Source organism: Methylobacterium sp. 275MFSha3.1 (assembly GCF_900108435.1).
Taxonomy (GTDB): domain Bacteria; phylum Pseudomonadota; class Alphaproteobacteria; order Rhizobiales; family Beijerinckiaceae; genus Methylobacterium.
Window position 1 is genome coordinate 1 of record NZ_FNWP01000008.1, and the last position, 112,941, is coordinate 112,941.

Annotated in this window: 99 protein-coding genes and 1 pseudogene (1 of these 100 only partly in view); 48 read left to right on the plus strand and 52 right to left on the minus strand. The window is 72.4% G+C overall.

The features are described 5' to 3' along the window. Position 1: 1 nt before the first annotated feature. Positions 2-676: a transglutaminase-like cysteine peptidase gene (locus BLW78_RS10820; protein ID WP_170855138.1), complete on the minus strand. Its 675-nt coding sequence runs from the start codon at positions 674-676 to the stop codon at positions 2-4. 250 nt (positions 677-926) lie between these two features. On the opposite strand from BLW78_RS10820, the gene BLW78_RS10825 reads away from it, so the two are divergent. The 5 genes from BLW78_RS10825 (at position 927) to BLW78_RS10845 (ending at position 6,716) form a co-directional block, all read left to right on the plus strand. Next, the gene (locus BLW78_RS10825; RefSeq protein WP_091679369.1) at positions 927-1,496 is read left to right on the plus strand and encodes a c-type cytochrome, methanol metabolism-related; all 570 of its coding nucleotides are present in this window, start codon (positions 927-929) and stop codon (positions 1,494-1,496) included. A 159-nt stretch (positions 1,497-1,655) separates the two neighbouring features. Beyond that, entirely contained in the window at positions 1,656-2,858 is a 1,203-nt protein-coding gene (locus tag BLW78_RS10830; protein WP_244526914.1) for an FIST signal transduction protein, read from the plus strand. Then, positions 2,855-4,201, plus strand: coding sequence for an ATP-binding response regulator (locus BLW78_RS10835; RefSeq protein WP_056526969.1), 1,347 nt, complete (start codon positions 2,855-2,857; stop codon positions 4,199-4,201). The genes BLW78_RS10830 and BLW78_RS10835 overlap by 4 nt, the downstream gene beginning before the upstream one ends. 221 nt (positions 4,202-4,422) lie before the next feature. Then, on the plus strand, positions 4,423-5,850 hold the full coding sequence (locus BLW78_RS10840; RefSeq protein WP_091679375.1) for an MFS transporter: 1,428 nt from the start codon (positions 4,423-4,425) through the stop codon (positions 5,848-5,850). Positions 5,851-5,918: 68 nt separating this feature from the next. Further along, complete coding sequence (locus BLW78_RS10845) at positions 5,919-6,716, plus strand: SDR family NAD(P)-dependent oxidoreductase (protein WP_091679378.1); 798 nt, start codon at positions 5,919-5,921, stop codon at positions 6,714-6,716. 342 nt (positions 6,717-7,058) lie between these two features. Here the strand turns inward: BLW78_RS10845 and BLW78_RS10850 are convergent, their stop codons facing one another. Continuing rightward, positions 7,059-7,418 carry an SWIB/MDM2 domain-containing protein gene (locus BLW78_RS10850; RefSeq protein WP_012320460.1) on the minus strand — a complete coding sequence of 120 codons (360 nt, stop codon included), beginning with the start codon at positions 7,416-7,418 and terminating at the stop codon, positions 7,059-7,061. A gap of 243 nt (positions 7,419-7,661) precedes the next feature. Between BLW78_RS10850 and BLW78_RS32020 the strand changes: the two genes are divergently transcribed. From BLW78_RS32020 to BLW78_RS10860, 3 genes and pseudogenes are all read left to right on the plus strand, one after another. Further along, the gene (locus tag BLW78_RS32020) at positions 7,662-7,784 is read left to right on the plus strand and encodes a hypothetical protein (RefSeq protein ID WP_020092516.1); all 123 of its coding nucleotides are present in this window, start codon (positions 7,662-7,664) and stop codon (positions 7,782-7,784) included. Positions 7,785-7,833: 49 nt separating this feature from the next. Then, complete coding sequence (locus BLW78_RS10855) at positions 7,834-8,319, plus strand: DUF2721 domain-containing protein (protein WP_042669689.1); 486 nt, start codon at positions 7,834-7,836, stop codon at positions 8,317-8,319. A 118-nt stretch (positions 8,320-8,437) separates the two neighbouring features. After that, a pseudogene (locus BLW78_RS10860) lies at positions 8,438-8,791 on the plus strand (PRC-barrel domain-containing protein); the annotation flags it as partial. Positions 8,792-8,897: 106 nt separating this feature from the next. On the opposite strand, the gene BLW78_RS10865 reads toward BLW78_RS10860, so the two are convergent. After that, positions 8,898-9,305 carry a hypothetical protein gene (locus tag BLW78_RS10865; RefSeq protein ID WP_026604823.1) on the minus strand — a complete coding sequence of 136 codons (408 nt, stop codon included), beginning with the start codon at positions 9,303-9,305 and terminating at the stop codon, positions 8,898-8,900. A 339-nt stretch (positions 9,306-9,644) separates the two neighbouring features. On the opposite strand from BLW78_RS10865, the gene BLW78_RS10870 reads away from it, so the two are divergent. From BLW78_RS10870 to BLW78_RS10900, 7 genes are all read left to right on the plus strand, one after another. After that, positions 9,645-10,448, plus strand: coding sequence for a PRC-barrel domain-containing protein (locus tag BLW78_RS10870; protein ID WP_091679380.1), 804 nt, complete (start codon positions 9,645-9,647; stop codon positions 10,446-10,448). Then, positions 10,445-11,821: an MFS transporter gene (locus BLW78_RS10875; protein WP_020092521.1), complete on the plus strand. Its 1,377-nt coding sequence runs from the start codon at positions 10,445-10,447 to the stop codon at positions 11,819-11,821. Before BLW78_RS10870 ends, BLW78_RS10875 begins: the two co-directional genes overlap by 4 nt. A 204-nt stretch (positions 11,822-12,025) precedes the next feature. Beyond that, complete coding sequence (locus tag BLW78_RS10880; protein WP_026604824.1) at positions 12,026-13,795, plus strand: ABC transporter ATP-binding protein; 1,770 nt, start codon at positions 12,026-12,028, stop codon at positions 13,793-13,795. Positions 13,796-14,103: 308 nt separating this feature from the next. Beyond that, positions 14,104-15,033: a glutaminase gene (locus BLW78_RS10885; protein ID WP_020092523.1), complete on the plus strand. Its 930-nt coding sequence runs from the start codon at positions 14,104-14,106 to the stop codon at positions 15,031-15,033. A gap of 101 nt (positions 15,034-15,134) precedes the next feature. After that, complete coding sequence (locus BLW78_RS10890) at positions 15,135-16,544, plus strand: MFS transporter (protein WP_091679383.1); 1,410 nt, start codon at positions 15,135-15,137, stop codon at positions 16,542-16,544. Positions 16,545-16,620: 76 nt separating this feature from the next. Next, positions 16,621-17,172 (plus strand): Uma2 family endonuclease, encoded by a 552-nt coding sequence (locus BLW78_RS10895; protein WP_244491937.1) that lies wholly within the window; start codon positions 16,621-16,623, stop codon positions 17,170-17,172. A gap of 52 nt (positions 17,173-17,224) precedes the next feature. Next, positions 17,225-18,238, plus strand: a complete 1,014-nt coding sequence (locus BLW78_RS10900) for an adenosine kinase (protein ID WP_020092526.1) — start codon at positions 17,225-17,227, stop codon at positions 18,236-18,238. 54 nt (positions 18,239-18,292) lie between these two features. On the opposite strand, the gene BLW78_RS10905 is transcribed toward BLW78_RS10900, so the two are convergent. The 9 genes from BLW78_RS10905 to BLW78_RS10945 all read right to left on the minus strand — a co-directional run bounded on the left by BLW78_RS10905 (position 18,293) and on the right by BLW78_RS10945 (position 30,692). Then, positions 18,293-19,975, minus strand: coding sequence for a methyl-accepting chemotaxis protein (locus BLW78_RS10905; protein ID WP_091679764.1), 1,683 nt, complete (start codon positions 19,973-19,975; stop codon positions 18,293-18,295). A gap of 189 nt (positions 19,976-20,164) precedes the next feature. Next, on the minus strand, positions 20,165-21,136 hold the full coding sequence (locus BLW78_RS10910; protein ID WP_091679386.1) for an NADPH:quinone oxidoreductase family protein: 972 nt from the start codon (positions 21,134-21,136) through the stop codon (positions 20,165-20,167). 55 nt (positions 21,137-21,191) lie between these two features. Beyond that, complete coding sequence (locus BLW78_RS10915; RefSeq protein WP_091679388.1) at positions 21,192-23,279, minus strand: hybrid sensor histidine kinase/response regulator; 2,088 nt, start codon at positions 23,277-23,279, stop codon at positions 21,192-21,194. A 220-nt stretch (positions 23,280-23,499) separates the two neighbouring features. Then, positions 23,500-26,658 carry a DNA polymerase I gene (polA, locus tag BLW78_RS10920; protein WP_091679391.1) on the minus strand — a complete coding sequence of 1,053 codons (3,159 nt, stop codon included), beginning with the start codon at positions 26,656-26,658 and terminating at the stop codon, positions 23,500-23,502. 22 nt (positions 26,659-26,680) lie between these two features. Continuing rightward, on the minus strand, positions 26,681-27,040 hold the full coding sequence (locus BLW78_RS10925; protein WP_091679393.1) for a HepT-like ribonuclease domain-containing protein: 360 nt from the start codon (positions 27,038-27,040) through the stop codon (positions 26,681-26,683). Continuing rightward, positions 27,021-27,317 carry a nucleotidyltransferase family protein gene (locus BLW78_RS10930; RefSeq protein WP_020092532.1) on the minus strand — a complete coding sequence of 99 codons (297 nt, stop codon included), beginning with the start codon at positions 27,315-27,317 and terminating at the stop codon, positions 27,021-27,023. The genes BLW78_RS10925 and BLW78_RS10930 overlap by 20 nt, the downstream gene beginning before the upstream one ends. Before the next feature lie 60 nt (positions 27,318-27,377). Beyond that, positions 27,378-28,859 carry a UdgX family uracil-DNA binding protein gene (locus BLW78_RS10935; RefSeq protein WP_244526916.1) on the minus strand — a complete coding sequence of 494 codons (1,482 nt, stop codon included), beginning with the start codon at positions 28,857-28,859 and terminating at the stop codon, positions 27,378-27,380. Next, entirely contained in the window at positions 28,859-30,070 is a 1,212-nt protein-coding gene (locus tag BLW78_RS10940) for a putative DNA modification/repair radical SAM protein (RefSeq protein WP_020092534.1), read from the minus strand. The genes BLW78_RS10935 and BLW78_RS10940 overlap by 1 nt, the downstream gene beginning before the upstream one ends. 76 nt (positions 30,071-30,146) lie before the next feature. Beyond that, entirely contained in the window at positions 30,147-30,692 is a 546-nt protein-coding gene (locus tag BLW78_RS10945) for a regulatory protein RecX (RefSeq protein ID WP_091679398.1), read from the minus strand. Positions 30,693-30,916: 224 nt separating this feature from the next. On the opposite strand from BLW78_RS10945, the gene BLW78_RS10950 reads away from it, so the two are divergent. The 3 genes from BLW78_RS10950 (at position 30,917) to grpE (ending at position 35,897) form a co-directional block, all read left to right on the plus strand. After that, positions 30,917-32,335: a TAXI family TRAP transporter solute-binding subunit gene (locus tag BLW78_RS10950; RefSeq protein ID WP_091679401.1), complete on the plus strand. Its 1,419-nt coding sequence runs from the start codon at positions 30,917-30,919 to the stop codon at positions 32,333-32,335. A 51-nt stretch (positions 32,336-32,386) separates the two neighbouring features. Next, positions 32,387-35,179, plus strand: coding sequence for a [protein-PII] uridylyltransferase (locus tag BLW78_RS10955; RefSeq protein WP_020092537.1), 2,793 nt, complete (start codon positions 32,387-32,389; stop codon positions 35,177-35,179). Between the two features lie 103 nt (positions 35,180-35,282). Continuing rightward, on the plus strand, positions 35,283-35,897 hold the full coding sequence (gene grpE, locus BLW78_RS10960; protein WP_026604829.1) for a nucleotide exchange factor GrpE: 615 nt from the start codon (positions 35,283-35,285) through the stop codon (positions 35,895-35,897). Between the two features lie 18 nt (positions 35,898-35,915). Here the strand turns inward: grpE and BLW78_RS10965 are convergent, their stop codons facing one another. From BLW78_RS10965 to BLW78_RS32025, 3 genes are all read right to left on the minus strand, one after another. Next, positions 35,916-36,287 (minus strand): phospholipase A2 family protein, encoded by a 372-nt coding sequence (locus BLW78_RS10965; RefSeq protein ID WP_056526870.1) that lies wholly within the window; start codon positions 36,285-36,287, stop codon positions 35,916-35,918. 185 nt (positions 36,288-36,472) lie between these two features. Beyond that, positions 36,473-37,210, minus strand: a complete 738-nt coding sequence (locus tag BLW78_RS10970) for an outer membrane protein (RefSeq protein WP_091679404.1) — start codon at positions 37,208-37,210, stop codon at positions 36,473-36,475. Positions 37,211-37,245: 35 nt separating this feature from the next. Continuing rightward, positions 37,246-37,374 (minus strand): hypothetical protein, encoded by a 129-nt coding sequence (locus tag BLW78_RS32025; RefSeq protein ID WP_020092541.1) that lies wholly within the window; start codon positions 37,372-37,374, stop codon positions 37,246-37,248. Positions 37,375-37,848: 474 nt separating this feature from the next. Here BLW78_RS32025 and BLW78_RS10980 point away from each other — a divergent pair, with 474 nt between their 5' ends. Both BLW78_RS10980 and BLW78_RS10985 read left to right on the plus strand, forming a co-directional pair. Beyond that, positions 37,849-38,694, plus strand: a complete 846-nt coding sequence (locus BLW78_RS10980) for a DUF6502 family protein (RefSeq protein ID WP_091679406.1) — start codon at positions 37,849-37,851, stop codon at positions 38,692-38,694. 11 nt (positions 38,695-38,705) lie between these two features. Beyond that, the gene (locus tag BLW78_RS10985; protein WP_091679409.1) at positions 38,706-40,025 is read left to right on the plus strand and encodes a DUF5666 domain-containing protein; all 1,320 of its coding nucleotides are present in this window, start codon (positions 38,706-38,708) and stop codon (positions 40,023-40,025) included. Positions 40,026-40,220: 195 nt separating this feature from the next. On the opposite strand, the gene ada is transcribed toward BLW78_RS10985, so the two are convergent. Further along, positions 40,221-41,285, minus strand: a complete 1,065-nt coding sequence (gene ada / locus BLW78_RS10990; RefSeq protein WP_091679410.1) for a bifunctional DNA-binding transcriptional regulator/O6-methylguanine-DNA methyltransferase Ada — start codon at positions 41,283-41,285, stop codon at positions 40,221-40,223. 178 nt (positions 41,286-41,463) lie between these two features. Between ada and BLW78_RS10995 the strand changes: the two genes are divergently transcribed. Then, a complete protein-coding gene (locus BLW78_RS10995; protein ID WP_091679413.1) occupies positions 41,464-42,450 on the plus strand; it encodes an alginate O-acetyltransferase AlgX-related protein in 987 nt (328 codons plus the stop codon). A gap of 147 nt (positions 42,451-42,597) precedes the next feature. Here BLW78_RS10995 and BLW78_RS11000 read toward each other — a convergent pair whose 3' ends face one another. Then, the gene (locus BLW78_RS11000; RefSeq protein WP_056526849.1) at positions 42,598-43,344 is read right to left on the minus strand and encodes a YebC/PmpR family DNA-binding transcriptional regulator; all 747 of its coding nucleotides are present in this window, start codon (positions 43,342-43,344) and stop codon (positions 42,598-42,600) included. Positions 43,345-43,573: 229 nt separating this feature from the next. On the opposite strand from BLW78_RS11000, the gene BLW78_RS11005 reads away from it, so the two are divergent. Beyond that, positions 43,574-44,614 carry an SDR family oxidoreductase gene (locus BLW78_RS11005; RefSeq protein WP_091679417.1) on the plus strand — a complete coding sequence of 347 codons (1,041 nt, stop codon included), beginning with the start codon at positions 43,574-43,576 and terminating at the stop codon, positions 44,612-44,614. 34 nt (positions 44,615-44,648) lie between these two features. Next, a complete protein-coding gene (locus BLW78_RS11010; protein ID WP_091679419.1) occupies positions 44,649-45,623 on the plus strand; it encodes an MBL fold metallo-hydrolase in 975 nt (324 codons plus the stop codon). On the opposite strand, the gene BLW78_RS11015 is transcribed toward BLW78_RS11010, so the two are convergent. Genes BLW78_RS11015 through BLW78_RS11030 form a run of 4 tightly spaced genes read right to left on the minus strand, consistent with a single transcriptional unit; the run spans position 45,584 to position 49,012 of the window. After that, a complete protein-coding gene (locus BLW78_RS11015) occupies positions 45,584-46,372 on the minus strand; it encodes an HAD-IA family hydrolase (RefSeq protein WP_091679422.1) in 789 nt (262 codons plus the stop codon). The two genes, BLW78_RS11010 and BLW78_RS11015, sit on opposite strands and share 40 nt — an antisense overlap. Next, on the minus strand, positions 46,366-47,052 hold the full coding sequence (gene rpe / locus BLW78_RS11020) for a ribulose-phosphate 3-epimerase (RefSeq protein WP_091679424.1): 687 nt from the start codon (positions 47,050-47,052) through the stop codon (positions 46,366-46,368). Before rpe ends, BLW78_RS11015 begins: the two co-directional genes overlap by 7 nt. Before the next feature lie 20 nt (positions 47,053-47,072). Further along, a complete protein-coding gene (locus tag BLW78_RS11025; protein WP_012320495.1) occupies positions 47,073-47,933 on the minus strand; it encodes a phosphoribulokinase in 861 nt (286 codons plus the stop codon). Between the two features lie 23 nt (positions 47,934-47,956). Next, a complete protein-coding gene (locus BLW78_RS11030; RefSeq protein ID WP_091679427.1) occupies positions 47,957-49,012 on the minus strand; it encodes a class 1 fructose-bisphosphatase in 1,056 nt (351 codons plus the stop codon). Between the two features lie 182 nt (positions 49,013-49,194). On the opposite strand from BLW78_RS11030, the gene BLW78_RS11035 reads away from it, so the two are divergent. After that, the gene (locus BLW78_RS11035; RefSeq protein WP_026604832.1) at positions 49,195-50,142 is read left to right on the plus strand and encodes a LysR family transcriptional regulator; all 948 of its coding nucleotides are present in this window, start codon (positions 49,195-49,197) and stop codon (positions 50,140-50,142) included. After that, entirely contained in the window at positions 50,139-51,383 is a 1,245-nt protein-coding gene (locus BLW78_RS11040; RefSeq protein WP_091679429.1) for an NAD(P)/FAD-dependent oxidoreductase, read from the plus strand. Before BLW78_RS11035 ends, BLW78_RS11040 begins: the two co-directional genes overlap by 4 nt. 336 nt (positions 51,384-51,719) lie before the next feature. On the opposite strand, the gene BLW78_RS11045 is transcribed toward BLW78_RS11040, so the two are convergent. The 3 genes from BLW78_RS11045 to BLW78_RS11055 form a co-directional block, all read right to left on the minus strand. Next, positions 51,720-52,961, minus strand: a complete 1,242-nt coding sequence (locus tag BLW78_RS11045) for an MFS transporter (RefSeq protein WP_170855139.1) — start codon at positions 52,959-52,961, stop codon at positions 51,720-51,722. 81 nt (positions 52,962-53,042) lie between these two features. After that, positions 53,043-53,957 carry an amino acid ABC transporter substrate-binding protein gene (locus tag BLW78_RS11050; protein WP_091679432.1) on the minus strand — a complete coding sequence of 305 codons (915 nt, stop codon included), beginning with the start codon at positions 53,955-53,957 and terminating at the stop codon, positions 53,043-53,045. A gap of 117 nt (positions 53,958-54,074) precedes the next feature. Next, a complete protein-coding gene (locus BLW78_RS11055; protein WP_091679435.1) occupies positions 54,075-54,710 on the minus strand; it encodes a glutathione S-transferase family protein in 636 nt (211 codons plus the stop codon). Positions 54,711-54,905: 195 nt separating this feature from the next. On the opposite strand from BLW78_RS11055, the gene BLW78_RS11060 reads away from it, so the two are divergent. The 4 genes from BLW78_RS11060 (at position 54,906) to BLW78_RS11075 (ending at position 59,416) form a co-directional block, all read left to right on the plus strand. Next, positions 54,906-55,286: a response regulator gene (locus BLW78_RS11060; RefSeq protein WP_020092557.1), complete on the plus strand. Its 381-nt coding sequence runs from the start codon at positions 54,906-54,908 to the stop codon at positions 55,284-55,286. 72 nt (positions 55,287-55,358) lie between these two features. After that, positions 55,359-57,332, plus strand: a complete 1,974-nt coding sequence (locus tag BLW78_RS11065) for an AI-2E family transporter (protein ID WP_091679767.1) — start codon at positions 55,359-55,361, stop codon at positions 57,330-57,332. A 132-nt stretch (positions 57,333-57,464) separates the two neighbouring features. After that, a complete protein-coding gene (locus BLW78_RS11070; protein WP_091679437.1) occupies positions 57,465-59,084 on the plus strand; it encodes a hybrid sensor histidine kinase/response regulator in 1,620 nt (539 codons plus the stop codon). A gap of 17 nt (positions 59,085-59,101) precedes the next feature. Further along, the gene (locus tag BLW78_RS11075) at positions 59,102-59,416 is read left to right on the plus strand and encodes a hypothetical protein (RefSeq protein ID WP_012320505.1); all 315 of its coding nucleotides are present in this window, start codon (positions 59,102-59,104) and stop codon (positions 59,414-59,416) included. A 51-nt stretch (positions 59,417-59,467) separates the two neighbouring features. Here the strand turns inward: BLW78_RS11075 and BLW78_RS11080 are convergent, their stop codons facing one another. Next, positions 59,468-60,358 (minus strand): ketopantoate reductase family protein, encoded by an 891-nt coding sequence (locus tag BLW78_RS11080; protein WP_091679440.1) that lies wholly within the window; start codon positions 60,356-60,358, stop codon positions 59,468-59,470. Between the two features lie 20 nt (positions 60,359-60,378). Next, positions 60,379-63,462, minus strand: coding sequence for a D-2-hydroxyglutarate dehydrogenase YdiJ (locus tag BLW78_RS11085; protein WP_091679443.1), 3,084 nt, complete (start codon positions 63,460-63,462; stop codon positions 60,379-60,381). 124 nt (positions 63,463-63,586) lie between these two features. Between BLW78_RS11085 and BLW78_RS11090 the strand changes: the two genes are divergently transcribed. From BLW78_RS11090 to rpmG, 6 genes are all read left to right on the plus strand, one after another. Continuing rightward, positions 63,587-63,925 carry a hypothetical protein gene (locus BLW78_RS11090; protein WP_091679446.1) on the plus strand — a complete coding sequence of 113 codons (339 nt, stop codon included), beginning with the start codon at positions 63,587-63,589 and terminating at the stop codon, positions 63,923-63,925. Positions 63,926-64,062: 137 nt separating this feature from the next. Beyond that, entirely contained in the window at positions 64,063-66,384 is a 2,322-nt protein-coding gene (gene rnr, locus BLW78_RS11095) for a ribonuclease R (RefSeq protein ID WP_091679449.1), read from the plus strand. A gap of 23 nt (positions 66,385-66,407) precedes the next feature. After that, the gene (locus tag BLW78_RS11100) at positions 66,408-66,872 is read left to right on the plus strand and encodes a DUF983 domain-containing protein (RefSeq protein WP_091679452.1); all 465 of its coding nucleotides are present in this window, start codon (positions 66,408-66,410) and stop codon (positions 66,870-66,872) included. After that, positions 66,829-67,572, plus strand: coding sequence for an NUDIX hydrolase (locus BLW78_RS11105; RefSeq protein WP_091679455.1), 744 nt, complete (start codon positions 66,829-66,831; stop codon positions 67,570-67,572). Before BLW78_RS11100 ends, BLW78_RS11105 begins: the two co-directional genes overlap by 44 nt. A gap of 50 nt (positions 67,573-67,622) precedes the next feature. Beyond that, positions 67,623-68,753: an MFS transporter gene (locus BLW78_RS11110; protein ID WP_170855140.1), complete on the plus strand. Its 1,131-nt coding sequence runs from the start codon at positions 67,623-67,625 to the stop codon at positions 68,751-68,753. Between the two features lie 106 nt (positions 68,754-68,859). After that, on the plus strand, positions 68,860-69,027 hold the full coding sequence (gene rpmG / locus BLW78_RS11115; RefSeq protein WP_020092568.1) for a 50S ribosomal protein L33: 168 nt from the start codon (positions 68,860-68,862) through the stop codon (positions 69,025-69,027). A 390-nt stretch (positions 69,028-69,417) separates the two neighbouring features. Here the strand turns inward: rpmG and BLW78_RS11120 are convergent, their stop codons facing one another. The 5 genes from BLW78_RS11120 to BLW78_RS11140 all read right to left on the minus strand — a co-directional run bounded on the left by BLW78_RS11120 (position 69,418) and on the right by BLW78_RS11140 (position 77,246). Further along, positions 69,418-70,335 carry a LysR family transcriptional regulator gene (locus tag BLW78_RS11120; protein ID WP_020092569.1) on the minus strand — a complete coding sequence of 306 codons (918 nt, stop codon included), beginning with the start codon at positions 70,333-70,335 and terminating at the stop codon, positions 69,418-69,420. A gap of 76 nt (positions 70,336-70,411) precedes the next feature. Beyond that, positions 70,412-72,073: an OFA family MFS transporter gene (locus tag BLW78_RS11125; RefSeq protein ID WP_091679457.1), complete on the minus strand. Its 1,662-nt coding sequence runs from the start codon at positions 72,071-72,073 to the stop codon at positions 70,412-70,414. A gap of 217 nt (positions 72,074-72,290) precedes the next feature. Then, a complete protein-coding gene (locus BLW78_RS11130) occupies positions 72,291-72,977 on the minus strand; it encodes a metal ABC transporter permease (protein ID WP_091679460.1) in 687 nt (228 codons plus the stop codon). Between the two features lie 311 nt (positions 72,978-73,288). Beyond that, positions 73,289-75,988 carry an aconitate hydratase AcnA gene (acnA, locus tag BLW78_RS11135; RefSeq protein ID WP_091679463.1) on the minus strand — a complete coding sequence of 900 codons (2,700 nt, stop codon included), beginning with the start codon at positions 75,986-75,988 and terminating at the stop codon, positions 73,289-73,291. A 436-nt stretch (positions 75,989-76,424) separates the two neighbouring features. Beyond that, the gene (locus BLW78_RS11140; RefSeq protein ID WP_091679773.1) at positions 76,425-77,246 is read right to left on the minus strand and encodes a tetratricopeptide repeat protein; all 822 of its coding nucleotides are present in this window, start codon (positions 77,244-77,246) and stop codon (positions 76,425-76,427) included. 126 nt (positions 77,247-77,372) lie between these two features. On the opposite strand from BLW78_RS11140, the gene BLW78_RS11145 reads away from it, so the two are divergent. Then, the gene (locus BLW78_RS11145) at positions 77,373-78,773 is read left to right on the plus strand and encodes a leucyl aminopeptidase family protein (protein WP_091679466.1); all 1,401 of its coding nucleotides are present in this window, start codon (positions 77,373-77,375) and stop codon (positions 78,771-78,773) included. Positions 78,774-78,890: 117 nt separating this feature from the next. On the opposite strand, the gene BLW78_RS11150 is transcribed toward BLW78_RS11145, so the two are convergent. The 3 genes from BLW78_RS11150 to BLW78_RS11160 form a co-directional block, all read right to left on the minus strand. Further along, a complete protein-coding gene (locus BLW78_RS11150; RefSeq protein WP_091679468.1) occupies positions 78,891-80,063 on the minus strand; it encodes a M20 aminoacylase family protein in 1,173 nt (390 codons plus the stop codon). Positions 80,064-80,162: 99 nt separating this feature from the next. Further along, positions 80,163-80,624: a Cu(I)-responsive transcriptional regulator gene (gene cueR / locus BLW78_RS11155; RefSeq protein WP_091679471.1), complete on the minus strand. Its 462-nt coding sequence runs from the start codon at positions 80,622-80,624 to the stop codon at positions 80,163-80,165. Further along, entirely contained in the window at positions 80,621-83,095 is a 2,475-nt protein-coding gene (locus BLW78_RS11160; protein ID WP_091679473.1) for a heavy metal translocating P-type ATPase, read from the minus strand. The genes cueR and BLW78_RS11160 overlap by 4 nt, the downstream gene beginning before the upstream one ends. Positions 83,096-83,269: 174 nt before the next feature. Between BLW78_RS11160 and BLW78_RS11165 the strand changes: the two genes are divergently transcribed. Then, a complete protein-coding gene (locus tag BLW78_RS11165) occupies positions 83,270-83,881 on the plus strand; it encodes a glutathione S-transferase family protein (RefSeq protein ID WP_091679476.1) in 612 nt (203 codons plus the stop codon). On the opposite strand, the gene BLW78_RS11170 is transcribed toward BLW78_RS11165, so the two are convergent. From BLW78_RS11170 to BLW78_RS11220, 11 genes are all read right to left on the minus strand, one after another. Continuing rightward, the gene (locus tag BLW78_RS11170; protein WP_170855141.1) at positions 83,863-85,134 is read right to left on the minus strand and encodes an ATP-binding protein; all 1,272 of its coding nucleotides are present in this window, start codon (positions 85,132-85,134) and stop codon (positions 83,863-83,865) included. The two genes, BLW78_RS11165 and BLW78_RS11170, sit on opposite strands and share 19 nt — an antisense overlap. A 19-nt stretch (positions 85,135-85,153) precedes the next feature. Further along, positions 85,154-86,242: a lysylphosphatidylglycerol synthase domain-containing protein gene (locus BLW78_RS11175; RefSeq protein WP_020092580.1), complete on the minus strand. Its 1,089-nt coding sequence runs from the start codon at positions 86,240-86,242 to the stop codon at positions 85,154-85,156. A 152-nt stretch (positions 86,243-86,394) separates the two neighbouring features. Then, entirely contained in the window at positions 86,395-87,024 is a 630-nt protein-coding gene (locus tag BLW78_RS11180) for a uracil-DNA glycosylase (RefSeq protein WP_020092581.1), read from the minus strand. Then, positions 87,014-87,772 carry a PIG-L deacetylase family protein gene (locus BLW78_RS11185; RefSeq protein WP_091679778.1) on the minus strand — a complete coding sequence of 253 codons (759 nt, stop codon included), beginning with the start codon at positions 87,770-87,772 and terminating at the stop codon, positions 87,014-87,016. The genes BLW78_RS11180 and BLW78_RS11185 overlap by 11 nt, the downstream gene beginning before the upstream one ends. A 42-nt stretch (positions 87,773-87,814) precedes the next feature. Further along, the gene (locus tag BLW78_RS11190) at positions 87,815-89,053 is read right to left on the minus strand and encodes a glycosyltransferase family 4 protein (protein WP_091679479.1); all 1,239 of its coding nucleotides are present in this window, start codon (positions 89,051-89,053) and stop codon (positions 87,815-87,817) included. A gap of 85 nt (positions 89,054-89,138) precedes the next feature. Next, positions 89,139-90,011 carry a sugar phosphate isomerase/epimerase family protein gene (locus BLW78_RS11195; protein WP_091679482.1) on the minus strand — a complete coding sequence of 291 codons (873 nt, stop codon included), beginning with the start codon at positions 90,009-90,011 and terminating at the stop codon, positions 89,139-89,141. After that, positions 90,008-91,609 carry a YcaO-like family protein gene (locus tag BLW78_RS11200; RefSeq protein WP_091679484.1) on the minus strand — a complete coding sequence of 534 codons (1,602 nt, stop codon included), beginning with the start codon at positions 91,607-91,609 and terminating at the stop codon, positions 90,008-90,010. Before BLW78_RS11200 ends, BLW78_RS11195 begins: the two co-directional genes overlap by 4 nt. A 226-nt stretch (positions 91,610-91,835) precedes the next feature. Continuing rightward, complete coding sequence (locus BLW78_RS11205) at positions 91,836-92,831, minus strand: Gfo/Idh/MocA family protein (protein ID WP_091679487.1); 996 nt, start codon at positions 92,829-92,831, stop codon at positions 91,836-91,838. Beyond that, the gene (locus BLW78_RS11210; protein WP_091679490.1) at positions 92,831-94,012 is read right to left on the minus strand and encodes a class I SAM-dependent methyltransferase; all 1,182 of its coding nucleotides are present in this window, start codon (positions 94,010-94,012) and stop codon (positions 92,831-92,833) included. Before BLW78_RS11210 ends, BLW78_RS11205 begins: the two co-directional genes overlap by 1 nt. Positions 94,013-94,056: 44 nt before the next feature. After that, entirely contained in the window at positions 94,057-94,986 is a 930-nt protein-coding gene (locus BLW78_RS11215) for an HD domain-containing protein (protein WP_091679493.1), read from the minus strand. Positions 94,987-95,026: 40 nt separating this feature from the next. Beyond that, positions 95,027-96,217 carry an inositol-3-phosphate synthase gene (locus BLW78_RS11220; RefSeq protein ID WP_056526026.1) on the minus strand — a complete coding sequence of 397 codons (1,191 nt, stop codon included), beginning with the start codon at positions 96,215-96,217 and terminating at the stop codon, positions 95,027-95,029. A 349-nt stretch (positions 96,218-96,566) separates the two neighbouring features. On the opposite strand from BLW78_RS11220, the gene BLW78_RS11225 reads away from it, so the two are divergent. From BLW78_RS11225 to BLW78_RS11255, 7 genes are all read left to right on the plus strand, one after another. Then, positions 96,567-97,805, plus strand: coding sequence for a transglycosylase SLT domain-containing protein (locus BLW78_RS11225; protein WP_091679780.1), 1,239 nt, complete (start codon positions 96,567-96,569; stop codon positions 97,803-97,805). A 320-nt stretch (positions 97,806-98,125) separates the two neighbouring features. Beyond that, the gene (locus BLW78_RS11230) at positions 98,126-98,362 is read left to right on the plus strand and encodes a DUF6894 family protein (RefSeq protein WP_020092591.1); all 237 of its coding nucleotides are present in this window, start codon (positions 98,126-98,128) and stop codon (positions 98,360-98,362) included. 141 nt (positions 98,363-98,503) lie between these two features. Further along, a complete protein-coding gene (locus BLW78_RS11235) occupies positions 98,504-99,565 on the plus strand; it encodes an MBL fold metallo-hydrolase (protein ID WP_091679496.1) in 1,062 nt (353 codons plus the stop codon). 153 nt (positions 99,566-99,718) lie between these two features. Next, on the plus strand, positions 99,719-101,338 hold the full coding sequence (locus tag BLW78_RS11240) for an ABC transporter substrate-binding protein (protein ID WP_091679500.1): 1,620 nt from the start codon (positions 99,719-99,721) through the stop codon (positions 101,336-101,338). A 97-nt stretch (positions 101,339-101,435) separates the two neighbouring features. Further along, positions 101,436-101,681, plus strand: coding sequence for a hypothetical protein (locus BLW78_RS11245; RefSeq protein ID WP_042675621.1), 246 nt, complete (start codon positions 101,436-101,438; stop codon positions 101,679-101,681). A gap of 194 nt (positions 101,682-101,875) precedes the next feature. Continuing rightward, entirely contained in the window at positions 101,876-102,289 is a 414-nt protein-coding gene (locus tag BLW78_RS11250; protein WP_042675620.1) for a CREC-EF hand family protein, read from the plus strand. A 325-nt stretch (positions 102,290-102,614) separates the two neighbouring features. Next, a complete protein-coding gene (locus BLW78_RS11255) occupies positions 102,615-102,929 on the plus strand; it encodes a hypothetical protein (RefSeq protein WP_091679503.1) in 315 nt (104 codons plus the stop codon). 57 nt (positions 102,930-102,986) lie between these two features. Here BLW78_RS11255 and pcaD read toward each other — a convergent pair whose 3' ends face one another. Further along, positions 102,987-103,784 (minus strand): 3-oxoadipate enol-lactonase, encoded by a 798-nt coding sequence (pcaD, locus tag BLW78_RS11260; protein WP_091679506.1) that lies wholly within the window; start codon positions 103,782-103,784, stop codon positions 102,987-102,989. 89 nt (positions 103,785-103,873) lie between these two features. After that, a complete protein-coding gene (locus tag BLW78_RS11265; protein ID WP_091679508.1) occupies positions 103,874-104,146 on the minus strand; it encodes a DUF2061 domain-containing protein in 273 nt (90 codons plus the stop codon). Positions 104,147-104,352: 206 nt separating this feature from the next. Between BLW78_RS11265 and BLW78_RS11270 the strand changes: the two genes are divergently transcribed. Next, on the plus strand, positions 104,353-104,622 hold the full coding sequence (locus BLW78_RS11270; RefSeq protein ID WP_091679511.1) for a hypothetical protein: 270 nt from the start codon (positions 104,353-104,355) through the stop codon (positions 104,620-104,622). Here BLW78_RS11270 and BLW78_RS11275 read toward each other — a convergent pair. Continuing rightward, positions 104,609-104,989 (minus strand): hypothetical protein, encoded by a 381-nt coding sequence (locus BLW78_RS11275; protein ID WP_091679513.1) that lies wholly within the window; start codon positions 104,987-104,989, stop codon positions 104,609-104,611. The two genes, BLW78_RS11270 and BLW78_RS11275, sit on opposite strands and share 14 nt — an antisense overlap. 114 nt (positions 104,990-105,103) lie before the next feature. On the opposite strand from BLW78_RS11275, the gene BLW78_RS11280 reads away from it, so the two are divergent. Continuing rightward, positions 105,104-105,532, plus strand: a complete 429-nt coding sequence (locus tag BLW78_RS11280; protein ID WP_091679516.1) for a DUF1810 domain-containing protein — start codon at positions 105,104-105,106, stop codon at positions 105,530-105,532. A 4-nt stretch (positions 105,533-105,536) separates the two neighbouring features. On the opposite strand, the gene BLW78_RS11285 is transcribed toward BLW78_RS11280, so the two are convergent. Both BLW78_RS11285 and BLW78_RS11290 read right to left on the minus strand, forming a co-directional pair. Beyond that, positions 105,537-107,996 carry a PBP1A family penicillin-binding protein gene (locus tag BLW78_RS11285; protein ID WP_091679519.1) on the minus strand — a complete coding sequence of 820 codons (2,460 nt, stop codon included), beginning with the start codon at positions 107,994-107,996 and terminating at the stop codon, positions 105,537-105,539. Positions 107,997-108,156: 160 nt separating this feature from the next. Next, positions 108,157-108,819 carry an HdeD family acid-resistance protein gene (locus tag BLW78_RS11290; protein ID WP_091679522.1) on the minus strand — a complete coding sequence of 221 codons (663 nt, stop codon included), beginning with the start codon at positions 108,817-108,819 and terminating at the stop codon, positions 108,157-108,159. A 195-nt stretch (positions 108,820-109,014) separates the two neighbouring features. Here BLW78_RS11290 and BLW78_RS11295 point away from each other — a divergent pair, with 195 nt between their 5' ends. Beyond that, positions 109,015-110,292 (plus strand): HlyD family secretion protein, encoded by a 1,278-nt coding sequence (locus BLW78_RS11295; protein WP_091679525.1) that lies wholly within the window; start codon positions 109,015-109,017, stop codon positions 110,290-110,292. 5 nt (positions 110,293-110,297) lie between these two features. Further along, positions 110,298-111,968 carry a DHA2 family efflux MFS transporter permease subunit gene (locus BLW78_RS11300; protein ID WP_091679783.1) on the plus strand — a complete coding sequence of 557 codons (1,671 nt, stop codon included), beginning with the start codon at positions 110,298-110,300 and terminating at the stop codon, positions 111,966-111,968. Between the two features lie 53 nt (positions 111,969-112,021). Here BLW78_RS11300 and rimM read toward each other — a convergent pair whose 3' ends face one another. Continuing rightward, complete coding sequence (rimM, locus tag BLW78_RS11305; protein ID WP_056525985.1) at positions 112,022-112,717, minus strand: ribosome maturation factor RimM; 696 nt, start codon at positions 112,715-112,717, stop codon at positions 112,022-112,024. A 12-nt stretch (positions 112,718-112,729) separates the two neighbouring features. Then, on the minus strand, positions 112,730-112,941 hold the 3' portion of the coding sequence (rpsP, locus tag BLW78_RS11310; protein ID WP_020092607.1) for a 30S ribosomal protein S16. Its footprint extends 151 nt past the window's final position; the window shows 212 of its 363 coding nt (coding positions 152-363); the start codon falls outside the window, past its right edge; the stop codon is at positions 112,730-112,732.

Consider the following 112,941-nt stretch of genomic DNA (forward strand, 5'->3'; position numbering starts at 1 on the left):
TTCACCGGTTTGCGGTGGTGACCGGGGAGGTGACGCCGCCGAGGGAGACCCAGGCGACGGCGTCCTGGCTCTCGCGCTTGATGAACACGTAGCCGGTCTTGTGCCAGGGCAGGATCGCGCTGGTCTTGTTGTCGAGCACCAGGTCGCCCCGGTCGGTGATCAGGGTCAGCACGGCGTGGCCCTCGCCCTTCTCGTCGATCACCACGGTCATGCGCATCGCCCGCCGCGGCAGGCCGGCCTCGGCCAGCATGTGGCGCTTGAGCAGCTGGAAGTCCTCGCAGTCGCCGATGCCGTCCTCGGCCAGGTCCCAGCGGTCGGCCACGTGCAGGTGGTCCTGGTCGGTCATCGGCTCGATCGCCTTGTTGACCCGCCGGTTCACCGACACGATCGTCGCCCAGGTCGCCGGCGTCAGGCTGATCCGGGCCGGCTCGCCCCGGTCCAGCGCGCACTCCGCCGCGTAGGTCTGGCAGAACGTCACCCACGCCGCGATCGGCTTGGCATCGCCCTGCACCCGGGCGCCGGCCTCGGTGGGCAGGCTCGCCAGCGTCTGCGCCTGGGCCGGGGCGGCGAGCCCCGCGACGGCGAGGGCAGCCAGGGCCGCCCGGCGGCTCCGGGAGAGCCGACGCGAGGCGGGTCCCTTGACCAGGCCCTGCATCATGGAAACCGCGAACCGCATCGCCGGGACCCAACCGTTAAGCTCTCGTTAACGAAAGCTCTCACGCCGGCGGGCCGGCGGCAATCCGCCGATTAACAAAAGGTTAATGCTGTGCGCAACGCGGATAAGCGCACTCTCGGCCGGTCATCGTGACGCTCACCGGCCGTGCGCGAAAACGTGAAGGCGCCTCAAGGTGTTCTCGGACGAGATCCGCCGTTATCCCGGCACCGCGCCACTAAGAAGAAGCCTGTGGGCGGCAGGAGGAAGACGTATGCGGTGCGTTGCAGACAGAGTGGCCGGCCTCGTCCTGGCCGGGCTCGCAGCGGGAACCCTGGGGATGCTGCCGGCCTCCGCCGCGGCTCCGACCGCCGCCCCGCCCGCGACCGACCTGAAGAGCGAGGGGCCGACGCAGCCGGCCAAGGTCCAAGACGGTCAGTACACCGACAAGAACGGTAACCCGACCTACCACGTCACGGACGGCGGCAAGATGGTCGACTGGTACACCATGTCCGGCTACGTCCGGTACAGCGCGAACTGCATGGCCTGCCACGGCCCCGACGGGCTGGGATCGACCTATGCGCCGTCGCTGGTCGACGCCCTCAAGGGCATGGACTACGCGCAGTTCGCCGGCATCGTCGTGGGCGGCAAGAGGGACGTGAACGCCTCGCAGGAGCTGGTGATGCCCGCCTTCGGCGAGAACAAGAACGTCACCTGCTACCTGCCGGACATTTACACCTATCTCCGCGCCCGCTCCGACGGGGCGCTCGGCCGCAATCGACCGTCCGAGCACGAACCCAAGCCCGCGGCCTTCGAGAAGGCCGAGGATGCCTGCATGAAGTGAGGCCGCCCCGGTCCGGCTTCCCGCGCGAACCGGACCGGGTCGACACGCCCCGTTGCACCGCTCGATTGCGCACGACATACTCCGCCCAAGACGCTGAAGAACGGGCGCCAAGCCTGCCGAGGGGGTCGCAGGGGGTGGAACGTGGCTCAAGGATCGGGAGTGCGCCGCCATCTGTGCGGCATCTGGACGGCCTGGACGGACGCGGCCGGGGCCGCCGACGCGGCCGCGGAGGTGGCGCTCGCGGTCGGTGACACCGCCCTGTCGCAGGTCGTCGCGTTCTTCTCCGCCGATTACGATGCCGAGATCCTGGCCCGTGCCCTGGAGACCCGGTTCCCCGGCGTGCCGGTGGCCGGCTGCTCGATGTCGGGCGGCATCGCCCCGGCCGGCGGCCTCGACCGCGGGCTCGTCGTCATCGCGTTCCCGGCCGAGCGGTTCCGGATCGTCTCGACCGTCCTCGACGCCATCGACCACCTCGACGTGGAGCGGACCGCCTCGGCGGTCCGGGCGCTGCGCCGGACCCTGGACCCGCTGGACCGGTGCCGCGATGTCGACGCGGCCGGCACGGGCCACCGCTTCGCCCTGTCGCTGATCGACGGGCTCGCCAACGCCGAGGAGACCGTGGTCTCGGCGATCGCCTGGGCGCTCGACGGCATCCCGATCGTCGGCGGCTCGGCCGGCGACGACCTGCGCTTCCGGGACGCCGTCATGCTCCACGGCGGGAAGATCCACCGCAAGGCGGCGGTCCTGGTGCTCGTCGAGACCGACTTCTCGGTGGAGATCTTCAAGAGCGACAATTTCGAGCCGACGCGGACCAAGTTCGTGGTCACCGCCTCGGACGGCGAGCGCCGCACCGTGCACGAGCTCAACGCCGAGCCGGCGGCCCGGGAATACGCGATGGCGATCGGCCTCGACCCCGAGGGCCTGTCGCCGATGAGCTTCGCCGCCTACCCGCTCGCCGTGAAGGTCGGCGGCGAGTATTTCTGCCGCTCGATCCGGCGGATGAACGAGGACGGCTCGCTCAGCTTCTTCTGCGCGGTGGACGAGGGCGTGGTGCTCACCCTCGCCGAGCCGCGCGACATCGTCGCCTCGACCCGGGCGGAGCTGGCGCGCCTCGACGCCGTGCTCGGCGGCGTCGACCTCATCATCGGCTTCGAGTGCGTGCTCCGCCGCCTCGACGCCGAGAGCCGGCAGGTCCGGCACGGGATCGCCGACCTCTACCGCCGCTACAACGTCGTCGGCTTCGAGACCTTCGGCGAGCAGTACCGGGCGATGCACCTGAACCAGACCTTCACGGGCATCGCCATCGGCAAGACCCTCGCCGCGGGCCCGCCGGCCGCGGCCCCCGCCCCGGCCGCGTCGTGACCCTGCACCCGAATGGCCTCGAGACCGACGCGTCGCTGCACCGGCGGATCGAGAAGCTCGAGCGGATCAACGCCGCGCTGATGTCCCATGTCGAGCGCTCCATGGACCAGCGAGGCAGCGCCTACTCGCTGTTCCAGACGGCGATCATGCTCGAGGGCCGGGTCCGCACCCGCACCGAGGAGCTGACCGGGCTGATGCATCGGCTGGAGCGCTCCAACGAGGCGCTGGCCGCGGCCAAGGAGGAGGCCGAGACCGCCAACCGCTCGAAGACGCGGTTCCTGGCGGCGGCGAGCCACGACCTGCTGCAGCCGGTCAACGCCGCCCGCCTCTCGATCTCGGCGCTCGCCGACCTCGACGTGCCGCCGGAGGCGCGCACCATCGCCGGACAGGTGGAGCGGGGCCTGCAGACCATCGAGGACCTGATCAAGACGCTGCTCGACATCTCGAAGCTCGATGCCGGGATCGTCCGGCCGCAGGTCCAGCCCGTCTTCCTGCCCGACCTGCTGGCTGGGATCGCGGAGAGCTTCGAACCCTTCGCGCAGCGCAAGGGCCTGCGCCTGTCGGTGCACTGCCCGGACCTGACCGTCACCAGCGACGTGGTGCTCCTGCAGCGGATCCTCCAGAACCTCGTCTCCAACGCCGTCCGCTACACCCGCACTGGCGGGATCGTCCTGGCGGCCCGGCGCCGGTCCGGCGGCGTCCGGATCGAAGTGACCGACACGGGCTGCGGCATCGCCGCCGAAGAATGCGAGCTCGTCTTCGACGAGTTCTTCCGGGGCGGCGACCGGCCGAGCAGCGGCGAGGAGCCGGGCCTCGGCCTCGGCCTGTCGATCGTCCGCCGCATGGCCCTCGCCCTCGATCATCCCCTGCGGCTGCGCTCCCGGGTCGGCCACGGCACCCGCGTGTCGCTGACGCTGCCCCTGAGCGCGGTCCCGGCCGCCGCCGCGCCGCCCGCCCCGGTGGCGACCCGGCTCTCGGGAGCCCACGTGCTCGTCGTGGAGAACGACGCCTCCACGGCCGACGCCCTCGCGCGCCTGCTCCAGAACTGGGATGCAAGGGTCTCGACCTTCCGCGACCTCGCGGGGGTGAAGGCCGCCGTCGCGGCGGGCGCCGGGGCGCCGGACATCCTGGTGCTTGACTACCATCTCGACGACGGCGCCTGCGGCCTCGACGTGGCCGCCTATCTCCGGGCGCTGCATACCGGGCCGCTCCCGGTCATCGTCACCACCGCCGACCATACCGGCGCGGTCGAGGAGCGCGTCACCGCCGCCGGCGCGGAGCTCGTGCACAAGCCGATCAAGCCGGCCCAGCTCCGCTCCCTGCTGACCTACATGCTGGCCTGAGCCCGATCGGGCGCCGCGACGCGCCGGCTCGCGCCGGATCCGAGCCGCGGGCGTCCGCGGCGAACACTCCCGTCCGCGCCGTGACATAGGACACACGGCCCCCCTCGACGGGCCTCCCCGCCTGCGCGACAGGGAGCAGCATCCGCGGCGCGTCCCGTGCCCGGATGTCCCCCCGCCATCGACGTCACGGACCCGCCGGGACGCCGCAGGAGCGCGCACCCATGGCGCAGGTCCCGCACGGTCCGACAGGCAGCCCGCCGGGTCATCCTCAGGGCACCGCGCAGGGGTCCGTCCAGGACGGCTTGCCGCCGCGCGAGCGCGTCCTCGCCATGGCGGCGATCGGGCTCGCCATGACCATGGCGGTCCTCGACGGGGCCATCGTCAATGTGGCGCTGCCCGTCATGGCCAAGGACCTCGCGGTCCGGCCGGCCGACGCGATCTTCGTGGTCAACGCCTACCAGGTCGCCGTCACGGCGAGCCTCCTGCCGTTCGCGGCCCTCGGCGACATCTTCGGCTTCCGGAAAGTCTACCTGCCGGGGCTCGCGCTGTTCGTCGCCGCGTCGCTCGCCTGCGCGGTCGCGCCGAACCTGCCGATGCTGATCGCGGCGCGCATCGTCCAGGGCCTCGGTGGCGCGGCGATCATGAGCGTGAATATCGGCTTCGTGCGCTTCATCTACCCGCACCGGATGATCGGCCAGGGGGTCGCCAACGTCGCGCTGGTGGTGGCGGTGGCCTCGGCCGCCGGCCCGACCGTGGCGGCGGCGATCCTGTCGGTGGCGACCTGGCCCTGGCTGTTCCTCGTGAACATCCCCGTGGGCCTGCTGGCCCTGGCGGTGGCGTCCCGGACCCTGCCGGTCACACCGGCGAGCGGCCGCCCCTTCGACCTCGCGAGCGCGGTGCTCAACGCGCTGACCTTCGGCCTGCTGATCATCGGGATCGACGGTCTCGGCGATCCGGAGGCGCGCGGGGTCGCCATCGTCGAGCTCGCCGCCGCCCTGGTCATCGCCGCGGTGTTCGTGCGGCGCCAGATCCGGCTGCCCGCCCCGCTCCTGCCGGTCGACCTGCTGCGGATCCCCGCCTTCGCCCTGTCGATGGCGACGTCCGTCGCCTCGTTCTGCGCCCAGATGGTCTCCTACGTGGCGCTGCCCTTCTACTTCCAGGACGTGCTGCACCTCTCCAGCACCCAGACCGGCTTCCTGCTCACCCCCTGGCCGATCGCGGTTGCCGCGATGGCGCCGATCTCCGGCCGCCTCGCGGACCGCTACCCGCCCGGCATCCTCGGCGGCGTCGGGCTGGCCCTGATGGCCGCCGGGCTCGTCAGCGTGACGCTCCTGCCCGCGGCCCCCGCCACCCTCGACATCGTCTGGAGGCTCACCCTGTGCGGCCTCGGCTTCGGCCTGTTCCAGTCGCCCAACAACAAGGTGATCGTCACCTCGGCGCCGCGCGAGCGGGCCGGCGGGGCGAGTGGGATGCAGTCGACGGCGCGGCTCACCGGGCAGTCGCTCGGCGCGGCCCTGGTGGCGGTGATCTTCGGCCTGACGCACGGGCTCGGGGCCGAGCGGGCCGTCACCATCTCGCTCTCCTGCGCTGTGGCGCTCTCGGTGATCGGCGGCTGCGCCAGCGTCCTGCGGCGGAGTCGGAGCGGCTAGACCGACCCCGTATGCCACCGCGGGCGCGGGACCGCGTTGACGCGACGAGTCACGTGCAGGAGCGTCCCATGGATCTCGATCTCACCGGCCGGAAGGCCCTGGTCACCGGCTCGACCGGCGGCATCGGCTACGCCATCGCCAAGGAACTCCTCGATCTCGGCGCCGAGGTCGGCATCAACGGCCGCACGCCCGAGCGCGTCGAGGCCGCGCTGGCGAGGCTGCGGGGCGAGGCGCGGGCCGGCCGCGCCTTCGCGGCGCCGGGGGATGTCGCGACCGCGGACGGCGTGTCCGCGCTCGTCCAGGGGCTGCCGGTCGTGGATATCCTGGTCAACAACACCGGGATCTTCGAGCCGAAGCCGTTCTTCGAGATCCCGGATGCCGACTGGCAGTGCTTCTTCGACGTCAACGTGATGAGCGGCGTGCGCCTGTCCCGGGCCTACACGCCCGGCATGGCGGAGCGCGGCTGGGGCCGGGTGATCTTCATCTCCAGCGAGTCCGGGATCAACACGCCGACCGAGATGGTCCATTACGGGATGACCAAGACCGCGCAGCTCGCGATCTCCCGCGGGCTCGCCCAGACGGTGGCCGGCAGCGGCGTGACGGTCAACAGCGTCCTGCCCGGCCCGACCCTGTCGGAGGGCGTCGCGGAGTTCATGACGCAGATGGCCGGCGGCGCGGCCGACGCCGACCTCGAGGCCATGGGCCGCCAGTTCGTCGCGGAGCACCGGCCTTCCTCGCTGATCCGGCGCCTCGCGCGGGTGGAGGAGGTGGCGAGCCTCGTCGCCTATCTCTGCAGCCCGGCCGCGAGCGCCACCACCGGCGCAGCTCTGCGGGTCGACGGCGGTGTCCTGCAGGGTCTCGCCTAGGATCTGGCGCGGCCCGGCCCCGGGATCAGGACCGGTCCGGGCATCACCCGCCGGTCTCGGAAGCGGTGGCCCGGTCGACCAACCCGCGGGCGCGGGACCGCGATGCCCGGCGAGAGCGCGCGAGGAAGCCCGGGATCCAGACCCGTGGGATCCGGACCTATGAACGCGCCCCGCTCCGCGGATCGCCCGAGCCCGCCGGGTTGACCGGCGGCTCTGGATTCCGGGCTTTCGCCCGCGGCGCGCCGCGCCATGTCGGCCGGTCGTCCGGCCCGACTGGAGCGTCGCGGAGGCACCTAGAGCCGTCGGCCCAGACGAGACGCCGGACTTGGCTCTAGGTCGTGATCAGGCCTTCAGGTGGGCGGCGAGATGCTTGTTCATCTCGAACATGGAGCACTTGTCCTTGCCGAAGACCTTCTTGAGCTTGTCGTCGGCAACGATCTCGCGCTTGTTCTGCGGGTTCTGAAGATTGTTCTTCTTGATGTAGTCCCAAACCTTGCTGACCACCTCGCCGCGGGGCAGCGGGCTGGTGCCGACGATGGCGCCGAGCTCGGCCGACGGCTTCAGCGGCTGCTGCAGAGCGTTGGGCTTGGTGCCGGCCGACTTGGCGGCAGCCGGCTTCGCAGCCTTCGCCGGGGCGGCCTTCTCCGCAGTCTTGGTGGTCTTGGCCGCCTTCGGCGCAGCCTTCTCGGTCTTTGTGGCCATAAACTTCCTCCGGTTCTCGGGCCGCAGGCCGGGGCATGATCGCCCCACGGCCGAGCCAGCATAGCAGCAACTAAGCGGTGCCGCCGCCGTTCCAAGGGGAAATTGCCTTTGCAGCCCCCTCATCCACAAGGCACGCACGAGAATCCCCTGTGGGATCGCCCGATCGACGCCGTGGTGAAGATTATTCGGTCCGATGCCGGGCGCGAAACCTGCTCTTAACAATCCTGCGCGCGAAGTACAGACATGTTCGCCCCGGCCCTCACGCTCGCGCTCCTGCTCGCCACCGGACTGGTCACCGGTCTCGGGTTGGTGATCCGCGCGGAGACGACGGCCTCCGGAACCGCGCCGGGGCGCGGACTGATCTGAGCGACCCGGGATTGCCGCGCCGGTCCGCCGGGTGCATCAGCCCGACCGCATGACCGACCCGATCACCCTCGCGAGCCTGGAAGGGACTGCCCACGTCGTCCAGGTGGCGCTCAGCCCCGTCTTCCTGCTGTCGGGCATCGCGACGCTCCTCAACGTCTTCGGGGCCCGCCTCGCGCGCGTGGCGGACCAGGCCGACCACGTCTCCGGATTGCTGGCGGGGGCCGGCGACGCCGAGCGCGTCCGCCTCGGTCAGCGCCTGGACCGCCTTCACCGGCGCTCCCTCGCGCTCGACGCCGCAGTGTTCCTGGCCGCGCTCGGCGGCGTGGCGACCTGCGGCTCGGTGCTGACGCTGTTCGTGGGCGCGCTGCGCGACAGCACGGTCGCGACCCTGCTGTTCGGCCTGTTCGGCGCGGCGATCCTGTGCACGCTGTGCGCCCTCGTGGCCTTCGGCTTCGAGATGCTGCTGGCGAACCGCTCGGTCCGCGACCGGATCAACCAGCGGCGGGCGAGCGCCGGCATGCCGCCCGACCGCTGAGCGCTCGGTGCGGGTCCGGACCCCGCGCCCCGCCGGCGGAACCGGTCCCGACCGGCGCGCTTAGTGAGCCGAGGGACCGCCGCGCGGGCACGACCCCGCGCGCGAACCGGGAGAGATCATGCCGACGGACCTGCCCAACGAGCGCACCCTGAGAAAGCCCGGCACGCTGGAGCTCGACCCCGCCGCCGGCGAAGGCGTCGCCATCGACGAGACGCCGCGTCTGATCGCGTCCAACAGGGTCGAGGGCACCGCCGTCTACGACCGCAGCGGCCGCCACCTCGGCGCTATCCACAATTTCATGGTGGACAAGATCTCCGGACAGGTCGCCTACGCGGTTCTGGCCTTCGGAGGCTTCCTTGGGCTCGGCGAGACCCACCACCCGCTGCCCTGGAAGGCGCTGAGCTACAGCACTGAACTCGGCGGCTACGTGGTCGATCTCGAGCCCGGCGTGCTCGCGGAGGCGCCGAGCCAGGCGGCCGGTTAGGCCTGGCTCGTCGACCCGGGCTGTCGGGCGCGGATCATCCCGCGTCGCGGCGCGCGGACGCTTCGCTGCGGAGCGGGCCCCGGGACGTGCCGGCTCAGAACTTCCCGCCGAGGCCGACGCTGCCACCCGGCGACAGCATCGGGCCCATCGAGCCGCTGCCGCCGCTGCCGCCGACGGCCGCGTTGCCGCCGTCGAGATCCTCGCGCCGGATGCGGCGCTCGCCGCTGTCGGCCGTCCGCGTGGCGCCGCCGGCGGTCTTGGGAATCGCGAGCTGCCTCGTCGGCGCCGTCTGGAGAGGCTGACCGTCGGCATCGACCGCGGCGTTGCGCGGCTCGCGGTTCGGCAGCGAACCGCGCAGCGACGGCGGCAGCCCGACCTCCGTCGCCGGCATCACGCCTCCGCCTCCGCCGAGCGCCTGACAGCCGGCCACGAGACCGGACAGGGCGGCACCGAGCGCGAGGCCGCGCGCTGCCGCGCATCGCGACGTGGTGAGGGTCGACATCGTGTAGTCCTCGACAGTGGCCACGGTGCCATCCGCGGCTCGCGTGGGTTTATGCGCGGTTGTCTACGCTGGGGATGCGGCGAAAACCAGACAGCGCCGCGGGACGCCGGGGGATGACGCCGCCCCCTCGGGCCGTGCGGGCGCCCCGCGCGGCCCGAGCCTTGCTGCGAGGCCGCCGCGGTCCATAACTTCGCCCAGGTCCTGCGGCACGACGCCATCCGCGGGCGGGATCCTGCCGGCGGCGGACCCGGAACCGGCCGAATGCGGTCGTGGACGCGCCGGCACGCCGGCGCGGCCCGGCCTTTCCTCAGAGGACGAAGCGTGTTCAGAACCAACCGGATGATCGCGGCCGTGACGCTCGCCCTCTGGGCGTCGGGGGCCGCGGCGCAGGCCCAGGTGAGCGGCAGCGAGGGTCCTGCCGGTCAGGCCGCGCCGCAGAGTCCGGCCGCGCCGCCATCCGCACCGCCGGCCCAGACGCCTGCCCAGACCCCGGGCCAGACGCCGGCCCCGGTACCGGCCCCGACGCCACCGCCCGCGGCGACCCCGGCCGCCCCGCCCGCCAGCCCGCCGGCTGCCGCGGGCGCGCCGCCCTCCGCGGCCCAGGCCCAGCAGCAGGGGACACCCGCCACCGTCCTCGACACGCAGGATTACGAGAGCCTGCTCGGCCGCAGCGTGCGTAGCGCCGGCGGCGACGAGCTCGGGCGCGTCATCGACATCATCATCGACAAGGAGGGTCATCCCCGCGCCGCCATCATCGATTTCGGCGGCTTCCTCGGTGTGGGAACCCGCAAGATCGCCGTGGACTGGCGCGCCCTGCGCTTCACGCCGGACGGCGGGAAGGAGCGCAAGCTGTCGGTCGCGCTGACCCGCAATCAGGTCCGCGTCTCCCCGGAATACAAGGCCGGCGAGCCGATCGTGGTCCTGGGCCCCGCCAGCCCGGCCGCGCCCGCGGCCGAGGGCGAGCAGGCGGCCGCGCCGACGGCGGGCTCCGCGACGCCGCCGCAGTCGGCCCCGGCCGCGCCGGCGCCCGGCAACGCGGCCTCGGGCGCCGCGGCGCCGGCCGCCGCGACCCCGCCGACCCCCGCCGCGCCTATGCCCGCGCCCGCGCCCGCCCCGCCCCCGGAGAAGGCACCGGATAAGTGACGGTGGCCCGGTTGAAGGTCAGAACCGCCGCCGCCCCCCGCGAGCGCGACGTGCCCCGGCAGGACATCCGCTCCCGTCCGACCCGCCTGAAGGATCAGGCGGCCGAGGCCGCACGCGCACCGGCAGGCTCGGCGGTCCACGGCGAACGCGCGATCTCGTCGGCGAGCCGCTACGGCCTCGACGCCTTCGCGTTCTTCGTCGCGAACCTGCAGACCGGGTTCGGCCCGTTCCTGGCGGTCTACTTCTCCCAGGCCAAGTGGACCCAGTCCGACATCGGCTTCGCCCTGACGGTGGGCAGCCTCGTGGCGCTCCTCGGCCAGGTGCCGGGTGGCGCCTTCGTCGACGTCGTGCGCTCGAAGCGCTTCGCCGCCGCCGTGGCGGTCATCGGGATCGCCGGCAGCGCCTTCGCGCTGGCGGTCTGGCCGAGCTTCCTGATCGTGCTCCTGGCGATGGCGCTCCACTCGGCCGCGAGCTGCGTGCTGACGCCGGCCATCGCGGCGATCAGCATCGGTCTGGTCGGGCGCGCCCGGGCCGGCGAGCGCCTCGGCCGGAACGCGAGCTTCGCCGCCCTGGGCAACGCCCTCGGCGCGGCCGGCATGGGCGCCATCGGCTACTACCTGTCGAACGGCGCCGTCTTCTACCTCACCGCCGCCCTCGGGATCCCGACGGTGATCGCGCTGGCGCGCATCCGCGCCCAGGACATCGATCCGGGCGTGTTCAAGGAGCCGGCCCCGGCCCAGGCGGTGCCGGCCTCGACGGCGCCCGCGTCCGGCCAGGACGGCATCCGCGCACTCCTGACCAACCGCGGCCTCCTGTGCTTCGCGGCCTGCATGGTGCTGTTCTTCCTCGCCAACGCCGCGATGCTGCCCCTCGTCGGCAGCGTCCTGACCCTGCGGGCGAGCGAGACCGCGACCGCGCTCGTGGCGGCCTGCATCATGGTCCCGCAGGCCGTCCTCGCGGTGAGCGCCCCGGCGGTCGGCCGGGCCGCCGAGCGTTTCGGCCGCTACCCGGTGCTGCTGTTCGGCTTCGGCGCCCTCCCGGTCCGCGGCCTGCTGCTCGCCTACACGACCAACCCCTACGGCCTCGTCGCCATCCAGGTGCTCGACGGGATCTCGGCCTCGGTGCTGGGCGTGATGGTGCCGCTGATCGTGTCGGACCTCACCCGCGGCACCGGCCGCTTCAACCTCGCCCTCGGTGCGGTCGGGACCGCCATGGGCATCGGCGCGGCCCTCTCGACCTCGCTCGCCGGCATCATGGCCGACCATCTCGGCAGCCACAGCGCCTTCCTGGGGCTCGCGGTCGTCGGCTTCGCGGCCTTCATGCTGGTGGCGCTGATCATGCCGGAGACGCGCCAGCCGGAGCGCGCGGCCTGACCCGGCGCGGCATCGGATTCGCTTGGGTGTTTCCGAGCCGCTCAAGCGGCGTTCAGGTTCTGCGGATAAAAGCGCGGCGAAGGTGCGAGCCGGTGAAACATATGGCAACGCTCTCGCGTTGCCGCTGCGGGTCAGACTGCGCCCGCGCTGCACTCCGCCTCAGCCCGTAAGCCAAAGCCGCGCGAATACGGAATGGTCACCGCGATGGAAGAGCTGCACCGATACGCCGACAGGCCCTTCGCCTTCGTCGGACGGTATCTCCGGCGCCGCTGGCTGCCGCACCTGGTCATCCTGATCTCGGTGCTCGGCGCCGTCGGCTTCTCGGTCTCCACCGATTACGCCCTGAAGGGCGTGGTCGACGCGCTGACGAAGGGTCCCGGCCCCGACAACACCGTGATCTGGGGCGCCCTGGCGGTCCTGATCGCCTTCATCGCCGCCGACAACATGCTCTGGCGCGTGGCCGCGCTGACCGGCGCCTTCACCTTCGTGGGCATCACGGGCGACATCCGGCGCGACCTGTTCCGGCACCTGACCGGCCACTCCCCGACCTTCTTCTCCGACCGCCAGCCGGGCACCCTGGCGTCGCGGATCACGGCGACCTCGAACGCGATCTTCACGGTCGAGAACATGTTCGTGTTCAACGTGATGCCGCCGACGGTCGCGGCCTTCGGGTCGATCGCCTACATCGCCACCGTCAACCTCACCATGGCGGGCATCCTGGCGGGCGTGTTCGCCGCCGTCGTCGTGCTGATGTTCAAGATGGCCGCGGCCGGCAAGCCGCTGCACCACGACTTCGCCGCCAAGGCCGCCTCCGTCGACGGCGAGATGGTCGACCTCGTCGGCAACATGTCGCTCGTGCGCGCCTTCTCGGCGTTCAAGCGCGAGGGCCAGCGCTTCGAGGGCACCGTCGCCACCGAGATGCGCGCCCGCCGCTCGTCCCTGCTCTATCTTGAGAAGCTGCGGATCGTGCACGCGGTGCTCACCGTGCTCGCCGTGTTCGGCCTGCTCTACTGGGCGATCCAGATGTGGGAGGCCGGCCAGGCGACGAACGGTCAGGTGGTCCTCGTCTGCACGCTCGGCATCCGCATCCTCGCCGCGACCCGCGACCTCGCGGTGGCGCTGGTCGACGCGACCCAGCACACCGCCCGCCTCTCCGAGGCGCTGCACACCCTGCTCCAGCCCCACGACCTCGTGGACCATCCGGAGGCGCAGCCGCTCAGCGGCCAGGGCGCCAAGATCGAGTTCGAGCACGTCGCGTTCAGCTATCCGGACGGGCGCCCCGTCTTCACCGACTTCGACCTCGTCATCGAGCCCGGCCAGCGCGTCGGCCTCGTGGGCAGGTCGGGCGGCGGCAAGTCGACCCTGTTCTCGCTGATCCAGCGCTTCTACGACGTGCAGAGCGGCGCGATCCGCATCAACGGGCAGAACATCGAGCGCGTCACGCAGGAATCCCTGCGCGAGGCCATCACGGTCGTGCCGCAGGACGTCTCGATGTTCCACCGCTCCCTGCGTGAGAACATCCGCTACGGCCGGCCCGAGGCGACCGACGAGGAGGTCTGGCAGGCGGCCGAGGCGGCGCACTGCACCGACTTCATCAAGGCCCTGCCGGAAGGCTTCGACACGATCGTGGGCGATCGCGGCGTGAAGCTCTCGGGCGGCCAGCGGCAGCGCATCGCCATCGCCCGGGCGATCCTGAAGAACTCGCCGATCCTGCTGCTCGACGAGGCGACCTCGGCACTCGACGCCGAATCCGAGCAGGCGATCCGTCACGCCCTCGCCAACCTGATGAAGGGCCGGACCGTCATCGCCATCGCGCACCGTCTCTCGACGCTGCAGGATTTCGACCGGATCGTCGTGCTCGACGGCGGCCGCATCGCGCAGGACGGCTCGCCCGACAAGCTGACCCATCTCGACGGCTTCTTCCGGGAGCTGATGAAGAAGGAATCCATGGCGATGGCGCTCGCCGCCGCGTGATGATCCTTCTCGCCGAGCGGACGCACCGCAGCCGTCTTTGCGAGCGCAGCGAAGCAATCCAGTGAGGCACGCGATGCCCGAGCGTGGCGCATCCCTGGGTCGCTTCGCTGCGCTCGCGATGACGGTGCGGATCGAGTGACGGCCCGGCGGCCGGCGCTCGCCGGCCGATCGTCACGCGGGCACGGCCGCTCCGGTTCCCACGCCCGCCCGGCACTGCTAGATCACCGCGCGGCCGGACCGGACCTTGCATCGCCTGAGACGTCGCGAACCGGCCCGGTTCCGACGCAACGCGACGCCCGAGCCCGACCGTGCCCGACCTTGCCCACGTCATCCGGGAGATCTCCGAGGAGATGGCCCAGCGCCCCGACCGGGGCGCGGTCGCGGACTACATCCCGGAGCTGGCCCGGGTCGATCCCGGCCAGTTCGGCCTGGCGGTGATCGACGCCGAGGGGCAGGTCTTCACCGGCGGCGACAGCGAGACGCCGTTCTCGATCCAGAGCGTGTCGAAGGTGTTCACGCTCACCCTCGCCCTCGGCATGGTCGGCGACCGCCTCTGGAAACGGGTCGGCCGCGAGCCCTCGGGCAATCCGTTCAATTCCATCGTGCAGCTGGAGCGGGAGCGCGGCGTGCCGCGCAATCCCTTCATCAACGCGGGCGCGATCGCGGTCACCGACGTGATCCTCTCGGGCCACGAGCCCCGCGAGGCGCTGGGCGAGATCCTGCGCTTCATGCAGTTCCTGGCCCAGGATTCCAGCATCACCATCGACGAGACGGTGGCGGCCTCGGAGAAGCGCACGGGCTTCCGCAACACCGCGCTGGCCAACTACATGAAGTCGTTCGGCGTCCTCGACAATCCGGTCGACTACACGCTCGGCGTCTACTTCCACCACTGCGCCATCGCGATGAACTGCCGCCAGCTCGCGCGGGCCGGACGGTTCCTGGCGCATAACGGCGTCAACCCGTCGACCGGCCACTCGGTGGTGTCGGCGGAGCGCGCGCGCCGCATCAACGCGATCATGCTGACCTGCGGCCACTACGACGGGTCGGGCGAGTTCGCCTACCGCGTGGGCCTGCCGGGCAAGAGCGGGGTCGGCGGCAGCATCCTGGCGATCGCGCCCGGCAAGGCGTCCATCGCCGTCTGGTCGCCCGGCCTCGACGCGGCGGGCAATTCCCATCTCGGCCGCATCGCCCTGGAGCGGCTGACGCAGCGCATGGGCTGGTCCGTCTTCGGCGCCTGACGGCTCCGCCGAGCGGCCCGCGTCGCGCCCCCTTGCGCGCTGCACGCTTCCGCGGCACTGCGCCGGCGGGGCGCCGCGGCGCCGAGACGAGGCTCACCGGCATGGCGACGCGTACGGCAGTCCGGGCTTCCGACGAGGGTCTCGATCCCGGCGCCATCCTGGCCCGCCTCGACCGGCTTCCGGCGACGCCGACGGTCTGGCGCCTCGTGGTGCTGCTCGGCCTCGGCTTCTTCTTCGAGCTCTACGACCTGCTGTTCACCGGCTACGTCGCGCCGGGCCTCGTCAAGGCCGGGATCCTCACGCCGACGACCCCGGGCCTGTTCGGCGCCAGCGGCGTCGCGAGCTTCGTGGCGGCCCTCTTCACTGGCCTGTTCATCGGCACCATCGCCTGCGGCTGGCTCGCCGACCGGTTCGGGCGGCGGGCGATCTTCACGTGGTCGCTGCTGTCCTACACCGCCGCCAACGTGGTGATGGCCTGCCAGAGCGACGCCTTCGGCCTCAATCTCTGGCGCCTGATCGCGGGGATCGGCCTCGGCCTGGAGATGGTGACGATCGGCAGCTACCTGTCCGAGCTGGTGCCGAAGGCGATCCGGGGCCGGGCCTTCGCCCTGTGCCAGGGCATCGGCTTCACCGCCGTGCCGGTCGTGGCGTTCCTGTCCTACCTGCTGATCCCGGCGGCGCCCCTCGGCATCGACGGGTGGCGCTGGGTGGTGCTGATCGGCGCCTCGGCGGCGATCGTGGTCTGGTGGATGCGGGCGGGCCTGCCGGAGAGCCCGCGCTGGCTCGTCGAGCACGGCCGTCTCGCGGAGGCCGAGGCGGTCCTGCGGCGGCTGGAGGCGCGGATCGCGGACGAGCATGGGCGCCCGCTTCCCGCACCGGCCGCGCCGGAGCCGGTGCAGCCGCGCGGCGCGTTCCGCGACATGTGGGTCCAGCCCTACCGGCGCCGCGCCCTGATGATGGCGGGGTTCAACGTCTTCCAGACGGTCGGCTTCTACGGCTTCGCCAACTGGGTGCCGACCCTCCTGGTGGCCCAGGGCATCACGGTGACGTCGAGCCTCGCCTACACGGCGCTGATCGCGCTCGCCGCCCCGGTCGGGCCCCTGATCGGCCTCGCCATCGCCGACCGGTTCGAGCGCAAGCACGTCATCGTGGCCGCCGCCCTCCTCTACATCGCCTGCGGCCTGGCCTTCGCGCAGACGCGGGACGTCACCGTCATCGTGGCGCTCGGCATCGGCCTGACGCTGGCCTCGAACGTGATGTCGTACAGCTTCCACGCCTATCAGGCCGAGCTGTTCCCCACGGGCATCCGGGCCCGGGCGGTCGGCTTCGTCTATTCCTGGAGCCGCTTCTCGGCGATCTTCACCGGCTTCGTCATCGCGTTCGTGCTGCGGGAGGCCGGGACGCCGGGCGTGTTCCTGTTCATCTCGGCGGCGATGTTGGCCGCGGGCCTGCTCGTCGGGCTGCTGGGTCCCCGGACGCGGGACGTCGCGCTGGAGAAGATCGCGGGGTGAGGCCCGTGAGGAGCACAGCTCCCGGCAAGCCGAATCCGTGCTAACCTCGGGCATGGTCGCTCAGCCGAGATCCCGGATGACGGTCGACGAGTTTCTCGCCTGGGCCGAGGGGCAGCCGGGGCGCTTCGAGCTGGTCGATGGCGAGGTGTTCGCGATGTCGCCGGAGCGCGTTCGGCATGCCGAGGTCAAGGCGGCCACCTATCTGGCGCTCCGGTCCGCACTGAAGCAAGCGGGGAGCGCCTGCTACGCGCTGCCGGATGGCATCAGCGTTCGCGTCGATCGGGATACGGTCTTCGAGCCCGACGCCCTCGTTTACTGCGGGATGCGCGCTGACCCCGATGCGACCGAGATCACCGATCCCGTCATCGTCGTCGAGGTTCAGTCGCCGGGCACACGCGCGGTGGACTCGGGCCTGAAATTGACCCGCTACTTCGGTCTGGAGAGCGTCATCCACTATCTGATCGTGGATCCGGTGAAGCGTCTCGTCATCCATCACCGCCGCGCGCAGGGCGGCCTGATCGAGACCCGCATCGCGACCCGGGAGACGCTGGACCTGACGCCCCCCGGCCTGCGCCTGCCCGTGCCGGAGCTGTTCGCCGACCTCGCGCCCGCCGACGACGGCGCTTGATCCGATCCGAGGCGGATGCCACAGCGGCGCGAACGCGAATCAGGACGCCCGGATGACTGCACCCCTCGATCTCCTCGTGCTCGGCAACGCGATCGTCGACGTGATCGCCCGCACGGACGACGCCTTCCTGTCGGCGCAGGGCGTCACCAAGGGCGCGATGCAGCTCATCGACGAGCCGCGGGCCGAGGCGCTGTTCCAGGCGATGGGACCGGCGACGATCGTGTCGGGCGGCTCGGGCGCCAACACCGCGGTCGGCGCGGCGCTCCTCGGGGCCAAGACCGGCTTCGTCGGCAAGGTCCGGAACGACGAGCTCGGCGGCCTGTTCAGCCACGACCTCAAGGCGACCGGCGTCGACTTCGCCGTCCCGGCCGCCGCCGAGGGGCCGGCCACCGCCCGGTGCTTCGTGCTCGTGACGCCGGACGGCGAGCGCACGATGAACACGTATCTCGGCGCCTGCCAGGGCCTGTCGCCCGACGACGTCGACAAGGCGCTCGTGAGCTCGGCCCGCGTCGTCTATCTCGAGGGCTACCTGTGGGATCCGCCGGCCGCCAAGGACGCGTTCCGCAAGGCCGCGCAGCTCGCCCATCAGGCGGGCAACGCCGTCGCGCTGACCCTCTCGGACGCGTTCTGCGTGGGCCGCTACCGCGACGAGTTCCTCGGCCTCGTGCGGGACGGCAGCATCGACATCCTGTTCGCCAACATGGCCGAGCTGCAGAGCCTCTACGAGACCGACGATCCCGAGGCCGCCGTGGCGGCCCTGCGCGACGAGCGCAACGCCCGCGGCCGGCACCTGCTCGGCCTCGTCACGCGCTCGGCCGACGGCGCCCTGGTGGTTCAGGGCGGCGAGGTCCGGGCCGTCGAGGCGAGCCCGGTCCAGACCGTGGTCGACACGACCGGCGCGGGCGACCTGTTCGCGGCCGGCTTCCTGGCCGGGCACGCCCGCGGGCTCGACAACGTCGCCAGCGCCCGCCTGGGCACGCTCGCGGCCGCCGAGGTCATCCAGCACATCGGCGCCCGCCCGCAGGCGGATCTGGTCGGCCTGGCCAAGGCGCGCGGGCTCCTCTGAGTCGGCGCGCCGGGCGCGCGGCCGAAGGTCCGCGTTTGCGCCGATCCCGCGCGCTCAGGCCGCGCGGACGGTCGCGAGGAAGCGCGTCACCTCGTCCCTGAGGTGGCCGGACCGGTTCGACAGCTCCGAGGCTGCCGTGAGAACCTGATCGGCCGCCGCTCCTGTCCCCTTCGCCGCGTCGGCGACGCCCGTGATGGTGCTGGTGACGTCCGCTGCCCCCTGGGCGGCCTGGGAGACGTTGCGGACGATCTCCTGCGTCGCGGCGCCCTGCTGCTCCACGGCGCTGGCGATCCGCGTCGCCACCGCGCTGAGTTCCTGGACCCGACCGCCGATGCGTCCGATCGCCGTGACGGCGTCGCCGGTGGAAGACTGGATCCGGGCGACGTGGCCGCCGATCTCGTCGGTTGCCCGCGCGGTCTGACCGGCCAGTTCCTTCACCTCCGCGGCCACGACGGCGAAACCGCGTCCCGCCGCGCCGGCCCGCGCCGCCTCGATCGTGGCGTTCAGCGCGAGGAGATTCGTCTGCTCGGCGATGGTCGAGATCAGGGTCACGACATGACCGATCTGGATCGCCGCCCCGTTCAGATCCTGAACCAAGTGAGCGGTCGCCTCCGCGTCCGCGACCGCCGACTGTGTCAGTTCCGTCGAACCCGCGACCTGGCGGCCGATCTCCTGGACAGAGGCGCCGAGTTCCTCGGCCGCCGCCGCCGCGACGCTGACGGTGCTGGCGGCGCGTTCGGCCGCGCTCGCCACCCGGATGGAGCGATCGGCGGTGTCGGCGGCCGCCTCGTTCATGGCCGAGGCCGTGTCCTGCAGCGCGGCGACGGCGGCCGAGACCGTGCCGATGATGCCGCCGACCGTGCCCTCGAAGGCGTCGGCGATCCGGTGCATGCCGCTCCGCCGCTCCGCCTCGGCCGTGGCGCGGGCCTGTGCGGCGTCGTGCTCGAGCGTGCGCGCCCGGATCAGGCCGTCCTTGAAGACCTGGACGGACGCCGCCATGACGCCGATCTCGTCCCCGCGCTCGGAACCGCCGACGGCCGCGTCGAGGTCGTCGGCCGCGAGCCGGCCCATGGTTCCGGCCAGGGACCGGATCGGGCGGGCGACCCGGTGCCAGACCCACCAGACCGCCGCGCCGGTCATGAGCAACCCGATGACCGCGAGCGCGACGGTGACGGACCACGCCGTCCGGAACGCGTCCTCGGAGCGCTGGACCGAGACGTTCGTGCCCTCGGCGGTGACCTGGGCGAGATCCGCCAGGGCATCGAAGGCGGCCACGAGCGGCGGGCGGGCGGGCGCGATGGCGTCGCGGGCCGCGTTCCGGTCGCCGCGCCTGAGCGGCACGAGGATCGCCTCCTGGGCGACGCGATAGACCTTCCACCGCCCCTCGAACGCGTCCCAGAGCGCGCGCTCCCGGGGCGTCGTCGCGCGCGCGCGGTAGCTCTGGAAGGCCTCGGGGATGGACCGATCCATCTCGACGAACTCGTCATCGAGGTCCCGGTTCTCACCGTCGTCGACGGCGACGACCTTGCGAATCGTCGTCGTGTGGTACCGCAGCATCAGGAATCGAATCGTATGGAGATCGTTGTCCTTGCGCACCCAGACGTCGCGGGTCTCCACGGCGGCGGCGTTGATGGCCTGTATCTGCATCAAACCGACGGCCGAGCTTGCCAGGAAAAGCAGAAAGCCGACAATCGAGGGCAGTATCAGCTTCGATACGATACTTCTTCGCAGTCTCATCTCGGGCACCACAGAGGACGACACCGTCGCGTCGGGATGCATGAAGATGAAAGACAGATTTTTCCGCAACCTCTACTGCGGCAGCGATCTGCGCCGCAGATCGGCGCGGAACGCATAGCGCGTCGCCCGCCGACGCCGCGCTGCGGGTCGCGCGCCGATCCGGGCTGAGGCGGGCGGCCGCGCCCCGGTTTAGGGCCGCAGGAGAACCTTGCCCACCGCCGCGCGGCGGGTCAGGAGGCCGAAGGCCTCCGGGTACTCCGCCAGCGGGTAGACGCCGTGGACCTGCGCGGTGAGCCTGCCCTCGGCGACCCAGTCGAGGAGCCGGCGCTGATCGGCCCGGTGCGCCTCCGGCTCCCGGTCCAGGAAGGCGCCCCAGTGGACGCCCTGCACGTCGAGTTCCTTGAGGAGCATCAGGTTCAGCGGCAGCCGCGGGATGGCGCCGGCGGCGAAGCCGATCACGAGGAAGCGCCCGCGCCAGCCGAGCGCCCGCAGGGCCGGCTCCGCGTAGGCGTCGCCAACCGCGTCGTAGACCACGTCGATCCCGCCGCCCGAGATCCGGCGCAGCTCGTCCTTGAGCGTCGCCGGGTCGTAGACGACGCCCGCCTCGGCGCCGTGGGCGCGGGCGACCGATAGCTTCTCCTCCGAGGAGGCGCAGGCGATCACCCGGGCGCCCATCAGCCGGCCGAGCTCGACGGCGGCGAGGCCGACGCCCCCGGAGGCGCCGAGGACCGCCAGCCACTCGCCGGGCCGCAGGCGCGCGCGGTTCGCCAGGGCGTGCAGCGAGGTGCCGTAGGTGATGGTCAGCCCGGCCGCCTGCTCGTCCGGCACGGCGTCCGGCACCGGCGTGAGCCGGGCGGCGTCGAGGGCGATCAGCTCCGCGCAGCAGCCGTGCCCGGCATGGACGATCACCCGGTCGCCCACGGACACGCCCGCGGCGCCCTCGCCCAGCGCCTCGACCACGCCGACCCCCTCGCCGCCCGGCGAGAACGGCAGGGTCGGCTTCACTTGGTAGCGCCCGGCGGTGATCAGCGTGTCGAAGAAGTTCAGGGCCGCCAGCCGTATCCGCACCAGCGCCTGCCCGGGGCCCGGCACCGGGTCGGGGCGCTCGACGATCTCCAGATGGTCCGGCCCGTCGAGCCTCGTGCACAGCAGCGCCCGCATGGCGTCCCTCCTCCCCGGCGTTTCCCGGCCGATCAGGCCCGAACCGACCGTGCGGTCAAGCCGTTCCGATCATCTCGCGGATGCGGGCGCCCAGCACCTCCACCACGAACGGCTTGGTGATGACCTGCATCCCGGCCTCGAGGGGCCCGTTGCCGAAGACCGCGCTCTCGGCGTAGCCGGTGACGAACAGGACCTTGAGGCCCGGCCGCGTGAGCCGCCCGGCCTCGGCCATCTGGCGCCCGTTCATGCCCCCCGGCAATCCGATGTCGGACACCAGCAGGTCGATGCGCACGTCGGATTGCAGCACTTTGAGGCCGGCCGCGCTGTCGGCGGCCTCGATCGCCGTGTAGCCGAGATCCTCCAGCACCTCGGTGACCAGCATGCGCACGGTCGGCTCGTCGTCGACCACCAGCACGGTCTCGCCCGGCGCGGCCCGCGGCGGCGCGCCGACGGCGGCGTGCGCGTCCTCCTCGGCGACCGCGCCGCGGTGGCGGGGCAGGTACAGGCAGACCGTCGTGCCCCTGCCGACCTCCGAGTGGATCCGCACCTGGCCGCCCGATTGCTGCGCGAAGCCGTAGATCATCGACAGGCCGAGGCCGGTGCCCTGCCCCAGGGGCTTCGTGGTGAAGAACGGCTCGAACACCTTGCCGACGATCTCCGGCGCCATGCCGCTGCCGGTGTCGGTGACGCACAGCGACAGGTACTGGCCCGGCGGCATGTCGTGGCGCCGGGCGGCGCGCTCGTCGAGCCACGCATTGGCGGTCTCGATCGCGATGCGGCCGCCCTCCGGCATCGCGTCCCGGGCGTTGATGCACAGGTTGAGGAGCGCGTTCTCGAGCTGCGGCGGGTCGACCAGGGCCGGCCAGAGGCCGGGCGGCGCCACGACCTCGACCACCACGGCGGGGCCCACGGTGCGGCGGATCAGCTCCTCCATGCCGACCACCAGCCGGTTCACGTCGGTGGGCTTCGGGTCGAGGGTCTGGCGACGCGAGAAGGCGAGCAGCCGGTGGGTCAGCGCCGCGGCCCGTTTCGAGGCCCCCTGCGCCGCGTTGATGTAGCGGTCGACGTCCATGACGCGGCCCTGGCCGAGCCGGGTCTGGATCAGCTCCAGCGAGCCGGAGATGCCGGCGAGCAGGTTGTTGAAGTCGTGGGCGATGCCGCCGGTCAGCTGGCCGACCGCCTCCATCTTCTGCGACTGGCGCAGGGCCTCCTCGGCGGCGGCCAGGGCGTCGGCGCGCTCGCGCTCCGCGGTGAAGTCGCGGCCGACGGCGTTGATGACGCCTTCCCCCGGCCGGGCCGCCCAACTGATCCAGCGATAGCCGCCGTCCCGGTGGCGGTAGCGGTTGTCGAAGCGCGCGAGGCTCGACCCCGCGGAGAGCTGGCGCGCGCCCTCGACGGTGCGGTCGAGATCGTCCGGGTGGACGAAGGCGATGAGCTTGGTTCCGATCAGCTCGTCCGGGCGCCAGCCCAGCACCTCGGTCCAGGCCGGGTTCACCGCGGTGATCGTCCCGTCGAACAGGCAGCGCAGCATCATGTCGGACGAGAGCGTCCACAGGGCGTTGCGGTCGGCCGTCCGCTCCTCGACCTGGTGCGCCAGGGTCGCGTTCAGGTCGCGCAGCTCCGCGAGCGCCGCCTCGAGCCGTCCCTGGCTCTCCTTGAGGGCGGCGTCCGCCAGGACCCGGCCGGTGGTCTCGTTGGTGAGGATGAACAGGCCGGCGACCAGGCCCTCGGCGTCGAGAACCCGCGAGTACGAGAAGGTCCACCACGTCTCGCGCGCGCCCCGATCGGTGTCGAGCTGCCACGGCAGGTCGACGAAACGCTCCGGGCGGCCCGCCATCGCGGCGTCGATGATCGGTTTGGCCTGATCCCAGGCATCGGCCCAGACCACGTCGAACCGCTCGCCCATCGCCCAGGGCAGCCGCGGACCGAGGAGCGGGAAGTAGGTGTCGTTGAAGAAGAAGTGGAGGTCGGGCCCCCAGGCCAGGATCATCGATTCCGGCGAGTTGAGGACGAGCGACAGGGCCGCGCGGAACTCCGCCGGCCACGTCTGCGGAAGCCCAAGGGGATGATCCGACCAGTCGCGCGCGCGGATCATCCGCGCGGCCTCGCCGCCGCCGGAGAGGAAGGGGAAGGGGTCGGTCACGGGCTCTGAGCGATGCAGGTCATGGGCGTACGGCGTATGACCGTCTTCGGCGGCATCTCCAAGCTGCCCGGTCGCGGTTCGACGACGTCGTCTCAGCGCGCCGCCGTCCTCGCGAGCGGAGCGAAGCGACCCAGGGCTACGGGACGTCGGCAAGCGCGGCGCCGACTGGATCGCCTCGCTCCGCTCGCGAAGACGGCCGGCTGAGCCTCGGTCCGACCCGTCAATGCGCCTCCTGCCAGTTGCCCGCCGCGTTGGCCTCGACCACCAGCGGCACCTTCAGGGTCAGGGCCGGCGCCGGCGCCTCCTCCATGACGCCGCGGATGATCGGGATCGTCCGCTCCACCTCGTCCTCGGCCGCCTCGAACACCAGCTCGTCGTGCACCTGCAGCAGCATGCGCGCCCTGAGCTTCTTCGCGGCGAGGGCCGCCTCCATCCGCGTCATGGCCCGCCGGATGATGTCGGCGGCCGAGCCCTGGATCGGCGCGTTGATCGCCTGCCGCTCGACGCTGGCGCGCTCGGAGGGGTTGTTGGAGCGGATCTGCGGGTAGTGGCACACGCGGCCGAACAGGGTCGTGACGTAGCCCTTGTCGCGGCAGCTCTTCTTGGTGGTCTCGATGTAGTCCCGGATGCCCGGGAACTGCTCGAAATACTGCTTGATGAACGCCGAGGCCTCCTCGCGGCCGATGCCGAGCCGGTCGGCGAGGCCGAAGGCCGAGATGCCGTAGATGATGCCGAAGTTGATGGTCTTCGCCCGGCGCCGCAGGTCGGGCGTCATCGTCTTGAGCGGCACGCCGAACATCGCCGAGGCCGTCGCCGCATGGATGTCGATCCCGTCCTCGAACGCCTTCCGGAGTTCCGGGATGTCGGCCATGTGGGCCAGCAGCCGCAGCTCGATCTGCGAGTAGTCGGCCGAGATCAGCCGGTTGCCGGGCGCCGCCACGAAGGCGCGGCGGATCCGGCGACCCTCCTCGGTGCGGATCGGGATATTCTGCAGGTTCGGCTCGGAGGAGGACAGCCGCCCCGTGGTGGTCGCCGCCAGCGAGAACGAGGTGTGGACCCGCGCCGTCTCGCGGTCGGCATGGGCCTGGAGCGCGTCCGTGTAGGTGGATTTCAGCTTCGAGAGCTGCCGCCATTCCAGGATCTTCTTGGGCAGCTCGTGGCCCGCCTGGGCCAGCTCCTCCAGCAGGGTCGCGGGCGTGGCCCACTGGCCCGACGGCGTCTTCTTGGCCCCCGGCAGACCCATCTTCCCGAACAGGATGTCGCCGATCTGCTTCGGCGAGCCGACCGAGAATTTCTCCCCGGCATCCTCCTGGATCTCCTCCTCCAGGCGGACGAGGATCTGCGAGAAATCCCCGGATAGGCGGCTCAGCATCTCCCGGTCGACGCGGATGCCGCGCTGCTCCATCCGGGCGATCACCGGCAGCAGGGGCCGCTCCAGGGTCTCGTAGACGGCGACCCGATGCTCGGCCACGAGGCGCGGCTTCATCATCCGCCACAGGCGCAGGGTCACGTCGGCGTCCTCGGCCGCGTAGGCGGTGGCCTTGTCGATGGCGACGCGGTCGAACGTCACCTTGTTGCGGCCGGTGCCGGCCACGTCCGAGAAGGTGATCGGCTGGTGGCCGAGGTGCCGGCGGGCCAGCTCGTCCATGCCGTGGCCGCCCTTGCCGGCGTCGAGCACGTACGAGATCAGCATCGTGTCGTCGAACGGCGCGACCTCGATGCCGTAGCGGGCGAGCACCACCCAGTCGTACTTGAGGTTCTGGCCGACCTTCAGGACGCCGGGGTGCTCGAGGAGCGGCTTCAGCCGGGCGACGGCCTCCTTCAGGGGGATCTGGCCCGGCACCGGCTCGACCACGTCGGAGGGCGCGGCGCCCTCGCCGAACAGGTCGGTGGCGTCCGCCTGCACCTTGGCGGCCTGGACGTGGGCCAGCGGGATGTAGCAGGCCCGGCCGGTGGCGACCGCCAGCGAGACGCCGACGAGGCCGGCCCTGTGGGCATCGAGCGAGTCGGTCTCGGTATCGACCGCGATCACGCCGGCCTCCTCGGCCTCGGCGATCCAGGCGTCGAGCTGCTCCAGGGACGAGACCGTCTCGTAGGCGGCGGTGTCGAACGGCGCCACGGATTCCGCGGCCCGGGCCGCCACCACGTTGCCGGGTGTCGCCTCGACGGGCGCCCGGGGCTTGGCGGGCGCGTCCGGCAGGTCGAGATCGGCGAAGGGATCGATCTCGCCGCCCTCCGGCGGGGCGGCGCCCGGCGGTCGCTCGGCCCCGGCGGCGGCGGTCTCGGGATCCGGCGGCACGGAATCGCCGAAGAACGGCACCGCGTCGCTGCCGCCGGCGGCGTTGCCGTAGCCGTGCGGCCGGGCGCCCGGCAGGAGGCGCGGATCGGGCTTCACCGCCTCGGGATCGACGTGCAGCATCTGGGCGATGCGGCGCGTCAGCGTGTTGAACTCCATCGCCTTCAGGAAGCCGACCAGCTTCTCGGGATTGGGCTGAGGCACGCCGAGGTCGTCCAGCGGCACCGGGACCGGTACGTCCTCCATCAGCGCCACGAGCCTGCGCGACAGCTTGGCCTGATCCACGTTGGCGAGCAGCGTCTCCCGCCGCTTGGGCTGCTTGATCTCGCCCGCCCGCTCCAGCAGGGCCTCGAGGCTGCCGAACTCCTTGATCAGCGCCGCGGCCGTCTTCAGGCCGATGCCGGGCACGCCCGGCACGTTGTCGGAGGTGTCGCCGATGAGCGCCAGCGCGTCGCCGATCTGGTTCGGTTGCAGGCCCTCCCACTTGGCGACGATCGCCTCGACGTCGAGGTTGCGCTCGGGCCGGTAGCCGGGCTTGCCCTTGGCACCCGACTCGAAATCGTAGAACCGCACCTGCGGCCCGACGAGCTGCATCAGGTCCTTGTCGGACGAGACGATGATGACGCCTGCGCCCCGCGCCTCGGCCTGGCGGGTGTAGGTGGCGATGAGATCATCGGCCTCGTAGCGCTCCAGCTCCACCGCGTGCAGGCCGAAGGCGCGCACCGCGTCGCGCATCAGCGGCATCTGGCGCTTCAGGTCGTCGGGCGCGTCCGGGCGGTGGCCCTTGTAGTCGGGGAACATCTCCTTGCGGAACGAGCCCTCCGACTTGTCGAAGACGATCCCGAGATGGCTCGGCATGGTGCCGGCGGCGCCGTCCTGCAGGAACTGCGCGATCTTGGTGCAGAACAGCCGCACGGCGCCGGTGGGCAGCCCGTCGGAGGGACGCGAATTGTACTTCTGGTCCTGGTTGATCGACTGGAAATAGGCCCGGAAGATGAAGGACGAGCCGTCGACCAGGATCACCTGATCGCCGGGTCCGACGGGCTTGGTCTCGGGGCTCGAGTCGGGCTTCGAGTCGGTCATGGGCTCAGGCGGCTCGGGGCGATCAGGAGTCGGGCGCGCGGGCGATTTCGGCGCGGCAGGCCGCGACGAGAACGGGCAATTCGTGGTGGACGGTGAGCCAGACGATGTCCAGCGTCACCCGATGATAGCTGTGGCGATAAAAGTTCCCCGCATCCGCGATCTGACGCCACGGCACGGCGGGATATCGGGCTCTCGTCTCGGCGCTCAATCGGCGGCTCGCCTCCGAGATGATCTCCAGGCAGCGCACGACCGCGAAGTGGGTGCGTTCGTCTGCCTCGAACGTCTCGAGCGTGAATCCCGCCAAGAAGCGGGCAACGCGCTCCGCGTTGGCGATCATGTCGGCGCAGGCGGCCCGCTCGCGTTCAGAAGGCGGAAATGGCATCGCGCTCCGCGTGCGTGCGAACCCGATCCTTCAGGGCCGCCCGATCCGCCACGTCGACCCGGATCGGAAAGAGATCATCGATGAAGTGGCACAGGCCGACATAGCCGAAGAGACCGCCCACGACGGACACATCGATCTCGATCATCACGTCGAGATCGCTGTCGGCCCGCGCCTCCCCCCGGGCGACCGAACCGAACAGAGCCGCGTGCAGCACGCCGCGGCGGCGCAGTTCCGCCTCGTTGGCGCGCAGGATGTCGAGGGCGGCGAGCTTGTCCATGGCGGCGGGACCGGAGGGAATCGGCAGCCGTCAGCATAGCAGAAGCGCGGCAGAGGAGGATCAGGCCGCCAGCTCGCGCCCGAGCGCCTCCACCCGGCGCAGGTCGTCCACGAAGGCCGCGTAGGCCTCCGCCTTCGCCTCGTCCGGCAGCCGGAGCAGGTAGGACGGGTGGACCGTGATGAAGCCCTGGAATCGGTTGTCGTGCCGGTCGAAGCGGAACGGGCCGCGCGCCCGGGTGATCGGGATCGCCTTGCCGGTCAGCGCCAGCACGGCGGTCGCGCCGAGCGCCACGACGAGCTTCGGACCGACGAATTCGAGCTCCCGGTCGAGCCACCACCGGTAGTGGCTGACCTCACCGGCTGTCGGCTTCTGGTGGATGCGGCGCTTGCCGCGCTCCTCGAACTTGAAGTGCTTGACCGCGTTCGTCAGGTAGCTCGCGCCCCGGTCGATCCCGGCCTCCGCCATGGCGCGGGAGAGCAGCTGGCCGGCGGGCCCGACGAAGGGCCGGCCCTGCCTGTCCTCCTGGTCGCCGGGCTGCTCGCCCACGAAGGCCACCGTCGCCCCGACCGACCCCTCGCCGAGCACGGCCTGGGTAGCCCCCGGAACCAGCGGCTCGGTCCGGCGGATGATCGCGTTCAGCTCGTCGAGGTTCTTGGGATCCTGGTCGGCCATGGCGGCGACGGCCCGGGCGGGTTCGCGGCGTGTGGGCAAGGTCGGCTCCCTCTCGATCATGGCTTCGGTGCGCCCGGCCGCCGCCCGGACCAGGGCCGGGATCGCGGCCGTCTCGGGCATGTTGTGCCAGTACTTCTTGGGCATCTCCGCCCGCATCGCCTTCAGGTTGGTGCGGGCCGGGTTGAACGTGCTCTCGTAATAGGTCTGCCAGCCGGCCTCGAAGCCGTCGCCCTCCGGAAGTTGGGCACGGTCGCCGGGCGGCCCGAAAGTCAGGGTCTCGGTGTCCCAATGGGCCGAGCCCTCGGGCGTCAGGATCGACCAGCGCATCCCGCGGAAGCGATCGACGAAGAACGGTGCCGCCGCCTCGAGGATGTGGTGGTCCGGCTCGAACCACGCGACGTAGCGCTCGCCGTCCGGTCCCTCCGCCCGGCGGAAGCGCAGGAAGGCGTGCATCTTGTGGAGGTCGCGCCCGATCGCCTTCGCCATCCGGTGCAGGCGGTGGACCAGCGGGTCGCTACCGACCTCCATCAGGTGCCGCTCGCCGCGGCAGACGCGCCAGATCAGCGCGTAGAGCAGGCCGTAGCGCTCCGGATCGCGGTGGGGAATGACTTGCGGGATCAGGCCGGCGACGGCCTTCGGCAGGACGAGCGGCGTGCCGCTCGCCGGCTCGGCGTCGCTGCCGAACAGGCCGGGCGCGTCCGACACAGACCACGTCACGGCCTCGGGGGCGACGCCCTGCGCGACAAGGCTTCGGGCGGCTTTGCGGAAACCGTCGAGATCGGCGCCGGGGCGCAGCGCGACGGAGCGCGGCGACCGCGCATCCCCCCTCTCCACGGAGGCAGACGGAAACGGCACGGGCCCCGCCCCCATCAGAACAGGCTCAGCTGCGCCGCGGGCTCGACCAGCCGCGTCCGCAGGTCGAGCCGGTCGGTCAACCCGACCGGCCGATGGTCGGCAGCCACCAGGAACGGCCGCGCCCGCTTCAATCCGGAGGTCAGCCGGGCGACGTCGTCGAGGCGCAGGGTCGCGTGGCGGCGCGCCCTGACGATCTTGTCGACCGCCCGCGCCCCGAGCCCCGGCACCCGCAGCAGCCATTCCCGGTCGGCGCGGTTCACGTCCACGGGGAACTTGTCCCGGTGCTTCAGCGCCCAGGCGAGCTTCGGGTCGATGTCGAGGGCGAGCATCCCGCCCTCGGAGGCGTCGGCCACCTCGTCGGGGGTGAATTCGTAGTACCGGAGCAGCCAGTCGGCCTGGTACAGGCGGTGCTCGCGCTGGAGCGGCGGCGGCTTCGGCGGCAGGATCGCCGACCCGTCCGGGATCGGACTGTAGGCGGAGTAGTAGACCCGCTTCAGGCCGACGCTGCCGTAGAGGAGCGCGCTCTTGCGGATCAGGGCCTCGTCGGTGGTGGTGTCCGCCCCGACGATCACCTGCGTCGAGTGGCCGGCCGGCGAGAAGCGGCGCTTCTCGGCCTTGGCCTGCACGATCCGCTCGCCGATCTGCGCCATCGCCCCCTGGATCGCGGCGCCGTCCTTCTCGGGCGCGAGCCGCTCCAGGCTCGCCTCGGTCGGCAGCTCGACGTTGATCGAGAGCCGGTCGGCGTAGAGGCCTGCCTCCTCGATCAGCCAGGGGCTCGCCTCCGGGATCGACTTGAGATGGATGTAGCCGGCAAAACCGTGGTCGCGCCGGAGCGACTTCGCCACGCGGGTCAGCAGCTCCATCGTGTGGTCGGGCGACTTGATGATGCCGGAGGAGAGGAACAGCCCCTCGATGTAGTTGCGCCGGTAGAAGTTCAGGGTGAGGTTCACGACCTCCTCCACGGTGAACTTCGCCCGCCGTACGTTCGAGGAGCGCCGGTTCACGCAGTACGCGCAGTCGAACAGGCACCAGTTCGTCAGCAGGATCTTGAGGAGCGAGACGCACCGCCCGTCGGGCGTGTAGGCGTGGCAGATCCCGGCCCCGGTGGTCGATCCGAGCCCGTCCTTGCCGGCCGCCCGCTTCGGCGCGGCCGAGGAGGCGCAGGAAGCGTCGTACTTGGCGGCGTCCGCGAGGATGCGCAGCTTCTTGGCCAGGGTCTCGTCCATCGAACAGACAATGAACAACGCGGCCGAAGGTGCAAGGCCGGCGCGGCGTTCACCCCGGGCCGCGATGCCGCACCCGTCACGCAGGCGCGTCGGGCTCGCCGAATTCGTCGGGCTCCCGGTCGACCACACGGCGGGCGAGGCCGTAGGCGAAGCCGGCCCGGGCCAGGGCGGCGAGGTCGCGGTCGCGGTGCGTCGCCCGCTGGTCCGGTCGGCGATACGGTCCCAGGCGTCGCCGCTTGGCGTAGGCCTGGGCAGCCTGCTCCTCGATCGCGTCCGCCTCCCCGTCTGGCAGGGCGTCGCGCTCCGCCAGCATGGCGGCCTCCACGACGTCGCGCGGGACTCCCTTGGCGGCGAGCTTGGCCGAGACGCCGCGGGTCGAGGTGCCGCGACGCCGCAGGGTGGCGAGGCGGGTATCGGCGAAGCGCGCGTCGTCCACGAGGCCGGCCGACACCGCCCGCGCGACGGTCGCCGTCACGAGGTCGGCGAAGCGTTCGGGATCCTCGCCCCGGGCCCGCGCGCGCTTCTGGACGCGGCGCGCGAGCGTCCGGCGCAGCATCTCGGTCGAGGCGCTGTAGCGCTCCAGATAGTGGAGCGCCGCACGCTCCAGCCAGGCCGGGCTCACGGGGCCGGGCGGCTTGATCTCGCGGTCGCGACCTTCTGGCGCGGATCCTGCAACGAATGGAGATTTCACCGGTTCTTCACGATCTCGACAGGTTTGCGTTCCATGACTCGGGTATGGAACGCGCGCAACGCGACAGGCTCGGCCATGGCCCGAACCACCGTTCTTCGCCCGGCACTCCGCAGGGCCGATGGCGCCTGCGGCTGCACGGCGCGGCGGCCGTACTGATGCGGCGCGAGTGGCTCCTGGTCCTCGTGGCCCTGGGGCTCGCCGCGGCCGCGGCCGCGATCGTCTACCTGTCGCGCCCGAACACCCTGACGGTGGCGGTCGGCCCCCAGGACGGGCCCGAGGCCGCGCTGATCGAGGCCTATGCCGGCGCCCTCGACCGGGCGCGGGAAGACGTCCGTCTCAAGGTGGTGCGCTACGGCGACGTGCGTGACAGCGCCCTGGCACTCCAGCGCAACAAGGCCGACCTCGCGGTGGTGCGGCCGGACGTGTTCCTGCCCGAGAACGGACTGACCCTGGCGATCCTGCACGACGAGGCGCTGGTCATCGCGGCGCCGGAGGCGGCCGATCTCGACGACGTGCCGGCCCTGGCGCGCAAGCGGCTCGGCATCGTGGTCCGCCACAGCGCCGACCTGTCGTTCCTCACGAACCTGCTCTCCTTCTACGACCTCGTGCCGGACATCGTGGGCGAGGACGCGCCGGAGGCCGGCCACGCCGCCGAGGCGGAGCCCGGCCACGTGGTCGTGGTGCCACTGAAGGTCGGCGACGTCACGGCCGCACTCACCGAGAAGCGGGTCGACGCGGTGGCGGTGATCGCGAGCCCGGCCTCCAAGCCGGCGGCCGCGGTCGTCCGCGCCGTCGAGCTGGGCGCGCCGGACCGCAAGATCGGCTTCGTCTCGATCCCGGACGGCGACGCGATCCTGCAGCGCTTCCCCGAGCTGCAGGCGGTGACGATCCCGGCCGGCACCTTCGGCGGCCGCCCGAAGCGGCCCGACGAGGAGGTCAAGACCGTCGGCGCTTCCTATCGCCTGATGGCCCGCGGCACGGTGAGCCGCGTCGCGGTCGCCTCTGCGACGCAGCACCTGTTCGAGTGGCGCTCGCGGCTCGCCTCGACCGCGCCGGTGGCCAAGCTGATGAAGGCGCCGGACTTCGACACGACGGTGGCGGCGACCTCGGCGCGCCTGCCGAACCACCCCGGCGCCGTCGACTATTTCGAGCGCGAGCAGCAGACCTTCCTCGACCGCTACGAGGACTACATCTACCTGTTCGCCTTCTTCGGCGGCACGATCGGCTCCGGCTTCGCGTGGCTCGGCCAGCGCCTCGCCCGCAAGCGCCGGGAGCGGGTCGACTTCGTCCTCGACCGGCTCCTCGACATCATGCGCGAGGTGCGCGCGGCGACCAGCGCCGCCGAACTCGACGCGATCGCGATCGAGACCGACGGGCTGGTGGCGGACGTGGTCTGCTACGCCCGCGAGCGCAGCATCGACGCGCGGACAGTCAGCGCGCTGATCCTGGCGGTCGACGGCGTCCACGCGGCCATCGCCGACGCGCGGCGGCAGACGAGCGAGACCGAGCCCCGGGCGGCGACCCGCAACCGCACGGCCCGGCTGCTCGCCCTCGATCTGCCGGCCGCGGAGTAGCGGCGGGCGCCGCATGGCTGGCGGCTTAGGGATATCATGCTAACGGGAACCATGTTCGATCCCGTCGCCGCCCTCGATACGGTTCTCGAGAACCTCGACCGCGAGGCCCGCGAGCCCACGAAGCTCCGGGCCGCGCTGGTGCCGCAGCTGCGCCGGGTGATCGAGGAGGGCCACCGGGCCGCCGAGGCGCAGCTCCTCGAGGACCGGAACGGGCTGCTGTGCGCGCAGACCCTGTCGAATCTCACCGACGCGGTGGTCCGGGCGATCCACGACGCCGTGGTCTGGCGGCTCTATCCCAACGACAACCCGTCGACCGGCGAGCAGCTCGCGGTGGTCGCCACCGGCGGCTACGGCCGGGGCACGATGGCGCCGGGATCGGACATCGATCTGCTGTTCCTGCTGCCCTACAAGCAGACCGCGTGGTCCGAGAGCGTCGTCGAGGGGATGCTCTACGTCCTGTGGGACCTGAAGCTGAAGGTCGGCCACGCCACCCGCTCGGTCGAGGAGTGCCTGCGCGAGGCGCGGGCCGACATGACGATCCGGACGGCCCTCCTGGAGGCGCGGTACCTGTTCGGCACCCGGGTGCTCTACGAGGAGCTCGTGACGCGCTTCGACGCCGAGCTGGTGGTCGGGTCCGCCGCCGAGTTCGTCGAGGCGAAGCTGCGCGAGCGCGACCTGCGCGTCTCCAAGGCCGGCACCTCGCGCTACCTCGTCGAGCCCAACGTCAAGGACGGCAAGGGCGGCCTGCGCGACCTCAACACGCTGTTCTGGATCGCCAAGTACACCTACCGGGTCCGCGACCAGATCGAACTCGTCAGCGCCGGCCTGTTCACCCCGGAGGAGTACGCGCTGTTCGAGCGCTGCGAGGAGTTCCTGTGGCGGGTGCGCTGCCACATGCACTTCGCCACGAAGCGCGCCGAGGAGCGCCTGTCCTTCGGTCTGCAGCCGCGGATCGCCGAGCGCTTCGGCTACGAGGCCCGGGGCGGCCTCTCCGGCGTCGAGCGCTTCATGAAGGCCTATTTCCGCATCGCCAAGGATGTGGGCGATCTCACCGCCATCGTCTGCGCCGAGCTGGAGGCGCGCCACGCCAAGCGCACGCCGGTTCTCGACCGCTGGATCGGCCGGTTCCGCGACCGGTTCCGGGCGACCGCCATGGAGGCGGAGGATTTCTGGATCGACCACGGCCGGGTGAACCTGCGCGCGGAGGACGCCTTCGAGCGCGACCCGGTCAACCTCATCCGGCTGTTCTGGCTCGCCGACCGGCACAACCTCGCGATCCATCCGGACGCCAAGCGGCTGGCCAACCGGTCCCTGCGCCTCGTCAACCCGTCGCTGCGCGTGGACCCCGAGGCGAACCGGCTGTTCGTCGAGATCCTGACCTCGCGGAACGCGCCGGAGGAGGCGCTGCGCGAGATGAACGAGGCGGGCGTGCTCGGCCGCTTCATCCCGGATTTCGGCCGCATCGTCGCGATGATGCAGTTCAACATGTACCACCACTTCACGGTGGACGAGCACCTGCTGCGCACGGTCGGCGTGCTGGCGGACATCGAATCGGGCCGGGCCCAGGAGACCTACCCGCTGGTCTCGCGCCTCGTGCACTCGATCCACAACCGCACCGCGCTCTACGTCGCGATCCTGCTGCACGACATCGCCAAGGGCCGCCCGGAGGACCACTCGATCGCCGGCGCCGCCATCGCCGAGAAGCTCTGCCCGCGCTTCGGCCTGAACCAGGCCGAGACCGAGACGGTGCGCTGGCTCGTGGAGCACCACCTGCTGATGTCGATGACCGCGCAGAGCCGCGACCTCTCGGATGCCAAGACGATCGAGCGCTTCGCCGCGAGCGTGCAGAGCCTGGAGCGGCTGAAGCTCCTGACCATCCTGACGGTGGCCGACATCACCGCCGTCGGCCCCGGCGTCTGGACCGCCTGGAAGGGCACCCTGGTCCGCACCCTGTACGACGAGACCGAGGTCTACCTCTCGGGCGGCCATTCCGAGATCGCCCGCACCGACCGGGTGCGCCTCGTGCAGATGGGCCTGCGGGAACAGCTGCCCGGCTGGGGCTCGGAGGAGTTCGACGCCTACGCGGCCCGCCACAGCCAGGCCTACTGGCTCAAGGTCGACGGCACGCGCCAGCTCAAGAACGCGATCTTCCTGCGCGACGTCGTGCGCGACGGGCGGACCAGCGCGACCGACGTCGCCCTCGATCCCGTCCGGGGCGTGACCGAGATCACGGTCTACTCGCCGGACCATCCCCGCCTGCTCGCCATCGTCACCGGCGCCTGCGCGGCGGCCGGCAGCAACATCGTCGACGCGCAGATCTTCACCACCACGGACGGGTTCGCCCTCGACACGATCTTCATCTCGCGCGCCTTCGAGCGGGACGACGACGAGCTGCGTCGGACCAAGCGCATCACCGCGGCGATCGAGCGGGCGCTGAAGGGCGAGATCAAGATCGCCGACCTCGTGGCCGACAAGCACCCGCCGACCAGCACCCGCGCCAAGACCTTCCCGGTGCCGCCGGACGTCATCATCGACAACGCCTTGTCGAGCCGGGAGACCGTGGTGGAGATCACCGGCCTCGACCGGCCGGGCCTGCTCTACGAGCTCACCACGGCCTTCAGCCGGCTGTCGCTCAACATCACGTCGGCGCATGTGGCGACGTTCGGCGAGCGCGCCGTGGACGTCTTCTACGTCACCGACCTCACCGGCACGCGGGTGACGCAGCCTGACCGGCAGGCCGCGATCCGGGCCGCCGTGATGGACGTGTTCGCCCACGACGTCGCGACGCTGAAGGCCGAGGGTCTGGAGGCGCTGGTGGCGGCGCCGCCGCCGCGCGAGGCGTGAGCGTGCGGGTTGATTTCGCGGCCCCGTGGCCAGATATCAGCGCCGATTCCACCATCCCTAACCGATTCCCGCCCACGACTGAAACGTGATGACGAGCAACGACATGCCCCAGGATGACCAGCGCCAGACCACGGTCGAAGCCGGTGCCGGCGCGGCCCAGGATCCCGCGCCCGCGGGTCAGGGCAGCGAGTCGGCCACCGTCGATCCGGTCGCGGAGGCCCTGGCCCTGCTGACCGCCGAGCGCGACGAGCTCAAGGACCGGACGCTGCGCACCCTCGCCGAGATGGAGAACCTGCGCCGCCGGACGGAGCGCGAGGTCGCCGACGCGCGCGCCTACGCGGTGACCAACTTCGCCCGGGACGTGCTCAACGTCGCCGACAACATCCGCCGCGCCCTCGACAGCGTTCCGGCCGACGCGAAGGCCACGGCCGACGGCGCCCTGAAGGGGCTGATCGACGGGATCGAGCTCACCGAGCGCGACCTCGGCAAGACCCTCGAGCGCCACGGCGTGAAGATCGTCGAGCCGCAGGGCCAGAAGTTCGACCCGAACCGCCATCAGGCGATGTTCGAGGTGCCGAACGCGGAGGTTCCGGCCGGCACCGTCGTGCAGGTCGTGCAGGCGGGCTACGTCATCGGCGAGCGCGTGCTGCGCCCGGCCCTGGTGGGCGTCGCCAAGGGCGGCCCGAAGGCAGCCGCCAACCCGGCCGACGCCGCCTGAGCGGTCCCGCGGTGCGCCCTACTGGCAGGGCAGCGCCGCGGCGAAATCCGAGATGAACTGCGCGGTCTGGCGGGTCTGGGCCGGCGCGGCCGGATCGCGGGCGACGAGCCCCGCCTCGACGCGGAGGCGGCCGTTGCAGGCGCAGGTCGGCAGCGTTCCCGCGGCCGGCTCGGGCGAGCACGCGTCGTGGTGCGCGCAGGCGAGATCCAGCGCGTCGATCGGCGGGTAGCCGGGCCCGCGGCTGCCGGGGCCGCAGAAATTCCCGTAGATCAGGATGGCGCCGCGCCCGTCGGGCCCGGGTGGCACGATCTCCTGCGCCCGCGCCGGGACGGTGCAGGCCGCGAGCGCGACGGCGAGCAGCATTGTCGTGAGGGAGGTCGAGCTGGGCATGCTCACGGCCGATCCTGTCGGAGAGAATCCGCGGTCCCGCGGGGCTGCACCCGCGCGGTATCCGGCCTCACCGACATCCCTCGGCCATGGACAGGCTCGCGCGGCCGACAGATTCGCGAAGCCGAATGCAGGGCATTGCGACCCAGCTTGACCGCTCCGTCAAGCTATCGCCCAACGAATATTGCTCAGAATCGGTAATTCACACCGGCCCGAACCACCGCAAACCCGGAGTCCTGTTTGCCGGCACCATAAAACGCCGGGACACTGGCGTTGTAGTACGTGGCGGCGTTCGTTCCGCGGCCGAGATGGAGGTAGAGCGCCTCCACCTTGGCGGAGAGCTTGTCGGTGAAGGCGTACTCGATGCCCCCGCCGCCCGCGTATCCGGTCCGGTCGGTCGACGGCAGGGTGTAGGGGTAGGCGCCCGCGTCGGTCGCGCGCGCCCCGCCGCCGTAAGCGAAACCGCCGGTCCCGTAGACGAGGACCCGGTCGAACGCGTAGCCGAGCCGGGCGCGGACCGTGCCGAAATAGTCGAGGCTCGGTCGGACACTGTAATACGGCGTGGTGCCGAGATAGGCGGCGTCCGCCTTGGCGAAGGCCGCGCCCTGGATGTCGGCCTCGACGCCGACGACGACGCCGGAGCCCGGCGTGAATTGGTAATTGTAGCCGATCTGGCCGCCGCCGGCGAAGCCGCCTGACCGCCCGCCGCCCGTGACGGTGCCGTAGGTCGGGTCGGTGAAGCCGCCGCTCCCGGTCGGGAACGCGTATCCCGCATTCACGCCGGCATAGAAGCCCGTCCAGGTGAAGACCGGAAGCGACGGCAGTGGCGGCGGCGGCGCGCGGCGGGGCAGGTCGGCCGCCTGGGCGGCGAGGGCCAGGCAGCCGCATGCGGCGCCCGCGAGGGCTGCGGAGGTTCGTGCGTTCATGGAAATCTCGTTCGGCGCGCGGCGGAGCCGCGGGATCAGAGGGCCAGGAGGAGCAGCCCGACGACGGTCACGGACAGGATCAGGCAAAGAGCGAGATCGAGAATGGCCGCTCCACCGCAGGTCGGCGCGGTTCGTGCGCGGTCGATACCGGAGAGGGCGATCAAGAGCGGACCTCGCGGTTCTCTTCCGTGCGTGCCGCGACCCTCACGGTTCTCGCGGCGCGTCGGGGCCCGACGGCGCCCGAGGGTGCCGCCGCCCCGCCTGAGGGGGTGGCGGGAGCGGCGGCCTGCGGCGCCCTCGGTGAACCGGCGCGGTGGACCGTTTCCGCGACGGCGACCCCGAGGACGGGCAGTGTGAGCGCGGCGACGACGCAGACGAGGCGTCGGAGCCGCGGAAGGGGATCACCCAGGCTTGCCCGTCGCGCCTGGGCGGTGGGAAGCGTGAGCGGCGGCAGGGGCATCGCCACGAGCGTTCGCGTCTCAATCGTCATCGGCCGGCCCCGTATCTCGTGGGAAATTTGACCACGAGACGGTTCTACGTGTGCAAAAATCCCACGTCAACGCGAAATCGAGGAACCAGCGTGCGCCTTCGCACGCGGTGGGATTGTGTCCCACAGCATGAGCCGTCACGATGCGGCCATGTCTGATACTGCCGATACACCGCGGGAGGGCGCCAGCCTGCACGCGCCGCTGGCGCGGCTGCTGCGCCCCCTCGTGCGCCTGCTCGTCGCCCGCGGCATCACCTTCCCGGCGCTCACCGACCTGCTGCGCGAGCTCTACGTGAACGTCGCCGAGTACGACTTCGCCCTCGCCGGAAAGGAGCAGACCGACAGCCGCGTCTCCCTGCTCACCGGCATCCACCGCAAGGAGGTCCGGCGCCTGCGGGGCGCCGGTGCTCCGGTCAGCGCCGTCCCGGCGGTCGTCTCCCGCACCAGCCGGATCATCGCCCGCTGGATCGCCGACCCGGCCTTCACCGACGCGCAGGGCCAGCCCCTGAAACTTCCGCGCACGGCCGAGGGCGGCGCACCCTCGTTCGAGTCGCTGGTCGCGGGCGTGACGCGGGACCTGCGGCCGCGCGCCGTCCTCGACGAGTGGCTCGATCGCGGGCTGGCCTTCACGGATCCGCAGGACCGGATCGTGCTGGCCGAGGCCGCCTACGTACCGAGGGGCGACGGCGCCGAGGGGCCCCAGCTCTACTATTTCGGCCGCAACCTGCACGACCATATCGCCGCCGCCGTCGCCAACATCTTCGGAGACGCGCCGCGCTTCCTCGAGCGGGCGGTCCACTACGACGGGCTGTCCGAGGACCTCGCGACCCGGCTCGAGGCGCGCGCCCGCGAGATCGCCATGGAGGCGCTGCAGCAGGCCAACCGGGAAGCGCACGCCGCCTGCCAGACCGATCCCGGCGGCACACATCGCTGGAACTTCGGCCTGTACGTCTACACCGAAGCGGCGCCGCCGGCGCGGCGAGCGGACGAGCGGTGAGAGGCCGGCCGGTGCGCGCCACGCTCGACCGCCGCTTCGTCCTGCGCCTGCTCGCGGGCGCCGCGACCGTGCTGCCCGGCGCCGTCCGGTCGCAGGAATCCCCGCGCGATCAGGGCATCGGCGGGACCGGCATGATGCGGACCGACGCGCCGAAGAGCGGGCCCCTCGGCGAGGGCGACCGCGGCATCGGCGGCACCGGCGTGATCGGCACGATCCGACGCTTCGGCTCGATCGTCGTCAACGACCTGCGCATTGCCTATCCGCCCGAGGTGGAGGTGCATATCGACGGCACGGCCGCGAAGGCCGCCGACCTGAAGATCGGTCAGGTCGTCCACGTGGTGGCGCGGCCCGAGGGCGGCGGACTCGCCACGGGGCGGATCGACGTCACGAGCGAAGTGGTCGGGACGGTGGAATCGATTGCGCCTGGGCGGCTCGTAGTGCTCGGCCAGCGGGTCTCGACCACGGGTCTCGGCGGCGCGTGGCAGCCGGGCGCGCGGGTCGCGGTGAGCGGGCTGCGCCGGCCCGACGGCGTGATCGTGGCGAGCCTGATCGAGCCGCGGGACACCGGGCCCGACCGCGTCGCCGGCCCGGTGCGGCGGGTCGCGGGCGGCCTCGGGATCGGCGGCCTCCGCCTCGCGGGCGCCGACGCCCTGCCGCCGGGCCGGCGCGCCCTGGTGACGGGCCGTGCGGCGAACGGCGTGCTCACCGTGACCAACGCCGCGCAGGTCGGTCTGCCCTTCCCGCCGGGTCTGAAACAGGTCTCGATCGAGGCCTATATCGGCCGGGATAGCGGCAGGCTCGACGTCGGCGCGGGCTACGCCGTCGCGGGTCGTCCGGGCGCGCAGGTTCCGCGCACCGGAAGCGTGCGGGCGGTGCTGACCGCGGCGATCGCGCGGGACGGGGACCTGACGGTGGAGCGGCTGCGGATCGAGGACCGCATCGCGCCCGAGCCGCAGCGGCCGGACACCCCGCGGTTCGAGCGGGAGCGCGACCGGCTCGACCTCCGCAACCTCCCCGACGAGGCGCCCGGCCGCTTCGGCGCCGAGCCCCGAGGCCGTCAGGGCGGCATCGGCGAACCGCGCGGCCCCGCGATCGACACCCGGCCGGGGGGCGCGGTCGTCCCCGGATCGGAGGGTACCGGCGGATTCGGAGCGCCGCGCGGCGGCTTCGGCGGCACGCCGCCGGCAGGCCCCGGGGCGTTCCCGGGCGGCCCCGGGGGCTTCGGCGGCTCGCCCGGGGGCCCGGGCCCGGGCGGGGGCGGCTTCGGCGGCGGTGGTTTCGGCGGCGGTGGTTTCGGCGGGCCTGGCGGTCCGGGCGGCGGCCGGCGCTAGAGCCGCGCCCGGTCGGGACGACAATGTAGCCGGGCCCGTGCCGAGCGAGGCGTGGGTCCTCTCTCCCCTGCGGGAGAGGGGTGTGGGGCGGCTGTCTCGACCGGATCGGCCTTCGTCCCGCACCGTCGCAACGCAATCGGAGGCGGCTCTAGAACAGACCGCGCGGAGCGCGGACGCGCGCGGGACGGAGGGACTTCAGGCCTCCGCCTCCCGGTCGAGCAGCGCGCGCTTGCGCGCGACGCCCCAGCGATAGCCCGACAGGGCACCGTCCGAGCGCACGACGCGGTGGCAGGGGATGGCCACCGCGACCGGGTTCGCCCCGCAGGCCTGCGCGACCGCGCGCGTCGCCGTCGGCAGGCCGATCGCCCGGGCGATCTCCGCGTAGGTCGCGGTGGATCCCACCGGGATCTTGCGCAGCGCCGTCCAGACCCGCTGCTGGAACGCCGTGCCGCGGATATCGAGGGGCAGGTCGAGGCCGCTGCCCGGCGCCTCCACGAGCCCGATGACCCGCGCCATCCAGCCCTCGAAGGCCGGGTCGCCGCCCTCGATCTCCGCGGCGGGGAAGCGGTCCTGGAGATCGTGCAGGAGCGGCTCGGGCGCGTCCCCGAGGAGGATCGCGCAGACGCCCGCCTCGGTGGCGGCGACGAGGATCGCGCCGAGGCTGCAGGCGCCGATACCGAACCGGATGCGCAGGCCCGCGCCGCCCGTCCGGTAGGCGGCGGGCGCCATGCCGAGGCGCGGCGCGCCCGCCGCGTAGAACCGGCTCGCGGCAGCGTAGCCGGCCTCATACAGCGCCTCCGTCACCGAGGCGGCCCCAGGCAACCGCCGCGCCACGGCGGCGGCACGGTGGGCGGCCGCGTAGGCTCTGGGGGTCACGCCGGTGGCGTCCTTGAACACCCGGTGGAAGTGGTAGGCGCTCAGGCCGGCGGCGCGGGCGAGCGCGGCGAGGGACGGAACCGTCTCCGCCGTCTCGATCAGGCGGCAGGCGCGGGCGACCGCCTCGGCCCGGCGCTCGGCGAGGGCGGGCTCGTCCGGGCGGCAGCGGCGGCACGGCCGGAAGCCGGCAGCCTCGGCCTCGGCGCAGGTCCGGTGGAAGCTGACATTCTCGGGCCGCGCCGCGCGCGCGGCGCAGCTCGGGCGGCAGTACACGCCCGTGGTGCGGACCGCGTACACGAAGGTGCCGTCGGCCCGCGGGTCGCGGGCGGCGAGGGCGGCCCAGCGCTCGGCATCGCCGGGGTCTGTCGCGGGAACGGGGCTCATGGCAGCCGCACTATGCGGCTTGGCGCGGGCGTTGAGGAGGGGCATGACGGGGCCTGCCGGGTGGTGGATGACGCGTGCGGCACTCTGCCGGTCCGCCGCCGCACCGGCATCCCGCGCCTTGCGGCCGAATTCGACATCGGCGGCCGCCGGAACGGGCGACCCGCCTCACGAGTGCGCCATGGCTTCGAGCACGCCCGATCACATCCATGTCGGCCAGGACGGCTGGCTGTTCCTGAAGACGGGCACGAACGACGTGCTCGGCCAGTACGAGCGGCCGGAGGAGACGACCGAGCTGATCTGGCAGTGGCGCAGCCTCGTGACGACGCGGGAGCGGCGCCTGCGCGCCCAGGGGATCCTGTACCGCCACGTCGTCGCCCCGGAGAAGCTGATGATCTACGATCACCGGCTCGACGGGCTCACCATCCGGCCGAGCGCGTCGCCGGCCTACCGCCTCCTCCACAGCGAGCCCCCGGCGGGCCGCTTCCCGGGTCCGATCGGGCTGTACGCGGCCTGGCGCCGGCGGAAGCGCTGGCGGCAGACCTGCATCGATCTGGTGACGCCGATGCGGGCGCAGCGCGACGCGGCCGACCTCTACTGCCGGACCGACACCCACTGGTCCGCCGACGGCTGCTATCTCGCCTACGCGGAGATCTGCCGGGCGCTGGGCGCCGAGCCGCGGCAGGACCTGCGAGAGCGGCCGTCCTTCGAGACCGACCACGACGGCGATCTGGGGAGCGCCTTCGATCCACCCCGGCGAGCGCGCTCGCGCACCGTCCTGATGCAGCAGGACGCGGTCCGGACCTACGGCAGCCCGATCGTCGAGGCCCGGGAGAAGGCCGGCCTGCTGCACACGCTGCATGTCGGTGCGCACGTGATCTACGGGAACGCCAAGGCCACCGACCCGCGCCGGCTGGTCTTGTTCGGCGATTCCTTCTCGCACGTCATGCCGTACATGCTGACGATCATGCTGGCCGAGACGTTCCGCGAGGTGCACTTCGTCTGGAGCACCTCGCTGGACTGGCCGTATATCGAGCGCGTCCGGCCCGACATCGTGCTGACCGAGGTGGCCGAGCGCTTCATGGTGCAGCTGCCCGACGACACCTTCTCGGTGGAGCGCTACGCGCAGGACCGCTTCGGGGCCGAACTCGCGGCCGCGGGCGCCTGACGGGCGAGTCCGGAACTCCGGAGGGCGAACACACCGCCCCCCCCGACTTCGCCAGTCCGGGATTGCCGAGCGGGATCCGGAGCGCGAGCGGGCGCCCGGCATGGCTGCGACCGGAACTGTCCGTTCCCGGCTCGCCGGCCGTGCCCCTCACGCCTGCAGCTTGGCCACCAGCGCGTCCGACAGGGCGAAGTTCACGTAGACGTTCTGGACGTCGTCCTGATCCTCGATCACCTCGACGAGGCGGATGAGCTTCTCGCCGGTCTCGTCGTCGACATTGATGGTGTTCTGCGCCTTCCAGATCAGGCCCGTGCGCGCGGGCTCGCCGAAGCGCGCCTCGAGGGCCTTGGTGACCTCGCCGTAGGAATCCTGGGCGCAGATGACCTCGTGTCCGTCCTCGCCGGAGCTGACGTCGTCGGCGCCGGCCTCGATCGCCGCCTCCAGCATCGTGTCGGCGTCGGCCACGGAGGCCGGGTAGGCGATCACGCCGACGCGGTCGAACATGAAGGCGACGGCCCCGGTCTCGGCGAGGCTGCCGCCGGACTTGGTGAAGGCCGAGCGCACGTCCGAGGCGGTGCGGTTGCGGTTGTCGGTCTGTGCCTCGACGATCAGCGCGGCGCCGCCGGGCCCGTAGCCCTCGTAGCGGATGTCCTCGTAGTTCTCGCCGTCGGCGCCGGCGGCCTTCTTGATGGCGCGCTCGATATTGTCCTTGGGCATGTTCTCGGCGCGGGCCGCCAGGATCGCGGCGCGCAGGCGCGGGTTCATCGCCGGGTCGGGCGTGCCGAGCTTGGCCGCCACCGTGATCTCGCGGGCGAGCTTGCCGAACACCTTCGAGCGGACCGCGTCCACCCGGCCCTTCCGGTGCATGATGTTCTTGAACTGCGAATGGCCTGCCATGACGGTTCGGACTTTTGTTCGTTGGCGCGGGCGGGCGTGCGGGACCCCGCCGTCGCGGCTGTGAGGTCGCGCCGTATATAGGCCGCCGCCTTCGGACGAAGCAACGCGGCCGCTGCCGGTCGGCGCGACACGGGTCGACACGGCCCCGCGGGCTTCGCAATCCCGTGACCGCGGAAAAAGTCGCCGTCTCGGGCGTTGGCGCTGGACTTCACGCGCAGCTGGGAACCCGATGTCGAGCCGGAACGGACGCAGCACGGTCATGGTCACGGGCGCGAGCGCCGGCGTCGGCCGGGCTGTCGCCCACGAATTCGCCCGGCACGGCTGGAACGTGGGGCTGATCGCGCGCGGCCCGGCGGGGCTGAGGGGCACGATCCGCGATGTCGAGCGGGCCGGCGGCCGGGCCCTGGCCTTTGCGGCCGACGTCGCCGACGCGGAGGCCGTCGCCCAGGCCGCCGACGCGCTGGCCGAGGCGTTCGGCGGCATCGACGTCTGGGTCAACAACGCGATGGTGACGGTCTACGCGCCCGTTCAGGAGACGAGCCCGGACGAGTTCCATCGCGCCACCGCGGTGACCTATCTGGGGCAGGTGCACGGCACGCTGGCGGCCCTCCGCCACATGGTCCCGCGCGACCGGGGCACGATCGTGCATGTCGGCTCGGCGCTCGCCTACCGGTCGATCCCGCTCCAGGCGAGCTACTGCGCCGCCAAGGCCGCCGTGCGGGGCTTCGTCGATTCCCTGCGCAGCGAGCTGCTCCACGACCGCAGCCGAGTCCGCCTGACGATGGTACAGCTTCCGGCCGTGAACACGCCGCAATTCGACTGGGCGCGCTCGCGGCTGCCACGCAAGCTCGAGCCGGTGCCGCCGATCTACCAGCCGGAGGCCATCGCCCGGCACGTCTTCCGGGCGGCGCACGACGCGCCCCGGGAAATGTGGATCGGGGCCTCGGCCTGGAAGGCGATCATCGGAAACATGCTGATCCCGGGCTGGATCGACGGCTACCTCGCCCGGCACGGCTATCGCGGGGAGATGACCGGCGTGCAGGCGCAGAAGAACCGACCCGACAACCTCTACGACCCGGTGGACACCGATCCCGGCGCACACGGCCGCTTCGACTCCCGCGCGACCAGCGACGTCGCGGCGGCCGACCCGCGCTGGCTCAAGTTCGGGATCGCGGCCGCGCTCGGCCTCGTGGCCGGGACGATGCTGTTCGCCACCGAGGCGCACGGGCGGGCGGACGCCCGCGCCGATCGCCGGCCGGGCAGACGCTAGGACACGGGCCAACGCGGGTTTCAAGGAGGATCCGATGCCGGGCACGAACCGTCGCGATCTGGTGCGGGCCGCGCTCGCCGGAGGGGCCGTCCTGGGTCTCGGCGGCCGCGCCCGCGCCACCGCACCCTTCGGCGGAGCGCAGGCGCCGGGCTTCTACCGGACGCGTGTCGGCAGCTGCGAGGTCACGATCCTCAACGACGGGGCGCGCAGCTTCCCGATGCCGGACCGCTTCGTGCGCAACGTTCCCCGGGACGAGGCGCTCGGCGCCGCGCGGGCGGCCTACATGCCCCCCGGCCAGGTGACGGTGCCGTTCAACCCGACGCTGATCAACACGGGCGCGAAGCTCGTCCTGATCGATACCGGCAACGGCCCGGTGCCGGGCGCGCCCGTCGGCCGCCTCGCGGCGAACCTCGCGGCGGCCGGGATCAGGCCCGAGGACATCGACCTCGTCCTGCTCTCGCACCTCCATCCCGACCACACGAACGGCCTCAAGCGGGCGGACGGGTCCCTCGCCTTCCCGAACGCCGAGATCCGGGCCGCCGCACCCGACTGGGCGTTCTGGATGAGCGACGCCAACATGGCCCGCGCCGCCGACCCGGTGACGCAGGGCTACTTCGCCAACACCCGCCGGGTGCTCGGCGACCTGAAGGACCGGATCGGCAGCTTCGCGTGGGACGAGGAGATCGTGCCCGGGATCACCGCCCTCGCCGCCCCCGGACACACGCCGGGCCACACGGCCTTCGCGGTCGCCTCGGGCGCGGACCGTCTGCTGATCCAGTCCGACGTGACCAACATCCCGGCCCTCTTCCTGCAGCACCCGGACTGGCACGTGATGTACGATCACGACGCCGATCAGGCGCAGGCGACGCGCCACCGCTTCTACGACACGGCCGCGTCCGAGAGGGCCCTCGTGGTCGGCTACCACTTCCCCTTCCCGTCGCTCGGCCACGTGGAACGGGACGGACCGGGCTACCGGCTCGTGCCCATCGCCTGGGCTGGCACGCTCTGACCGTCCTGGGATTCGTGCCACCGGATCAGGGAGGCCAGATCCACGACCCCGCCCGGCCATTCGACGCCCGCGAGGTGCCGGTGCGGCCGGTCCGGCTCGCCGAGATCCGAGACGGCCGAGAAGGCGCCGTCGAGCCGGTGGCTCTCGGTGTAACGGCTCCGGGTCGCCAGCACCGGCAGCCCGGCGGCCCGGGCCGAGCTGATGCCGGCGGCCGAATCCTCGAAGGCCACCGCCTCGGAGGCCGGGATCTCCAGGCCGGCGAGCGCCAGCAGGAACACGTCGGGGGCGGGCTTCTTGCGGCTCGCCTCGTCGCCGGCCGCGATCACGTCGAAGGGCGCGGCGTCCGGCGGGAAATTGGCGGCGAGGAGCCGGTCGACGTTCGGGCGGCTCGTCGTGGTGGCCACCGCGAGCCGGATTCCCGCGGCCCGGGCCTCGGCGATCAGCCGGGCGATCCCGGGGCGCAGCGGCAGGCCGTTCCGTGCGACGAGGTCGCCGTAGGCGCGCGTCTTGATGGCGTGGATCTCCGGCGCGCGGGCGTGGAGCGCGGCGGCTTCCGCCGGGTGCTCGGTGTCGATGTAGTGGGCGAGCCGCTCCTTCCCGCCCATGACGGCCAGCAGGTCGGCGTAGAGCGCCTCGTCCCACCGCCAGGGCAGGCCGAGCTCCGCGAAGGCGCGGTTGAACGCCTGCCGGTGCAGGTCCTCGGTCTCGGCGAGGGTCCCGTCGACGTCGAAGATCAGCGCCCTCAGCACGACAGGTCGCGACCGGAGGCGCCCTCCGCGCCCTCGCGGATCGCCGCGATGCGCTCGGCGTAGGCGTCCGGGCCGCCGCTGAACACGGCGTTGCCGGCCACGAACGTGTCGGCCCCGGCGCGGCTCGCGACCTTGACCGTCTCGGGGTCGATCCCGCCGTCGACCTGGATGCGGATGTCCCGGCCCGCCACCATGGCGCGCACCCGCGCCACCGATTCCATGGCGCCCTTGATGAAGCTCTGGCCGCCGAAGCCGGGATTGACGGTCATCACCAGCACGAGATCCACGAGGTCGAGCACCGGCTCGACCATGGCGGCCGGCGTGCCCGGGTTGATCGCCACGCCGGCGCGCTTGCCGAGGTCGCGGATGGTCTGGAGCGAGCGGTGGATGTGCGGCCCGGCCTCGGCGTGGACCGTGATGCCGTCGGCCCCCGCCTGCGCGAAGGCCGCGAGGTACGGATCGGCCGGCGCGATCATCAGATGCACGTCGAAGTACTTCTGCGTGTGCGGCCGGAGCGCTCTCACCACCGGCGGGCCGAAGGTGATGTTGGGCACGAAATGCCCGTCCATCACGTCGAGGTGGATCCAGTCGGCCCCGGCCGCGTCCACGGCGCGGGTCTCCTCGGCCAGCTTCGAGAAGTCGGCGGACAGGATCGACGGGGCGATGACGGGTGCGAGCATGGGAGGCTTTCGGGGTCGGCTCAGGCCAGCCGGCGGCGGCGCTCGACGAGCTGCATGATCATCGGCGTCAGGATCAGCTGCATCGCCAGGTCGAGCTTGCCGCCGGGGATCACGATGGAGTTGGCCCGGCTCATGAAACTGTCGTGAATCATGGAGACGAGATACGAGAAGTCGATCCCCTTCGGATCCTTGAAGCGGATCACGACCATCGATTCGTCGGCGGTGGGAATCCAGCGGGCGATGAACGGGTTCGACGTGTCGACCGTCGGCACCCGCTGGAAGTTGATGTCGGTGAACGAGAATTGCGGGCAAATGGTCTGCACGTAGTCGGGCATGCGCCGCAGGATCACGTCGGTCACCGCCTCGGTGGAGTAGCCGCGGAACGAGCGGTCCCGATGCAGCTTCTGGATCCATTCGAGGTTGATCACCGGCACGACGCCGATCTTCAGGTCGGCGTAGCGGGCGATGTCGACGTCCTGGTCGGCCACGCAGCCGTGCAGGCCCTCGTAGAACAGGAGGTCGGAATCGGGCGGAAACGTCTCCCAGTCCGAGAAGCTGCCCTCCGGGATGCCGTAGGCCTGCGCGTCGTGCTGGTCGTGGGCGTAGTGACGGGTCCGGCCGGTGCCGGACTCGGCGTAGCTGCGGAACACCGCCTCCAGCTCGGGCAGGAGGTTGGCCCGCGGCGCGAAGTGGGACAGCGTCGGCTCGTTCGCCATCATCGCCCGCATCGTGTCGCGGTCGAAGGCGTGGAAGCCGTCACCCTCGATGAAGACCGCCCGCACGTCCTCGCGGCGGAAGATCTGCTCGAAGGTGTTGCGCACCGAGGTGGTCCCGGCCCCGGAGGAGCCGGTCACCGAGATGATGGGGTGCCGCGCCGACATGCCTTTACGACTTCACGGTGCGGCTATGACCGCATCAGGCCGCGCTGGCCGAAGAGCGGCGAGCGGCCGGCATCGGGCTTGCCGCCGGCATAGTAGGTGGCGACGCACGCCACTTCCTCGGTGGAGCCGCAGACCAGCGGCGCCCGCTCGTGGATCCCGGTGGCCACGAGGTCGAGGATCCGCGTCTGGCCGTCGGTCGCCGCGCCGCCGGCCTGCTCGACCAGCATGGCCACGGGCGCGACCTCGTAGAGCAGCCGCAGGCGGCCGCGGGCGTAGTTCTTCCGGGCGTCGCCCGGGTAGAGGAACACGCCGCCGCGGGTCAGCACGCGCTGGATGTCGGCTACCAGCGAGGCGAGCCAGCGCATGTTGTAGTCCTTGTCGCGCGGCCCCTCGGTGCCGCGCTGGCAATCCTCGATATAGGCCTTCACCGGGGCGTCCCAGTGCCGGGCGTTCGAGGCGTTGATGGCGAATTCCTTCGTGGAGGCCGGCACCGACATCGCCGGGCTCGTCAGCTTGAACCGGCCCTCGGCGCGGTCGAGCACGTAGGACTGGGTGCCCTCGCCCAGTGTCAGGATCAGCGCCGTGGCCGGGCCGTAGGTGACGAAGCCCGCGGCAATCTGCGTCGAGCCGGGGGTGGTGAACGAGGCCAGCGGGTTCGCCGGATCCTTGATCGACGGCCGGATGCCGAAGATCATGCCGACGGCCATGTTCACGCCGATGTTGGAGGAGCCGTCGAGGGGGTCGATGGCGACGGCGAGCGGGGCGTCCGGGTTCAGACGCATCACCTCCTCGGCCTCCTCGGAGGCGACCTCGGCGACCGGAGCGCCCCGCAGCGCCGCGGTCACGCTCTCGTGAGCGATGACGTCGAGGGCCTTCTGGACGTCGCCGTCGCTGTTGTGATCGCCGGCCGCCGCGAGGTCGCCACCGAGCGCGCCGCGCCCGATCCGCTCGCTGATCTCCACCGCCGACCGCGCCACGGCCGCGACCACCGCGGCGGCGTCCTTCAGCGCCGGATTGGCGTCCACGGCCTGCGCCAGGCAGGTCTCGAGGGGCGTCCCGATCGCCGCTGAAATTGCCATCGGCCTACTCCTCCTGCTCGGATCCCGTCCGCGGGGATCGCGCGTTCCGCGCCGGCTCTGTAGCGGCCGCTCGGCTGCCAAGATAGCGGTCTCTGTCTCCGGATCGACAGGAACCCGCGGCGGGGCCTTCAAGATTTCTGTGCGATCTTGTGCCATAGGACGAAAAAAACGAGATGTCCGCCATGCGCAACCTCTCCCTCAAGCAGCTTCAGGCGGTCGCTGCCGTGGCCCGCCTCGGCACCATGACCCGGGCTGCGCAGGAGCTGAACGTCACCTCGGCCGCCCTCTACGCGCGCATCCGCCAGCTGGAGGAGGAGGCCGGGCTGCTGCTGTTCGACCGGACGCCGGGGGGCCTCAAGCCGACGGATGCCGGCCGCGAGATGCTCTGGGCGATCGACAGCATCAACACGGTGCTGGAGACCTGCACGGACCGCCTGCGCACCCTGCGCGGCGCGGAGGGCGGCCGCGTGGCGCTCGGCGTCGTCTCCACCGCCAAGTACTTCGCCCCGCAGGTGATCGCGGGCTTCGTCAAGAAGCATCCCGGCGTCGAGATCAGCCTGTCGGTGCGAAACCGCGGCCAGACCGTGGAGGCGCTGCGCGGCTACGAGATCGACTTCGCCCTGATGGGCCGCCCGCCCCGGGACTTCCCGATCGAGGCCGCCACCTTCGGGCCGCACCCGATCGTGCTGATCGCGCCGCCCGGCCACCCGCTGGCGGGCCGGACCGACCTGAACCGCGAGGACCTCGCGGACCAGCCGTTCTTCCTCCGCGAAGAGGGCTCGGGCACCCGCATGGTCTTCGAGGAGTTCATGAGCGGCGTCCTGGTCAAGCGGGCGCCGCTGGACATCGACACCGGGTCGAACGAGACCATCAAGCAGGCGGTGATGGCCGGGCTCGGGATCGCGCTGCTCTCGGTGCACTCCGTGGCGGCCGAGCTGGAGAGCGGGCGCCTCGTCCTCCTCAACGTCAGGGGCCTGCCGATCCGGCGCGACTGGTACGCGGTCCGGCGCGCCGACAAGGTGCTGGGTCCGGCCGCCTCGGCGGTCTGGTCCTACCTGATGTCGGAGGGCGCGCGCTGCCTGCCGGGCGTCGCCCAGAGCGGTCTGGTGCTGGCGGGAGCCAAGGCGTGAGCGCCGCTGCCGGCGTCGTCGTGGCCGGGGCCGGGCAGGCCGGCTTCCAGCTCGCCGCGTCCCTGCGGGAGGGCGGGTTCCGCGACCCGATCACCCTGGTGGGCGACGAGACCGCCCTGCCCTACCAGCGGCCGCCCCTCTCGAAGGCCTACCTCGCCGGGAAGACCGATCGGGAGGGCCTGTTCCTGCGCCCGCCCGGCTTCTTCGCCGAGCACGCCATCGCGCACCGCCCGGGGCTCCGCGCCGTCGCGGTCGAGCGGGACGCGCGCCGCCTGCAGCTCTCGGACGGCACCGACCTCCCCTACGACCACCTCGTGCTCGCCACCGGCGCGCGCAACCGCCCCCTGCCGGTCCCGGGCGCCGAACTCGCGGGCGTGCGCCAGCTGCGCGGCCTCGCGGATGCCGACGCCCTGAAGGCGGCGGTCGCCGAGGCCCGGGCGATCGTGGTCATCGGGGCCGGCTTCATCGGGCTCGAATTCGCCGCCGTCGCGGCCGCGCGCGGCCTGCCGGTGACGGTGATCGAGGCGGCCGAGCGGCCCATGGCCCGGGCGGTCTCGTCCGAGATGGGCGAATTCTTCCGCCGCGCCCACGCCGCGATGGGCGTGCGCTTCGCCTTCGGGGCCGGCGTGACGGCGATCGTCGGGCGGGACGGCCGCGCCACCGGCGTCGCCCTGGCGGACGGCAGCGAACGCGCGGCCGACCTGGTCCTCGTCGGGATCGGCGTCCTGCCGAACCGGGAACTCGCCGCGGAGGCCGGCCTGCCGGCCGAGGACGGCGTGCGGGTCGATGCGTTCCTGGCGACGCCCGACCCGGCCATCTCGGCGATCGGCGACTGCGCCCGCTTCCCGATCCCCTTCGCCCACGGGCTGACGCCGGACGGGACGGTGCGGATCGAGTCCGTGCAGAACGCCATCGACCAGGGCCGCTGCCTCGCGGCGCGCCTCACCGGCAAGCCCGCCGCCTACGGCGCGCTGCCGTGGTTCTGGAGCGACCAGGGTCCGCACAAGCTGCAGATCGCGGGCCTGTCGGGACCCCGCGATGCCGGCGTCGTCCGCGGGACCGGCGACGCGTTCTCGGTCTTCCGCTTCCGCGACGGGCGCCTGAGCACGGTGGAATCCGTCGACCGCGCGGGCGACCACATGATCGCGCGGCGCCTGCTCGCGGCCGGGACGCCGCTGACGCCCGACCAGGCGGCCGATCCGGACTTCGACCTGAAGGGGCTGGCGATGGGGCGGGTCTGAGAGCTGCTCCGCGTCATCGCGAGCGTAGCGAAGCGACCCAGAGCAGCGCGACATCGGGAGGCGTGGCGCGACACTGGATTGCTTCGCTGCGCTCGCAAGGACGACCTCGCGCGGTTCAGACTAACTGTCGGAAAACCATGGGCCGGCTGGACGCCGCTTTGAATCGTCCGAGCACCATGCCCTTTCCCGGGCGCATGGAGCACCAGCGGAATGCGACCCGGGATCCAGCGCGAAACGTCGCGAAGCGTCGATATGCGGTGCCGCTTTCGCGGCGCTTCGTGTGCTGGTTCCCGGATCGCCTTCCACTGCGTTGCGGGCGTCCGGGAAAAGGCGCGCTCAGCCGGTAAACGGGACTGGTCCCGGCTTCTGCCGCAGGGCGATGGCGGTGGCGATCCCGAGCGCCAGGATGGTGACGGCGCATCCGAGCAGGGCCCCGAGCTGGCCGAACCGGAGCAGCGCCTGCCCGATCACCGCGACGCCGAGCGCCTGGCCGCAGAAGAACGAGAAGGCGTGGAGCGCCACCGCGGAGGCGCGGGCCTTGGGCGCGACCTCGGTGACCTGCGTCTGGTAGGTGTTGTGCAGCATGTAGAAGCCGAGGCCCATGGCGGTGAGCGCGGCGCAGTCGACCTGCCAGGAGCCCGCGAGCCCGACCACGGTGAGCGACGCGCCGCAGATCAGGCCGCCGCCGATCAGCATCCGCGGCAGGCCGAGCAGCCGCACCAGCAGCCCGACCAGGGCCGAGTAGAGCAGGCCGCCGACCGCGAACCCCGCCAGCACCAGCCCGGCCTCGCGCGGGCCGCCCTCCCCCCGCGCCTCGATCAGCGGGGCGAGGTGCGGGAACACGCCGAAGATCGCGATGGCCTCGATGAACACCGCCGAGAACAGCACCCGCGCCCGGGGATTGCCCAGGATCGTGCGGTAGCGCGTCACCGCCTCGCCGAAGGCGGGGCGGCGGGCCGGGGCCCGGCCGGCCCGGTCGAAGCCGAAGACGGTCGCCGCGCAGGCCAGGGCCGCCACCGCGGCGGTGACCGCGAAGACGCCGCGCCAGCCGATCGCCGCCTCGATCAGGCCCGCGAAGGTCGAGCCCGAGAGCTGGCCGAGGATCACCGCCACGAGGAAGCGCCCGATCGCCACCTGGCGACCCTCCATCGGCACGCGGTCGCCCAGGAGCGCGAGCGAGAGCGGGATGCAGCCGCCCGCGGCAGCCCCCGCGAGCATGCGGAGGCCGAACAGGCTGCCGATGTCCGGCGCGACGCTGCACAGGGTCAGCGCGACGGCGAGCACCGCGAGGCAGGTGCTCATCACCCGCTCTTTGCCGAGCGCGTCGCCGATCGGGCCGAGCACCGGCTGGATGAACGCGTAGGGCAGTGCGAAGGCGGTGGAGAGGAGCGCCACCGTGTGGGCGTCGCTCGCGAGATCCCGGGCGAGCACGCCGACGAGGGGCTCGACCGAGCGGAGCGCGAAGGTGCTGCCGAACCCCGCGCAGGCCAGCACGACGATCAGGCGCGGGATCGACGTGGCCGGCGGCGCGGCGACGGCCGCGCTGGACGGGAGAGCCGGCTCTGTGCTGTCGGTCATGGCACGCTTCGCGACGCGGGCGGGATCAGACCCGCGGCATCGCATCTCCCTCGCCGGAGCGGAACCCCGCCGCGCGACAGATCAGTGCGCGTAGAACGCGGGATCCGAATTGTCGGTCGGGTGCGCGAAGGCCCAGCGCAGGGCCGACGACAGCGGCACGTTGTAGTTGAGGCCGCGCGGCGGCACGGGCTTCAGGAACCAGCGGTCGTAGAGCACCGTGATCTCGGGGCTCCGGTAGAGATCGGCCGTCGCCCGGTCGACCACCGCCTTGAAGGCCGGGTCGTCCTTGCGCAGCATGATCCCGTAGGGCTCCGGATTGGACAGGGTCTCCTCGCTGACCACGTAGGCGGCGGGCTCCTTGGACTGGGCCGCGACCACGCTGAGCTGCACGTCGTCCATGACGAAGGCCGAGGCCCGGCCGGTCTCGACCATGAGGAACCCCTCCGGGACGTCCTTGGCGGCGATCACCGTGATGCCGAGCTTGCGCTCGTTGTTGGCCTTGATCAGCATCAGGATGTTGGTCGAGCCGGCGACCGACGAGACCGTCTTGCCGCGCAGGTCGTCCAGGCCGGCGATGTGCTGGTCCTTGCGGGAGACGAAGCGGGTCGCCGTGAGGAAGTGCGTGTTGGTGAAGTCCACCTGCTTCTTGCGCTCGGCGTTGTTGGTGGTCGTCCCGCATTCGAGATCGATCGTGCCGTTGGTCATCAGCGGGATGCGGGAGGAGGAGTTGACGAACTCCATCCCGACCTCGAGGCCCGGCATCTTCAGTTCGCGCTTCACCGCGTCGGCGATCCTCAGGCAGATGTCGACCGCGAAGCCGACGACCTTCTGGTTCTGGTCCAGGTAGCTGAACGGGGTCGCGGTATCGCGCACGCCGAGGACCAGCCTGTTGCTGTCGTGGATCTTCCTGAGCGTGCCGGTGAGATCGGCGGCCCGCGCGGCCCCCGCGGGGGCGCCGAGGAGGAGCGCGGCGATGAGGGGAGCGAGCAGACGCATGGGCCGACGGGTTCCGGTCGCGCGAGGGGCCGTCCGCGGGGTGCGCCGGCGGCGGGAGACCGGACCGCGCGCCGGGGCCGGCCCCCGGCGCGAGCCCCAGCAAGAGTCCGGCCGCGGTCAGGCGGACGCGGCCGCTTGGTGCACCTCGGCGAGCTGCGCGTCCGCGGCCGCGACCTTCCGCGAGGCCGGGCGGGACCGGATGCGCTCCACGTAGGCCGCCAGCACCGGGTCGGGCGCGACGAGGCCGAAGCCCGTCGTCCAGCCGAGGGCGCCGCCCCACAGCACGTCGGCGGCGCTGAAGCGCGCGCCGAGCAGGTACGGGCCGGGCGTCAGGGCCTCCTTCACCCGGGCGATGACGCTGTCGTAATCGGCGTAGGCCGACATGGCGCGCGGGCCCGGCTCCCGCTTCAGGTACCGGTCGATCACCGCGGGCTCGAAGCAGGAGCCGTAGAACACCATCCAGCGCAGGTAGGTGGCCCGGTCGGGCTCGGTCGGTGCCGGGGCGAGCCCCGCCTCGGGGAACAGGTCGGCGAGGTAGAGGTAGACGGCCGCCTGCTCGGTCACCACGGCGTCGCCGTGGCGGATCGCCGGCACCTTCGCCATCGGGTTCACGGCGCGATAGGCGTCCTGGAGGTGCTCGCCGGCGCGCATGTTGAGCGCGTGCAGCCGGTACGGGACCCCGAGTTCCTCGAGCAGCACGCGCACGCCCGACGAACGGGTATTGGGCGAATGATAGAACTCGATGTCAGGCATACTGGCCATTCCGCCCCGTCCGAGGATTGTCGATTCGTTGGCGTCCACGCTCTTACCCGCGGACCGACGGGTCAACCGCGGACCGGAGGCCACTTCTCCAGGGACCGGAATCGCGGCAGGAACGTTGGGCGATTGTGCGTTGCCGCGCGTTGGGCCTCCGACCGGCACGACGCGAGCCGGGGGTTACGAGTTCTGATGGCGAAGATTCTGCTGGTCGAGGACCACGAAGAGATCTGGGATTTCCTCTCCCGCCGCCTCAAGCGGCGCGGCTACGAGGTGATGCTCGCGCATGACGGCGAGGCCGGCGTCCGGCAGGCGCGCTCGGGCCAGCCCGATGTGATCCTCCTCGACATGAACCTGCCGGTCCTCGACGGCTGGTCGGTCGCCCGGACGCTGAAATCCGGCACCGACACCCGGGCGATCCCGATCATCGCGCTCACGGCCCACGCCATGTCGGGCGACCGCGACAAGGCCATCCAGGCCGGCTGCGACGACTATCACCCGAAGCCCGTCGATTTCTCGAAGCTGCTCAGCCAGATCAGCGCCGCCCTGGGCGAGACCGCGCAGGCGAGCTGACCCGGCAGCGGACGCGCGACCTGCGGCCCCGAGATCTGCGGCCCCGAGACCTGATGTGAGTGGAGCGTGTCCGTGAGCGAGGATCCCGTCACTGCCCAGCGCCTGCGGCAGGGCCTGCCGATCTTCGTGGCGCTGGCGTCGCTCCTCCTCGTGGTCGCCACGATGGCGGCGCTCTACCTCGGGCGCGAGATCCTCGTGCCGGTGACGCTGGCGATCCTCCTGAGCTTCGTCCTCGTGCCGGCGGTGCGCATGCTGCGGCGGCTGCGCGTGCCCCGCGCGCCCGCGGTCCTGCTGGTCGTGGTGATCGTCTTCGGCGCCCTGTTCGGCATCGGCAGCCTGATCGCCAGCGAGGCGTCCCAGCTCGCCTCCGACCTGCCGCGCTACACGCAGGTGATGCGCACGAAGATCAAGGATCTGCGCGGGGCGACGGCCGGGACCGGCACGCTCTCGCGGATCGTCGACATGGTGCAGGATCTCAGCGCCACCCTGCAGCCGCCGCCGGCCGCGGAGGTCCGCGGCGAGCCGGGATCGCGCACGCACCCGCTCACGGTCGAGCTCACCCCCGCCCGCGCCAGCGTCGTCGACACGCTCCAGACCTTCGCCGGCCCGATCCTGCACCCGCTGGCCACGACCGGTCTGATCCTGATCTTCACGATCTTCATCCTGCTCCAGCGCGAGGACCTGCGGAACCGGGCGATCCGGCTCGCCGGCGGCTCGGGCGACCTGCGGCGCACGACGGCGGCGATCGACGACGCCACGAGCCGGCTGAGCCGGTTCTTCCTGGCCCAGCTCGCCCTCAACATCGCCTTCGGGCTGGTGATCGGCATCGGCCTCTGGCTGATCGGCGTGCCGAGCCCGACCCTGTTCGGCGTCCTCGCCGCGATCCTGCGGTTCGTGCCCTATATCGGCGCGGCGATCAGCGCCCTGCTGCCGCTGATCCTCGCGGCCGCCGTCGATCCCGGCTGGAGCATGGTGATCGCCACCGCGGCCCTGTTCCTCGTGGTCGAGCCGATCTGCGGCCACGTGATCGAGCCGCTGCTCTACGGGCACTCCACCGGCCTCTCGCCGGTCGCCGTCATCCTGGCCGCGACGATCTGGACGTTCCTGTGGGGCCCGATCGGCCTCGTGCTGGCCACGCCCCTCACCGTCTGCCTCGTGGTGCTCGGCCGGCACGTGGAGCGGCTCTGGTACCTCGACGTGCTGCTCGGCGATCAGCCCGCCCTGTCGCCGCCCGAGATCTTCTACCAGCGCATGCTGGCCGGCGACCCGGTCGAGGCGATCGACCAGGGCTGGCAGTTCCTGAAGGAGCGCGCCCTCGTCACCTACTACGACGAGGTCGCCCTCGCGGGCCTCCTGCTGGCGCAGGAGGACCTGTCCCGCGGCACACTGGATCGGGAACGGCAGGCGGAGGTCGGTGCCGCGATCGGGACGGTGGTGGACCGCCTCGGCACGGCGCCGGTCGGGCGCCGCGCCCGGCGGGGATCCGGCCGCGGCCCCGACACCGAGACCGCGGCGGCGCTCGCCGCCGTCGGGCCCGACCGGCAGGTGGCCGGCATCGTCCTCGAGCGCGAGAATCTCGCGCCCAACTGGCGCGGCGAGACGCCGGTCCTGTGCGTGTCGAGCCGCGGCCCGTTCGACGAGGCGGCGACGCTGATGCTGAGCCAGATCCTCGCGCGCCACGGGCTGGCCTCGCAGATCCTGTCCATGGCGGCGATCCGCGCCGGCGAGCGGCCGCAGAACCCGGACGGCCTCGCGCTGATCTGCTTCTCCTACCTGGAGCCGGTCAGCCTGTCGCAGATCCGGTTCACCGTCCGGCAGGCCCGGGCCGCGGTGCCGGGTGTCCGCATCCTGGTCGGCTTCTGGCGCGAGCGCGATCCGGCGACCCTGGAGCGCCTGCGCCGGGCGACCTCGGCGGACTTCCTGGTGACGTCGCTGAACGAGGCGCTGTCGGCGGTGCTGGGCGCCTGCCGCGAGGCCGCGCCGCCCCGGCTCGTCCAGGCCCCCGTGGGCGCGCCCTCCGAGGCCGCGCGGCCGGCCGCGGCATGAGCCCTTCGCGCGACACCGCCGCTGGGGATACAAGGTCGACTTCGGCCGTCCGACCGCTAGTCTCGCGCACGCCTCGCGTGATCGACCGGGCGCAGAGGTCTTTCCCGGCCAGGAAGGTGACGACCGCCTCGCATGTCTGAGACGCCAGAAACACCGCCCTCCGGGCCGAGTCCCCCTATCCGGGACGGCGCCACGAGCGACATCACCGATCGCAAGAGCGACATCTTCTTCGCGGCCGTCGAGACGACGCGGATGCCGATGATCGTCACCGATCCGCGCCAGCCCGACAACCCGATCATCTTCGCCAACCGGGCGTTCCTGGCGATGACCGGCTACACGCCGGAAGAGCTGATCGGGCGCAACTGCCGCTTCCTCCAGGGTCCCGACACCGACCGCGAGAGCGTCGCGCAGGTCCGCGCGGCGATCGCCGAGAAGCGCGAGTTCGCCACCGAGATCCTGAACTACCGCAAGAACGGCTCGACCTTCTGGAACGCCCTGTTCGTCTCGCCGGTCTACAATGCCGACGGCGAGCTCGTGTACTACTTCGGCTCGCAGCTCGACGTCTCGCGCCGCCGCGACGCCGAGGAGGCGCTGGGCCAGGCCCAGAAGATGGAGGCGCTCGGCCAGCTCACCGGCGGCATCGCGCACGATTTCAACAACCTGCTGCAGGTGATCGTCGGCTACGTCGACATCCTGGCGGCCGGCCTGGAGAAGCCCGACGCCGACCGCGCGCGGCTCGGCCGCGCCACCGAGAACATCCGGCAGGCGGCCGAGCGCGCCACGACGCTGACGCAGCAATTGCTGGCCTTCGCCCGCAAGCAGCGGCTGGACGGCCGCGCGGTCAATCTCAACACCCTGATCGAGGGGATGGGCGAGATGGTCGCCCGCTCGGTGGGCGAGGCCGTGAAGGTCGAACTCGACCTCGCGCCCGATCTCTGGAACTGCCGCGTCGACCCGACCCAGGCCGAGGTCGCGATCCTGAACGTGCTGATCAACGCCCGCGACGCGATGCCGGAGGGCGGCACCGTCCGGATCTCCACCGAGAACAGCGAGATCGCCGCGCGCGGCCGGGAGATCGGGCCGCTGCGCGACGGCCGCTACGTCAGCATCGCCATCAAGGACAGCGGCACCGGCATCCCGCCCGCCGTGCTCGCCCGGGTGATGGACCCGTTCTTCACCACCAAGGAGGAGGGCAAGGGGACGGGTCTCGGCCTGTCGATGGTCTACGGCTTCGCCAAGCAGTCGGGCGGCGCCGCGCAGATCGAGTCGGCGGTGGGGTCCGGCACGACGGTGCGCCTGTCGTTCCCCGCGACCGACGGCGACGTCAACGCCCCCGCGAAGGTCTCGCTGCGGGCCGTCGACCGCCAGGGCACCGAGACGATCCTGATCGTCGACGACCGCGAGGACGTGGCCGAGCTCGCTCGCACCATCCTGCGGGACTTCGGCTACACGACGCTGGTGGCGAGCAACGCCCGCGAGGCGCTGGAGATCCTGGACTCGAGCGGGAAGGTCGATCTGCTCTTCACCGACCTGATCATGCCGGGAGGCATGAACGGTGTGCTCCTGGCCCGCGAGGCCCGGCGCCGCCAGCCCAAGCTCAAGGTGCTGCTCGCCACGGGCTACGCGGAGGCGAGCCTGGAGCGAACCGATATCGGCGGCTCGGAGTTTGATCTCCTGAACAAGCCCTACCGGCGCACGGAGCTGGTCCGCCGCGTGCGCGCGATCCTCGACGGTCCGACCGGGGTGGGCTGAGCTTCGGGAGACGGCCCATGTCCCAGGGCGACAAGTCGAAATACACCGACAAGCAGAAGCGCAAGGCCGAGCACATCGCCGAGTCGTACGAGTCCCGCGGCGTGCCGGAGAAGGAGGCGGAGGCCCGGGCCTGGGCCACCGTCAACAAGGACGACGGCGGCGGCAAGAAGCCGGGCGGTTCGGGCCGCGGTAAGGCCACCGGCCACCCGGCCGCCCACAAGGGCGGCGCGTCCGGCGGCAAGGCCTCGGCCGGACGGACGGCCGCGGAGCGCTCCGCCTCCGCCCGGAAGGCCGCCGCGACCCGCAAGGCCAACGCCGCCGCGCGGGCCTGACCGCCCGTCGCGAGCCGGGCCTCCGGCCTCCGTGCCGGTGCGGGGTCGATCTCAGTCCCGCCGCTCGGCGAGCTTGACCAGCGCGTGCAGCAGCCGGTTCGCCGGCGTCGGGATCCCGTGCGCCGCGCCCCGGCGCACGATGGTGCCGTTGAGGTGGTCGATCTCGCTCGGCCGGCCGCGGGCCAGGTCCTGGGCGGTGGACGAGCGCTGTCCGGCCATGGCGGCGCTGAGCGCCATCACGTCGTCGAGGATGCCGGGCGACACGGACACGCCCTCGGCCTCCGCGACGTGCGCGCATTCCTGGACGACGTCCGCGATGACCGCGACCACGCCCTCGCCCTCCACCAGGCGGCCGTAGGGCAGCTGCGTCAGGGCCGACAGGGCGTTGTAGGCGCAGTTGATGATCAGCTTCGCCCAGAGCGCGTCGACGGCCTTCTCCGAGACGGTGGTCGGGATGCCGGCCGCCGCGAACGCGGCGGCGACGCGCCCGCTCGTCTCGGACGCGCCGAGGATCAGGTCGCCGCGCCCGTTGTGCCGGACGTGGCCGGGGCCGGCCATCGCGGTGGCGACGTAGACCGCCACCGGCACCACCGGCCGGCCCAGCACGGCGGCGAGCCGCTCGGCGTTGTCGACGCCGTTCTGGAGGCTGAGGACCGTGACGGCCGGATCGAGGTGGGGGGCGATCATCGCGCCCGCCGCCTCGGTGTCGCCCGACTTAACGCAGACCAGCACGAGGTCGGCGCCCGACACGCCCGCCCCCGTATCGGTCGCCCGGACGGGCACGGAGGCCGTCCCGGCCGCGCTCTCCAGTACGAGACCGTCCTTCTCGACCGCCTCGACCAGGGCGGGACGGCCGATCAGCGTCACCGCGTGGCCGGCCCGCGCCAGGAGGAACCCGTAGTAGCAGCCGACCGCGCCGGCCCCCACGACGGCGACGGCCATGGCGGGGCTCACGGCGGGGCTCACGGCGCCACCGCCGCGGCGCGCTCGGGATGGAAGGGCGCCGCGCCCGCCTCAGCCGCGCGGACATGCTCCAGCAGCGCCTGGGCCGGGTGCCGCAGCCGCACGCCGTCGACCAGCTTGGCCTGGGAGCGGCAGGAATAGCCGTCCGCCAGCAGGGTGCAGCCGGGCGCCTCGGCGACGTGGCGGGCCCAGCTCAGGCCGTAGATCGCCTCGGAGGTGGCGCGGTGGCGCGCCTCGTGTCCGTAGGTCCCCGCCATGCCGCAGCAGCCGGCGGCCGGCACCTCGAGCCGCAGGCCGAGATGGGCGAACACGGCCTGCCAGTCCCGCAGCGCGCCCGGCGCGTTGGTGCGCTCGGTGCAGTGGGGCAGCAGCCGCATCGTGCGCCCGCCCTGCCCCGGCGCGATCCGGTCGAGCCGGGCGGCGAGCCATTCCTGCAGGAGGTGGACCTTCGGGAGATCGCCGCCCAGCGCCTGCGCGTACTCGGACCGGTAGGTCAGCGTCATCGACGGGTCGATCCCGACCAGGGGCACGCCGTGCCCGGCGAGGTCGCGCAGCATCGCGGCGTTCGAGCGGGCGACGGCGGCGAACCGCGCCAGGAAGCCGTGCACGTGCAGCGGCTTGCCGTTCGGCCGGTAGGGCACCAGCCAGGGCCGGAAGCCGAGGGCGGCGAGGAGGTCGCAGCTGTCGGCCACAACTTCCGCGTCGAAGTGGCTGGTGAAGGCGTCCTGCACCACCAGCACGGACCGCGCGCGCTCCCGCGGGTCCAGCCGGGCCAGGGCGTCCGGGGTCGCGACGGCGACGCCGCGTTCCGCCAGCCGCGCCGTGAGGTCGACGGGCGACAGGGCCGGGATCGCCACCAGCCCGGCCCGGGCCAGGATCAGCCGGGCCAGCGGGTTGGCGAGGACCGCGTTGCTCAGGCGCGGCGCCCGCGCCGCCAGCGGCAGCAGCGGCTCCAGCGCCGCCACGAGATGGTCCTTCAGCGGCCGCGCGTAGCGCGTGTGATAGAGCGCCAGGAACTTCGCCCGGAAGGTCGGCACGTCGACCTTGATCGGGCAGGACCCCGTGCAGGACTTGCAGGCGAGGCAGCCGTCCATCGCCTCCTTGACGGCGTGGGAGAAGTCGTCGGCCTCGGACCGGCCGCGGAGGCGGCTCCGCAGGGTCGCCGTCACGTCGGAGAGCCATCCGGCGCGCTGCCGCGCCAGCTCGGCGGCCGGGTCGATCCCGGCCTCCGCCGCGCGGCGCAGCCACTCGCGCATCAGCGAGGCGCGGCCCTTGGGGGAGTGGCGCCGCTCCCGCGTCGCCTTCCAGGACGGGCACATGGCCTCGTCCGCGTCGAAGCTGAAGCAGGCGCCGTTGCCGTTGCAGTGGAGCGCTTCGTCGAAATCCTCCCGGACCGGCGCTGGGATGGCGCGGTCCCGCTCACCCCGGCGCGGCACGCCGTCGATCCGGGTCAGGGCCGCACCCCTGGCCGAGGCGATCTTGCCCGGGTTCATCCGGTCGTCCGGGTCGAAGGCGCGCTTGACCGCCTCCAGCGCCGGCATCAGCGGCCCGAACGTCTCCGGCACGAATTCCGACCGGAAGCCCTTGCCGTGCTCGCCCCAGAGCAGGCCGCCGTACTTGGCGGTGAGCGCGACCACCCCCTCCGTGACCTCGCGGATCAGGCCGTTCTGCGCCGGGTCCTTGAGGTCGATGGCCGGCCGCACGTGCAGCACGCCGGCATCGACGTGGCCGAACATGCCATAGCGCAGCCCCTTGCCGTCGAGGAGCGCGCGGAACTCCGCGATGTAGTCGGCGAGCCGCTCCGGCGGGACCGCCGTGTCCTCGACGAACGGGATCGGGCGCGCGTCGCCCTTGGCAGCGCCGAGCAGGCCCACCGCCTTCTTCCGCATGGTCCAGAGCCGCTCGATCGCGTCGCCCCGGGCGATGGTGAAGCCGAGGCGCCTCGTGTCGGTGCCGCGCTCCGCCTCCAGCGTCCCGGTGAGCCGCGCGAGGGCCGCCTCCACGGTCGCGGCGTCGTCGCCGACGAACTCCACGAGGTTGATGCCGTCCACCGGCCGCCCGGCCGGATCGTCGGGGAAGAAGGCCCGCACCTCGGCCCAGATCGGGTCCTTGCGGGCCAGCGCCAGGACCGTGGAGTCGATCGTCTCAACGGAGGCGGCGCCGAACGGCAGCAGCGCCTGCGCGTCGCGCAGCGCCGCGTCGAAGTCGATGTACGAGAGCGCGACCAGCACGGCGGCCTTGGGGATCGGCAGCACGTTCAGCCGCGCCTCGGCGATCAGCGCCAGCGTGCCCTCGGAGCCGCAGATCACGCTCTTGAGGTCGAATCGGCCGCCCGCGTCGCGCAGATGCGCGAGGTCGTAGCCGGTGAGGCAGCGGTTGAGCTTGGGGAAGCGCTCGGCGATGAGCGCGGCGTTCTCGGTGACGACGGCGTCGACGGCGCGGTGGATGGCGCCGACGCGGTCGTCGCGGCCCTTGGCGGCGTCGAGCCCGGCCGGGTCCAAGGGCTCGGCGGTCCAGACCGTGCCGTCGGTGAGCACGCAGGTCAGCGCGAGAACGTGGTCCCGGGTCTTGCCGTAGAGGCACGAGCCCTGACCGCAGGCATCGGTCGAGATCATCCCGCCGATCGTGGCGCGGTTCGAGGTGGAGAGCTCCGGCGCGAAGAACAGGCCGTGCTTGGCGAGCTCCCGGTTGAGCTGGTCCTTCACCACCCCCGGCTCGACCCGGACGACGCGGTTCGCGACGTCGATCTCCAGGATGCGGTTCATGTGCCGCGAGGTGTCGACCACGAGGCCGTGGCCCAGCGACTGCCCGTTGGTGCCGGTTGCCCCGCCCCGGGGCCGGATCACGATCTCGGCGAAGCGCGGATCCGCGAGGAGCTTCGCGACGCGCACGAGGTCGTCGCGGGTGCGCGGAAAGGCCACGGCCCCCGGCGCCACCTGGTAGATCGAGTTGTCGGTGGAGAAGACCGTGCGGTCGGCGTCCGAGAGTGTCAGGTCGCCCTCGAAGCCGCGCAGGCGCAGCTCGGCGCAGGCCGCGGCGTAGAGCGGCACGGCCTCGGTATGGCGGGTCAGGACCGGGATCATCCGCGCCTTCTACACCCGGCGGATCGCGGGAGACCATCGGCGACGGGACGGGGCGCGCTGGCATCCGGCTTGCCACGCACTCGCGACCTCCTGCGACCTCCCGCAATCTCCGGAACGGATGCCCATGAACGCGAGCCTCGAACGGGTCAGGGATGCCCTGGCCGAGCTGATCAAGGCCGCCCTCCTCTCGGACGACGACCTGAGCGACGCCTGCCGCGCGGCCGGCCGCGCCAAGCTCGCCGCCCTCGCGGGCGATCCGCCCGAGCCCGAGAGCCTGCGGATGGACGGCGCCTGGACGCTCGCCGTCCAGGCGGCGGAGAGCCCGGAACTCGCGCCGCTGGAGGGACGGGTGAACCTGACCCTGCCGCGCGCCTGCCCCTTCACCCTGGACGAGCTCCTCGCACCCGGCCTCGACGTGGATCAGGCTGTGGCCCGCATCCGCAAGGGCGCCTCGACCGGCTGATCGCGCCTGTTGAGGAGTGCCGGCACGGCGTTGCCGCGCGCGGGCCGGACACCCATGTTAGCGTCACAGGACCGACGCCTCGGTCCCGCGCCCGCACGCGGGTCCCGTCTATCGCAGAACTCTCCGGCACCCCCCTTTTGGCACGACGCACCACCGCCCCGGCGGCCGAGCCCGCCGCTCCGCAGCCCTTCCCCACCCGTGAGCAGATCCTCGCCTTCGTGGCCGAGTCGAAGGAGCGCGTCGGCAAGCGGGAGATCGCCAAGGCCTTCGGCATCAAGGGGGCCGCCAAGATCGACCTGAAGCGCGTCCTCAAGGAGATCGAGGAGGACGGCGCCCTCGACCGCGGCCGCGGCGGCCTCGCCCCGGCGGGCCATCTGCCGCCGGTCGTGCTGGCCGACATCCGCTCCCGCGACCGCCACGGCGATTTCCTCGCGGTCCCGGTGGAGTGGACCGGCACCGGCAAGCCGCCCGCCATCGTGCTGACGCAGCCCCGCGGCCCCCGGAAGGGCAACCGTCCGGCCCCGGGCATCGGCGACCGCGCCCTGATCCGGGTCGAGCGCGACGCGGAGGGCGGCTACACCGGCCGGGTCGTCAAGGTCATCGGGAAGAACAAGGCCGAGATCATCGGTGTCTACCGGGCCGGCGCGCAGGGCGGCCGGATCGTGCCCGTCGAGAAGCGCGCGCAGGGCCGCGAGATCCTGATCCCGCCCGGCGAGGAGGGGCAGGCCCGCGACGGCGACCTCGTCAGCGTCTCGCTGGAGCGCGAGACGCGGTTCGGCCTGCCGAAGGGGCGTGTGCGGGAGCGGCTCGGCTCGCTCGGTTCCGAGAAGGCGGTGAGCCTGATCGCCCTGCACCTCCACAACATCCCGCACGTCTTCGCCGACGCGACCCTGGCGGAGGCCGATTCCGTCAAGCCCGCCACCCTGAAGGGCCGCGAGGACTGGCGCGACCGGCCGCTCGTGACCATCGACCCGCCGGACGCCAAGGACCACGACGACGCCGTCATGGCCGAGGCCGATCCCGACCCGGCCAACCCCGGCGGCTTCATCCTCACCGTCGCCATCGCGGACGTGGCCGCCTATGTCCGGCCGGGCTCCAGCCTCGACCGGGAGGCGCTGGAGCGGGGCAACTCGGTCTACTTCCCCGACCGGGTCGTGCCGATGCTGCCCGAGCGGATCTCGAACGACCTCTGCTCGCTCCGCGAGGGCGAGAACCGGCCGGCGCTGGCGGTGCGGATGGTCATCGCCGCCGACGGCGAGAAGCGCCGCCACGGCTTCCACCGGGTGATGATGCGCTCCCGCGCCAAGCTCGCCTACGCGCAGGCGCAGGCCGCCATCGACGGGCGGCCGGACGACGCGACCGGGCCGCTGCTGGAGACGGCGCTCCGTCCCCTCTGGGCCGCCTACGCGGCCCTGCGGGCGGCCCGCGACCGCCGGGGGCCGCTGGCCCTCGACCTGCCCGAGCGCAAGGTTCTCCTGAGCCCCGAGGGCGCGGTCGACCGGGTGATCGTGCCGGAGCGCCTCGACGCCCACCGGCTGATCGAGGAGTTCATGATCCAGGCGAACGTCGCCGCCGCGGAGACGCTGGAGCAGGCGCGCCAGCCCCTGATCTACCGCGTCCACGACGAGCCCGCCCTGGAGAAGATGCGGGCGCTCGGCGAGGTCCTGGCCTCGGTGGGCATCAAGCTGCCCAAGGAGGGGGCGCTGCGCCCCGCCCTGTTCAACCGGATCCTCGCCACGGCGGCCGAGACGGAGCACGGGGTCTTCCTCAACGAGGTGATCCTGCGCAGCCAAGCCCAGGCCGTCTACGCGCCCGAGAATCTCGGGCATTTCGGCCTGAACCTGCGCCGCTACGCGCATTTCACCTCGCCGATCCGGCGCTACGCCGACCTGATCGTGCACCGCGCGCTGATCACCGCCTGCCGGCTCGGCTCGGACGGGCTCGCGAGCGACATCTCCCTCGGCGAGCTGGCGCAGATCGGCGAGCAGATCTCGGCGGCCGAGCGCCGCGCCATGGCGGCGGAGCGCGAGACGATCGACCGGCTCATCGCCCACCACCTCGCCGACCAGGTCGGCGCGACCTTCGCGGGCCAGATCGCCGGCGTCACCCGAGCCGGCCTGTTCATCAAGCTCGACGAGACCGGCGCGGACGGCTTCGTGCCGGTCTCGCAGCTCGGCGCCGATTATTTCCGCCACGAGGAGGGCCGCCACGCCCTGGTGGGCGAGCGCACCGGGGAGACGTTCCGCCTCGGGGACCGGGTCGAGGTACGGCTCGTGGAGGCCGCGCCGGTGGCCGGGGCGCTGCGCTTCGAGCTGCTCAGCGAGGGCCGGACCCGCTCCGGCTCTCGGTCCGCCGGGCCGGGGAAGAAGTCCGGCGGGCGGCCCTTCAAGGCCGCGCCGCCCGGCCGCCCCGCCGGCATCCGCAACACCGGGTCGCGCCACCGCGGCTCGCGCCGCTGACCCGGGCGGTGTAGAGCCAGGGCATGGCCGCCGACGCGATTCCCGAGCGCACCCGCCTGATCCCCGCGATGGCCCGCGGCTTCGTCGGCCGCTGCCCGCATTGCGGCCAGGGCCGGATCTTCGGCCGCTTCCTCAAGGTGCGGGCGGAATGCGACGTCTGCGGCCTGGAGTTGCACCACCACCGGGCCGACGACCTGCCGCCCTACGTGGTGATCTTCATCGTCGCCCACATCGTCGGCTACCTGATCCTGGAGACCGAGAGCGCCTACGACGTGCCGCTCTGGGTCGAGATGGGCGTGTGGCCGGTCTTCACCCTCGTCTTCGCGCTGGCCCTGCTCCAGCCCGTGAAGGGCGCCGTCGTCGGGCTGCAATACGCCCTTGGCATGCACGGCTTCGCCACGCTACCGCGGAGCCGCCCCGCCCCGGGGCTTGAGGAGACGCGCCTTGCCGGAGCCGCAGCGGGAGCCCCCGATCGTCACAGCTCCTGAGCGGAAGCCAGCCGCGGCGCGCCTGCGGCCGCGCGACGCCGCGACCATGATCGTGATCGACCGGCGCGGACGGGGCGGCCCGAAGGTCCTGATGGGCCGGCGCAACCCGAACCTCGCCTTCATGCCGGGCAAGTTCGTCTTCCCGGGCGGCCGGATCGAACTCGGCGACCGCCACATGCCGGTGGCCGGGGCGCTTCCGGACTACGCCGAGGCGGCGCTGACCCGGCAGGTGTCCCGGCCCCCGCACCATCTCGGCCGGGCGCTGGCGCTCGCCGCGATCCGCGAGACCTACGAGGAGACCGGCCTGCTCCTCGGCACGACCGAGCACGGTGCGCCCGAGGACGTGCCGGCGGGCTGGGAGGGGTTCGCCCGGCACGGCGTCCTGCCCGACCTCGAGGCGCTGCACCTCGTCGCCCGCGCGATCACCCCGCCGAAGCGCGTGCGCCGCTTCGACACGCGCTTCTTCACGGTCGACCGCCGGATGGTGGCGGCCGAGGAGCCGGGGCGGGTTCAGGCCGACGCCGAGTTCACCGAACTCGCCTGGGTCCAGCTCGACGCGGCCCGCAAGCTCGACCTCCCCTTCATCACCCGCGCGATCCTCGACGAGCTGGAGGCGCAGATCGCCGCCGATTTCGCGCCCTACCGGATGATCCCCTTCCACTACGAGCGCTACGGGCGGCGCGAACGGGTGGCCTTGTGAGCGGTCCGGACGGATTGCAGGACGGGCGGCGGGGGATAAGTTCGGAGGACGTGGCGGCGATCTCGGCGGCCGTGACCTGCGTCACCGTCGTCGGCATCGGGCTCAGCCTGTCGATCCCGCTCCTCTCGATCGAGATGGAGCGGCGCGGCGCGTCGAGCACGCTGATCGGGCTCAACACCGCGGTGGCGGGCATCGCCAGCATCTGCACGGTGCCGTTCGTGCCGCGCCTCGCCGCGCGGGTCGGCGTCGCCCCCCTGCTCGGACTGGCGCTCCTCGTCGGGGCGATCAGCCTGGCGCTGTTCCCGATGCTGCCGGGCATCGCCCTGTGGTTCCCCCTGCGCTTCGTGTTCTCGGCGACGCTCGGGGCGCTCTTCGTCCTCTCCGAGTACTGGATCAACGCCGCCGCCCCGCCGGAGCGGCGCGGCCTGGTGATGGGCATCTACGCCACCGTGCTGGCGGCGGGCTTCGCGGTCGGACCGCTGCTGCTGGCCCTGGTCGGGACCGAGGGGCTGGCGCCCTACGCGACGGGGGCCGCCCTCATGCTGGCCGGCGGCCTGCCCATCGCGCTGGCCCGCGGGCTGTCGCCGACGATCGAGACGGGCTCCGGCCGCGGCATCCTCGACTACGTCCGGCTCGCCCCCGGCGCCCTGGCGGCGGCCCTGGCCTACGGGGCGGTGGAGACCGGCATCTTCGCCATCCTGCCGCTCTACGGCCTGCGCCTCGGCTACGACGCGCAAGGGGCGGCCGGCCTCGTCAGCCTGATCGCGCTGGGCAACGTGCTGTTCCAGATCCCGTTCGGCTGGCTCGCCGACCGCCTCGACCGGGGCGCGGTGCTCCTCGGCGCGGGCCTCGCGGGGGCGGCGGGCTCGGCCCTGATCCCCCTCGCGGCCGGCCATCCGGCGGCGTTCGGCGCGCTGCTCCTCGTCTGGGGCGGCATCGCCGGGACCCTCTACACGGTCGGCCTCGCGATGCTGGGCGACCGCACGCCGCCGAACGATCTCGCGGGCGCCAACGCGGCCTTCGTGGTGCTCTACAATGTCGGGTTGATGCTGGGGCCGCCGGTGATCGGCGGCGGGCTCGACCTCGTGCCGCCGAACGGGTTCGCGCTGGCGCTGCTCGCCCTGTTCCTGGCCTTCGCCGGCTGGCTCGCCGCGACGGAGCGCCGGCGCGTCCGCTCTTGACCTGCCGGGCCCGATCGGGCATTCACCCGCCCGTATTCGGCCGGGCCCTCCCGGCCATTTGCGTTTCGCTCACGCGGAATGCCGCACCCTGCAGGAGCGCCGCGCCATGGCCAAGGCCGTCACCGTCAAGATCAAGCTCGTCTCCACCGCCGACACGGGCTATTTCTACGTCACCAAGAAGAACTCCCGCACGCAGACCGAGAAGCTGACGATGCGCAAGTACGACCCGGTCGCGCGCAAGCACGTCGACTTCAAGGAAACCAAGATCAAGTAAGGCCGCGGGCCGCTTCGCGGCCTGACCGCCCACGGGAAGCCGCTCCGGAGACGGGGCGGCTTTTTCCTTGCCCGGCGCGTTCCCGTGCCCGGCGTCGCCGGGATCTCCCGAACCGCGACCTGGCCGGCCGACAGCCCGGCGCCAGCACGACTCGTTAACCGTCGCTCGTCCCGGACGCTGCCCGACCCGCCGGCCGATCACCGGCCCGCGTTCTCGGCCAGCTCGGCGGTTGGAGGGCGGGTTCGATGCAGCGGATCCTGCTGGCGATTCTCATCACCGCGGCGATCCTCGCGCTCTGGCGCGTCCTGACGCTGCCGGTGTACGCGCTCCGGGCGACCCGCGGCTTGCTCGCGGAACGCCGCGTTCCGGCCCGCGCCCGGAGCCGATCGCTCAGGAAGGGCCCGGCGCGGCCAGATCCGGATCGAGCGTCCGTGCCAGGGACCGCGCGATAGCCACGAGCGCCGTCACCATCGGCGTGGACGGCTCGCGCCGCGGGGCGACGAGGCCGATCGTGTGCTCCAGGTCGGGTGCGGTGATCGGGATCGTGCGCACGCCCTCCATGGGGCCCAGGGCGTCGACCAGGATCTCCGGCATGATCGAGGCCCAGCGCAGGGTGCGCACGTGGGTCAGAAGCACGATCATCGAGTTCGACTCGAGGGTCGCGGCGGGATCCGCACCCGCCTCGCGGATCTGCTGGTCGATGATCCGCCGGTTCTGCATGTTCGGCGTGAGCAGGCAGAGGGGCAGGCGGCTGGTCTCGGCCCAGGTGACGCTGGTGCGACCCTCGAAGGGCCCGCCGATCGCCGTCACGAGGCGGTAGCGCTCCCGGTAGAGCGGGACGGAGATCACCCGCCCGAGGGGCTCGTTGTCGAGGTAGGTCAGGCCCGCATCCGCCTCCAGGTTCTCGATCAGCGAGAAGATGTCGGCGGAGGTGGCCGATTCGACCGTCAGCCGCACGTCCGGGTGCCGCTCGCGGTAGGGCGTCGTGAGGTTCACGATCATCGGCAGCGCCGTCGGGATCGCGGCGATGCGGAGATGGCCGGTCAGGCCCCGGCGCAGGCCCGTGACCTCCTCGTGCATGGCCCGCGCGTCGGCCACGATGCGCCGCGCCCATTCGAGGACCCGCTCGCCCTCGGGGGTGAAGCCCTGGAAGCGGGAGCCGCGCAGCACGAGCTGCACGCCGAACCGGTTCTCCAGCTGCTTCACGCCGGCCGAGAGAGTCTGCTGAGTCACGCCGCAGGCTTCGGCGGCGTGCCCGAAATGCTGCTCGCGGGCGAGCGCGAGCAGGAAGTCCAGCTTGTCGATCACGACGAAGGCATCCCGGCACGGCGAGGCGCCGGAAACCTAGCGGCCCGCCGGGCCCGCCACAACCGAGCGTGCCCGCTCAGCGGAACAGGATGAACGCCTTCGACAGGGTGATGCCGATGCCCCAGACGATCGGGATGCCGACCACCGCCCAGGCCAGCGCGGCCCCCGCGCTGAAGCCGCCACGGCCGATCCCGAAGGAGCCGGACGGCCCCGAGGCCGTGTCGCCCGCGCGGACGTCCAGGGAGGCCCGCTCGGAATCGGACATGAACCAGCGTTGCGCCAGGGGCCGGACGAGCAGGTTGCAGAGGAAGCCGACCGCCAGGAAGCTCGCCAGCACGTACATGGTCCGGCCGTAGAGATCGGCCCCCTGCACGCCCGCGGCGACCTGCGCCTCGCGGATCTTGGTGATGACGAAGGGCCCGACGATGCCGGCCATCGACCAGGCGGTGAGCAGGCGCCCGTGGATGGCGCCCACGAACTGCGTGCCGAACACGTCGGCGAGATAGGCCGGCACGGTCGCGAAGCCGCCGCCGTACATGGACAGGATCACGCAGAAGATCGCGACGAACAGCGCCTGCGAGCCGATGCCGGCGGCCCAGGGCGCGGCCGCGTACAGGAGGCCGCCCAGGGCGAAGAAGATCGCGTAGGTGACCTTCCGCCCGATGCGGTCCGACATCGAGGCCCAGAAGAAGCGGCCCAGGATGTTGAAGAGTGAGAGCAGGCCGACGAAGCCGGCCGCGATGGCCGCGACCTGCGCCTTCTGGCCGGCGTCGAGGGCCGAGAAGCCGGTGCCGGGCAGGCCGATCAGCTCGCCGCCGAAGATCTCCTGGAGCATCGGCGAGGCCAGCGCGAGCACGCCGATGCCGGCCGACACGTTGAGGAACAGGACGAGCCAGATCATCCAGAACTGGACGGTCTTGTGGGCGTCGCGCAGGTGGACGTGCCCCGAGGCGATCATTGCGTTCTTGGCGGCCGGGCTGGTCCAGCCGTCCGGGCGCCAGCCGGCCGGGGGCACCCGGTAGCCGAACGCGCCGCCCAGCATGAACAGGATGTACCCCACGCCCATCACCGCGAGGGTCTGCCAGACGCCGGCCGAATCGGCGGTCCGGAAGCTCTTGATCAGGCTGTCGGCCAGGGGCGAGCCGATCATCGCGCCGCCGCCGAAGCCCATGATCGCCATGCCGGTCGCCATGCCGCGCCGGTCCGGGAACCACTTGATCAGGGTCGAGACCGGCGAGATGTAGCCGAGCCCGAGGCCGATGCCGCCGATCAGGCCCATGCCGAGCCAGACCAGCCAGAGCTGGTGGATGTAGACGCCGAAGGCGCCGATCAGGAAGCCGCCGCCCCAGCAGAGGGCCGCCGCGATGCCGGCCTTGCGCGGTCCGGCCCGCTCCAGCCAGCCGCCGAACAGGGCGGCCGAGAGACCGAGCACGACGATGCCGATGGAGAAGACCGTGACGAGGTCGCTGACCCGCCAGTCGCAGGTGGTGGTGAACAGGGCCGTCATCACGCCCATGTCGGGGCAGGCGGCGGGCGCCGGCTTGCCCACGGAGAGCGCCCGGGTCAGCGGCAGCCAGAACACCGACAGGCCGTAGGCCATCCCGATGCAGAGATGGATCGCCAGCGCCGCCGGCGGCACCAGCCACCGGTTGAAGCCCGGCTTGGCGACGATCCGCTCGCGCGACAACAGACTCGGCGTTCCCTCAGGCGCGATCGCGCCTGCCACTCCAGCACCCATGATGGACTCCTCCGCCGCGGCCTCGTTGGCGGGCCTCGCGGCGGCGGACGATGCGCGATTTGTGTGCAGGGTGCCAGCGCGCGACACGCTGAGACGTCGATTTTAATCCAGTCCGGCGCCGACTGTATGCGGATTCCTCGTCAACGCGCCGTCCGGAGGCCGTATGGACCGCCGCTGCGGGCGCCGGTCTGTCCGGCGCCCGCAGCGGCTGCCGCCCTCACATGGGCGGCGTCAGGCCGTCCTTGCCGACCGCGATGAGCTTGCCGTCGGCCTTGGCGCCGTCCTTGGCGACCACGGCGAACACCTTCGACCCGGGGGTCAGGATCGCCTTGTCGGCGGGCTCGAAGGCCACGATCGGCGCCGAGGCCGGCACCACGATCTCCTTGGAGCCGTCCTTGCCGTAGCTCACCGTCAGCGTGCGCTCGCCGCCCGAGGCCGCCTTGTCGGCCTTCACGGTGCCGTTCGTCATCGCGCTGTTCACCTTCGGGGCGTTCGACGACTCGGCCTTCACCGTGCCGTTGGTCATCGCGCTCTTCACCTTGGCGCCGGCGCCCGCGGTGTGGTCGGTGATCGAATCCCAGCCGTAATGGCCCTCGCCCGTGCCGCGCATCGACTCGGGGAAGAGGACGACCTCAAGGGCGGTCATCGGGTTCTCGCCCTTGGTGGCGGTGCCGATGAAGACGCCGTCCTTGATCGCGTCGAGGCTCGACGGGACCACCCAGGCGAACTTGGCGCCGCTCACGTCGACGGTCTCGGTCTTGCCGTCGTCGGTCTTGATCGTGACCGTGCCGCCGTCGGCCTTGTCGACGGTCCCGCGGACGCGCTCGACCTGCGCGGCGAGGGCCGCACTCGACAGCAGGGCCGTCAGGCCGGCGGCGACGAGTGTCTTGCTGAGGTGCTTCATCGGGGTCCCATCCTGGCTTCAGGAGCCGGGTTATGGGGCGGCCCGCGCGCGAAACAAGGTTGCGCGCAAGCGAAACGACCTGCTCGGCGACAGAAGCGAGGTTGTCAGTCACCACCGTCTTTGCGAGCGGAGCGAAGCAATCCAGCCGGCGCAAGGACTTCCTCCGTCGCGCCGCCCTGGATCACTTCTCTGCGCTCGCGATGACGGCGTGGCGCGTCGGACGACGGCACCGACCGAAAACGAGTCAGGCGGCACCCGGTGGGCGCCGCCTGATTACCGCGCGGGCAGCGGGGACGCTGCCCTCCGGAGGCTCACGCCGCGAGCGAGCGCAGCACGTAGGGCAGGATGCCGCCGTTGCGGAAGTACTCGAGCTCGTCGAGCGTATCGATGCGGCAGGTCAGCGGGACCTGCTTCACCGAGCCGTCGGCGGACTTGATCTCCGCGGTGAGCGTCTGGCGGGGCTTCAGCTCGCCGGCGAGGCCCTTGATGGTGACGGTCTCGTCACCCTTCAGGCCCAGCGACTGCCAGCTCGTATCGCCCTGGAAGACCAGCGGCACCACGCCCATCCCGACGAGGTTCGAGCGGTGAATGCGCTCGAAGCTCTCGGCCACCACGGCGCGGACGCCGAGCAGCTTCGTGCCCTTCGCGGCCCAGTCGCGCGACGAGCCGGTGCCGTACTCCTTGCCGGCGAAGATCACGAGCGGCGTGCCCTGTTCGGCGTACTTCATCGCCGCGTCGTAGATGAACATCTTCTCGCCGGACGGCTGGAAATGCGTCCACCCGCCCTCGACCACGCCGCCGGAGGCGTCCTTCACCATCTGGTTCTTGATGCGGATATTGGCGAAGGTGCCCCGCATCATCACCTCGTGGTTGCCGCGCCGCGTGCCGTACTGGTTGAAGTCCTGCACGCGCACCTGGTGCGACTGCAGGTACTCGCCGGCCGGCGAGGCCGCGCGGATGTTGCCCGCCGGCGAGATGTGGTCGGTGGTGATCGAGTCGAGGAACAGGCCGAGGATGCGCGCACCCTCGATGTCCTCGACGGGCTTGGGGGTCTTCTCCATGCCGACGAAGTAGGGCGGGTTCTGCACGTAGGTGGAGCCTGGGTTCCACGCGAAGGTCTCGGCCTCGGTGACCTCGACGTCCTTCCAGTTCTGGTCGCCGCCGAACACGTCGGCGTAGCGGGACTTGAACAGCGCCGAGGTGATGTTCTCCTCGATGAACTGCTGCACCTCGGCCGAGGACGGCCAGATGTCCTTGAGGTAGACCGGCTTGCCGTCGGAGCCCTGGCCGAGCGGCTCCGTGGTGATGTCGATCTGCATCGAGCCGGCGAGCGCGTAGGCGACGACCAGCGGCGGCGAGGCGAGGTAGTTCGCCCGCACGTCGGGGTTCACGCGGCCCTCGAAGTTGCGGTTGCCCGAGAGCACCGCCGCGGCGACGACGTCGTTGTCGTTGATCGCCTTCGAGATCGCCTCCGGCAGCGGGCCGGAATTGCCGATGCAGGTCGTGCAGCCGAAGCCCACGAGGTTGAAGCCGAGCGCGTCGAGCGGCTCCTGCAGGCCGGACTTCTCCAGGTACTCGCCGACCACCTGCGAGCCGGGCGCGAGCGAGGTCTTCACCCACGGCTTGGAGCGCAGGCCCTTGGCGACGGCGTTGCGGGCGAGCAGGCCCGCGCCGATCATCACCGAGGGGTTCGACGTGTTGGTGCAGCTCGTGATCGCGGCGATCACTACGTCACCGTGCCCGATGTCGAAGTTGGTGCCCTCGACCGGGTAGCGGCGCGCGAGGTCGGCTGCCTTCTTGAACTCGGTCTCCATCGAGGCGGCGAAGCCGGGCTTGGCGCCGTCGAGCAGCACGCGGTCCTGCGGGCGCTTCGGGCCGGCGAGCGAGGGCCGGACCTCGCCCATGTCGAGCTGCAGCGTGTCGGTGAAGACCGGGTCGGGGGTCTGGGCGTCGCGCCACATGCCCTGCGCCTTGGCGTAGGCCTCGACCAGGGCGATCCGGTCGTCGGAGCGGCCGGTGACCTTCAGGAAGTCGATGGTCTTCTGGTCGACCGGGAAGAAGCCGCAGGTCGCGCCGTACTCGGGGGCCATGTTGGAGATCGTGGCCCGGTCGGCGACCGCCATGTCGTCGAGGCCGGGGCCGTAGAACTCCACGAACTTGCCGACCACGCCCTTCTTGCGCAGCATCTGGGTGACGGTGAGCACGAGGTCGGTGGCGGTGGTGCCCTCGGGCAGCTTGCCCGACAGCTTGAAGCCCACGACCTCGGGGATCAGCATCGAGAGCGGCTGGCCGAGCATGGCCGCCTCGGCCTCGATGCCGCCGACGCCCCAGCCCAGCACGGCCATCCCGTTGACCATGGTGGTGTGCGAATCGGTGCCGACGAGCGAGTCGGGATAGGCGACGTCGGCGCCGTTCTCCGACTTCGTCCAGACGGTCTGGGCAAGGTATTCCAGGTTCACCTGGTGGCAGATGCCGGTGCCCGGGGCGACCACCGAGAAGTTGTCGAAGGCCGACTGGCCCCACTTCAGGAAGGTGTAGCGCTCGCCGTTGCGCTCGTATTCGAGGGCAACGTTGTCGGCCAGCGCCTTCGGGGTGCCGAACTCGTCGACGATCACCGAGTGGTCGATGACGAGGTCCACCGGCACCAGCGGGTTGATCTTCTGCGGGTCGCCGCCGAGCGCCACCATGGCGTCGCGCATGGCCGCCAGGTCGACCACCGCCGGGACGCCGGTGAAGTCCTGCATCAGCACGCGGGAGGGGCGGAACGCGATCTCGACCTCGGCCTTGCCCTTCTGGTCGAGCCAGGCGACGGCGGCCTCGATGTCGGCCTTCTTGACCGAGCGGTCGTCCTCGTAGCGGAGCAGGTTCTCCAGGATCACCTTCATGGAGAAGGGCAGCGCGGCCGCCGAGGCGAGGCCGTTCTTCTCGGCCGCGGGAATGGAATAGTAGGTGTAGGTCTTGCCGCCGACTTCGAGCGTCTGGCGGGCCTTGAAGCTGTCGAGTGAGGGCACGGCTGGTTCTATCCTCGCTGCGGGTTGTCGAACACGCGCAGGCAAGACCTGCGCTACGAGATCCGTGTTCGGCCTGTGTAGCGCCCGACGGGCGCGCGCCGCCCCGGGAGTGCCCGGGCAGGACGATGCGCGGGGGCGATTTGGACGCCCGTGATGCCGCGCGGCGCAGCCGCGGAGGGATATAGAACTTTTCGAATCTGGCCGCTACCGGGTCGTCATGACAGGTGCGTTTTCCTGTCGGGGACCGTGGCGGCGACTGGGCGCGCGCCGCGGAGGCCTGGGCGACTCGCGCATCTCCAGCGGGCATCGACGGTGGCGGCCGAGCGCGACAGGCCCCCTCTCACGAGCGGGAGCGGAGAGCCGCACGGGTGTTGCCGGTGCTGCTGCGTACGTCCGCGAGCCCGCAGAATGGCGGGTGTCGCGTGGCGCGGGCGCCCTACCCTTGCCCGGGCACGCCCGCGACGGACAGGGCCTTCGACCGATTCGGCTGGGCCGCGAGCCTGCGCAGGGACGCGACGTTCGTGGCCGCCTCCTCGGCGCTCATGTCGCGGCGCAGGACGGCCTCGGCATCGGCGAAGCGGCCCTTGAGGCCGAGCACCATGGCGAGGTTGGCGCGCACCCGCGCGTCGGCGCCGGGCTGATCGGCGGCGAGGCGCAGGGTCTGCTCGGCCTGATCGAGGTTGCGCGACAGCGCGTAGGACAGGCCGAGATTGGACAGGAGCGAGGGCTCGTTCGGGCGGATCTTGAGGGCGGCCTCGTAGAAGCCCTGGGCGCGGGCCTGCTCGCCGAGCTGGGCGGAGGCCGAGCCCTGCGCCGACAGGATGCGCCAGTCGGGATTGGCGGGCGTGTGCGCGTTGGAGAGCACGTCGATCGCCTCGCGGAAGCGGCCCGCCTCGACCAGCGATTTTCCGTAGGCACCGAGCAGGGCCTGGTCGCGCGGGTTGCGCAGGGCGGCCTGCTGCAGCACCGCCGAGGCCTGGCCGATCTGGTCGGTGGCCCGCAGGGCGCGGGCGTAGGCCATCGCCGTGCGCCCGTCGGCGGGGTCGGCGTTGTAGCGCTCGGCCAGCCGGTCGATGTCCTGCCGCGAGGGCGCCGCGGCGGCCGCGGACGGCCCGCCGAGGGGGCCGATCGACCCGGTCGTCTCGGGCGAGCGGGTGTTGCAGCCGGCCAGGCCCAGCGCGACGACGGCGGCCGCGAGGGCGGCGCGGCGTCCGGGGCGTGCCTGGGATCGGGTGACCCGGAACAGGGCCGTCATCATGGTGCGCTCCGCCGGCATCGGGACCGGACGCGATGGCACGCGCTTCACGCTCCCGGCCGGCCGGTGATAGAGCGTTAACCCTAATCACCGGTTAAGCCGCCGGTCCGGGCGGCACGCGAGAGGCACATGACCCAGGCCGAGATTCCGGCGACGACCCGCGGGCTCCTGCCCGGCGACACCCAGGCCGTACCGGTGACGCTGGTCACCACCGGGGGCTGGGCGGCGGTCGAGTCCGGCCTGGAGCCCGCCCAGCGGAGCTTCGCCAGGGCCATCGGCTTCAAGCCGAAGGCGGGCAGCCTCGCGCTCCTGCCCGGCCCGGACGGCGGCCTCGCGCGGGTCCTGTTCGGCCTCGGCGATCCGGAGGCCGCGGTTTACGACAGGCTCCTCGCCGGCAAGCTGCCGGGGCTGCTGCCGGAGGGGACCTTCCGCCTGGACAACGCTCCCGAGCCGGCCGAGGCCGCCCTCGCCTGGCTGATGGGGAGCTACCGCTTCGGCCGCTACCGGTCCGGCGGCGGCACGAAGGCCCGGCTCGCGGCGCCCGCCGGCATCGACGCGGCCGAGGTGGAGCGGATCGCCGCCGCGGTGGCGCTGGGCCGGGATCTCGTCAACACGCCGGCCAACGATCTCGGACCCGCCGAGATCGAGGCGGCCGCCCGGGCGGTGGCCGAGCGCCACGGCGCCTCCGTCGCCGTCACGGAAGGCGGGGCCCTCGCCGAGGGGTACCCGCTGATCCACGCGGTCGGCGCCGCGTCGCCCCGGGCCCCGCGGCTGATCGACCTGACCTGGGGGCCGGCGGACGCGCCGCGCGTGACCCTGGTCGGCAAGGGCGTCGCCTTCGACACCGGCGGCCTCGACCTGAAGCCGTCGGCCGCGATGCTGCTGATGAAGAAGGACATGGGCGGCGCCGCCGCGGCGCTGGCCGCCGCCGACATGGTCATGGGCGCGGGCCTGAACCTGCGCCTGCGCCTGCTGATCCCCGCGGTGGAGAACGCGGTCGCGGGCAACGCCTTCCGCCCCGGCGACGTGCTGCCGAGCCGGGCCGGGCTCAGCGTCGAGATCGGCAACACCGACGCGGAGGGCCGGCTGATCCTCGCCGACGCGCTCGCCCTCGCGGACGCGGACTCCCCCGACCTGATCCTCGACTTCTCGACCCTGACCGGCGCGGCCCGGGTGGCCCTCGGGCCGGACCTGCCGGCCTTCTTCACGGAGGACGACGCGCTGGCCGAGGCAGTGGCGCGGGCCGGCCGGGCGGCGATCGACCCGGTCTGGCGCATGCCGCTGCACGCGCCCTACGCGAGCCTGCTCGATTCCAAGGTGGCCGACCTCAACAACGTGTCGGGCGGGCCGTTCGCGGGGGCGATCACCGCGGCCCTGTTCCTGCGGCGCTTCGCGCCCAACACGAAGGCGCACGGCCATTTCGACCTCTACGGCTGGAACCCCTCCGCCAAGCCCGGCCGGCCGGAGGGCGGCGAGGTCCAGACGGCGCGGCTGACCTACGCGCTGCTCAAGGCCCGCTACGGCGGCTGATCGCCTCCCGTCGTCGCGAGCGCGGCGAAGCGATCCAGTCGGCGCCCCGCTGACAGATGTCGCGCAGCCCTGGGTCACTTCGCTGCGCGCGCGATGACGGTGCGGCTGGGGGCGCGCTCAGGCGCTGCGCGGCAGCCCGGTCTCGATCAGGCGCGCCCACAGGGACGCCCCGTACGGCGCGGCCGCGTCGTTGAAATCGTAGTGCGGGTGGTGGAGCGAGGCGCTGTCGCCGTTGCCGATGAACATGTAGGCGCCGGGACGGCGGGCGAGCATGTAGGAGAAGTCCTCGGCGGTCATCATCGGCGCCACCGTCCGGTCGACGTTCTCCTCACCCACCAGCGCCTCGGCGACGCCGGCCATGAAATCGGTCTCGGCGAGATGGTTCTCGGTCACCGGGTAGCTCGCCCCGTACGCGACCCCGCCCCGCGCGCCGAAGCCGCCGGCGATCTCGGCCACCAGGGTCTCGATCCGCGCCTTGATCTCGCCGCGCACGGCCTGGGACAGCGTGCGCATGGTGCCGCGCATGGTGACGGTCTGCGGCAGGACATTGAAGGCCTCGCCGGCCTCCAGCGCGCAGACCGAGACCACGGCCGACTGCACCGGGTCGAGGTTGCGCGACACGATGCTCTGCAGGGCGATGATCACGTGGCTCGACACGAGCACGCTGTCGACGGCGTTCTGCGGCAGGGCCGCATGGCCGCCCCGTCCCTCGATCGTGATCGTGAAGCGATCGGTCGAGGCCATGATCGGCCCCGGCCGGATCGCGAAGGTGCCGACCGCCATGCCGGGGATGTTGTGCATCCCGTAGACCGACTCGACCCCGAACCGCTCCATCATTCCGTCGTCGACCATCGCCTCGCCGCCGCCGCCACCCTCCTCGGCGGGCTGGAAGATCAGCACGGCCGCCCCGTCGAAATCCCGGGTCTCGGCGAGGTACTTGGCGGCGCCGAGGAGCATGGTCGTGTGACCGTCGTGGCCGCAGGCGTGCATCTTGCCCGGCACGGTGGAGCGGTAGGGCAGGTCGCGCACCTCCTGGATCGGCAGGGCGTCCATGTCGGCGCGCAGGCCGATGGCGCGGTTGGAGCTGCGTCCCCGGCCGCGGATGACGCCCACCACCCCGGTGCGGCCGATGCCGGTGACGACCTCGTCACAGCCGAAGGACCGCAGCGTCTCGGCGACGAAGCCGGCGGTGCGGTCGACGTCGTAGAGCAGCTCGGGATGGGCGTGCAAGTCGTGCCGCCACGCCGTCATCGTGTCGGCGAAGGCGCGGATCCGTTCGAGGACGGGCATCGGGGCGGGGCTCTCGTGGTCTTTGCGGGTGGGCCGGACCAGCAAAGCCGGGGCCAGAGCCGCCGTCAACGGCCAAGCTCGGTATCCGCGGCGCTCCGCTCACGCCGCCCCACGCCCCGTGATCCCGCGCCCGCGCCGCCGCGGCGCGGGTGTATGGTCGCCCGCGGCGAGGTCGTCCAGGATCGGGCAGTCCGGCCGCGCGTCGCCGCAGCAGGCCTCCGCCAAGTGCTCCAGCGTCCGGGCCATGCCCTCCATCTCGGCGATGCGGCGGCGCAGATCGGCGATCTGCTCCTGCGCGATCGCCTTCACCCCGGCGCTCGGCCGGGCGCGGTCGCGCCAGAGCGCCAGGAGATCCGCGATCGCGTCCACGCTGAAGCCGAGGTCGCGGGCGCGGCGGATGAAGCGCAGCGTGTGCAGGTCCGCCTCGCCGTAGTGGCGATAGCCGGATTCGGACCGGGCGGCCGGCGGCAGCAGGCCGGTCGCCTCGTACCAGCGGATCATCTTGGCCGAGACGCCGGTCCGGCGCGCCGCCTCGCCGATCGTGAGGGTCGCCGCGCTCATGCCGGCCTCGCGGCCAGCGCCGGCCCCTCGGCCGCCGCGGGACGCCCGCCGGCCCGGCGCAGCCGCAGAGCGTTGCCCAGGACGAACACGCTCGAGAAGGCCATGGCGCCCGCGGCCAGGATCGGCGACAGGGCCGGGCCGCCGAACGGCACCAGCACGCCGGCCGCCACCGGGATCAGCGCGGCGTTGTAGGCGAAGGCCCAGAACAGGTTCTGGCGGATATTGGCCATCACCGCCCGCGACAGCGCCAGGGCCTCGACCAGGGCCTCCAGATCGCCCGACATCAGCACTACGTCGGCGCTCTCGACGGCGATGTCGGTGCCGGTGCCGATCGCCAGTCCGACATCGGCCTCGGCCAGCGCCGGCGCGTCGTTGATGCCGTCGCCCACGAAGGCCACCGGCCCGTGTTCCGCCCGGAACCGCTGGACCGCCTCGACCTTCCCGCCGGGCAGCACCCCGGCGGCCACGGCGTCGATGCCGAGGCTCCGCGCCACGCCGGCGGCGGTGACGGGATCGTCGCCCGTGACCATCGCCACCGCGAGGCCGCGCGCCTTCAGGGCCGCGACCGCCGCGCGGGCGCCGGCTTTCACGGGATCGGCCACTGCCAGGATCGCGGCGTGGCGCCCGTCGAGGACGAGGTGGATCGGGCTGCGCCCCGCGCCCGCCAGCGCCTCGGCCCGGGCAGCGAGATCCGGGTCGAGGGCGACGCCGAGACGCTCCAGGTAGCGCGGCGCGCCGAGGGCCACGGCCCGGCCCGCGACCCGTCCAGAGATCCCGAAGCCAGCCACCGCCTCGAAGCTGCCCGGTTCCGGCAGGTCGAGGCCGCGCTCGCGGGCCGCCGCCACGACGGCGCCGGCCAGCGGATGCTCGGAGCGGGTCTCCAGCGCGGCGGCGAGGGCCAGCACCGCGTCCTCCGCGACGCCCGCGGCCGGGACGATCTCGGTGAGCCGGGGGCGGCCCTCGGTCAGGGTGCCGGTCTTGTCGAGGGCCACGACCCGCACGTCGCGCAGGCCCTGCAGCGCCGCGCCGTCGCGGAACAGCACGCCGCGCGCCGCCGCGCGCCCGGTGCCGACCATGATGGCGGTCGGCGTCGCCAGCCCCATGGCGCAGGGGCAGGCAATGATCAGCACCGCGACGGCGTTGACCAGGGCCGGACCCAGCGCCGGGGCCGGCGCCAGCGCCAGCCAGGCCAGGAAGGTCACCGCGGCGATGCCGATCACCGCCGGGACGAACCGCCCGGTGACGCGGTCGACCAGCGCCTGGATCGGCAGCTTGCCGCCCTGGGCGCGCTCCACCATGGCGGCGATCTGCGCCACCACGGTGGCGCCGCCCACGGCCTCGACCCGCAGGTCGAGGCTGCCGCGGCCGTTGAGCGTCCCGCCGATTACGGAATCGCCCGGGCCCTTGCGCACCGGCGCCGGCTCGCCCGTCACCATGCTCTCGTCGACGTGGCTGGTGCCGGAGACCACGGCGCCGTCCGCCGCCACCCGCTCGCCCGGACGCACCCGGACGACGTCGCCGAGGCGCAGGGCGTCGAGGGGAACCTCGGTCTCCGCGCCGTCGCGGACGACCTGGGCGGTCTTCGGCGTCAGGTCCATCAGCCGCGCGATCGCCTGGCCGGTGCGCCCCTTGGCGCGGGCCTCCAGCGTCCGGCCGAGCAGGATCAGCGTGACGATCAGGACGCTCGCCTCGAAATAGAGGTGCGCCGCCCCCGCCGGCAGGAGGTGCGGAGCCAGGGTCGAGACCAGGGAGTACAGGTAGGCGGCGCCGGCCCCGAGGGCGACCAGGGCGTTCATGTCGGGATGGCCGCGCAGCAGGCCCGGGACGCCGCGCAGGAAGAAGCGCCGCCCCGGGCCGGCGAGGACCAGGGTGGCCAGCGCGGCCTGGACCAGGGCCGTCACGGGGCCGCCGTGCAGCGCGGGCAGGAGGTGGCCGCCCATGTCGAGGACCACGACGGGAACCGACAGCAGGGAGGCGACGATCAGGTCGCGCCGCAGGGCGCGCCCCTCCTCGGCCTGACGGGCGGAGGGGTCGACCGGGTGGCCGGCCTCGACCGGCCGGGCCTCGTAGCCGGCCGCCTCCACGGCCGCCACCAGCGCGTCCATCGGCACCACCCCCTCGGAATGGCGGATCGCGGCCCGGCCGGCGGCGAGGTTGACGCTGGCGCCGGTCACCCCCGGCACGGCGGCCAGCGCCCGCTCGACGCGGCCGACGCAGCTCGCGCAGGACATCTCGTCCACGGCCAGCAGGCTCTGCGTCTCTGGGACGGGGTAGCCGGCATCCGCGAGCGCCGTCGCGACGTCGCCCGGGCTCGTCGCCCCGTCGAGGACGAGGCTGGCGCGGTGGGTGGCGAGGTTCACCGCCACGTCCCGGGCGCCGGGCAGCGCCGCGAGGGCGCGCTCGACGCGGCCGACGCAGGAGGCGCAGGACATGCCCGCGACGGGGAGGGTCAGGGCGATGGATCTCGACATGGCGGTTGTCCGGTTGGAAGCATCCATGCCCGGTCAGATGGAGCTTCCCATGATGGGAAGGTCAAGGGTTCGCGGGCGACGCTCCGGATCCGGCCGGTCGATGCGGGCCGCGGCCGTTGTCGAATCGCGCCCGCCCGGCCAAGGTCGCCGCCCACCGGAGCGACGGGAACACAGATGAGCGAGCCGCTGACGATCTACGGTGACCCGGGTTCCGGCAACTGCCTCAAGGTCAAGTGGGTCGCGGCGCATCTCGGCATCCCGGCGGTCTGGCGCGACGTCGACGTCCCGGGCGGCGGGACGCGCCGGCCCGAGTTCCTCGCCCTGAACCCCGCCGGCCGCGTGCCGATCGTCGTCCTGCCCGACGGCACCGTGCTGTCGGAATCGAACGCGATCATCGTCTACCTCGCGGAAGGCTCCGCGCTGGTCCCCGCGGAGCCCCTGCCCCGCGCCCGCATGCTGCAGTGGATGTTCTGGGAGCAGTACAGCCACGAGCCCTACATCGCGGTCCGCCGCTACCAGTTCCACTACCTCAAGCGGGCGCCCGAGGATCTCGACCCGAAGCTCGCCGAGCGCGGCGCCGACGCCCTGCGGCTGATGGAGGACACGCTCGGGCGCTCGGCCTTCATGGCGGGCGAGACCCTGACCCTCGCCGACGTGGCGCTCGTCGCCTACACGCGCATGGCCCACGAGGGGGGCTTCGACCTCACGGACTACCCGGCGATCCGCGCCTGGGTCGGGCGCGTCGAGGCCGGGCTCGGGATCGGCCCCTATACCGGGCCGGCCTGATCGGCCGCGAACCGAGGCGGCGCGGCGCCGTACTCGGGCAGGCTGACCCGCACGGTCGTCCCCTCGCCGGCCGCGCTCTCGATGGCGAGGCGGCCGCGGTGGCGATTGAGGCTGTGCTTGACGATGGCGAGCCCCAGCCCGGTGCCGCCGCGGGCGCGACTCGAGGCGACGTCGACCCGGTAGAAGCGCTCCGTCAGCCGCGGGATGTGCTCGGGCGGGATGCCCGGCCCGTCATCGGCCACCGACAGGACGACGCGGCGCCCGAGGCGCGGGTCGTCCTCGCGGGCGAGCCCGACGCTGATCCGGCCGCCGCCGTACTTCACGGCGTTCTCGATCAGGTTCTCGATCACCCGCGCCAGCTCGTCGGCGTCGCCGGGGACCGCGTAGGGGCCCGCACCCTCCTCCAGCCGGATCGTGGCGCCCCGCGCCTCGGCGGGCGGGCCCTGGGCGTCGACCATCTGGCGGGCGAGCGCCCCGAGATCGACCACCGCGGTGGGGGCGACGTGCTCGCGCAGCTCGATCCGCGACAGCGACAGCAGGTCGTCGATCAGCCGCGTCATCCGCAGGGCCTGGACGCGCATGATCTCCAGGAAGCGCTCCCGGGCCTGCGCGTCGTCGCGGGCCGGCCCCTGCAGGGTCTCGATGAAGCCGATCAGGGTGGCGAGCGGCGTGCGCAGCTCGTGGCTGGCGTTGGCGACGAAGTCGACCCGCATCGCCTCCAGGCGCCGGGCCGCGGTGAGGTCGCGCAGGAACAGCAGCGCGCTGACGCCGGACCCGTCGGGCATCGGCAGGGCGCCGATCTGGACATCGAAGGTCCGCTCCAGCGGCACCCGGGTCGACAGCGCGACGCGGCGCGGGAGGCCCGAACTCAGCACCGCCTCGATGCCGTCGAGGACCTCCGGGTCGCGGAGCGCGAAGGACAGCGGCCGGGCCTGGTGGAGGGCCGGCAGGAGCGCCCGGGCGGCGGGATTGGCCTCCAGCACCAGGGTGCGCCGGTCGACCAGGATGACCGGGTCCGGCACGTGGGCGAGTAGCGCCTCGGCGACGGCGTGGCGCGGCGTGGTGGTGGCCGGGCGCGGCGCGGGCGCCTCGCGGCCGCGCCCGCCGAGCCAGCCGCCCAGGCAGACCGCCGCGAGGCCGATCAGGATCAGCGGGAGATCGAGCCGCCCGGTCAGCGCGGTGGCGAGCCCGAGCAGGCCCGCGGCGATCGCGGCGCCGGTCCAGGCGGGGGAGCTGCGCAGGCGGCCGGACATGGCGGGCGCGGCCGGCCGCTCAGCGGGGCTCGGACTCGTCGTGCCACGCCCGGCCGGACGGGCCGGCCGTGCCCTCCGGAGGCCCGGGATCGCGGGCGCCGCCCGCGCGCTTGACGATCTCGTACAGCCCGAGCATCGCCAGGGCGGTCACGAACGGCACGACGTAGTAGCAGCCCCGGAACAGCAGCAGCGAGGTCAGCACCTCGTTGCGCGGCAGGCTCGACAGGGCGAGCAGGATCGTCGCCTCGAACACCCCGATCCCGCCCGGCGCATTCGACGCGATCCCCAGCATGGCGGCGAGCACGTAGATCGCCAGGAAGGTGGTGAAGCCGAGCGTCGTCTCCTGCGGCAGCAGGACGTAGAGCACCGCCGCCGCCGCGCAGACGTCGCCGATCCCGACGATCATCTGGCCGATGGAGACCGAGGCGCCCGGCAGCTCCAGGCGCCACTGCTTGACGGTGATGCTGCGCTTCTTGGCCGAGACCCAGGCGAGGTAGCCGAGCACCAGAGCGAGCGCCGCGAGGCCGACGCCCTGGTTGATCCGGATCGACGTGAAGGCGAGGCCGGCGAGCTGGCCGGCCTCGATGATCAGGCTCAGGCCCAGCACCACGCCCATGCCGAGCCAGAAGGTGAAGCCGGCGATGACGGTGAGCGCGGCGATCTTGGCCGTCGAGAGCCCCTGCCGGGCGTAGATCCAGTAGCGGATCGTCCCGGCGGTGAGCAGCGGGAAGCCGAGAGTGAAACTCACCGCGTAGCTCGTGAAGGAGGCGAGCGCGGTGATCCGGTACGGCACCTTGATCTTGAGCTGGCGCAGGGCCAGCGCGTCGTAGCCGGTCAGGAACAGGTAGCTGATGCCGACGAACAGGAAGGCGAGCCCGAGCTGCTCGGCGGTCGCCGCCGCGATGGCGCTGCGCACCTCCGCCCAGCTGACGCTCTGCACGAGCTTCCACAGGACGCCGAGGGAGACGGCGAACAGCACGATGCTGGCCGCCGTGCCGATCCAGGCATAGCGGCTGCGCCGGCTCTTCCGCTTCGAGCCCGCCTCGGCATCGTGCTGGACCGGCTCGACCGGCTCGGCCGGGCTCCGGTGCTGTCCCTGAAAATTCATGCCGATCGGCGTCCGCCCTTCCGGCTGCGCGGCCCGGCCCGAAGGCCGTCAGCCCGTGCCGGAATCTCCCGGACCGCGGCCCGTTGCCCCGCATGTAGGCCGAACCGGGGCGCAAGGCCAGGGAAGGCAGGCCCGTGACGGGCGATCTATCCTCAGCCGGAGGTCCGATCGAGGATCGCGGCCGCTTCCGCGAGGCCGCGCCGGATCCGCTCCGGCACCTCCGGCGCGGTGCAGACATAGGTCGGGCTCGGGTGCGGCACCCGGATCACCGGAAGGTCGGGGCGGAGCGCCGCGAGGGCGGGCGCGGCCTCGCCGGCGAAGCGGCCGGCCAGCACCGCCACGGCGAGGCGCGGCAGCAGGTCGAGGAGCGGGGCCAGATAGGGCGCGGCCGCCGCCACCTCCGCCCGGCGGGGCGCCCGGTTGCGGGCGCCCTCGGCGTGGATGAGCCAGGGGACCGCGTTCCAGATCAGCGTGTCGGCCCGGCTGAGCCCGGCCTCGGCGAGGAAGCGGAACAGGTTCGCGGCCGTGCCGTTCGCGCTGTCGCGGGTGACGAAGCCGGTGCGCAGGACCGCCGGGCCGGGGGTCTCGAGGAGGAGGAGCATCCGCGCGCCGACGCCGCCGTCCAGGGGGTCGGGCGCCGGGACCGGGGCGCCGCGCTCGGCCGCGACGCGCGCCGCCAGCGCCCGGATCGGTGCGATGTGGGGGCTGTCGATCAGGGCGCGGCGGGCCGCGAGGGCTTCCGGATCGGCCAGCGCCTTCGGCGCCCGCGGCTCAGCCGGCATCGAGGCCGGGGATCGTGAGGCCGAGGCGGCCTGAGCGGCGGAAGCGCTCGGTGCCCTCCTCCCGGGCGAGGCGCGCGTCGAGGCCGGCCACGCCGCCGAACTGGAAGCCGATCTGGCTGGCATAGGCCGCGCAGGCGGCGCGCTTCCGGGCCTGGGCCTCCGGGGCGAGGCGCATCGCCGGCTCGGCGAGGTCGGCGAACAGGTCGGCGAGGGGCGCCTTCGGGGCGGCCTCCCGCACCGTATAGGGAAAGTCGCGCCACCACAGGATCGGCTGCGCCGGCGCGAGGCTGCGCAGCGCCCGCACGGTCTGGACGTGATCGACGTGCCCGCCGATCGCCTGCGGAGCCAGGAGGAGATCGGGACTCCCCGCGGCGATCAGCCCCGCAATGGCCGGTGCCAGCTCGGCCGCGACGCCGTCGTCGGCGCGCGTGTCGGCGAAGAGCTCCGGCGCCGAGCCGTAGCCCCGGTGCGGCGCCTCCCGGAACGGCAGGTGGACGGGCGGCGCGATGCCGAGCGCCGCGGCAGCCCGGACATCCTCGTCCCGGCGCAGGGCCATGTAGTCGACCTCCGGTCCCAGACCCTTGTCGAGCTGGCAGGCGAGCGCGAAGCCCCTCGGCTCGGCGACGCTGCCGGTGAACAGGGTCGCCATCACCACGCGCCAGCCAGCTTGCGCGAGGCTTGCCAGGAGGCCGCCGCACGAGAAGGCCGCGTCGTCGAGATGGGGGGAGAGGGCGAGCGCGGTGGGCATGGTCCGGGGTGCGACGGTCTCGATGGGTTCCAACCCGCGCGCTCAGAGCAAGTGCGGCTCGGCGCGGAAGCGACACGTCGGATCGTGGGGCAGATCCGGCGAGAAGCCGGTGGCCGGCCGCTCGCCGCGCACGCGGGCGTAGACGTCCATGATCTGCCGCCCGACCGCGTGCCACGAGTAGACGCGGCGGCACTCCTCCAAGCCGGCCGTCGCGATGCGGCGGCGCAGATCCGCGTCCGCGATGACCCGGGTGAGCGCGGCGGCCAGCGCCGGGACGTCGCCCGGGTTCACCAGCAGCCCGTTCTCCCCGTCGCGCAGGCAGTCCGAGACGCCGACCGCGTGGCACGAGACGGTGGCGAGCCCGGCCGCGAGCGCCTCCAGGATCGTGTTGGAGAAGCCCTCCGCGTAGGTCGGCGAGACGAACACGTCGGCGCGGCGGTAGAGGTCGGGCACGGTGGCGTACTCGGCGTAGCCCGTGAAGGCGATCTCCCGCTCCGAGAAGGCGCGCTCGGCGGCGAGCGCCTTGGCCGGGTCCACGTCGGGCCCGATCCCCGAGATGGTGGCGGCGAACGGCGTGCCCTGCGCGCGCAGGATCGCCAGGGCCTCGATGAAGTCGAGCACGCCTTTCCGGCGGTCGACCCGGCCGTGGTAGAACAGCCGCACCGGGCCCGGATGGGGCGCGGGCAGCCCGTCGGGCGTGCCCTGCGCGAACCGGTCGGTGTCGACCGCGCCGGGCACGATGGTGAAGCGGGCGGGGTCCGACCCGAGCCGCTCGCAGACCTCGTCCACGAAGGAGGCGCCGCCGATCAGCAGCGCGTTGGCGTGGGCCAGCACCTCGCACATGGCGACCCGGTGGGTCTCGCAGCAGGAGCCGACCCAGTGGCCGTCGCCGCCCTGGATCGAGACGACGCTCGGCACGCCGAGTTCGCGCGCGGCGAGCAGCACCGCCCAGCCGGTCGGGTAACCGTATTGCGCGTGCAGGATGTCGAAGGGTTGTCGGGCGTGCTCGCGGCAGATCGCGTCCACCATCGCGGCGATGTCGCGCTCGAAGTCGCCCGACGCCTGCTCGCCGAGCTGCTCCAGGCCGATCACCCGAACGCCCGGCACCGGCGGGGGCGGCCCGCCCCCGTAGACCCGGGTGCCGAAGGCGTCGCCCCGGTACTGCGAGATCATCGTGACGTCGTGGCCGGCGCCGACCAGCTCGCGCAGCAGGTTCTGCGCGTAGACGCTCATGCCCGATATCGCCGGGAAATAGCGGCGGCTGAGGAAGAGGATTCTCATCGCGCCGCACCTTCGCATCGACCGGGCGAGGCGCCGAGGCGCCCCCTCCCCCGTGCCCGATCCTCGCCTCGCCGCGGTTCGGCTCTCACTGCCATTGCCGCCGCGTCTCCTGCTCGCCGGCCAGGACCGGGCCGGAGCGCCGACAGCCGCGGAGATAGTCCAGCGCCTGCGGGATCATCACGTCGGCCCGGTGGCTCTCGCGGGACAGCTCGACGCAGATCAGCTTGCCGAAGCCGACCGCCTCCAGGGCCTCCAGGACACCCGGCACGTCCATGTCGCCCTCGCCGAACGGCAGGTGGATGTGGCTGCCGCGCTTCATGTCCTCGATCGCCACGGTGCCGATCCGGTCGGCGAATTCCCGCACGGCGGCCGCCGGCTCGCGCTCGCCCGTGACGAGGCAGTGGCCGGTGTCGAGGGCGAGCTTCAAGCCCGGCACGGAGAGGGAAGCGTAGTCGTCGAGCGTCTCGATCAGCATGCCGGGCTCGGGCTCCAGGCAGGGCACGACACCGGCCTCGGCGGCGAACGAGGCGACCTCGTGCAGCCCCTCCTCCAGCCAGCGCCGGGCCTCGCCGGGATCGACGCCGGGCTTCGGAACGCCGGCCCAGAACGAGACCGCCTCGGCGGAGAGCATGGCGCCGATCTCGATCGCCCGCTTGAGGAAGCCGACCCGCCGGGCGCGGCCCGCGGCGTCGGCGGTCACCAGCGTCGGCTCGTGCTTGGCGGACGGATCGAGGAGGAAGCGGGCGCCCGTCTCGATGACGCAGGTCAGCTCCAGCTTCTCCAGCAGGCTCGCCACCCGGCCGGCTTCCGCCGCCCAGGTGTCGGCGAAGGGGTCGAGGTGGTGGATGTCGAGGGTGAGCGCCACGCCGTCGTAGCCCGCCGCCTTGATCAGGTGGATCGCGTCGTCGAGGCGGTGGTTGGCCGCGCCGTTGGTGTTGTAGGCGAACCGGAGCGTCACGCCGCCCTCCCCTTCCGCTGGGCGAGGCGGAATGGCGCGTGGTGCGATTCCGGCTCGCGGTAGAGCGGATAGTGCCGCCCGACGATCCGCTCGGCCAGGGCCACGTCGAACAGCGGCTGGCCGCCGAACCGCTCCAGGGCTTCAGGGGTCAGACGCACCGGCCGCAGGGTCTCGCTCTCGGTGCCGAACTGGATCAGCGGATGGTCGCGGTCGATGAGCTTCCTCGTGTTGCGCTCGCCGATCCGGTAGTAGCTCATGGTCTCGACCTCGAGCCCCGGCACGATCGCCTTCACGACGCCGACCCCGCCGCCCGGCGGTGTGCAGTCGACGTAGAGCACGTCGAACCCGGCTTCGAGCAGCCGGTCGCAGGCGATCTTCCCCCGGGCGTGGCCGTCGGCGGCCGGAGTGGAAGGCAACTCCGTGAATCGCTTCGTGCTGCGCTCGGAATAGACCGTGTCGGCCAGCACGCCGCGCAGGTCGGCCGCCGGCATCTCGATCCATTCGAGCATGGCCTGGAGTGCGCGGCTCTCCTCGAGGTCCAGGCTGGGCAGCGCCTTCTGGATGAAGGCGTCGACGTAGCCGGGCGGCGTCACCGTGGCGGCCATGTCGAGGGGACCGTGCCCGAAGGTCTTGCGCACCCGCGCGGCCTGGAACTCCAGCAGCGCCTTGCGGAGCGCCCGCTCCCGGTCCGGGTCGCAGGCCTCGCCGCAGGCCGAGAGGGCGATCGGCGCCGGGGTGCGCGCCGGATCCTCGTCGTAGCCGACGACGTAGAGGTTGGTCAGCCCGAACTGGTCGGTAGCGAATTTCGGCAGCGCCCGGATGCCCAGCGCCTTCAGCCGGGCCAGCATGGCGGCGTTCTCCGGGCCGATGCCGTCGAGGTCGAGCATCACGCCCTGGTCGAGGGCCCGGAACAGCAGGCCGTTGCCGTCCCGCTGGAGCAGCTCCAGCACGCCGTGGCCCAGCGCGAAGGGCACGTCGGGCCCGGCGCCGAGGCCGTTGGTGATCAGGTTGGTGAAGGGTTTGTAGCCCTCCGACAGCTCGAAATAGTCGGTGGCGGCGACGTCGAGCGGCATCAGGACGATCTCGCCGGTGGCGTGGCGGATCGCGGGCGTCCACTCGAGCACCGTGTCGCGGCCGACCGGGGACCCGGCGGGCAGGCACAGGGTCAGCGGGTCGGCGACCGACTTGGCGCCGTAGACGCGGGCGAGATCGGTATAGCTCGCCCGCTCCTTCGCGCGGGGCAGCACCGCGAGCGAGGGCATCAGGTTCTCGGCGATCTCCGCCACGGCGCCGATCAGCGCCTCGTCGTCGGTGGCGCCGTAGCCGATCCCAGACGGCATCGCGCCCACGAAGAACGGGTCGTCGAGGAACAGGGCCACGAACCAGACCGGGATGCCGGTGCGATCGAGCGGTGCCAGCGGGAAGCCGACGACGCGCCCCTCCGGCAGCACGTCGAGATAGGCCTTGACCGGGTCGGGCAGGGTCTCGGGCAGGCCCTCGATCGGCCGCTTGGCGCCGAAACGGTAGGGGCGCGGCGCCTTGATCCGCTCGTGGCGGGCGCGGTCGTCCTGGTCGTGGAAGGCGTCTGCGTTGGTCACGTCGTGTTCCCGTCTTCCTCGAACCGTGCGCCGTGCCGTCGTCCCATTCACGCACCTCATCCCGAGGTGCCGTAGCGCAGCGGAGGCCTCGAAGGAGGGTTCCAGACGGCGCTGCGATCCCTGGAGCCCTCCTTCGAGGCCCGCTGGCGCGGGCACCTCAGGATGAGGGCGCGGGTGGGATGGATGGGATCGGGGCTCGGCGCTGTGTGATCCTGGCCTGTGCTCGCTACCCCTGCCCGTAGGCGCGGGCGACGAGCCGCATCGTGTGAAGGTCCCGGGACGCCGCGTACGCGGCCCGCTCCTCGGGCCGGCGCAGCGCCGAGCCGAAGGCGCGCACCTGCTCGGTGAAGGGCGAGCTGTCGGCGTCGAAGGCGAGCGGTTCCGCGCGCCCGCTGGCGCCGTCGACGAAGGTCAGCGAGCCGCCGGCCGTCTGGCCCATCGTGTTCTCGGCGACGAGCAGACCCTTCGTGCCGACCACCTCCAGGCGGCGGCGGGGCAGCGCGTCGGGACAATTGTAGGCGACGTGCAGGCTCGCCAGTGCGCCGCTCCGCGTGCGCCCGATCAACAGGGCGCCGTCGTCGACGGCGTAATCCTGGGCCTTGGTCTGGGTCAGGGCCGCGAGGTCGGCGATCGGCTCGCCGAGCAGGTAGTCCACGAGATCGAGCCCGTGCGGGGCGAGGTCCATCAGGGCGCCGCCGCCGGCCTGGGCGGCGTCGATCCGCCAGTTCGGCTGGCCGGCCTCCGACCAGTCGCGCCCGAGCCAGCAGGCATAGACGATCCGCACCGCCGTCACGGTGCCGAGCCGCCCGGCCTCGACCTGCCCGCGGATCGTCCGGTGGGCCGGGTGGTGCCGCTGGTCGAAGGCCGTGCCGTAGAAGATTTTCTGCGACTCGACGGCGTGCGCGATGGCCTCGGCATCCGCCAGCGTCGCCGCCATGGGCTTCTCGCACAGGATCGCCTTGCCGGCGGCGGCCAGCGCCTCGACGGCGCCGCGGTGCAGGTGGTTCGGCGTCGCCACGTAGACCGCCTCGACCGCGGGCTCGGCGATGAGGCCGGCGAGGTCGGCGTAGCCCCGGGCACCCGCCGCCTCGGCCGCGGCGCGGCAATCCGGGTTCGGATCGCAGACCGCGACCAAGCGGTGTCCGGCGGCGCGGATGCCAGGCTCCATGTAGTCGCGGGCGACCCAGCCGTAGCCGACGATGCCCCAGCCGACCGCGTCCATCACCACCGCTCCGGCAGGTCGACGAACTCGCGCACCCGGACGCGCTGCGTCTCCGGCGCGTCGAGGCCGGCCTCGAAGGTCAGGTGCTCGGGGCCGGGGGAGTGGAGCGGGTAGGTGGCGCGGGGGGCGTACTCCGCCTCGTAGCGCTCCGAGGGCCAGCGGATGACGTAGCCGTCGCCCTCGGCGGCGTAGAGCGGGTTGAGCCGCAGCACGGTGCCGGGCTTCGGCAGGGTCAGGCCGTCGACCAGGGCGCGCGGCGCCGGTCGCATCCCGGGACCGCACACCACCGAGAACGCCTCGCAGCTTCGCAGGGCGGCGGGGTCCTGCGGGCCCGGCGCCCGCGCCTCGACCAGCGCCCGGGTCAGCTCCGCGTCGTCGTAGACCAGGGCGTCGGGGAAGAACTCGGCGATCTCCTCGGCCGTCACCGCGCGTCCGGCCGAGAAGCCCGGGCAGTCGCGGTTGTGGATGTGGCTCAGCGCCAGCCAGCCGTCGTCGCCGGCGTTCTGGCGGAGGTTCTCGAGGAGCGCCGCCTTGTCGTCGAGGAAGTAGAAGGCGTCGTTGCAGACGACGAGGTCGACCGGCGCCCCAGGGATCGGCCAGTGGGGCGAGCCGGCGTCGAAGCAGACGAGCTGCGCCTTCTCGGCCACGACCCAGTGGCGCGCGACCCAGAGCTTGGCGAAGACCACGTCGGCGCCGGCGACCTTGCAGCCGCGCCGCTGCAACTCGCGCAGGTAGTGGCCGATGCCGCAGGCGAACTCGAAGACGCAGACGGGCTCGTTCCAGTGCGCCTCCAGCAGCGACAGGCCGGCCAGGAAGGTCGGGTCGCTCCAGCGGTGCAGGAAGTAGTCGCCGACGCGGCCCCAGCCGAGGAGCTCGACCGCCTCGCGGAGGGTCGCCTCGCGGCGCGTCTTGATCAGGCGGATGATCCCGGCGGGATCGGCCGGCGGCCCGTTCCACCAATCATCCTGATCGACCAGCAGCGCGGCCAGCGCCTCGTCGGGCTCGCCGGCGTCGAGATGGGCGAGCACCCGCTCCACCAGGGCCGCGCGGTTGATCCGCAGGTACGGAATGCCGTCGATCACGGGCCAGCGCGCGCCGGTCTCCGCATCGCGCAGGGCGTGCGGGCCGTCGGCCTTCAGCGGGTTGCCGGTGTCCGGCGATCTGAGTTCGAACGGGATCATGGTTCTCGGAGCCGCCCGGGCAGATGGGCGACCGGGTCCGGCGATCAAGGGATGCGCATGTCGGCGAGGACACGATCGTGGAAGCCCTTCACCGGGCCGGCATGGACCAGCTCCCACTCGTCGAGCACCATCCCCATCGTGGTCGAGGCCCCGCGCAGGTGCTGGGCGATCTGGAGGACGCGGTCGATGCAGTCGGCCGCGTGGAAGGCCCGGCCCTCGGCGGTGGCGTCGTCGGGCAGGATCGCGCGGGCGCGCTCGACTTGGGCCCGCAGGGGTTCGTCGATCTCGGCGAGCGCCCAGGCAGTGGTGGTCGCCATGATCGGCCCGAGATGGTCGCCGAGCAGCATCTCGCCGGTGAAGCCGGCATCCGGCATGGCGGCATTGTGGAAGTGGTGGGCCATCGCGGCCAGGAACACGGTGCCGGGATCGGCCCGGTAGAACGGGCTGAGGCAGACCCCGTAGACCGCCACGATCAGGCAGTGCTCGGCGTGGTTCTCCGGCGGCTCCAGCAGGATCCGGGCGCGGCCGGGACAGGTCACGCCCGCCCGCGGCTGCTGCGCCAGGGCGCCGACGAAGCCCGGCAGCGGCCCGGGCCGGCCGGCCGGACGCGGCGCGAGCCGCGCGCGCAGGCGGTCGCGGAGGTCCGGATCGAGCTCTCCGGTGACGGCGTCGAACCCCGCCACCAGCACCGCGGAGGCGGCCTCGTCCGAGAGCCCCGCCGCTGTCAGAAAGGCCGCGTCGAGATCGCAGAGGCGCGTCGCCGCCAGCGTGACGGCCGCGATGTCGAGGGCGACGTCGTCCGGCGTGGCGCCGCCGGTCAGCAGCCCCCAGCCCTGCGCGAACAGCCGCTCGGCGATCGAGCCCGTACGGCCCGCGGAGCGGACGCGCTTGAGGTCGTTCATCTCGACCAGAAGGTCGCGCAGCGCTTCCGGCGCGGCGGCGCCGGAACGGGGCGGCTCAGTCTCGCTTGGCATCGTCTCGTTCCGAAAAGCCGCCCCCTGGTTCTGACGAAGCCTAGTGCACGCCCAGCCAGTCGCGGAGCATCTGCTCCTGCTTGCCGAAGGCGTGCTCCGGACCGTGGCCGTTCTTGACCATCGGCGCCTTGAAGAAGGTCGAGAGCTGCTCCTGCACGCCGCCGTCGCCGCGCTTGCTCGCGAGATCGAGGACGCGGGCGATCTCGATGACGAGCGGCGCGGCCAGGATCGAGTCCTTGCAGAGGAAGTTGACCTTGATCTGCATCCGCTGGCCCATGAAGCCGGTGACGTCGATGTTGTCCCAGGCCTCCTTGTCGTCGCCGCGCGGCCGGTAATAGTGGATGTGCACGAGGTGGTCCTCGACCGGGTAGCCGAGGATCGAGTCGAGCACCGTGCCCTTGGTGTTGAGCTTCGACTGCAGCGAGTTCGGATCGTTCAAGGCGAGGCCGTCGCGGTTGCCCAGGATGTTCGTCGAGAACCAGCCGTCGACGTGGAGGGCGCGCGCCTTGAAGGCGGGGGCCAGCACCGTCTTCATCATGGTCTGGCCGGTCTTGCCGTCCTTGCCGGCCACCGGGACGTTCAGCTCCTTGGCGAGGTCGAGGAGCGCCGGGACGTCGGCGGCGACGCTCGGGGTGAAGTTGGCGTAGGGGATGCCGCTCTTGATCGCCGCGTAGGCGTAAAGCATCGCCGGCGAGATCGCCTCGTCGCTCGAATCCAGGCCCTTCTCGAAGGCGGCGGTGGAGTTCAGGGTCGGGTCGCTGAGGTCGGGCCAGCGCTCCGTGGAGGCGAGGTTCACCACGACCACGTCGTCGAGGTTGCTCTCCTTCTGGAAGCGTCGGAGATCGTTGGCGATCACCGAGACCGCCTCGCGGTGGTCCTTGGCGACGATCCGGTTCTGACCGTCGATGTTCTTGCAGAACTTCGCGCTGCCGACCGCCGGCCAGGGCGTGATGCCCTTCAGGACCTGGGCGCCGTTCTCGATGTCGTCCTTCGAGAGCACGCCGTGCCCGCTCGCCGCGGAGGCGAGGTCGTCGCCGTTCAGGTCCCAGCCCCCGAAGACGAGGTCCTTGTAGTCGGCCATGCCGGCCACGGAGAGACCGGCGAGCGGCAGCCCGTCGAGACGGTTGGAGCCGGATTTGATCATCTCGATGCCGGCGATGGCGGTGGTGGCGACGGCGCCTCCCATGCCAACGAAGGCGACACCGACGCGGCGACCGGACTGCATGCTCATCGGAAACTGATGTCCTTGTGCGGACGCGGGTGGCGTCTTGAAGGGTCCGTCCTGGGACGGAAATTCACCCCCCCGGGGCCGTACCTAACTGGCTCGGCGGTGCTCCGTTCCAACCCGAATGCGACAACATCGCCCCGCCGTCGTCCCGCGCGCGGCCGATCGGCCGCCGGTCGGCGGCGTTAACGGGGCCCTAAGCGGGAGAGTTAACCCTTCCTTGACCGTGCCACGCTTGGATCACGGGGCCGTCCCATTCTGGTCACGGCCGGCGTCGATAGGGCCGCCGCTTCCAGAAAAAACCCGGCCGTCAGAGCCGGGCGGACGCAAGGACCGATCTAGAAGAGGACCGATGATGGGGGTTTTCCCGGAGCCGGCGCGTTGCGCCGACGACGTGAACCGACTCGTGCCGCAGACCCTGACCGGCACGGGGCATTCCGAGGATGAAGCCGTGGCGTGGCTGCCGCGGGCCGGGCGCGACGCAGGGCGCCGGTCACTTCGCCGCACCGGCCTCGGCCGGATCTCCGGGACGCTGGCCCTCGGGCTCGTCGCCGGGTTCGGCCTGCCGCAGGCCGCCTTCGCGCCCGCCTACTTCGCGCCGGCCGCTCAGGCCCACGACCGGGTCGACATCAGCCCGCGCGCCGCTCAGGAACTCGCTCAACGCGCGTTCGAGCCCGCGGTTCCCGCCGAGGCGCCCGCGGCATCGGCAGACGCACCGGCGAAGGATGCCTGGAACGGCCTGCCCCTGCCGGAGCAGGAGCCCGCCACCACGGCCCTGATCCAGGACGACCTCGCGGCCCTGCCGCGGGTGACGCAGGAGCAGGACGCGGTCAAGTTCGGCGAGCGCAGCGTGCCGCGCAAGGTGGTCGACACGATCGTCAAGGCCTCCGACGAGGCCGGCGTCGATCCCGTCTACATGATGGCGCTGGCCGACAAGGAATCGAGCTTCGACACCGCGGCGAAGGCCGCGACCTCCTCGGCGCAGGGCCTGTTCCAGTTCGTCGCCCGAACCTGGCTGGAGATGATCCGCGATTACGGTGCGCGCTACGGGCTCGCCGAGGAAGCCGCCGCAGTGAAGGGCCGGGGCGCCGCGATCACCGTGACGGGCAGCATGCGCGCCCGGGTGCTCGGCCTGCGCAACGACCCGCGCGTCGCCGCCCTGATGGCGGCCGAGCTGATCAAGCGCGACCGTGACCGGATCGAGGCCCGGGTCGGGCGCGCGCTCACCACGACCGAGCTGTACCTCGCCCATTTCCTCGGCACCGCGAGCGCCGGGCGCTTCCTGTCGCTCTCTTCCGAGAAGCCCGACGAGGTCGCCGGCCGCGAGTTCCGCACCGCGGCGCGGGCCAATCGCGGCCTGTTCACCGAGAAGACGGGCGGCAAGCGCCGCAGCCTGACCGTGTCCGAGCTGCACGACCGGATCGACGGCATGATCGACCGGCGGCTGACCCGCTATCAGGGCGTGGCGGCGGTCGCCGAGGCGCTCGACAGGGCGCCGGCTCAGAGCGACGTCGCCGCCACCGAGGAGACGGTTCCGGTGGCCGGCAACCGCCGCGTCGAGGTGACGGAGGCGCTGCCGCCGGACGGCGTGTGAGAACCGGATCGCGGCGCCGGCCTGCCTGAGCGGGCCGGCTCGCAGCATCGACCCGCCGGATCCGCCGGCCGGGCGGCTCTCCCGGCCGCGGCCGCCGAGGAAGACTCCCGCGCCGGGCCGCCGAGAAAGTCTCCCGCGCCAGCCCGCGGCCGTCCGCGGCGTTCCGAAACGCCGGGGCGGGTCGGGCGCGGCGCAGCGAGGCCGGAAGCGGCTTTCGCCCGACCGTGGAGCGGCCTCAAAGCTCGGCTTTTAAGGCACTGTTAACCATAGCAAGACCAATCCTGTCGGCAGACTACTTCTCTTAGAGATGCTTGGCGCCGATGCCCCGCTACTTCATCGACCTGCACGACGGCTCCCAGCCGATCCACGATGAGGTCGGATTCGACCTGCCGGACCTTCCGGCGGCCCGCGCCAAGGTCACCCGGATCATGTCGGCGATCGCCCGCGACATGCTGCCGGAGGTCGAGCGCCAGGATTACGTGGCCTGCGTCCGCGACGGCGTCGGCAAGGTGGTCTACCGGGCGCGCCTGTCCCTCGCTGCCGAGATGGTGGAGTGAGCCGGCGCGCTCCGGCCGCCTGATGCGTCCCTGCAGGCGTCGCTGAGCGACGTCCCTGAGACGGCGCCGAAACCGCCCTGAGGCTCCCCGCCGCGCCGCGGCAGTGCTTGACCGGTCCCCGGTTCCGGCCATCTCGGACCCATGAAACGGCGCAGCCTGCTCACGGTCGCGAGTGCGGCCACGGTCATGACGCTCGGCGGCGTCGGCTACGCCGCGCACCGGCGCGGACGGAACCCGTACTACCGCGGCCCGACCTCCGACCATTTCGACGGGTTGCGGTTCTTCCTGCCCGGTCAGTCCACCGACAAGGCGCTCCCCGACGTGCTGCGCTGGCAGGCCAAGCGGCAGCGCGAGCCCTGGCCCAAGAGCTTCCCCAGCCCCTACCCGGCCGACCGGCCGCCCGAGCGCGTCGAGGGCCTGCGGGTCGTGCTGATCGGCCACGCGAGTCACCTCGTTCAGGTCGCCGGCCGGAACATCCTGATCGACCCGGTCTTCGCCAAGCGCGCGAGCCCGGTCCGCTTCGCCGGGCCGAAGCGCGTCAACCCGCCGGGCATCGCCTTCGCCGACCTGCCCCCGATCGACGCGGTCCTGATCACCCACAATCACTACGACCATCTCGACGGACCGAGCCTCGCCCGGCTCTGGCAAGCGCACCAGCCGCTGATCGTGGCGCCGCTCGGCAACGACACGATCCTGCGCGGCTACGACGACACGATGCATGTCGAGACCCGCGACTGGGGACAGTCGGTCGATCTCGGCGACGGGCTGCAGGTCCACCTGACGCCCGCGAACCACTGGTCGGCCCGGGGCGTCAACGACCGGCGCATGGCGCTGTGGTGCGCCTTCGTGATCACCTCGCCCCGCGGCGTGCACTACCATGTCGGCGACACCGGTTTCGGCGACGGCGCCCTCTTCTCCGACGTGCGGGCGCGCTTCGGGCCGCCGCGCCTCGCGACGCTGCCGATCGGCGCCTACGAGCCGCGCTGGTTCATGCAGGCGCAGCACGTCGACCCGGCCGAGGCGGTGAAGGTCTTCGGCCTGCTCGGCGCCGAGCAGGCGCTGGGCCACCACTGGGGCACGTTCCAGCTCACGGACGAGGGCGTCGAGCGGCCCGCCGAGGCGCTGGCGGCGGCCCTCGGCGGAGCCGGCATCCCGGCCGAGCGCTTCGTCGCCCTGAGGCCCGGCCAGGTCTGGGAGGCCTGACCCCCGGGCTGTCCGGGGAACGCCGGCGGCCATTGGGCACGATGCGTGCATCATTCTGTATGCAGCATGGGGTGGAGGCCCGGGCCGCGCCGCCGCGCGCCCGAGGGCGGGTGCCGTTCCGTGCGGCGCCCGCGCCTTCAGCCGAGAGACACGATGAACCCGATCAAGCCGACACGCCGATCCCTGATGGCCGGGGGCGTCGCCCTGGCGGCGCTGGGGGCGGCGGGCCGCGCCGGCGCGCAGGGCGCGGCCCCCGGCACCCTGACCTACGGCATCTCCATGACCGACCTGCCGCTCACGACCGGCCAGCCGGACCGGGGCGCGGGTGGCTACCAGTTCACCGGACTGACCCTCTACGATCCCCTGGTCGCCTGGGAACTCGACGTCGCCGACCGGCCGGGCAAGATGGTGCCCGGCCTCGCCACCGCCTGGGAGGCCGACCCGGCCGACCCCAAGGTCTGGACCTTCCACCTGCGGGAGGGCGTGGCCTTCCACGACGGGTCGGCCTTCGATGCCGACGCGGTGATCTGGAACTTCGACAAGGTGCTGAACAAGGAGGCGCCGCATTTCGACCAGCGGCAGGCGTCCCAGGTCCGCCCGCGCCTGCCCGGCGTCGCGAGCTACCGGAAGGTCGACGCCAAGACCGTCCAGGTCGTCACCAAGACGCCCGACAGCCTGTTCCCCTACCAGATGCTCTGGTTCCTGATCTCGTCGCCGGCGCAGTACGAGAAGGTCGGGAAGGACTGGACGAAGTTCGCCTTCGAGCCCTCGGGGACCGGGCCGTTCCGGATGGGGCAGCTGGTGCCGCGGGTGCGCCTCGAGCTGCTGCCGAACACCGGCTACTGGAACCCGAAGCGGGTCCCGAAGCTCGCGAAGCTGACCCTCGCCTGCGTACCCGAGGACCTCGCCCGGGTGAACGCGCTCCTGTCCGGCAGCGTCGACCTGATCGAGACGCCCGCGCCCGACGCGGTGCCGCGCCTGAAGGCCGCCGGCATGCGGGTCGTGGGCAACGAGACGCCCCATGTCTGGAACTACCACCTGTCGATGGTGGAGGGCTCGCCCTGGCGCGACCTGCGCCTGCGCAAGGCAGCCAACCTCGCCATCGACCGCGCGGGCGTCGTCGAGCTGATGGGCGGCCTCGCCCAGCCCGCCGTCGGTCAGGTCCAGGAATCGAGCCCGTGGTTCGGCAAGCCGGGCTTCAAGATCCGGACCGACGTCGAGGCGGCGCGCAAGCTCGTCGAGGAGGCCGGCTACTCGGTGAAGAACCCCGTGAAGGCCACGGTCCTGATCCCGACCGGCGGCACCGGGCAGATGCTGTCGCTGCCGATCAACGAGTTCGTCCAGCAGAGCTGGGCCGAGGTCGGCATCCAGGTGGCGTTCAAGACCGTCGAGTTGGAGGTGGCCTACACGGCGTGGCGCCAGGGCGCCGCGGATCCGAGCCTCAAGGGCGTCAGCGCCGGCAACATCGCCTACGTCACCTCCGACCCGTTCTACGCGATCCTGCGCTTCTACGATTCGCGGCAGATCGCGCCGAACGGCGTGAACTGGAGCCACTACCGCAATCCCGAGGTCGACGCCCTCTGCGACAAGGTGAAGGCGAGCCTCGACGTGGCCGAGCAGAACCGGCTGCTCGCGCGCATCCACGAAATCGTCGTCGACGATGCCGTGCAGGTCTGGGTCGTTCACGACACCAATCCGCACGCATTGTCGTCGCGGGTGAAGAACTACGTCCAGGCGCAGCACTGGTTTCAGGACCTGGCGACGCTCGCCTGATCAGCCCGGATCTGTGTCGGCTCCGGGAAGAACGGGAGAACATCGGGAACGATCGGCGCGAGGACGGGTTGGAGTCCGAACGCACGAAGGAGAGTCCATGAAGACCCTGCTTGCCGGCGCCGTCCTGGCCGCCTCCCTGACGAGCGTCGTCCCCGCTGCGGCGCAGCGAATCGATATCGGTCCCGACGGGCCGAGTGTCGACCTGCGCTCCCGCGCCCAGCGGGATCGCGATTTCCGCCGCGAAGAGTATCGGCGCGACCGCGCCTACGACGAGGATCGTCTCTACCGACGCCAGCGGTTCGACGATGACCGCCCGGTGACGCGGCGCGGCTACGGATACTGAATCACCGCGCGAATCGCCTGTCGGCGATTGTGCGCTCTCTTCGGGGGTCGGCTCGCGCCGGCCCCTTTTTCTATGCCGCGTCTCCGAAGCGCGACCCGGGACAGCACGCAACCCACAGGGTCGAATTTCGCACTTGCGGCACGGTGAGTCGGAGACTAGGAAGATCGAGCATCAAATTTCGGGAGCATCTGGCAATGACCTCACGTTTCATCAGTGGCTTCGCGGCGGTCACCCTCGCGGTGTGCGGCCTCTCCGCTCCGGCCGCCTTCGCCAAGCCGATGAGCGGGGCGAGCGCCGTCAAGATGATCGACACCGACAACGACGGCACCGTCGACATGAAGGAAGTGGAGGCGGTGGCCTCGGCGACCTTCGACCGTCTCGAGAAGGACGCCGACGGCACCCTCGACGCCAAGGAGCTGAAGGGGCGCCTGAGCGCCTCCGGCGTGAAGCAGGCCGATCCGGACAGCGACGGCACGCTCGACAAGAAGGAGTACCTCGCGGCCGTCGGCGAGCGCTTCAAGCTGGCCGACCCGGACAACGACGGCACCCTCGACGCCAAGGAGCTGAACTCCAAGGCCGGCAAGGCTCTCCTGGCCCTCATCAAGTAAAACCGTCCGCGCGCTCCTGATGGAGCGTGGATGAGCGAGGCCTCCGCGGCGCTGACCGCGGGGGCCTTGCTGCGTTCATGGCGACCCTGAACCTTCGCCCGGACGCGCCGATCCATGGGGCCTGCACGTAAAAGTTGTGGATCGCGGCGATTGTTCTGCGGGCTCCGGCCGCTCCCGCGCGGGCGGAACATCCGACACCCCGTCCGACACCCCGTCCGGCCGCCGCGCCGGCTGCGACGCTCGACCGCTCGCCGGGCGCCATCGGAGGGAGTTGACGGTCCGCAACCTGTAGGTGCACCCTCGAGGTGGTTGAGGGACCAAGACGATGCGGAACGGCTCACCAGAGGACGACGGCAACGCGAGACGCCGCGCGAGACCGGTCGCGCTGACCGAGGGACCGCACGGCGCGGCGGCGGCGGACGGACGCGACCGGATTGCCGGGAGCCGGCCGGAGCGCGCGGACGCGGAGCCGACGGCAACGCTCGGCGATCTCGGCGACGCCCTGCTCGCGGCCTATCGGCTGGCCGAGCAGGACGGCGACGCGCTGACCGTGTCGTTGCTCGGGCAGGCGCTGCTGCGGACCGGGCGGCGCCTGGCGCGCGAGATGTCGCCCGCCGATGTCGGGATCGCCTGCCACTGAAGCGGCCGCGGTCCCGAACACTCGGGCGACTGACGGGACGACGCCGCCGCGGCCCGCCTACGCGCCCGGCGCGGCGCGGTCGAGGAAGGCGCGCAGGTAGCCGCCGACCGCCTCGGCGCGCTCGACGGCGAGCAGGTGCGCCGCCCGGGGCAGCACGACGAGTTCGGCCTGGGCGATGCCGCCGCAGATCTCCTCGGCCATGGCCGGGGGCGTCGAGGGATCGTCGCGGCCGGCGATCACCAGGGTCGGCGCGGTGATGGCTCCGAGCGCCGGACGGAGATCCATGCGCCCGATCGCCCCGCAGCACACCGCGTAGCCGGCCGAATCGCAGGCCAGGAATCGCTCGCGGACAGCCCGCACCGTCTCGGGGGCGCGCTCCGCGAAACCCGGCGTGAACCAGCGCCCCAGCGTCGCCTCGACCACGGCCGCCGTCCCCTGGGCGCGCACGGTCGCGGCGCGCTCGTCCCAGCTCTGCAGGCTCGGCAGGAAGGCCGCCGTCGCCATCAGGGTGGCGCTGAGCGCGCGTCCGGGATCGGCGCTCGCCAGCGCCTGCACGGTCATCCCGCCGAGCGAGAGGCCGACGAGATGGGCGCGTCCGATGCCGAGGGCGTCCAGAAGGCCTGCGAGATCGCCGGCCAGATCCGCGATCGCGACCGGCCGGTCGCGCGTCTCCGACCCGCCGTGGCCGCGCGTGTCGTAGCGCAGCGTCCGGTAACGCCCCGTCAGCGCGGGCACCAGCGCGTCCCACATCTCCAGGGTCGCCCCCAGCGAGTTCGAGAAAGCGACGACCGGGGCGTCCTCCGGGCCCTCGAGGTGGTAGCGGAGGCCGAGTCCTCCGACGGTGATCTGCGGCATGCGGCTCTCTCCGGTTCGGGCTCTCGAGGATGTCACGCCGCCGGGCGGCGGGGCGGAGCTGGCGGGCAACGCGGCCTCCCGGACGGATCTCAGGCGCGACCGAGGGGAATCAGGCCCCAGCCGCGTTCGTGGAGGTAGTACAGCACGGTCTTGGTCACGGTCTCGGTCGAGGCGATCGAGCCGGCGACCAGCACGCTGCCGGTGAACAGGTAGGACAGCAGCAGCGTGTCGAGGCTCCCGACGACGCGCCAGCTCACGGCCTTGGCGATCGAGCGGAGGCGGCTTTCCCCGGCCGGGGGCGCGCGCGTCCGTGCGGGCTCGGGTGCGCGGGCATCGCGGGTTGAGACGTCGTCGGCGGGCATGCGGGCTCCCTGCGGTCGATCCGAAACGCGCGCGGTGGCGCGGTCCATTATGGGGCGGCGCACCGGATGCTGCCCCGCCGGATCGCCCGGCGCGCGGATGACGATGCCGCGAGCCCCGCGCTCCGGAGGAGCGTCTTCAACATGGGTCAATGCGCCGGCGGCCGAAACGCTCGACAAGAGCGGTGCGAGCACAGCGGAGACCGGGGATGCACGAGCGTGCGATGGGCGACGCCGCGATCCGACCGGCGGAGTTCTGGGACACGGTCGGCGGCCTCGTGACCGCCAAGGTCGAGCCGGTGATCGGCCGAGCCGACAAGCAGCGTGGTCCCGTCATCGACTACCTGCGCGACCTGGAGGCCCTGGCGCGGCGCCAGTGCTCCAGCCGCGAGACGGTCCAGATCATCGCCTCGGGCCGGCGGCTCCTCGGAGACCGGAGCGAGATCGGGCCGTCGGACGGACCGTTCACCCGCGCCTGAGCCGGGTACCCGGCAGAGCCGCCCGCGCCATCCGCGACCGGACCAGATAGATCGCGGCCGCGACCGCCCAGGCCGCGCAGGTCGGCGCCACCCACTGCTGCAGGTTCGGTAGGGACCAGTCGTACAGGAACTCGGCGCCGAGATGCGCCTGAACGGCGTCCCAGCCCGCGTGCTTGAGGACGTGTTCCCGCTGCCCGGCCTCGCGGCCGTAATAGTAGGTCGAGACCACGAGCGCCGCGACGCCTTCCGGTCGGGGACTGCGCAGCAGGATCAGAACGGCCGCCATTCCGGCGGTCTCGGGGATCGCCGTCAGGGCGTGGCTCATCGCCGGGTTCGCGACCATGAAGGCGACGAGCGTTCCGAGCATGGGCGGCGCTTACACCAATCCCGGCGCGGCGTCAGCGGCACTCCGGACCCGCGCCTGCATCCCCGGCGGCCGCCGCGCGGTTGACGGTGCGGGACCGGAACAACGGAGCCGCGCATGAGCGACACCTACGACCTCGGCCGCTTCGTCGCCGCGCAGGAGGGCGTCTACGGGCGCGCCCTGGCGGAGTTGCAGGCCGGCGACAAGCGCAGCCACTGGATGTGGTTCATCTTCCCGCAGATCGCCGGGCTCGGCGCGAGCCCGATGGCGCAGCGCTACGCCATCGGGTCTCTCGCGGAGGCGCAGGCCTACGCGGCACACCCGGTGCTCGGCGCGCGCCTGCGCGCCTGCACGGCGGCCGTCAACGCCGTCGCCGGGCGCTCGGCCCACGCGATCTTCGGCTCGCCCGACGATCTGAAGTTCCGCTCCAGCGTGACGCTGTTCGCCCGCGCCGTGCCGGAGGAGCCGGTCTTCGCCGACGCGCTGGCGCGCTACTTCGCCGGCGTCCCCGACCCGCGGACGCTGGCGAAGCTCGGGACGGGCTAGGCCCTCACCGGCCCCACAGGCCGACCCGCTCGGCGCGCGCCTGCTCCTCCGCGCCCAGGAGGTCCGGCGGGGCGTCCTCGGAGGCGCGGGCGCCGCCCGCGGCCAGGATCAGCCCGGCGAGGTCGTCGCCCTCGATGCGGCAGCGGGCCGTGGCCCCGTCGGACAGGCCGGTGCAGACCACCTCGCGGCGGCGCAGGTAGCTGGCGAGCTGGCGGGCGAGATGGCCGCGCTCGCCGACCACGCCGAGGAGGCGCACGACCCGCCCGCGCAGGTTGAGGGTGCCGGTATCGATCACCTCCGGCACGCCGCGGACCTCGCCGGCCGCGACAGGTTCGGCCGCGGGCGCGGCGGCGGCCCGGGCCGGCTCGGCCCGCTCCGCCGAGGGGCGGGCCTTGCCCTTCGCGAGCTTCTCGGCGGCCCGCTGGACGAAGTCGTGGAAGATCCCGGCCGGCATCTCGCCGCCGAACATGCGGTTCATCGGGCTGTCGTCGTCGTTGCCGACCCAGATCCCGACCACGAGGTCGGGGGTCATGCCGACGAACCACGCGTCGCGGAAATCCTGGCTCGTGCCGGTCTTGCCGCCGATGATCTGGCCGGGCACCCGCGCGGCGCGGCCGGTGCCGGATTCCACCACCGCCTGCAGCGAGTCGAGCATCATGGTGCGCGGCTCCTGCGCCAGCATCGGGCCCGGGGCCGCGTCGGCGCGGACGTAGAGTGGCTGCGGCGCGGCCCCGCGGATCGCCTGGATGCCGTAGGACTGGAGCGGGGTGCGCCCGGACAGGACCGAGCCGTAGGCGCGGGTCATCTCCAGGAGGCTCACGGCGCCCGAGCCGAGGACGAGGCTCGGCACGTTGGGCAGGTCCGACTGGATCCCGAGCTTGCGGGCGGTGGCGATCACCGCCGGGATGCCGACATCCTGCCCGAGCTGGGCCGCCACGGTGTTGATCGAGAGCGCGAAGGCGGTCCGCAGGGGCACGGCCCCCCGGTAGCGGCCGTCGTCGTTCTCGGGCTGCCAGTCGCCGATCTGGACCGGGCGGTCGACCATCACGGATTCCGGCGTGTAGCCCTTCTCGTAGGCCGTCAGGTAGGCGAGGAGCTTGAACAGGGAGCCGGGCTGGCGCTTGGCCTGGACGGCGCGGTTGAACTGGCTGTCCTCGTAGTCCCGGCCGCCGACCATGGCGAGGATCGCGCCCTCCTTCGACAGCACCACCATGGCGGCCTGGCCGACCTTGCGGCGGGCGCCGTCCTTGTCGAGGCGGCGGGCCACGACGCCCTCGGCGAGGCTCTGCAGGTCGAGGTTGAGGGTCGAGCGCACCGTCATGTCGCCGTCGGTGCCGGCGAGGCGCTTCACGTCGCCCGCGATCATGTCGAGGAAGTAGTTGGTGCCGGGCGGCGCCTCGGGGGGCGATTTCAGGGTCACGCTCTGCTTGCGCGCGGCGTCGGCCTCGGCCTGCGAGATCGCGCCGGTCTCGACCATGGCCTGGAGCACCACGTCGGCGCGCTCCTTGGCGCCGCCGAGGTTGCGGGTCGGGGCGAGCTGCGAGGGCGCCCGCACCAGACCGGCCAGCATCGCCGATTCCGGCAGGTTCAGCGCCTTGGCGGGCTTGCCGAAGTAGCGCCGCGCCGCCGCGTCCGCCCCGTAGGCGCCGGCGCCGAAATACGCGGAGTCGAGGTAGCCGAGCAGGATCGCGTCCTTGCTCATGGTCGACTCGACCCGCAGCGCCAGGAAGGCTTCCTGCACCTTCCGCCAGAGCGTCTTCTCCTGGTTGAGGGAGGTCAGGCGGACATATTGCTGGGTGATGGTCGAGCCGCCCTCGCGCACGCCGCCGCCGCGGAGATTGCGCCACGCCGCCCGGACGAGGCCGCGCAGGTCGATGCCCCAGTGGCTGTAGAAGCGGCGGTCCTCGATCGCCACGATCGCCTGGGCGAGGTGCGGCGGCAGGTCGGCCGCGGTGAGCTTCTGGCCGCGGAAGCTGCCGCGGGTGGCGAAGACCCGGCCGTCGTCGGCCTCGACGGTGATCGCCCGCTGGCCAGTCTCGACCACGGCGCCGCCCAGCGGCGGCAGGCTCACGAAGGCCGCGAACAGGTAGATCGCCAGCGCCAGGGCCGGCAGCAGGACCACCAGGGCGGCGGCGAGCAGGGCCGGGTGCCGGCGGCCGAGGATCGGCCGGGAACGCCGGTTCAGGGCGCGCGCGTCCGTCTCGGCGACGGCGGGCGGGCGCTCCGCCGGTGCCCGTCGCGCCCGCGCCGCGCGCTCCGCCGCGCGGGCCGACAGGGCCCGGCCGGTCCGCGCGAGGCCGAGCCCGGCCGCGGCGAGGAGGGTCCGGAGATGGCGCGCGAGGTCGCGCGCGGCCCGCCCGGCCTCCCGGGCGGCGAGCCGCGGGTCCGGGGCGTCGGCGGCGGGGTCCGGCTTCGGCGGTTTCGGCCCGTCGGCCGGGGCGCGTTCCGGCGCGTCGGGCGTCATCGTGGTGCGTGTTCCGGGACCGGCCGATCCGGCCGACCGAGCCTTCTAAGCCGCATCCGTCGCGGTGTCCCGCAGCCGTTGGGTCGCGGGACGGGCGGCGCGTCGATCGCGCCGCCACCGTGTGGATCGGGCCACGGGGCCCGATCCGGTCCCGGCCGGCTCACCGGCCGAGCGGCGCTCCCGGACCGACGGCCCCGTGCTGGGCGCGCAGCTTGAAGGCCAGGATCAGCAGGAGGATGCCGAAGGCGAAGGTGTAGGAGCCGATCCACCACGTCAGCACCAGGGCCGACATGCCCGGGTTGATGAGCAGCGCGAGGCCGAACAGGATCGACACGACGCCGCCGAGGCCCAGCCACCAGCGCCCGTAATGGAGGTGCAGGCGGAAGGCGGCGGCGATCATCAGGCCGCCGGTGACCAGCGCCCACGCGGCGAGCAGCAGCACGAACGCCCAGACGGCCGCGGCCGGCACCAGCACCGCGGCGACGCCCACCACGATGTCGACGAGGCCCTCGACCAGCATGAAGCCCCAGCGCTCGTGGCGCTGCGCGGCCCGGACCGCGCCGACGACGGCGACGACGCCGTCGACGAGCATGTAGGCGGCGAAGAACAGGACCAGGGACAGCACGAAGGCGCCCGGCGCGATGAACGCGATCGCCCCGAACAGGACCGCGATGACGCCGCGCAGGGCGACGAGCCACCAGTTCCGCGCCAGGGCCGCACTCATGGCGTCGAGGCGCGCCGCGCCGACGAGCGGGATGCCGGAGGGGGTGGTCGCGGGGCCGGAACCGGGGCGGTTCGACGTCGGGGATGGGCTGCTGGTCATGGCAAACTCCTGGGCCTTGAGGCCGGGAACGGCAAAGGTTCCGGGCGCAGAACGCCGCAGTGCGGCATGCGTTCCTAGGCGGGCTGATCCGCGCGTGGAACCTTGGGCCTGCGGCCGGCTTTTGCTGCCTGAGGCGGGCGATGCGACAAGCCCGGTCACCCCCGGGGTGGCCGGCCCATCGGGCGACGACTTTCCATGTTCGACGATCAGCGGCACCTCTCCGAGGACGAGGCGCGCCCGCGGCCGGCCGACGGCCGGACCGTCGCGCGCGAGCGCGACGTGCTCGATCTCGGCCGCGCCGCGCCGGCCGCGGACCGCGCGTCCGACCGCGAGACCGCGCGCAAGCCCGGCGCGGACGAGGCCGACGGCGCGCCCGAGGCGCGGGACGGGCAGGCCGACGACGACGCGGCGGATCCCGACGACGACGGGGACGAGGCGCGGCGCCCCAACGTCCTGCGGCGCCACCCGCTCGCGTTCCTGCTCGGCGGGCTCGCGGTCGTCGCGCTCTGCGTCGGCGTGTTCTTCTACTGGCTGCTCTACATGCACCCCTACGAGAGCACCGACGACGCCTTCGTCGACGCGCGCAGCATCTCGATCCAGCCGAAGGTCGGCGGCTACCTCGTGGACGTGCCGGTCACCGACAACCAGCACGTCGAGGCCGGCCAGATCCTCTTCCAGGTCTTCCAGCGCGACTACGACATCGCCCTCGACCAGGCGAAGGCGCAGGTCGCCGCCGACGAGGCCGGCATCAGGAACATCGACGCGCAGATCCAGGCGCAGTACGCCAACATCGAGGTGTCCAAGGCGCAGGTCGCCACCGCCGAGGCGGCGCTGAAGTTCGCCCAGGAGGACGCGGCCCGCTACAAGGACCTCGCCGAGCGCGGCTCCGGCTCGGTCCAGCAGTCGCAGTCGGCGACCTCGACGCTGCAGCAGCGGCAGGCGGCGGTCCAGAGCGCCAATGCCAGCGTGGTCGCCGCGCAGAAGCAGGTCGGCTCGCTCCAGGCCCAGAAGGCCTCGACCCAGGCGCAGCTCGGCCGCGACCGGGCGCAGGTCGAGCAGGCCGAGCTGAACCTCGGCTACACGACGGTCCGCGCCGTCCAGGCCGGCCGCGTCGTGCGGCTCACCGGCGGCGTCGGCCAGCTCGCCCAGGCCGGCCAGACCCTGGCGATGTTCGTGCCCGACGACATCTGGGTGACGGCGAACTTCAAGGAGACGCAGATCACCGACATGCGGCCGGGCCAGCCGGTCGACATCGAGATCGACGCGTATCCCGGCCGCAAGATCCAGGGCACGGTGGCCTCGGTGCAGCCGGGCTCGGGCACGGCCTTCAGCCTGCTGCCGGCGCAGAACGCCACCGGCAACTACGTGAAGGTGACCCAGCGCATCCCGGTCAAGATCGTGGTCAAGACCTGGCCGACGGACGTGTCGATCGGCCCGGGCATGTCGATTGTCCCGACCGTCACGGTGCGGTGAGCGCCGTGGCCGGCCGGGGGAGCGCGGCCGCGCCGGGGCGCAGGCCGGGTGCGGGCAAGGCGGCAGGCGGCAAGGCGGCGGGCGGCAGGTCCGCGTCCGGGAAGGCGCCGGGCGGCCACAATCCGTGGCTGATCGCCGGCGTGGTCGCGCTGGCGACCTTCATGGAGGTGCTCGACACCACCATCGCCAACGTGGCCCTGCGCTACATCTCGGGCGGCCTCGCGGTCGGTCCGGACGAGGCGGCCTGGGTGGTGACGAGTTACCTCGTCGCCAACGCGATCACGCTCACGGCGTCGAGCTTCCTGGCCAAGCGCTACGGCCGCAAGGCGTTCTTCATGTGGTCGGTGGCGCTGTTCACCGTCTCGTCGATCCTGTGCGGCTTCGCCTGGAGCCTGGAATCGCTGCTGCTGTTCCGGGTGATGCAGGGGCTCGGCGGCGGCGGCATGGCGCCGCTCGCGCAGTCGATCCTGGCGGATTCCTTCCCGCCGGAGAAGCGCGGCCAGGCCTTCGCGCTCTACGGGGTCGCCATCGTGGTGGCGCCGGTGATCGGCCCGACGCTGGGCGGCTGGCTCTCCGACAACGCCTCCTGGCACTGGTGCTTCCTGATCAACGGGCCGGTGGGCGTGATCGCCCTCGGGCTGATGTACTGGCTGATCGAGGACAGCGACGCGGCCAAGAAAGAGCGCCGCGCCCTGGTGCGCAAGGGCATCCGCTTCGACATCGTCGGCTTCGTGCTGGTCGCCCTGTTCCTCGGCTCGCTGGAGGTGATCCTCGACGAGGGCCAGCGGAAGGACTGGTTCGGCACCTCGACGCTGATGAATGTGTCCGGCGTGCTGATGGTCGTCTCGTTCATCGCCATGATCCCGTGGCTGCTGACCCGCGAGAACCCGGCCGTCGACCTCCGCCTCATCGGCAACCGACAGTTCGGCTCGTGCTTCCTGGTGATGATGTTCACCGGGGCGATCCTGATCGCCACCACGCAGTTCATCCCGCAGATCACGCAGGAATACTACGGCTACACCGCCACCCTGTCGGGCCTCGTCCTCGGCCCCGGCGGCATCGTCACGGTGGTGATGATGTTCCTCACCGGCCGGATCTCGTCCTACGTCCAGCCGAAATGGCTGATCGCCACCGGCATGACCATCGTGGCGCTGGGCATGTACGACCTGACGCGGATCGACGGCAGCACGACCTTCGCGTTCTTCGCGTGGTCGCGGGTCTATATCGGCATCGGCCTGCCGATGGTGTTCCTGTCGATCACCTCGGCCTCGTACGAGGGGATCCGCAAGGACCAGACCGACCAGGCCTCGGCGCTGATCAACGTCGCCCGCAACGTCGGCGGCTCGATGGGCGTCTCCCTGGCGCAGAACATCCTGGCCTACCGGAGCCAGTTCCATCAGAGCCGCCTGGTGGAGAGCGTCAACCCGGCCTCGCCGGCCTACCAGGAGACCATGCGGCAGGCGACGCAGTACTTCTCCGAGCACGGCTACGCCGGGATCGAGGCCCAGAACCAAGCGACGGCGTGGATCGGGAGCGTCCTCAGCACGCAGGTGGCCTACTGGGCCTATATCGACGTGTTCTGGGTGCTCGGCCTCGTCGCGGCCTGCGCGGTCCCGCTGGCCCTGAGCCTGAAGAGCGTCAAGCTCGGCGGCGGGGCGCCGGCCGGGGGGCACTGAGGGCGCCGCCCGGCCTCCGGACGCGCCGCCGGCGCGCGGACCGACCGCCGTCCCTAGCCCGGATCGTCGGCGGGCTTCTCACCCGGCGCCGCGAACAGGTCCTCCGGCGCGACGACGGTGACGCGGCGCTGCGCCACGTCGAGGACCGGCACGAAGGCCTTCGTGAAGGGCAGGAGCGCGGTGGCGCCGCCGTTCGGTGAGCGCAGTTCCAGGAGGTCGCCGCCGCCGTAATTCGGCACGGCCACGATCGTCCCGACGAGGGTCCCGGCCTCGTCTACCGCCGCGGCGCCGATCAGGTCGGCGGCGTAGACCTCGTCGTCGTCCTCGGGCGCGGCCAGACGGTCGCGCGGAACGTACAGGGCGACGCGGTTGAGCGCCTCCGCGGCGCTGCGGCCCGAGACGCCCTTGACCCGGGCGATCAGCATGTCGGGCGACGGGCCGGGGGCGGGACGCACGTCGGCGAGCGTCAGCGTCCGGCCATCGGCCGTCTGGAGCGTTCCGTAGCCGGCGATCGCCTGCGGATCGCCGGTGTAGGATTTGAGCCGGACCTCGCCGGTGAGGCCGTGCGCCCGCCCGAACTCGCCCAGCAGGACGAGGTTCGGATCGGGCGGCGCGGGCCGGGGCGCCGGCTTGGGGGCCGGCGCCTTGGGCGAGGTCGCCGCGTCGGGCGCGATCTTGCCGATCGCCGAGCTCGTGCGGCCTCGGCGGCCGCCGTCGCGGGAGGTGGGACCTGCGGGGCGGCGCGCCATGACCGGTGCGCCTTACGCGGCGGCGTCCTCGGCGGGAGCGGCGGCCTTCTCGGCGCGCTTGGCGGCGCGCTCCTTGGCCTTCTCGCCCGGCTCGGCCTTCTGCGGGTTGTTGCGGGTCGGGCGCTTGGCGAGGCCGGCCTGGTCGAGGAAGCGCAGGACGCGGTCGGTCGGCTGCGCGCCCTTGGCGAGCCAGCTCTGGATCTTCTCGTTGTCGAGCACGATGC

Excerpts from the sequence above, each read along its gene's own strand:
- BLW78_RS10820 (WP_170855138.1), bottom strand. The coding sequence starts at position 676 with ATGCGGTTCGCGGTTTCCATGATGCAGGGCCTGGTCAAGGGACCCGCC.
- BLW78_RS10825 (WP_091679369.1), top strand. The coding sequence starts at position 927 with ATGCGGTGCGTTGCAGACAGAGTGGCCGGCCTCGTCCTGGCCGGGCTC.
- BLW78_RS10840 (WP_091679375.1), top strand. The coding sequence starts at position 4,423 with ATGGCGCAGGTCCCGCACGGTCCGACAGGCAGCCCGCCGGGTCATCCT.
- BLW78_RS10845 (WP_091679378.1), top strand. The coding sequence starts at position 5,919 with ATGGATCTCGATCTCACCGGCCGGAAGGCCCTGGTCACCGGCTCGACC.
- BLW78_RS10850 (WP_012320460.1), bottom strand. The coding sequence starts at position 7,418 with ATGGCCACAAAGACCGAGAAGGCTGCGCCGAAGGCGGCCAAGACCACC.
- BLW78_RS32020 (WP_020092516.1), top strand. The coding sequence starts at position 7,662 with ATGTTCGCCCCGGCCCTCACGCTCGCGCTCCTGCTCGCCACCGGACTG.
- BLW78_RS10855 (WP_042669689.1), top strand. The coding sequence starts at position 7,834 with ATGACCGACCCGATCACCCTCGCGAGCCTGGAAGGGACTGCCCACGTC.
- BLW78_RS10865 (WP_026604823.1), bottom strand. The coding sequence starts at position 9,305 with ATGTCGACCCTCACCACGTCGCGATGCGCGGCAGCGCGCGGCCTCGCG.
- BLW78_RS10870 (WP_091679380.1), top strand. The coding sequence starts at position 9,645 with ATGATCGCGGCCGTGACGCTCGCCCTCTGGGCGTCGGGGGCCGCGGCG.
- BLW78_RS10880 (WP_026604824.1), top strand. The coding sequence starts at position 12,026 with ATGGAAGAGCTGCACCGATACGCCGACAGGCCCTTCGCCTTCGTCGGA.
- BLW78_RS10890 (WP_091679383.1), top strand. The coding sequence starts at position 15,135 with ATGGCGACGCGTACGGCAGTCCGGGCTTCCGACGAGGGTCTCGATCCC.
- BLW78_RS10895 (WP_244491937.1), top strand. The coding sequence starts at position 16,621 with ATGACGGTCGACGAGTTTCTCGCCTGGGCCGAGGGGCAGCCGGGGCGC.
- BLW78_RS10900 (WP_020092526.1), top strand. The coding sequence starts at position 17,225 with ATGACTGCACCCCTCGATCTCCTCGTGCTCGGCAACGCGATCGTCGAC.
- BLW78_RS10905 (WP_091679764.1), bottom strand. The coding sequence starts at position 19,975 with ATGAGACTGCGAAGAAGTATCGTATCGAAGCTGATACTGCCCTCGATT.
- BLW78_RS10910 (WP_091679386.1), bottom strand. The coding sequence starts at position 21,136 with ATGCGGGCGCTGCTGTGCACGAGGCTCGACGGGCCGGACCATCTGGAG.
- polA (WP_091679391.1), bottom strand. The coding sequence starts at position 26,658 with ATGACCGACTCGAAGCCCGACTCGAGCCCCGAGACCAAGCCCGTCGGA.
- BLW78_RS10925 (WP_091679393.1), bottom strand. The coding sequence starts at position 27,040 with ATGCCATTTCCGCCTTCTGAACGCGAGCGGGCCGCCTGCGCCGACATG.
- BLW78_RS10930 (WP_020092532.1), bottom strand. The coding sequence starts at position 27,317 with ATGGACAAGCTCGCCGCCCTCGACATCCTGCGCGCCAACGAGGCGGAA.
- BLW78_RS10935 (WP_244526916.1), bottom strand. The coding sequence starts at position 28,859 with ATGGGGGCGGGGCCCGTGCCGTTTCCGTCTGCCTCCGTGGAGAGGGGG.
- BLW78_RS10940 (WP_020092534.1), bottom strand. The coding sequence starts at position 30,070 with ATGGACGAGACCCTGGCCAAGAAGCTGCGCATCCTCGCGGACGCCGCC.
- BLW78_RS10950 (WP_091679401.1), top strand. The coding sequence starts at position 30,917 with ATGCGGCGCGAGTGGCTCCTGGTCCTCGTGGCCCTGGGGCTCGCCGCG.
- BLW78_RS10955 (WP_020092537.1), top strand. The coding sequence starts at position 32,387 with ATGTTCGATCCCGTCGCCGCCCTCGATACGGTTCTCGAGAACCTCGAC.
- grpE (WP_026604829.1), top strand. The coding sequence starts at position 35,283 with ATGCCCCAGGATGACCAGCGCCAGACCACGGTCGAAGCCGGTGCCGGC.
- BLW78_RS10965 (WP_056526870.1), bottom strand. The coding sequence starts at position 36,287 with ATGCCCAGCTCGACCTCCCTCACGACAATGCTGCTCGCCGTCGCGCTC.
- BLW78_RS10970 (WP_091679404.1), bottom strand. The coding sequence starts at position 37,210 with ATGAACGCACGAACCTCCGCAGCCCTCGCGGGCGCCGCATGCGGCTGC.
- BLW78_RS10980 (WP_091679406.1), top strand. The coding sequence starts at position 37,849 with ATGTCTGATACTGCCGATACACCGCGGGAGGGCGCCAGCCTGCACGCG.
- ada (WP_091679410.1), bottom strand. The coding sequence starts at position 41,285 with ATGAGCCCCGTTCCCGCGACAGACCCCGGCGATGCCGAGCGCTGGGCC.
- BLW78_RS10995 (WP_091679413.1), top strand. The coding sequence starts at position 41,464 with ATGGCTTCGAGCACGCCCGATCACATCCATGTCGGCCAGGACGGCTGG.
- BLW78_RS11000 (WP_056526849.1), bottom strand. The coding sequence starts at position 43,344 with ATGGCAGGCCATTCGCAGTTCAAGAACATCATGCACCGGAAGGGCCGG.
- BLW78_RS11005 (WP_091679417.1), top strand. The coding sequence starts at position 43,574 with ATGTCGAGCCGGAACGGACGCAGCACGGTCATGGTCACGGGCGCGAGC.
- BLW78_RS11010 (WP_091679419.1), top strand. The coding sequence starts at position 44,649 with ATGCCGGGCACGAACCGTCGCGATCTGGTGCGGGCCGCGCTCGCCGGA.
- rpe (WP_091679424.1), bottom strand. The coding sequence starts at position 47,052 with ATGCTCGCACCCGTCATCGCCCCGTCGATCCTGTCCGCCGACTTCTCG.
- BLW78_RS11025 (WP_012320495.1), bottom strand. The coding sequence starts at position 47,933 with ATGTCGGCGCGGCACCCCATCATCTCGGTGACCGGCTCCTCCGGGGCC.
- BLW78_RS11030 (WP_091679427.1), bottom strand. The coding sequence starts at position 49,012 with ATGGCAATTTCAGCGGCGATCGGGACGCCCCTCGAGACCTGCCTGGCG.
- BLW78_RS11035 (WP_026604832.1), top strand. The coding sequence starts at position 49,195 with ATGCGCAACCTCTCCCTCAAGCAGCTTCAGGCGGTCGCTGCCGTGGCC.
- BLW78_RS11045 (WP_170855139.1), bottom strand. The coding sequence starts at position 52,961 with ATGACCGACAGCACAGAGCCGGCTCTCCCGTCCAGCGCGGCCGTCGCC.
- BLW78_RS11050 (WP_091679432.1), bottom strand. The coding sequence starts at position 53,957 with ATGCGTCTGCTCGCTCCCCTCATCGCCGCGCTCCTCCTCGGCGCCCCC.
- BLW78_RS11055 (WP_091679435.1), bottom strand. The coding sequence starts at position 54,710 with ATGCCTGACATCGAGTTCTATCATTCGCCCAATACCCGTTCGTCGGGC.
- BLW78_RS11060 (WP_020092557.1), top strand. The coding sequence starts at position 54,906 with ATGGCGAAGATTCTGCTGGTCGAGGACCACGAAGAGATCTGGGATTTC.
- BLW78_RS11070 (WP_091679437.1), top strand. The coding sequence starts at position 57,465 with ATGTCTGAGACGCCAGAAACACCGCCCTCCGGGCCGAGTCCCCCTATC.
- BLW78_RS11075 (WP_012320505.1), top strand. The coding sequence starts at position 59,102 with ATGTCCCAGGGCGACAAGTCGAAATACACCGACAAGCAGAAGCGCAAG.
- BLW78_RS11080 (WP_091679440.1), bottom strand. The coding sequence starts at position 60,358 with ATGGCCGTCGCCGTCGTGGGGGCCGGCGCGGTCGGCTGCTACTACGGG.
- BLW78_RS11085 (WP_091679443.1), bottom strand. The coding sequence starts at position 63,462 with ATGATCCCGGTCCTGACCCGCCATACCGAGGCCGTGCCGCTCTACGCC.
- BLW78_RS11090 (WP_091679446.1), top strand. The coding sequence starts at position 63,587 with ATGAACGCGAGCCTCGAACGGGTCAGGGATGCCCTGGCCGAGCTGATC.
- BLW78_RS11100 (WP_091679452.1), top strand. The coding sequence starts at position 66,408 with ATGGCCGCCGACGCGATTCCCGAGCGCACCCGCCTGATCCCCGCGATG.
- rpmG (WP_020092568.1), top strand. The coding sequence starts at position 68,860 with ATGGCCAAGGCCGTCACCGTCAAGATCAAGCTCGTCTCCACCGCCGAC.
- BLW78_RS11125 (WP_091679457.1), bottom strand. The coding sequence starts at position 72,073 with ATGGGTGCTGGAGTGGCAGGCGCGATCGCGCCTGAGGGAACGCCGAGT.
- BLW78_RS11130 (WP_091679460.1), bottom strand. The coding sequence starts at position 72,977 with ATGAAGCACCTCAGCAAGACACTCGTCGCCGCCGGCCTGACGGCCCTG.
- BLW78_RS11140 (WP_091679773.1), bottom strand. The coding sequence starts at position 77,246 with ATGATGACGGCCCTGTTCCGGGTCACCCGATCCCAGGCACGCCCCGGA.
- BLW78_RS11145 (WP_091679466.1), top strand. The coding sequence starts at position 77,373 with ATGACCCAGGCCGAGATTCCGGCGACGACCCGCGGGCTCCTGCCCGGC.
- BLW78_RS11150 (WP_091679468.1), bottom strand. The coding sequence starts at position 80,063 with ATGCCCGTCCTCGAACGGATCCGCGCCTTCGCCGACACGATGACGGCG.
- cueR (WP_091679471.1), bottom strand. The coding sequence starts at position 80,624 with ATGAGCGCGGCGACCCTCACGATCGGCGAGGCGGCGCGCCGGACCGGC.
- BLW78_RS11160 (WP_091679473.1), bottom strand. The coding sequence starts at position 83,095 with ATGTCGAGATCCATCGCCCTGACCCTCCCCGTCGCGGGCATGTCCTGC.
- BLW78_RS11165 (WP_091679476.1), top strand. The coding sequence starts at position 83,270 with ATGAGCGAGCCGCTGACGATCTACGGTGACCCGGGTTCCGGCAACTGC.
- BLW78_RS11170 (WP_170855141.1), bottom strand. The coding sequence starts at position 85,134 with ATGTCCGGCCGCCTGCGCAGCTCCCCCGCCTGGACCGGCGCCGCGATC.
- BLW78_RS11175 (WP_020092580.1), bottom strand. The coding sequence starts at position 86,242 with ATGAATTTTCAGGGACAGCACCGGAGCCCGGCCGAGCCGGTCGAGCCG.
- BLW78_RS11180 (WP_020092581.1), bottom strand. The coding sequence starts at position 87,024 with ATGCCGGCTGAGCCGCGGGCGCCGAAGGCGCTGGCCGATCCGGAAGCC.
- BLW78_RS11185 (WP_091679778.1), bottom strand. The coding sequence starts at position 87,772 with ATGCCCACCGCGCTCGCCCTCTCCCCCCATCTCGACGACGCGGCCTTC.
- BLW78_RS11190 (WP_091679479.1), bottom strand. The coding sequence starts at position 89,053 with ATGAGAATCCTCTTCCTCAGCCGCCGCTATTTCCCGGCGATATCGGGC.
- BLW78_RS11205 (WP_091679487.1), bottom strand. The coding sequence starts at position 92,831 with ATGGACGCGGTCGGCTGGGGCATCGTCGGCTACGGCTGGGTCGCCCGC.
- BLW78_RS11210 (WP_091679490.1), bottom strand. The coding sequence starts at position 94,012 with ATGATCCCGTTCGAACTCAGATCGCCGGACACCGGCAACCCGCTGAAG.
- BLW78_RS11215 (WP_091679493.1), bottom strand. The coding sequence starts at position 94,986 with ATGCCAAGCGAGACTGAGCCGCCCCGTTCCGGCGCCGCCGCGCCGGAA.
- BLW78_RS11220 (WP_056526026.1), bottom strand. The coding sequence starts at position 96,217 with ATGAGCATGCAGTCCGGTCGCCGCGTCGGTGTCGCCTTCGTTGGCATG.
- BLW78_RS11225 (WP_091679780.1), top strand. The coding sequence starts at position 96,567 with ATGGGGGTTTTCCCGGAGCCGGCGCGTTGCGCCGACGACGTGAACCGA.
- BLW78_RS11230 (WP_020092591.1), top strand. The coding sequence starts at position 98,126 with ATGCCCCGCTACTTCATCGACCTGCACGACGGCTCCCAGCCGATCCAC.
- BLW78_RS11235 (WP_091679496.1), top strand. The coding sequence starts at position 98,504 with ATGAAACGGCGCAGCCTGCTCACGGTCGCGAGTGCGGCCACGGTCATG.
- BLW78_RS11240 (WP_091679500.1), top strand. The coding sequence starts at position 99,719 with ATGAACCCGATCAAGCCGACACGCCGATCCCTGATGGCCGGGGGCGTC.
- BLW78_RS11245 (WP_042675621.1), top strand. The coding sequence starts at position 101,436 with ATGAAGACCCTGCTTGCCGGCGCCGTCCTGGCCGCCTCCCTGACGAGC.
- BLW78_RS11250 (WP_042675620.1), top strand. The coding sequence starts at position 101,876 with ATGACCTCACGTTTCATCAGTGGCTTCGCGGCGGTCACCCTCGCGGTG.
- BLW78_RS11255 (WP_091679503.1), top strand. The coding sequence starts at position 102,615 with ATGCGGAACGGCTCACCAGAGGACGACGGCAACGCGAGACGCCGCGCG.
- pcaD (WP_091679506.1), bottom strand. The coding sequence starts at position 103,784 with ATGCCGCAGATCACCGTCGGAGGACTCGGCCTCCGCTACCACCTCGAG.
- BLW78_RS11265 (WP_091679508.1), bottom strand. The coding sequence starts at position 104,146 with ATGCCCGCCGACGACGTCTCAACCCGCGATGCCCGCGCACCCGAGCCC.
- BLW78_RS11270 (WP_091679511.1), top strand. The coding sequence starts at position 104,353 with ATGCACGAGCGTGCGATGGGCGACGCCGCGATCCGACCGGCGGAGTTC.
- BLW78_RS11275 (WP_091679513.1), bottom strand. The coding sequence starts at position 104,989 with ATGCTCGGAACGCTCGTCGCCTTCATGGTCGCGAACCCGGCGATGAGC.
- BLW78_RS11280 (WP_091679516.1), top strand. The coding sequence starts at position 105,104 with ATGAGCGACACCTACGACCTCGGCCGCTTCGTCGCCGCGCAGGAGGGC.
- BLW78_RS11285 (WP_091679519.1), bottom strand. The coding sequence starts at position 107,996 with ATGACGCCCGACGCGCCGGAACGCGCCCCGGCCGACGGGCCGAAACCG.
- BLW78_RS11290 (WP_091679522.1), bottom strand. The coding sequence starts at position 108,819 with ATGACCAGCAGCCCATCCCCGACGTCGAACCGCCCCGGTTCCGGCCCC.
- BLW78_RS11295 (WP_091679525.1), top strand. The coding sequence starts at position 109,015 with ATGTTCGACGATCAGCGGCACCTCTCCGAGGACGAGGCGCGCCCGCGG.
- rimM (WP_056525985.1), bottom strand. The coding sequence starts at position 112,717 with ATGGCGCGCCGCCCCGCAGGTCCCACCTCCCGCGACGGCGGCCGCCGA.